The sequence below is a fragment of the Pseudomonas sp. SK2 genome, assembly GCF_016772395.1.
Taxonomy (GTDB): Bacteria; Pseudomonadota; Gammaproteobacteria; order Pseudomonadales; family Pseudomonadaceae; genus Aquipseudomonas; species Aquipseudomonas taiwanensis.
The window spans coordinates 1,605,997-1,721,339 of record NZ_CP061944.1 but is presented as its reverse complement, the minus strand read 5'-3'; the positions used below and the strand labels follow the sequence as shown (position 1 = coordinate 1,721,339).

The following is a 115,343-nucleotide window of genomic DNA, read 5'->3' as shown; positions in this document are numbered from 1 at the left end:
TGGACATTTCGGCGAAGGCAGTTCGGATTTCCGAATCCAGGCGAGCCGGGAACTCGGCCTCCATCACCCACTGGCGGATCTGTGCGCCGGTCTTGGCCAAGGCGTTGACGTCGTCCACGTCCAACGCATCAAGCGCGGCATGGATGCGGTCGTTCAGGCCACTCTGCTCGAGAAAATCGCGGTACGCCTGAGCCGTAGTGGCAAAGCCGCCCGGCACCGAAACGCCGGCACCTGCGAGGTTACTGATCATCTCGCCCAGGGATGCGTTCTTGCCCCCCACATGCTCCACATCATGGACGCCGAGCTTATCGAGGGAAACTACGTACTCTACCAAGGTGATCTCTCCACTAACTGTATTGGAAAAGCTCAAGGGCGCCCGCCTGCCTGTTCTGACTTGGCCGGACGCTTGTGGCCTGTACCTGGAAAATAAGTGAGAATGCCGACAGCCGCATTCGGCAAACCGAACTTATCATATCCAAGAAACGTCATCAGCTTAAGGCCCAGGATGCAAATGAAAAGAACCGCGTTCTTCATCTCCGATGGCACCGGCATCACCGCCGAGACCCTGGGCCAAAGCCTGCTCGCTCAATTCGATAGCATTCCGTTCAACAAATTCACTCGCCCGTACATCGATACGCCTGACAAAGCGCGGACCATGGTCCAGCAAATCAATGCCGCGGCGGAGCGGGACGGCATGCGCCCGATCATCTTCGACACCATCGTCAACCAGGACATCCGCGAGATCCTGGCCACGTCGAATGGCTTCATGATCGACATCTTTTCGACGTTTTTATCCCCGCTCGAGCAGGAATTGACTGCCCATTCGTCGTATTCCGTCGGTAAATCCCACTCAATCGGTGGCAACTCCAACTACATGGAGCGCATCGAAGCGGTCAATTTCGCTTTGGACAACGACGACGGCGCCCGTACCCACTACTACGACAAGGCCGACTTGATCCTGGTGGGCGTATCGCGGTGCGGCAAGACGCCCACCTGCCTGTACATGGCCATGCAATTCGGTATCCGCGCCGCCAACTATCCGCTGACCGAGGACGACATGGAGCGCCTGCAGCTGCCCGCGGTGCTGAAAAAGCACCAGCACAAGCTGTTCGGGCTGACCATCGACCCCGACCGCCTGACTGCCATCCGCCACGAGCGCAAGCCCAACAGCCGCTATTCGAGCTTTGCCCAGTGCGAGTTCGAAGTGAGAGAGGTGGAAAACCTGTTCCGGCGCGAGAACATTCCCAACATCAACTCCACGCATTTTTCGGTGGAGGAGATTTCGGCGAAGATCCTGGTGGAGAAAGGGGTGGAGCGGCGGTTCAAGTAGCCAGAGGGTGGGCTGCAAGGGGTTAGTCTTAGGCGATTTTTTCCCTGTAAGATCGGGCGCCGCCCGCGCGGCGCATCGCGAGCGAGGCTCGCTCCTACGGGATTTGCGTGCGTCTGGGGCAGGCGTTACTGGCCGGAAAAAACGAGGGGCGAGCCCTGCTCGCGATGCGTCGCGTGGGCGGCGCTCGATTTGCGTACCACCACAAAACTCCCGCCAAGCCTCATAAAAAAGCCCCGGCATCACTGCCGGGGCTTTCTCATTTCAGCTTGATGATCAGGACGGCACCACCGTCGCCTGCCCACTCATCGCCAAGTCGACCAGCTCGCGGTTGGCCACCGCGTACATCGCATAGTCAGTACCCGGTGCGTTGCGCAAGTCGTCTAGCATGGCGCGCCAGCGCTCGACCATCACCCGGTGCTGCTCGGCCCACAGCGCCACGCGGGCATCCATGTCCTGCGGCGCATCCGCCATCTGCAGCACGGAAATGGTGATCGCGCGCTGCTGCAGGTCGATGTCGTCGCGGAACGACTCGCGGGCCAGTGCCTGCCAGTTGTTCTCCACCGTCAGGTTGCTGACCTCCTGCAGGTACCAGGTCAGGTCGAAGGCACTGCCCACAGCGAAGAACGCCTTGGCCACCTGGGCCGGATCATGCCCGGTCACGTCAGCCGCCTCGATGATCGGCAACAGCGTGTACAGGTGGCTGGTACCCGCCACCATGCGCGCCAACAGCTCCGGCACACCAGCATCGACGAAGCCCTGGTAACGAACCATCCAACGCTCACGGGTCGGGCCTTCGAGCAACTCGTCGAGCTTCAGGCCCAGTTGGGCGATTTTCGGCCCGAAGTGCGCGGTGTCACGCCCGGCATCCTGCTCGTTGCGACGGCTACGCAGGAACCAGCGGGTGGCCCGGCGGCCCAGGCGCATCAGCTCGTCCATCAGGGTCAGTTGGACCTCTGCCGGCACCTGGTAATCCAGCGCCTCGATCTGGCGGAACCAATGCGGCAGGTGGAAGATGTCGCGCACGATCACATAAGCCCCGGCCACGTTGGCCGGGCTCATGCCGGTCGACTCCTTCAGGCGCTGGACGAAGGTGATCCCCATGTTGTTGACCAGATCGTTGGCGATCTGGGTGCTGACGATCTCACGTTTCAGACGATGACGACGCATGGCGTCGGCGAACTTGCTGACCAGCGACGGCGGGAACGCGGTTTCCATGTCACGGGTCAGGTAGTCGTCGTCCGGCACCAGCGACTTGAGCAGTTGCTCCTTGAGGTCGATCTTGCTGTACGAAATCAGCACCGACAGCTCGGCACGGGTCAGGCCCTGGCCTGCGGCCAGGCGCTCGGCCAACTGCTCCTCGGACGGCAGGAACTCGATGGCCCGATCCAGCTTGCCCCGGCCCTCCAGGTCAGCCATCAGGCGCTTGTACTCGGCGATCCGCTCGCGGGCACGACGGGCCGCCAGCGACAGCGCCTGGGTCTGCTTGTAGTTGTTGCCCAGCACCAGGCTGGCCACCTCGTCGGTCATGCTGCCGAGCAGCTGGTTGCGCTGCTTCTCGGTCATGTCGCCACCCTGCACCACTTCGTTGAGCAGGATCTTGATGTTGACCTCATGGTCGGAGCAGTCCACACCACCGGCGTTGTCGATGAAGTCGGTGTTGGTAGCGCCACCGTGCAGGCCGAACTCGACCCGACCCAGCTGGGTCATGCCCAGGTTGCCGCCCTCACCTACCACCTTGCAGCGAAGCTCGTTGCCATTGACGCGCAGGGCGTCGTTGGCCTTATCACCGACATCGGCGTGGCTTTCGCTGCTGGCTTTGACGTAGGTGCCGATACCGCCGTTCCACAGCAGGTCGACCGGCGCCTTGAGCAGCGCGTTGAGCAGCTCGGTCGGGGTCAGGCGATCAGCCTCGATGGCGAAGCGCTCTTTCATCTGCGGGCTGATGGCAATGCTCTTGGCACTGCGCGGGAAAATCCCGCCGCCTTCGGACATGATGCTGGTGTCGTAGTCGCTCCAGGCCGAACGTGGCAGATCGAACAGGCGCTGACGTTCGGCGAAGCTGGTGGCCGGATCCGGATTCGGGTCGATGAAGATGTGCAGGTGGTTGAACGCCGCCACCAGTTGCAGCTTGTCGGACATCAGCAGGCCGTTACCGAATACGTCACCGGCCATGTCGCCGATGCCGATCACAGTGATCGGGTCTTCCTGCACGTTGATCCCACGCTCGCGGAAGTGGCGCTGAACACCCACCCAGGCACCGCGGGCGGTGATGCCCATCTTCTTGTGGTCGTAGCCAGCCGAACCACCCGAGGCGAAGGCATCGCCCAACCAGAAGCCGTAGTCGATGGCGATGCCGTTGGCGATATCGGAGAAGGTCGCTGTGCCTTTGTCCGCCGCTACCACCAGGTACGGGTCGTCATCGTCGTGACGCACCACGTTGGCTGGCGGCACCACGCCGCCCTCCTTGAGGTTGTCGGTGATGTCGAGCAGTCCACTGATGAAGATGCGGTAGCACGCTACGCCCTCGGCGGCGATCTCGTCACGGGTGCCACCCAATGGCAGACGACGCGGCAGGAAGCCACCCTTGGCCCCGACCGGCACGATCACCGAGTTCTTCACTTGCTGGGCTTTCACCAGGCCCAGCACCTCGGTGCGGAAGTCTTCCTCGCGGTCCGACCAACGCAAGCCGCCACGGGCGACGTTGCCAAAGCGCAGGTGCACACCTTCGACCCGCGGCGAATAGACGAAGATCTCGAACTTCGGCACCGGCTTGGGCAGTTCGGGAATCAGCTTGGGGTTGAACTTGAAGCTGAAGTACGACTTGTTGTGCCCATGGGCGTCCGGTTGGTAGAAGTTGGTGCGCAACGTGGCCTTGATCAGGTCCAGGTAGCGACGCAGGATACGGTCCTCGTTGAGCACCTGAACGTCGTCCAAGGCGCTGAGAATCGCCTGCTCCAGGCGCTGCTGCTTGTCGTCCAGGTCGTCCTGGGTGAGTTTGCGCGCCAGGTAGAAACGGGTCTTGAACAACCGGGTCAGCTCACGGGCGATGTCGGTGTGGTTGTTCAGGGTGCTGGCGATGTAGCCCAGGTCGAAGCCCAGGCGAATCTGCTTGAGGTAACGCGCATACGCGCGCAGCAGTGCCACATCGCGCCACGGCAGGCCGGCGGTCAGGACCAGGCGGTTGAAGGCGTCGTTCTCGGCATCGCCTTTGACGATGTGGACGAAGGCATCCTGCAAGATGTCGTTGAGCTGCTGGATATCCAGGCTCAGGCCTTCGCTGTAGGTGAAGGCGAAATCGTGAATCCAGTATTCGCGGCCGCTGGCATGACGCAAGCGGTACGGGAACTCACCCAGCACGCGCAGGCCAAGGTTCTCCAGGATCGGCAGCACATCGGACAGTGCCAGTGGCGTATCGGCGTGGTACAGCTTGCAGTGCAGCAGGCGCTCGCCAAGACGGGTCAGCGGCTGGTAGAAACTCATGGCCAGCGGCTTGTTTTCAGACAGTGCCAGCACGTGCTGAAGGTCGACCACCGCCGAGTGCGCAGGGAAGCGCTCACGGTAGCCGGCCGGGAAGCCTTTGGGGAAGTCGGCAAGAATGTTGGTGCCCTGGGCCTCGCCGAAGTTCTCGATCACCAGTGCCGAGTAGTCGTCCTGCCACGAGCGGCAGGCCTGGATCACTTCGTTTTCCAGCTGCTGCGGGTCGATGTCGATGCGGTTCTTCGGGTCGACCCGCAAGATCAGCTGCACACGCGCCAGCACCGACTCGGAGAAGAAGGTCCAGAACTCGCAGTCGCTGGCCTTCAGGCGCTCCATCAGCACCTGCTGGATCTTCTGGCGCACCTCGGTGGAGTAGATCTCACGCGGTACGTAGGCCAGGCAGTAGCAGAAGCGGCCGTAGGGGTCCTTGCGCAGGAATACGCGAATCTTGTTGCGCTCCTGGATCTGCACGATCGACATCACGGTGCTGAACAGCTCGTCGACCGGGGTCTGGAACAGGTCGTCGCGTGGCAACACCTCTAGCACCTGGGCCAGTTCCTTGCCCAGGTGAGCCTTGGGATCGAAGCCAGAACGGCGCTCGACTTCATTGACCTTGACGCGGATGTACGGGATGGCATGCACACTCTCGCCATAGACCGACGAGGTGTACAGGCCCATGAAGCGGTGTTCCTTGATGACCTTGCCAGCGGCATCGAGCTGGCGAATCGACACGTAGTCCGGATAAGCCGGGCGATGCACGCGGCTGGGCAGCGCAGCCTTGGCGAAGGACAGCAGCAGCGGCTCGTTGAGGTAGGCCACGGCGTAATCTTCGATGCGCAGTTCTTCGGCGCTCAGCCCCACGCGCAGGCGCCGTGGCAGGCCGAGGAATGACTGTTCGTCGTACACCATCTGGCCGCCGGCGTTGTCGTCCCGGACCGTGAATTCTTCGTAGCCCAAGAAAGTGAAATGGTTGTCCAACAACCATTCGAGGAACGCCTTGACCTCGGCCTTCTCATGCTGCACCGGTGCGAACGGCGTCTGCTCCACCAAAGCGACCACTTCGCGCAGCTTGGCCTTCATCGGCTCGAAATCGGCAACTGCCACCCGCACTTCGGCCAAGACCTGCTCGATTTCACGGGTCAGCACCGTCAGTTCGGCGGCATTGGCGCAGCGGTCGATCTCCAGGTACATCAGCGATTCATGACGCACGCCCTCACCCTGGGTGCCCTTGGGCAGCAGTTCGAGCAGTTCGCCCTTGGCGCCACGACGCACGCTCAGCACCGTGGTCTGCAGGGTGTGGATGCTGTAGCCGCGGCGGTTCAGCTCGGTGCGTACCGAATCGACCAAAAATGGCAAGTCGTGGTGCAGCACCTCGACCACCGTGTGGGTCGATTGCCAGCCATTGCGCTCATAATCCGGGTTGTAGACCCGCACTTGCGGTTGTGCAGGGTCGAAGCGCTCGATGATGCGCCAGGCAGACAGCGTGCAGCCGGCCAGGTCGGACAGCCTGCGCTGGGTGAGTTCGTCCAGAGAGATGATGCCGAAGAACTGCTCGGCGAACAGCGCCACTTGTGGCAGGGACTGTTCGCTGATGTGCTGCGCCAGGGCCGCCTGCAGTTGGTGCTGGAAGTCGGCTTTGCTGGCTGCGGTGAAGAACGCCATCTGTGGTACTCCGCTTGGGCTTTGTAATAGTTGAAGCGTCGCATGCGTGCGCCTTGGTACGGATCAACGATAGCCAAACCGTGGCAAGGCGGACGGTAAAACCAGGCGTTGAACGTGTAGGCCACGTTCATAGGCTCGGCGCAGCTTAACGACTGAGTGGTCACTACGGCTTGCAGCGCTGCGACAATTTCGGTCAAGGGGGGGTAACTTTACGTTTATGGATGCGTGCAAGGCTGTCAGAATTCCCCCTCATTTCCTTTGATCCGAGCCGCCCATGCAAATCAAAACCGCCCTGCTCTTCGCCACGCCCTGCGATGAAGAAGAAGACGACATGGCGACCCTGTGCTGCCACAGCGACAAGGGACAGATGTTCCTGCTGACCCGCTACCCGGACGAGGACACGGTCGACCTGACCCTGGACGACGAACCCTCGACCCTGGATGGCTTGAAAGTGACCTTGAGTGCCCAGCGCTTGTTGATCGAAGTGGCTGCCAGTGACCGGGATGCGCTGAAAGGCGATGAGTCGCTGGAGATTGTGTTGACGTCGCAAGGAACTGACCTGGAAGAGGTGGCGCTGACGTTGCGCAATATCCTCGAGGGTACCGGTACCTTCGTTAGCGAGCTTTGAGGGCGCACAGGACCGGCCTCGATCGTCGGCGAACATCCGGCGCTGGTACGCGCACCTCCCCTGTTTCTGGCTAACGATCTGGAACAAACTCAGTTCAGGTACCACCGAACTGAAGAACGCGCTGTTCGAACGCGGTGACCTGGAACAATGCCGCACGTACTGCTCGTCCCTGGAAGCCGAGGACCTGCTGCCCTGTTCTGCAACGCCCCTTCGCAGGCTGCGACCTCGGCCATCCCCAGGCCAGACGATTGCCGAGAAGCCCCTCAAGACCCGCGGAACCTTGCTGTCCACGCAACTCCATTTGCGTGGACTGTCTGCCCTCATTGCACGGGGTTGGAGTGCATGACTCGACCTGCTTCAGCGGGTCTGTCGATGTAGAGCTGATCCAGTGTGCTGTTGCATAGCCCCTTGAGTGCATTCCAGTTTGCCGAGGTGTGGATGTATTTCTCTCGCAACTGGGCAGTTTCCTCCTGCGTCAACCCCGGGTCTGCGCTGTGCCCGAGAGCGAAGTCATGCAATTTGCGGCTGATGGTATGCAGATCGTCCGGCAGTTGATGGGCTGGGTCATTGCCCAGATTGGCGAAAGGCACCCCGCCGCGCACGGCCAGTTCCCGCATGACGCTCAGGTAGATGCGGGACAACTGTCCCTTCACCTCCCGCTGCCACTGCACGGCGGCATATACCTGTTTTTCCGGATCATCGCGGCGGCTCCGGCTTCCGGCGATGGGTGCTTCCCAGGTCAACAGCTGTGGCTTTGGCGCGGGCAAATCCTTGTACGCCTGCTCCAGCAAGGCGCGGGTGATTGCATACGCGCGAGTCCGTTCGGGAGGCGTGGTCAGTGCGACGCGGCTGGCGTTGGGTTTGCACAGGAGGACGCTTTCCTGCTGTGCCTGGGGATAGCCGCCACCGATGTTTGAATGGACGCCGGGCATGTGGATGTCGTGGTCGGTGCGCACCAACGGGAAGTTGTGTCGGCGCTCGTCGCTGGCGACCAGTTGCACCACATGCCGCGCACAACCCTGGGCCAAGCCCAGGCGTAGCTTGCCGAATCGGGCGGTGCCCTGGGTGAGGCGATTGTGCAGTGGGGCGGTGATGGCGGCGACGGTGTCGAACAGGCCGATGAAGTTGACGCTGGTCTTGATGTGTGGATATTGCGAGCAGATGGGTGTGTCGTCGTGTAGCCGGTTGAGCAAGTGGCGAGCGGCGGCGGCGCCCCGACTGAAGCCAAACAGGTCGAACTCGATGTGGTGGGGGTGGGGGTGGGTGTGCAAGCAGTCGATCAGGTGATGGTCGACCATGGCCAAGGCTTGCTGGACTCTGGCTTCGACACCTGTCTGACCGCGTCCGGTGGCTTGGGCGAAGGGCGAGTCCTGGCTGGCTTCGGTGGTGCCTATGCCTTCGATGTAGAGTTTCATGAAGTGCTTATTTGGCGTGGCCTGCGGTTGGCCGGTGGGGTATAGCGTGTGTAACAGGGCGATGTTGGTTGGGGCGTTGGCGTAACTGCCGGTGGTGTATTTTTGTGTGGGGGAGTCGGGGGTAACGGCGTTGCGGGCGTTGTTGCCGGTGCCGTCGAAGAAGATCCCTATGCGCAGGACATAAGGTTTGGTGCTGGTGAACACGGGGAATTTTTTACTCAACTCATCCATCTGGCTGAACTCCGGTTGGCTTGGTGAGTTCAGCAAGCAACAGCTTAACCTCGGTGCCTACCCGCACATTCAACATCTGAGTACAGAAATTTCCCTTCTCCGCCTGGAACTTGATTTCGCTTCTAGTGGGCGGTGGTTCAGTCGCCCTCTATTGCGAATTCAGGGGGCTTAGCACTGTGGCTGGACGATAGCCGCTAGATTTCGTAGTTACTTTTTTCGGGCGTTTTTAAGGAGTGGGGGCAGAGGTGATGAGGCGAACTTAGGGGTGGCATTCAAATCGCGTGAATATCCATTCGCCATGGAGGCGCTCATTCACCTTTTCGCCTTTACGGCGACCTACTTTTGCTCTTGGGCAAAAGTAGGCAAAAACCGCTGGCTCCTATCATCCGGCCCCTACGCTTCGCTTCGGGGTTCCCTCGCTACGGGCTTGCTCCCGGGAGGACCGCGCTGAACGGCCCCTCCTGGGCCGCAGCGCTTGACGGGCATCCATGCCCGTCACCTCCCTCCGCAAGCCCTACGCTCGGCCTACTGACGTCGCAATTTGCAGCGTCTGGGATATCGCGCATGAAAAGCAAAAGCGGCGCATGAAATACCAAATCCGAACAACAACAACAACAACAACAACAACAACAACAACAGCTAAACCAGCCGCACATTAAATATTCAAACTACAAAATGCGAGACGGACTTTCTTTTGCTTCGCTTTGCTCTTGCTTCTAGCGCGCGGTAGTTCAGGCGCCACCTCATGCGACTTCAGGAGGCCGAGCGCAGGGCTTGCGCAGGGAGGTGACGGGCATGGATGCCCGTCAAGCGCTGCGGCCCAGGAGGGGCCGTTCAGCGCGGTCCTCCCGGAGCAAGCCCGGAGCGAGGGAACCCCGGAGCGCAGCGCAGGGGCCGGATGATAGGAGCCAGACTTTTTTGGTTACTTTTTGGGGCGTCTGCCAAAAAGTGACCCGCTGTAAGAGCGGAAAGGTGATTGAGCGTCGCCTTGGCAAATGGATATGCTCACGCATCCAGAAACCAAAACTTCAAAGCACAGATTTAAGGGCGGCATTCAGATAGCGTGAATATCCATTCGCCATGGAGGCGCTCATTCACCTTTTCGCCTTTACGGCGACCTACTTTTGCTCTTGGGCAAAAGTAGGCAAAAACCGCTGGCTCCTATCATCCGGCCCCTACGCTGCGCTTCGGGGTTCCCTCGCTACGGGCTTGCTCCCGGGAGGACCGCGCTGAACGGCCCCTCCTGGGCCGCAGCGCTTGACGGGCATCCATGCCCGTCACCTCCCTCCGCAAGCCCTACGCTCGGCCTACTGACGTCGCAATTTGCAGCGTCTGGGATATCGCGCATTAAAAGCAAAAGCGGAGCATGAAATACCAAATCCGAACAACAACAACAACAACAACAACAACAACAACAACAACAACAACAACAACAACAACAACAGCTAAACCAGCCGCACATTAAATATTCAAACTACAAAATGCGAGACGGACTTTCTTTTGCTTCGCTTTGCTCTTGCTTCTAGCGCGCGGTAGTTCAGGCGCCACCTCATGCGACTTCAGGAGGCCGAGCGCAGGGCTTGCGCAGGGAGGTGACGGGCATGGATGCCCGTCAAGCGCTGCGGCCCAGGAGGGGCCGTTCAGCGCGGTCCTCCCGGAGCAAGCCCGGAGCGAGGGAACCCCGGAGCGCAGCGCAGGGGCCGGATGATAGGAGCCAGACTTTTTTGGTTACTTTTTGGGGCGTCTGCCAAAAAGTGACCCGCTGTAAGAGCGGAAAGGTGATTGAGCGTCACCTTGGCAAATGGATATGCTCACGCATCCAGAAACCAAAACTTCAAACTTCAAAGCACAGATTTAAGGGCGGCATTCAACTAACGTGATCACTCACCTTTTCGCCCCACTCCTATATATCCGCCCCCTACAGGATCACCTCGCCAACGTCTTGCTCCCGAAAACCCAAGCTCGACCTCATGACCCAATTGGCGATACCTGAACGACCGCGTACCCCCGAAGCAAAAGCAACACACAACGAGCACGACTGACTTTTCGAGAATTTTACCCACCGCCATTGGTCGCCACCCCCCCGGATAGATTAAAGTATCACCCCCTGCCCCAGGCACCCGCTCACAGCGCGCCCGGGCCCAATCCCAGGAACCGTCGCCGATGGAACACCGTGAAGCGCTGATCGCGCTGCGCACATTTCTTTCCTCCCAGATCCTAGGCCAGGAAAAACTGGTCGAACGTCTGTTGATCGTGCTCCTGGCCGATGGCCACATGCTCGTCGAGGGTGCCCCAGGCCTGGCCAAGACCAAGGCCATCAAAGAACTCGCCGAAGGCATCGAAGCCCAGTTCCACCGCATCCAGTTCACCCCAGACCTGCTGCCCGCCGACATCACCGGCACCGAAATCTACCGCCCAGAAACCGGTAGCTTCGTGTTCCAGCAAGGCCCGATCTTCCATAACCTGGTCCTGGCCGACGAAATCAACCGCGCCCCCGCCAAAGTCCAGTCCGCACTGCTCGAAGCCATGGCCGAACGCCAGGTCAGCGTCGGCCGCAGTACCTACGACCTGTCGCCGCTGTTCCTGGTCATGGCCACCCAGAACCCCATCGAGCAGGAAGGCACCTACCCACTGCCCGAAGCCCAACTCGACCGCTTCCTGATGCACGTGAAAATCGGCTTCCCCGACGCCGCCGTCGAACGCCGCATTCTCGCCCAGGCACGGGGCGAAGCCCTCGGCGGCGAGGCCAAGCCCGAGCGACGCGTCAGCCAGCAAGCAATCTTCGCCGCCCGCAAGGAAATCCTCGGGCTGTACATGGCCGACGCCGTGGAGGAATACCTGGTCCAGCTGGTAATGGCCACCCGCACCCCGGCCAAGTTCGACGCCGAACTCGCCGACTGGATCGCCTACGGTGCCAGCCCCCGCGGCTCCATCGCCCTCGATCGCTGCGCCCGGGCCCATGCCTGGCTGGCCGGGCGCGACTTCGTCAGCCCCGAGGACATCCAGGCGGTCCTGTTCGATGTGCTGCGCCACCGCATCATCCTGTCCTTCGAGGCCGAAGCGGCAGGCATCGACCAGGACCGCGTGGTCCAGCGCATCCTCGACGTCGTTGCCGTAGCCTGACCCCATGCCCACCACTCAGCTGGCCGAGCCCGGCATCCGCATTGGCCTAGCCGAGCTGATCGACATGCGCCACCGAGTACGCGAGATCCAGCTGTTCTCGCGCCCCGGCCAGCGCAGCCCACTGGTCGGCCTGCACCACTCCAAACTGCGTGGGCGCGGGGTGGACTTCGACCAGGTGCGCGTGTACCAGGCCGGCGACGACGTGCGCAACATCGACTGGCGCGTCACCGCACGCACGCAGGAGCCACACACCAAACTCTTCCATGAAGAACGCGAACGGCCAATCTTCATCCTCGTCGAACAAAGCCAGCGGCTGTTCTTCGGCTCGGGGCTGATGTTCAAATCGGTCTTGGCCGCCCAGGCCGCGGCGTTGTTCGGCTGGGCCGCGTTGGGCCATAACGACCGCATCGGTGGGCTGGTGTTCGGTGACAACGAACACCACGAAGTCAAACCCCGACGCAGCAAGCAAAGCCTGCTGCAACTGCTCAACCGTCTGGCCAAGGTCAACCAGTCCCTGCACACCGAAGCCGTGCCCCAGGCCGACAACCTCGGCCTTGCCCTGCGCCGGGCCCGCGAGGTGCTGCGTCCCGGTAGCCTAGCCATCGTCATCTGCGACGAACGCTCGCTGACCGACCAGGCCGAACAGCACCTGGCCATGCTTTCGCGCCATTGCGACCTGCTGCTGCTTCCAGTGTCCGATCCGCTCGACCACGCCCTGCCCGCCGCCGGGCTCCTGCGCTTCGCCCAGCGCAGCGCGCAGCTGGAACTCGACACCCTCGACGCCAACCTGCGCCAGGCCTACCGACAGCAAGCCGAAGCCCGAGTCGAGCGTTGGGAGCTCATGACGCAAAAATTGCGCGTCCTGATGATGCCGCTGAGCACTCAGAGCGAAATGATCGAACAGTTGCGCGAGTACCTGAATGCTCAGCGCCCTGGGAGCGGCAAATGAACCCGTTGGACCAACTGCAGCCTTTGATCGCGCCGCAGGCGATCGGCGTGTGGCCGCCCGCGCCAGGCTGGTGGTTGTTGCTCGCGATACTGCCGCTGCTCGCGTGGGCCATTTGGCGCCTGCGCCGCTGGCGCCCCGGCAAGCGTCCCATCGTGCGCGCCGAACAACCACTCGACCCGGTGCGCGTCGAGGCCCTGGCCGAACTGGCTCGCCTGCCGCGCCCCTACGACGGCGCCCCCGCAGGTGCCTGGCTGCAACAGATCAATGCCCTGCTCAAACGTTTGTGCCGCAACCACTACCCCGGCGCCAATAGCCATACCCTCAACGGACGCCAATGGCTGGCTTTCCTCGACAACCGCTGCCCAGCCGCAGGCCTTACCCGCTGGATGGTGCTAGTCGAAGGCGCCTACAAACCCGAGTGCAAGCTCGACGACAAAGCCATCGCCGGGCTCAGCCAGGCGGTCGAAACCTGGATCCGCAAGCATGTTTGAGCTGGCCTGGCCGTGGATCTTCACGCTGCTGCCGTTGCCGTGGTTGGCGCGTCTGCTGCTGCCCGCCGCCGACAGCGGCGAGCCGGTGCTGAAGGTGGGTTTTCTCGATGAACTGGAAGGACTGGCCGGGCGCCGGGCGCGCCTGAACCTGCCAACCTGGCGGCAACAGGCGCCCTATGTCGTGATCTGGCTCCTGCTACTGTTCGCCGCCGCGCGCCCACAATGGCTTGGCGACCCGGTGCCGGTGGCGGCCAGTGGTCGTGACCTGCTGGTGGCCGTGGATGTCTCCGGCTCCATGGACTTCCCCGACATGCAATGGAAGGACGAGGACATCAGCCGCCTGGACCTGGTCAAGGCACTGCTTGGCGACTTCCTTCAGGACCGCGAGGGTGACCGGGTCGGCTTGATCCTGTTCGGCAGCCAGGCCTACCTGCAGGCCCCCCTCACCTTCGATCGGCGCACGGTGCGTACTTTCCTCGACGAAGCGCAAATCGGCATCGCCGGCAAGAACACAGCCATCGGCGACGCCATTGGCCTGGCAGTCAAGCGCCTGCGCGAGCGTCCGGCGCAGAGCCGGGTCCTGGTGCTGATCACCGACGGTGCCAACAACGGCGGGCAGATCCACCCATTGACCGCGGCACGCTTGGCAGCCCAGGAGGGCGTACGCATCTACACCATCGGTATCGGCGCGAACCCCGAGGCCAGCGGAACCCCTGGCCTGCTCGGCCTGAACCCGAGCCTGGACCTGGACGAGGCCTCGCTGAAGGAGATTGCCGAGATCACTCACGGCACCTACTTCCGTGCCCACGACGGCGCCGAACTGGACGCCATCGGCGACACCCTCGATCAACTGGAGCCCGTGGCCCAGCAACCGACCCAGGCACGCACGGCCAAAGACTTGTACGCCTGGCCGCTGGCCCTTGCGTTGTTGCTGAGCGTACTGCTGGTGGTTGCCGTGCAATGGCCGGACAACCGACTGCAGCGCCTGCTGCGCAAGCCTCGGTTCCTGCAGCCTCACCCGGAATGGCGCCAACGCCTGAAGCGCCTGCGCCTGAGGAGACGGCGATGATCGACCTTTGGCCACAATGGCTGCGCCCCCTCTGGCTGCTGGTACTGCCGCTACTCGGCTGGCTGATCTTCAAACTGTGGCACCGACGCAAACGCGCCGGGCGCTGGCAGATGATCTTGCCGCCCGCTTTCCATCCAGTGCTGCTAGGGGGCGGCACTGGCAGCACCAGCAAACTGCCATGGGTGGCCTTGGGGCTGGCCTGGTTCCTGGTGGTGCTGGCCTTGCTCGGGCCCAGCTGGCAGCGCGTGGAAGAAACCCGCCAGCGCCCCGCCGACCCATTGGTGATCCTGCTCGAACTGACTCCGCAGATGCTTGCCGAAGACAGCCCGCCCAACCGCCTGGAACACGCCCGGCGCAAAGTGCTCGACCTGCTCGAACACCGTCGCGACAGCCAGACCGCCCTCGTCGTCTACGCCGGCAGCGCGCACACGCTGGTCCCGCTATCCGACGACCTGGGCACGACACGCAACCTGCTCGAAGCCATCGACCCGTCGATCATGCCGCAGGCAGGCCAGCGTGCCGACCTGGCCGTACAAAAAGGCCTGTCGCTGCTGGCTCAAAGTGGCCTGGGCCAGGGTCGGCTGTTGCTGATTGGCTCGGCGCTTAGCGAACAGGAACGCCAGGGCATCATTCATGCCTTGGGCCGTCAGGGGCCGAGCCTGCTGATGCTGGGCATCGGCAGCAGTCAAGGCGCACCGGTGCGCCAGGCCAATGGCGAGTTCCTCAAGGACGATCAGGGCGGCATCCTGCTGCCGCGCCTGGACAGCGCCAGCCTCAAGGCCTTCATCAGCAGTACCGGCGGGCGCTATCGCCACGCCCGCATCGACGATCTGGACCTGCGTGGCCTGGGCTTGTTCGACAACCCCCGCGCCCTGCGCAACGACGGTCAAAGCGTGCAACTGGACAGTTGGGCCGACCAGGGTTACTGGCTGTTGCTCCCACTGTTGCTGTTGGCAGCCTGTGCCGGCCGGCGCGGCTGGCTGTTCTGCCTGCCACTGCTGCTGGCCGTGCCGCAGCCCAGCCAGGCCTTCGAGTTCAACGACCTGTGGCTGCGCCCCGACCAGCAAGGTCAACGCCTGCTCGAACAAAACCGCCCGGCCGAGGCCGCGCATCACTTCCAGGACCCACAGTGGCGTGGCATGGCGCTCTACCAGGCCGGCGACTTCGCGGGCGCCGCCCAGGCCTTCGCACAGAGCAACACTGCCGCGGCCCACTACAATCGAGGCAATGCCCTGGCCCGTAGCGGCGAGCTGGAAGCTGCCCTGGATGCCTACGAGCAAGCCCTGGAGCGACAGCCCGACCTCAAGGCGGCGCTGGACAACCAGGCGCTGGTCCAGCAACTGCTGCAACGCGAAGCCAAGGGCGAGGAACCACAAGCCGACAACGATGCCCAAGGCACTCCCGGCAGCGACACCGAGGGCAACAGTAGCTCGGCCAGCAACCCGGCCCAGGGCACACCCGGCAACAGCGAACAGGCCGCCGAGGCACCCGGCGAGAGTAGTCAGAACGGTCAGACACCACCCAACACCCAGGGCGGTGACGACGACAGCGTTACCCAGGCGCCGCAACGCCCGGTGTCGACCAGCCTTGACGCAGAGCAACGCCAGGCCCTGGAACAATGGCTGCGAGAGATCCCCGACAACCCGGCGGAACTGCTGCGGCGCAAATTCTGGTATGAACAGCAATTGCATCAGGAAAATCCACGATGAGTCGCTTCGGCGTCTTTCTCCTTTGTCTGCTGTGGGCCCTGGTGGCCCAGGCCCAACCCAGCCTGCAGGCCAGCGTCGACCGCACTCGCCTGGAAGCCGGCGAAACCCTGGAACTGACCCTTGAAAGCCAGGATGTGACCCAGTTCGGCAAGCCTGACCTGCGTGCGCTGGAGGGCGATTTCGAAGTGCGTGGCACGCGCCAGTTGAACAGCCTGCACACCCTCGACGGCGAAACCCGTGCCAGCACCCGCTGGATCATCACACTGCTGCCACGCCGCAGCGGCAGCCTGGTCATCCCCGAACTGCAACTGGGCCAATCACGTAGTCAGACCATCGAGCTTCAGGTGGTGCAGGCCGACGCCAGCCGGACGGACAGCGCGGCCCAGGTATTCGTCGAAGCCAGCCTCGACAGCAGCGATGTCTACGTCCAGGCGCAGGCCGTGCTGACCGTGCGCATCTATCACTCGGTATCGCTGTACGACGACAGCAGCTTGAGCCCCCTGCAACTGGAGAGCGCCAAGGTCGAGCAACTGGGTGAGTCGCGCACCTACGAGAAGGACATCAACGGCATTCGTCATGGCGTGATCGAAACCCGTTACGCTCTGTACCCGCAGCAAAGCGGCACCGTGGACATTCCACCGCTGACCTTCACCGCCACCGCCGCCGACAATGGCCAGCAACCGGCTGGTAGCGCACGGGTCGGCCGCCAGCTGCAGGTCAGCTCGCTGCCGCTGCGCTTGAACGTGCGCCCGATTCCCACCGCCTGGCCTGCCGATACGCCTTGGCTGCCCGCCCGCAGCCTGAGCCTGGAAGAACACTGGAACCCTGACCCTGCGCAACAGAAGGTGCAGATCGGCGACTCGCTGACCCGTAACATCACCCTACGCGCCGAGGGCCTCTCAAGCACTCAGTTGCCGCCACTGCCAGCCACTGAAATCACCGGCCTGCGTCGCTATCCCGACCAACCGTTGCTGCGTAATGAAATCAACGAACGTGGCATGACCGCCAACCGCGAGGAACGCGAGGCACTGGTCCCAATCCACAGCGGCCAGCTGGCACTGCCGGCGCTGGAGGTCACTTGGTGGAACACCCGCGAAGACCATCTAGAGCACTCAAGCCTGCCCGCTCGCAACCTCGATGTGCAGGACAACCCGGCACTGAGCGCCGAAACACCGGTGGGCGACACCCGCAGCGGCAGCACGCTGCTCTGGCCCTGGCAGCTGGCCACCTTGATACTGGCCCTCACCACGGTACTGGGCTTCGCCCTCTGGTGGCGGGCACGCTCCCAACCAGCGGTGTTGCGTGCGGCGCAGAATGGTCCGAGCCCACGCACCTTGATGGACGACATCAAGCGAGCCTGCCAGGCCAACGACCCGCAGGCCACGCGCCAGGCGCTCGATGCCTGGGCACGCCAGCAACCGGAAACCCTGGCCGACATGGCCGCTCGGTTCGTGCCCTTGTCCGATGCACTGGACAGCCTGAACGGGGCTCTCTACAGCGAAAGCGGACAGTATTGGCATGGCGATGAATTGTGGCGCGCCATCGGCACCATTCCGCCGGCCGAACAGGTGTTGCCACCCGCTGGAGAGACAGGAAGCCTGCCGCCACTGTATCCCAAGTGAGGGGCTGGGGTGCCTGCCTTCAGTGCGCGGCGTCCTGGAGATCGAGCGCCGCGCGCGGGGCTCGATCCAACCGACACGGAACACCGCACGACAAACACCACGCCCCCCTGCTTGGGTTACCATACCGCCCTTTCCCTCGCTTGCCCGACTCGACACCAACAGGTCATCCATGCGTCTGTTTCACACCTCCGACTGGCACCTGGGCCAAAGCCTGCACGGCCAGGAACGCGACTTCGAACACGCCTGCTTCCTCGACTGGCTGCTGGGCCAACTACGGCTGCGCCAACCCGATGCGCTGCTGATCGCTGGCGATATCTTCGACACGGTCAACCCACCGGTCAAAGCCCAGGAGCGCCTTTACGACTTCATCGTCCAGGCCCATGAACAGCTGCCGAAGCTGGACATCGTGATGATCGCCGGCAACCACGATTCCGGCTCGCGGATCGAACTGCCCGCCGCGCTGATGCGGCGCCTGCGCACCCATGCCCTGGGCCGCGTGCACTGGCTCGACGAAGGCCAGCTGGATGCCGAGCGCCTGCTCATTCCGCTCACCAACGCCCGCGGCAAGGTCTGCGCCTGGTGCCTGGCCCTGCCCTTCCTGCGTCCGGCGGAAGTCACTGGCCCGCAGCTGGGTGACGATTACCTGCAAGGTATCCACCAGGTACACCAGCAACTGATCGGCGCAGCGCAGCAAAAACGCAAGAAAGACCAGGCGCTGATTGCCATCAGCCATGCACACATGGCCGGCGGCTCAGTCTCGGAAGACTCCGAACGGAGCCTGATCATCGGTAATGCCGAAGCCTTGCCGGCCAAGCTCTTCGACAAAGCCATCAGCTACGTCGCCCTGGGCCACCTGCACAAGCCGCAGAAGGTCAACCGCGAGAACCGCATCCGCTACAGCGGCTCGCCGATCCCGCTGTCGTTCGCCGAGATCAACTACCCCCACCAGGTACTGGAGGTGGAGCTGGAAGGCACCGAGCTGATCAGCGTCGAAGCGCGCCCGGTGCCGCGCGCCGTGGCACTGCAGCGCCTGGGCCCCGCGCCGCTGGGTGAAGTGCTCCAGCAGCTCGCCGACTTGCCGATGATCGACTTGCTCGAAGACCCCAACCGCCAGCCCTGGCTGGAAGTGCGCGTACGCCTGGACGAACCGCAGCCCGACCTGCGCCAGCAAATCGAGCAGGCCCTGCATGGCAAGGCCGTGCGCCTGGTGCGCATCAGCGCCGAATACGCCGGCCGTGGCGAACAGCAGGACGATGACCAGGCCTTCGTGGAACTGGCGCAGATGACGCCGCAAGACCTGTTCAGCCGCGCCTGGGAGCAGGCCTACGGCAGCCCGGTGGACGAGCAGGCCCTGTCCGACTTCGCCCTGTTGCTGCAGGACGTACAGCTCGAAGAGGAACTGCCATGAAAATTCTCGCCATTCGCCTCAAGAACCTGGCGTCCCTGGCCGGTCCGATCGACATCGACTTCACCGCCGAGCCGTTGGCCAGCGCCGGCCTGTTCGCCATCACTGGCCCTACTGGCGCCGGCAAGAGCACCTTGCTGGACGCGCTATGCCTGGCCCTGTTCGGCAGCGTGCCACGGCTTGAAGACATCGGCCGTGAAGCCAAGGTGCCAGACGCCGACGGCGAAATCCCCACCTCAGACCCGCGCAACCTGTTGCGCCGCGGCACGGGTAGCGGCTTTGCCGAAGTCGACTTCCTGGGCATCGATGGCCACCGCTACCGGGCGCGCTGGGAAGCGAACCGCGCCCGCGACAAGGCCAACGGCAAGCTGCAGAACAGCCGCCAGAGCCTGTACGACCTGGACAGCGAACAACTCCTGGGCAGCGGCAAGAACGAGTACAAGCAACTGATCGAAGCACGCCTGGGCTTGAACTTCGAACAGTTCACCCGCGCAGTGATGTTGGCCCAGAGTGAGTTCGGCGCCTTCCTCAAGGCCGACGACAAAGAACGCAGCGAGCTGCTGGAAAAGCTCACCAACACCGCCATCTACACCCGCCTTGGCCAACGCGCGTTCAGCAAGGCACGGGAAACCAGCGAAGCCCACAGTGCCTTGAAAGACCGCGCCAGCCATTTGCTGCCCATGGCCAGCGAAGCCCGTGCCGAGCTTGACCAACGCCTGGAGCAGGCCCAGCAGCAGTTCAAGGCCGACCAGGCCCGCGAACGACAACTGGAGCAACAACGGGCCTGGCTTGTCGAACAACAGCAGCTGCAGGCCCAGCACAACGAGGCTGCGCAGGCGCTCAAGGATGCAGCACTGGCGTGGGAGCAGCTGTCCGGACAACGCATCGACCTGCAGCGCCTGGAACGCCTGGCGCCGCAGCGCCACCAGTTCCATCGCCAGCAGACGCTGCAGGCGGCACTGGCACCGCTGGCCACCACCCTCAGCGAGCAGCAGCGCCAGCACAACGATCTGAACACCCGCTGCACCGAACTTGAGCAGGCGCTGGAAACTTCACGTCAGGCGTTGAGCCAAGCCCAAGGCAATCAGAGCGAAAACGCCCCACGCCTGCGTCAGGCTTTCGCCGAGCAAGACACCCTCGCCCGTCTGGCGCAAGAGCTGGGCAAGCTGCGCGAAACGCGCCAGCAGGCCGACCTGGCCGCCGGCGCGTTGCAGCAACAGGTGCAGCAACTCGATGAGCAGCAGCAACGAAGCCAGGAGCAACTGGCACGGATCGACGCCGCCCTGGCAGAGAGCGCTTCGCTGCACACGCTGAGCAACGCCTGGCAGGCCTACCGCCCGCAACTGCAACAGCTGCTGCAGATCGGCAACCGCCTCAGCCAAGGCCGCGAGGAGCTGCCTGGCTTGCAAGCCCAGGCCAGCCAGGCCAATGCCCAGCTGCAAGCACAGCGCGACGCCTTCGAGGTGCTGTTCCGCGAGGCTGGCGCAGAACCCCAGGCGCTGGCCGAGCAGCTCGACCTGCTGGGCGGCATGCTGCAGGAAAACCGTAAGCAGCAACGCGCCGTGGAAGAATTGTCGCGCCTGCACACCCGCGAGCAAGAGCTGCAGCAAGGCATCGCTTCGCTGCGCGAGCGCCAGCAACAGGCCCTGCAACAACGCCAGCAACTGATCGGCGAAGGCACCGCCGCCAAGACCGAGCTGGAAAACGCCGAACAAGCCTTGACCCTGACCCGCCAGTTGCTCGAACGGCAGCGCCTGGCACGCAACACCAGCGTCGAGGAGCTGCGTGGCCAACTGCGTGATGGCGAACCTTGCCCGGTGTGTGGCAGTGCCGAGCACCCGTTCCATCAGCCCGAAGCATTGCTGCATAGCCTCGGCCGACACGATCAGGCCGAGGAAGCGGCGGCAGTCGCATTGGTCGAACAGCTCAATGCCCGCCTGATCGAGCTGCGCACCCAGGTCGGTGTGGTCAACGGCCAGATCAAGGAATACCAGCATCAGCACGGGCAGTTGAGCGAACAATTGCAGCCGTTGGCCGAACAACTGGCCGCTCATGCCCTGTGGGCGGCGCTCAGCGCCCATGACCCAGCGGCCCGTGGTGCCTGGCTGGATGGCCAGCTGCGTCGCCTGGAGCAGGAGATCAGCCGGGACGAGAGTCGTCAGGCCACCCTGCTCGCGGTACAGAAAGAAGCCGCTCGCCTCAATCAGCAACTGCAAGCCGCCGGCGAAGCACAGCAGCAGGCACAGCAGCGCCTGGACCAGCAACACCAGGCGCTGGATGCGGATCAACAGCGCCTGGAGCAGGCCCTGGCGGACTTCGCCAGCCTACTGCCAGCCGACATTCTCCAAGCCCTGCGCGACGAACCGGCGCATGCCTTCCTCAGCCTCGACCAGCAGATTGCCCAGCGCCTGCAGCAGCTGGAGCACCAAAAGGACGAGCAGCAGGAACAGCAGCAGCGGCTGCAGCAACTGGAACGGTTGCGTGACCAGCAGCAGACTCGTGTGCAACGCCAGCAAGAGCTGCAACAGCAAATCGATGGCCTGGCCGAGCAGATGGACAAGGCTCGCGCCGCACTGACTGAGCTGTTGGGGGTGCACCCAAGCGCCGAAGCCTGGCAACAGTCTCTTGAGCAGCAACTGGAGCAGGCCCGCGCGCTCGAAGCCCAGACCGCGCAGCATCTGCAGGATGCACGCACGCAAGCCTTGCAGTTGGCAGGCGAACTGAAGGCCAACGAGTCCCGCCGCCAGGCACTCGAACAAGAGCATCAGCAATTGCGGGGCGAGATCGCCCAGTGGCGCGCCGAGCACCCTGAACTGGACGATGCAGGTCTCGACCGCCTGCTGGCGCTGGATGATGCGCAGGTGATCGAGCTTCGCCAGCAACTGCAAGGTGCGGAAAAGGCCATCGAACAGGGCCGCGTGGTACTTCAGGAACGCGAGCAACGCCTGCAGCAGCACTCGGCGCACACCACGGTCGATGCATCAGCCGAAGAGCTGGACCAGGCCCTGGCCCAACTTCGCGAGCATCTGACCAGCTTTGAACAACAATGCGCCGAACTGCGCGCCCAGCAAGCCGATGATCAACGTCGCCAGCAGGCACACCAGGCACTGGCCGGCGAAATCGAGCAGGCCTACCAGCAATGGCAGCGCTGGGCGCGGCTCAATGCGTTGATAGGTTCGGCATCGGGTGACGTGTTCCGCAAGATCGCCCAGGGCTACAACCTCGACCTGCTGCTGCACCATGCCAACGCGCAACTGCGCCAATTGGCGCGCCGCTACCGCCTCAAGCGCGGCGGCAGTGCACTGGGCCTGCTGGTGATGGACACCGAGATGGGTGACGAGCTGCGTTCAGTGCACTCGTTGTCCGGTGGCGAAACCTTCCTGGTGTCGCTGGCCCTTGCACTTGGGCTGGCGTCGATGGCGTCGAGCACACTGCGCATCGAGTCGCTGTTCATCGACGAAGGCTTTGGCAGCCTGGACCCCGAGTCGCTGCAACTGGCCATGGATGCCCTCGATGGCTTGCAGGCCCAAGGGCGCAAAGTGGCGGTGATCTCGCACGTACAAGAGATGCATGAGCGCATTCCGGTGCAGATCCAGGTGCGTCGCCAGGGCAACGGCCTGAGCGATGTCGAGGTGTGCGGGTGATTCTCTACTCGTTCCGACGCTGCCCCTGGGCCATGCGCGCGCGTTTGGCCCTGCGCTACGCCGGCTGCGACGTACAGGTCTGTGAAGTGGCGATGAAGGACAAGCCGGCCGAGCTGCTGGCCCTGTCGCCCAAAGGCACGGTCCCGGTGCTCGATACGGGTAGTGCAGTGCTGGAGGAAAGCCTGGACATCATGCGCTGGGCGTTGCAACAGCATGACCCACAGGATTGGCAACTGCGGGGCGACCCCGCGGCAGCCCGGCAGGCCGAAGGGCTGATCGAGCGCAACGACCGAGAATTCAAGGCGCAGGTCAATCTATACAAGTACGCCGAGCGTCACCCGCAGCACTCGCGCCAGCATTACCGCCAGCAAGCCGAACCTTGGCTGGCGGAGCTTGAACAGTTGCTGCAAGCACGCCCCTACCTGCTCGCCGACCATCCCAGCCTGGCCGATGCCGCATTACTACCCTTGATGCGCCAGTTTGCCGGGGTCGAACCTCAGTGGTTCGCCGAGGCGGCTTATCCGCGAGTGCGGAGCTGGCTAGAGGGGTGGCTGGCATCGGACCTGTTCAAGGCGGTGATGGCCCGTTGAGCTTATTGGCCCTATCGCCGGCAAGCCGGCTCCTACAGATACGGCGGGGGCCCCAGTAGAAGCAGGCTTGCCGGCGATAGGGTCAATGCAGATGCTCAATGGGCATGCTTACCACTCAGTGCCGCATGAAAATGCGCACTTTGGCGCAGGTACTGCTCGGTATAGCTGTGGGTGGCCGACGCCTTGGCGCGGCTGTCGGCATGGGCATGCGCCGGCAGTACCACGGAGGCGGAAATGGCGGATGCGGCAATGACCGGGAAGAGATTGAAGTTCATCTGGGCTGACCTCGACTGCGGTGGTTTGACGTTGGCCCGTTTGGGCCTTGGGTCAAACTTACGCCGCTGAAGCCGCCTGCAGAAATTCATTGCGGCAGTAGCGAATATCACGCCGGTTGATAGTTACTCGACAAACTTCAGGTCCGAAGGCGCATCCTGTGGCAGTTTTTGCAAGGTCTCGCCGATCATCCCGCTACGTGGGTCGCGGCGCATCACCACGATCTGATTGCTCTTCTGATTGGCCACCAGCACGAAGTTGTCGCTTGGATCCAGAGCGAATTCACGGGGGTGGTCGCCTTCGACCGAGCGCCGTTGCAAGAACCTCAACTGGCCGTCGTCCTTGGCCACGCTGAACGCCACGATCTCGTTGGCCGCGCCTCGGTTGCTCACGTACAGAAAGCGCCCGTCGGCCGACAGATGCAACCCACCGGCCGCTTTCGCCTCGGGCTCCTGGCGCTCGGTCAGCGGCAAGCGCTGTCGCTCCAGCAGCGCACCATCCTGCACATCGAACATGACCACTTCTGCGCTCATTTCCAGCGTCAGGTAGGCATGACGTCCCTTGGCATCGAACAGCAGATGTCTAGGCCCGCTACCCGGCGGCAACGCCACCGAGGCGGGAATCGCCGGGCTCAGCGGATGCGTCGGGCTGGCACCGTCGTAGCGATAGATGAACACCTTGTCGGCGCCCAGGTCGCAGGCGTACAGGTGCCGCCCATCCGGCGACAGTACCAGTGCATGTACATGCGCACCGGCCTGGCGTTCGGGATTGACGCCACTGGCTTTGTGCCTGGCCTGCTGCACCACTGGCTTGAGCTTGCCGTCCTTGGCGACGGGCACCACCACCAGGCTGCCGCCTGGATCGGCTGCGACCGCGTAGTTGGCGACGAACAGGTAACGCTGGTCATGGCTGAGGCTGGCGTGGGTGGGTTCATCACCCTGCGTCGGCACCTGGTTCAAAGGCTTGATCACACCCTTGCTGCTGAGACTGAAGCTGCTGACGGTGCCTTGCGCGGTTTCGTTGACCGCGAACAACTGCCGGTGATCGGCCGACAGCACCAGCCACGAAGGACTTACGCTATCGACCACCTGCAAGGGAGTGGGGTCGATGTGACCGCGCTTGCTGTCGAAGTGATAACGGTAGATGCCTTGGCTGACGCCATCGGTATAGCTGCCCACCAACAAGGTCTCGGCGTGGGCGTCGATCAGAACGCTCATGCAACTAGTGACCAGCAGGCTCTTCCAGGTCCGATTCATCTTCGTCTTCATCCGAGGCACGAAAGGCACTCATACAGACTAGACGATGCTCGCCCTGGTCATCGTTGAGCTGCCACTGATCGCCTGAGCCCACAGCGGCGGCGACCTGTTCGGTGGTGAAACTCCAGCGGCGCATCTGACGGCCGTCCATGCACTCGACGGTGAGGCCAGTGGCGTCGAAGGTGAAATCGAAGGCGTGCAGACCGTCGATCAGGAGCATGTCGCAAGACTGGAGAGCGTTGGCGAGGGAAGACATGGGGGTACCCATTGGAAATGAGGCGGCATTATAGCCTTATCGCCGGCAAGCCGGTTCCTACCCCCGGGTAGGAACCGGCTTGCCGGCGATCAAGACCCACGGCTGTCAATGGGCGAAGATCGACCCACCCTCCTTGCCCGCCAGCTTCTGCGGCTTGATCAAGAACCGCGCCAGCGCCGGCAGCAGCCACAGCGCACCGAACATGTTCCACAGCAGCATGAAGGTCAGCATCAGCCCCATGTCAGCCTGGAACTTGATCGCCGAGAAGATCCAGGTGCATACCCCGATGGCCAGGCACAACCCGGTGAACAACACCGCCTTGCCAGTAGAACGCAGGGTCTGGTAGTAGGCCTCCTGCAACGGCATGCCTGCGCGCAGGAAGCTCTCCAGGCGGCTGTAGATGTAGATGCCGTAGTCAACGCCAATACCCACCCCCAGGGCCACCACCGGCAAGGTGGCGACCTTCACGCCGATGCCCATGAACGCCATCAGCGCGTTACCCAGCACCGAAGTCAGCACCAGTGGCAGCACGATGCACAGGGTGGCGGCAAAGGAACGGAAGGTGATCATGCACATCACCGCCACGCAGATGTACACCAGGATCAGAATGGTCAGCTCGGCGGACTTGATGACCTCGTTGGTGGCCGCCTCGATACCGGCGTTACCGGCCGCGAGCAGGAACTGCAGCCCCTCTTTGTTGTGGCTGTCGGCAAAGGCCTTGGCCGCAGCAGTCACCCGCTCCAGGGTTTCGGCCTTGTGGTCGTTCAGGAACACCAGCACCGGCGCCAGCGAACAATCGGCGTTGTACAGGCCATCGGCGCGGGCGATGGAGTTGTTGAGGATGTCCGGGTTGCGCGACAGGGTTTCCCATTTCAGGCTGCCCTCGTTCATGCCCTTGATCACTTGCTTGGACACCGTCACCAAAGAGATCGCCGACTGCACGCCAGGGGTGTTCTCCATGGTCCACATCAACTCGTCGATCGGCGCCATGGTCGAGTGGATCGAGCAGCTCTCGGACGGCGTCTTGACCATGATCACCAACACATCAGAGCTGGTGGAGTAGTTGCTGATGATGAAATTGTTGTCCTGGTTGTAGCGCGAGTCCGGGCGCAATTCCGGCGCACCCTGGTCAAGGTCGCCGATCTTCAGGTTCTGGCTGTACCAGAGCCCGCCAGCGAACATCACCAGAGCAAGGGCGATCGACACCGGCGCCACCTTGGCACTGGCGAAGTTGGACAACAGGCGCCAGAACGGATGCTCACGGGTGGCGTCCTTCTTGCTGCGCTCGATGGCCTTCTTGCTGATGCCCACATAGGAAATCGCCACCGGCAGCAGGATCAGGTTGGTGAATACGATCACCGCGACACCGATGGAGGCGCCAATGGCCAGTTCGCGGATAACGCCGATGTCGATGATCAACAAGGTGATGAAGCCCACCGCGTCGGCGAGAATGGCGATCATGCCCGGCAGGAACAGCTGGCGGAAAGTACGCCGCGCGGCAGTCAGGGCATTGTCGGCGTCGCTGGACTGCAGCGCGATGCCGTTGATCTTCTGCACGCCATGGGAAATACCGATGGCGAAGATCAGGAACGGCACCAGCATGGAGTAAGGGTCCAGGCCAAAGCCGACCGCGTGCATCAGCCCTAGCTGCCATACCACCGCCACCAGGGTGGTGATGAGCACGGCGATGGTGCTGCGGATGCACCAGGTGAACCAGTACAACAGGGCCCAGGTGATGAGCAGCGCCACACCGAAGAACATCGCCACCATCACCAGGCCGTCAATCAGGTCGCCGACTTTCTTGGCGAAGCCCACGATGTGAATCTTCACGTTGGGATTCTGGGCCTGGAACTTGTCGCGGATCTTCTCTTCCAGCTGGTGGGAGAATTGCTGGTAGTCAAGCTTGATGAGCTTACCCTGGTCCTGTGGGTCCGGGTAACGCTCGAGCAACGGCACATCGATGATGCTGGACTTGAAGTTGTTGCCCACCAGGCGACCGACCTGGCCCGACTTGAGCACGTTGTCGCGCAGCGCGTCGAGGCTCTCGGCCGAGCCGTTGTAGGTGTTGGGTATCACCTCACCACCGGAGAAACCTTCCTCGGTGACTTCGGTCCAGCGCACGCTGGGGCTCCACAGCGACTTGAGGCCGGCGCGATCGACACCGGGAATGTAGAACACCTCGTCATGGATCTGACGCAGGGTCTCCATGTAATCCTTGTCGAAGATGTCGCCATTGACTGCTTCGACCGAGATGCGCACCGTATTGCCGAGGTTCGCCAGGTCGTTGCGGTGCTCCATCATCTGCTCGATGAACGGATGCTGCAGTGGGATCATTTTCTCGAAGCTGGTGGACGGGCGGATCTGCGTGGCCTGCCAGAACAGGAAAATGCTCACCAGCAGGCACAAAGCGATGACCACCGGGCGGTTGTTGAAGATCAGGCGTTCCAGCAACGTGGCCTTGTCCTGGTGGTGAGGATGCATGGTAATGCTCTCGCGACTGGTCATGGACGCACCTCCCCGGTAGTTTGCTCGCCACCTTCGGCTGTGGCCAGGTGCACACCGCCCTGCCCCACCAGCAACAAGCCTCCGTTGGCCAGGCCACTGACTCCGGCCAGGGCGATGCGGTCGGCGCGGTTATAGACGCTGAAGGTCTGGCCGTCATCGTGGCTGCGCAGCACGCTGCCACCATTGCCGACCAGCACCAGAGTGCCGTCATCGAGAAGCGTAGCGCTTGCCAGGCCGAATTCGAGCGTGCCACGTGTGGCCTTGAGTTCGATCGGCTGCCAGGTGTCGCCGAAATCGGTGGAGCGGAACAGGTTGCCGCGCAGGCCATAGGCGAGCAGCGTGCGAGGCTGGGAGGTGCCGATCACACCGAACAGCGACCCTTCGTAAGGCCCCTCGACCTTCGACCAGGTCTGGCCGTTGTCGCCCGAGCGGAACATGCAGCCCTGCTCGCCGACGATGAACAGGCCCGCATCCTTGACCTGGGCAATACCGTTGAGATGCAGTTGATCGGGGTTGTCGAGGCGCTCGGCCACATCTTGCCAATGCTGGCCGCCATCGGTGGTTTCCAGCAACGCGCCATAGGCACCGACAGCAAATCCATGCTGGGCATCGAGGAAGCTGACATCGAGCAGCGGCGACTCGCGGGACAGGTCTTCGAACTGTTTGCTCCAGGTCGCGCCACCGTCGTTGCTGGCGAGGATCTGGGCATCGTGACCCACCGCCCAGCCGCGTTTGTCATCGAGAAAGAAGACAGCGGTCAGCAACTGCCGGGTGGGCACGCGTGCCTGGGTCCAGGCCTTGCCCTGGTCGTCGGAGAACAGGATATGGCCACGATCCCCCACCACCACCAGCCGTTTTCCGGCATGGGCAGCGTCGATCAACAGGCTCTGGCTGGCCTTGGCCGACTCGGTGGAATACTCCTGGGCGGCGGCCGCTTGCGTGGTGTGCGCCCACATACCCAATGCCAGCGCCAGCATCGCACCGGTCGCCAACGGCCAGGCACCACGCCTGGCCTGCGTCAAAAACCGCTCCCTCATGACCGTCCCCTGTTGTGTTTTTCTTGGTGGGTCTGTGCCTTGCAGGTACTGCGAAAAGCCTGATCTAGAGGCCTGCAATAGCTTGGGGTCATGCTATCGAGGAACGTCGCGGCAATACAACGGGCAGGACGTTATGTTTTGTTAACCGCCCCAAAAGCTTCGCGGGTAAACCCGCTCCTACCGTCATCCCACCGCAGTGGTGTACCTGTAAGAGTGGGTTTACCCGCGAAGAGGCGAGTTCAGCTTATCGAGCACTCAGGCCAGGCTCTTGCTCACCACTTCATACACATCGCTGGACAGCGCGCCCGAAGCGAGAATCCGCTCCAGCTCGCCCTTCATCAATGCCTGCCGCGCATCGTCGTACTTGCGCCAGCGGGTCAGCGGTGCCAACTGACGCGAAGCGATCTGCGGGTTCAGCGCATTCAGTTCGATCACCAGGTCAGCCAGGAAGCGGTACCCGGAACCGTCGGCCGCATGGAAGTTGACCAGGTTCTGCCCGGCGAACGCACCGATCAGCGCACGCACCTTGTTCGGGTTCTTCAACGTAAAGGCCGGGTGCTGCATCAGCGCCTTGACCCGCGCCAGGCCACCGGGCAACGCACTGGCCGCCTGCACGCTGAACCACTGGTCCATGACCAACGGGTTGTCCTTGAAATGTTCGGCAAAGGCCTCCAGCGCCTTGGCCCGCTCGGCTTCGAACGAGGCGTTGACCAACACGGCCAGGGCGGTCAGGCGCTCGGTCATGTTGTCGCAGTGCTCGAACTGCTCAAGTGTCGCTTCCAGCACCTGCGGCTTGCCGGTCAGCATCAGGTAGGACAGCGCGATGTTCTGCAGGCTGCGACGGGCAAAGTGCTCGGCTTGCGCCACATAGGGGGTGTTGCGCGATACCTCGCGGTTGGCCTGGTAGCGGGCCCACAGCGCGTCGAACAGCTGCTCGGCGATTTGCTGGCGAGCGAACTCGCGAGCTGCGTGGATCGCATCGACATCGGCCACCTGGCTGATCTCGGTGAGGTAGGCCTCGCCCGGTAGCGACAGCATTTCGGCGACCATGGCTGCATCGAGCGATGCGTTGCCCAGCACGGTGCCCAGGGCGGTGATCAGCCGCGGGTCGAGCTTCAGCGCTTCGCCGCGCTGATGCTGGCCGATCAGCTCCTGCAACACCTGCACCGACAGCTGCTGGCCCGCTTCCCAGCGGTTGAAGCCGTCGCTGTCATGCTGCATGAGGAACATCAGTTGGTCGCGGTCGTACGGGAAGCTCAGTTTCACCGGGGCGCTGAAACCGCGCAGCAGCGACGGCAGCGGCTTGGCCGCGATGCCCTGGAAGGTGAAGGTCTGTTCGGCTTCGGTCACCGACAGCACACGGGTGGTACCTGCTGCCGAGCCTTCACCGGCCAGCTGCAGTGGCAGGTCGTTGCCTGCAGCATCGAGCAGCCCCAGTTCGACCGGGATCACGAACGGCAGCTTCTCGACCTTGTCCGGGGTCGCCGGGCAGCTCTGGCGGAACGTCAGGCTGTAGGTCTGCGCCGTCGCGTCATAAGACTCGCTGACCTCCAGGCGCGGCGTGCCGGCCTGGCTGTACCAACGCTTGAATTGGGTGAAATCGACACCGTTGGCATCTTCCATGGCCTTGATGAAGTCATCGGTGGTCACCGCCTGGCCATCGTGGCGTTCGAAGTACAGGTCGCTGCCCTTGCGGAAGCCCTCGGCGCCCAGCAGGGTACGGACCATGCGCACCACCTCGGCGCCCTTCTCGTAGACGGTCAGGGTGTAGAAGTTGGAGATCTCGATGAAGCTGTCCGGGCGCACCGGGTGGGCCATGGGGCCGGCATCTTCGGCGAACTGGTGGGTGCGCAGGTAGGCGACGTCCTCGATGCGCTTGACCGTGCGCGAGTTCATGTCGGCACTGAATTCGGCATCGCGGAACACCGTGAAGCCTTCCTTGAGCGACAGCTGGAACCAGTCGCGGCAGGTCACGCGGTTGCCCGACCAGTTGTGGAAATACTCGTGGGCAACCACGCCTTCGACGCGCTGGTGGGCGGCGTCGGTGGCGGTTTCGGCACGGGCCAGCACACAACTGGAGTTGAAGATGTTCAGGCCCTTGTTTTCCATGGCGCCCATGTTGAAGTCGTTGACCGCGACGATCATGAAGATATCCAGGTCGTATTCACGGCCGTAGACCTGTTCGTCCCAACGCATGGAGTTCTTGAGGCTGACCATCGCGTGGTCGCACTTGTCGATGTTCTCGGGCTCGACGTAAATGCGCAGGGTCACGTCGCGACCGGACTGGCGGGTGAAGCTGTCCTCGACACACCACAGGTCTCCGGCCACCAGGGCGAACAGGTAGGCCGGCTTCTTGAACGGGTCTTCCCAGGTCGCCCAGTGCCGGCCATCCTCGGCCGGGCCGCTGCCGACCGGGTTGCCGTTGGACAGCAGCACCGGGTAGCGATGCTGCTCGGCGATCACCGTGGTGGTGAAGGTGCTCATCACGTCCGGGCGGTCGAGGTAATAGGTGATCTTGCGGAAACCTTCTGCCTCGCACTGGGTGCAGAACATCTTGCCGGACTTGTAAAGGCCTTCGAGGGCTGTGTTGGATTCCGGGTGGATCTTCACGCTGGTATCGAGGGTGAAGCGCTCGCCTTCAGGCTGCACGGTCAGGCTGTCGCCATCGAGCTGGTAGTCGCCCGCCTGTAACTCCTGATCGTCCAGCGACGCACGCAACAGTTCCAGTTGCTGGCCATCGAGCACCAGCGGCGGCAGACCGGCGCCACGCTCGGGGTTGCGGCGCATGACCAGTTGCGCATGGACCAGCGTGTGGTCCTCGAACAGCTCGAAGGTCAGGTGCGTCTCGTCGATCAGGTACTCAGGGGCCTGATAATCCTTGAGGTAGATCACTTGCGGTTGTTCGGTGCGCATGGTGACGATCCTTTACTGAAGCACGGCCAGTTGGTAGGCCGTGTACTTGCGAATGTTGATCACGCCGGTGTCAAAAATCAGGTACTGGCCCTTGATGCCCAGCAGCGTGCCTTCCACCACCGGGTCCTTGTCGAGGTTGAAGCTGACGATCTTTTTCGGGTAAGCCTCCACCGGGTAACGCATCTCGACCACCTCGGCATCCGCCAACGGCTGGATGGCCTGCAAGCCGAAACGCTCCTGCAAACCGCGGATACCGTCGGCGCAGGCGTCGAAGATCTGCTCGCGGATGGCCATGAGGTCGAGCACCTCGGCGTCGCCCTTGAGCAGCGTGCGCCAATTGGTGCGGTCCGGTACCTGGCTGCGCAGCACATCTTCGACCAGACCCGATTGCTGACGGGTGGCCACGCGCATGATCGGCAGCGCCTGGCTAGCCCCCTGGTCGAGCCAGCGGGTGGGCAGTTGAGTGGCGCGGGTAATGCCGACCTTGATACCCGACGAATTGGCCAGGTACACCACGTGGTCAGTCATGCAGAACTGCTCGCCCCAGGCGGGTTCGCGGCAAGTACCTGCGTCGTAGTGGCATTTCTCCGGGGCCATGATGCACACGTCGCACTGGGCCAGCTTGGTCATGCACGGGTAGCAGTAGCCCTGGCTGAAGCTGGTCTTGGTGCGTTTGCCACAGTGGGTGCAATGAATGGCGCCAAGGTATTCCAGGCGGATCGACTGCCCGATCAGCGGGTTCACCGGCACCTGCGTGTCATCCAGGCGGAAGCTGTACTGGACGACCGGCGCTTCCAGGCGTACCGCCATCTTGCTCAGAGAGCCACGAGCGAGTTCGATCAATGTACCGAGTCCGACTTGAACAGAATGTTAGGGATTGGCGCAGATTTCGACGAGCACTCTTGCGGGCCCATGTAGCCGGTGCGCTGCTCCTCGGGGAGGTTCTTCATCTCCCAGGCGATCACGGCCTGTAGCGACAGCTCTTTCTGCTCGGGGGTGAGCTTGCGGCCATCGGACCATTTGCCGATTTCCACGGCCGTTTTCAGGCTTGCATAGATTTCAGGGGTAATGTTTTCGATCATTTGCGCGAAAGTGGACATAGCGTCTCCTGGGGTTTGGACGAAAATCGCCGAACGGCGATCAGGCGAGGCAAAAACAGGCGAGGAAGCGGAGTTTACTGTTTGTAAATACGCATTCCGAGCCTGTTTTCAACGCAGCATGATGGTCGGGCAGGCACTTCTCGTACAAAGCCGTAATCAAACCGACAGTTTACGCCGGGCAAGGGCCCCACCCAAGAGGCCCGTCAAGCATCCGATGAGCAACCCGCCGACATGGGCGGCGTTGGCGATCTGACCAAACCCGAGCTGGCCGACCACGCCGGTCAGGCAGATGACCAGCCAGATCAGCATCATCACCAGTACCCCCTTGGGCAGGCTGAACAGCGGGTTCGGCGCGAGCCATTGGTACAACCAGATGTGCCCCAGCAACCCGTACAACACGCCGGACAAGCCGCCGAACAGGCTCGGCCCGCTGGCGAAATGCTGGGCCAGGTTGGACACCAGGCTGAATAACAGGGTCAGGCCGAGCAGCATCCATGGGCCCTGGCGCAGTTCGATGCGTTTGCCCAGCTCCCAGTACCATAGGCCATTCATCGCCAGGTGCAGCACGCCAAAGTGCAACAGCATGGGCGAGACCAGCCGCCACCATTGCCCATCGCCCAGGCTTTGCGCCAAGGGGGTGAAGTACAGGTATTCGCCCTGGACGCGGAAGTCCAGAAAGGTGAACCAACCTATGGTGGTGAAGTTCTCGCCCAAGCCAGTGAGGCCAGCGACCACCAGGCACAGGAACAGGATGAAGGCGGTGACCTTGCAGGCACGGGCTTGTTCGGCCAGGGACGGTGGTGCTGGAGCATTCACCGGCATACTGGCTTCCACAGGGGGTTGCGCAAGCGGTACGTCGGCGTTGCCGTCCGGGAAGCGCTGATAAAGCTGTAGGACGTCGGCGGCCATTGTCTCTGGCGCCCACAGCACCTGGGCTTCGCCCTCCACGATCACACGGTGCGGCACCTGCAGGCGCTGCAGCAGCTGGACGAAGCCGCTGAGGTCGACCGTCAGCGGCAGGCGTATCACTTCAACGACGTTCATTGGTTGGCCTGCGGTCGGTCGACATCGACCCAGACGAACTTGTGCGGGTCGATACGGGTTTCGTCATCCAGCCGGTAGGCCACCAGTTTGCCGTACAGCACCGCGCTGTAGTCCAGGCAGGCCAAGTTGTCGCGAATCGGCGCCGGTCGGCCACTACGCCAGTAATGGCCAACGAACAGCATGGGCTCGTCCTCGGCATAGCGCAGCAAAGCATTTTTCTCGGTGTGGCTGAGCGGTGTCCTGGCCACTTCCTCCGGCAAGGCATCGGGCTGGAACACGATGTCGCCGTAGGTCTGCGGGTCTTCCTCCCAGAACTTGGTGCGGAAAAAGGCTCGGGTCAGGCCATCGCCACCGGTCAGGGTCAGGCCGTCCGGCAGGCGCATGTCGGTGCCGCGCAACAGGCGATTGCACACGGTGGCGGCAAAGCTGCCGGACACCGCCGATGCCTGGATGAAATGCTCGTCGATGCGCCCTTGCGGATATTGCTGGCGCAACGGTTCGATCAGACGGGCGTCCCAGCAGGCGTGCACCAGGCGGAAACGCCCGGCATCGACGAACAGCGGCAGCTCATGGAACCACTGCAGGAAGTCGTGCCAGTCGCCTGGATGATGGGCGAACTGAGTCAGGGTCTCGTCGATCAGGCGGGCATGCCGGGGTGTATGTTCGCGCACGTAGGCCTTGCCACTGCCCGGCAGTGCCGGGGTCACCCAGCCCAGGGCGTTGTATTCATGGTTACCCATGATGCAGAACGCCTGGCCGGCTTCGACCATGTCGTGGACGATGTGCAGCGCCTCGCGAATGCGCGGCCCGCGATCGACGATGTCACCCAGGAACAACGCCTGGCGCCGAGGGTGGCGCCAGACACCGCCGACCCGTTTGTAGCCGAGGGCGTCGAGCAGCCGTTCGAGGGTCAGTGCACAGCCGTGCACGTCGCCGATGATGTCGAAACTTCGCGCCGGATCGAGCATCAGTCGTCCCTACCTCCCAGGCGGCTGCCCCAGCCGAGCTTGGTGCGGCAGACCTCGTAGTAGTTGTGGTCCAGCGGATGGATCAGGCGCAGCTTCTGTGGCTTCTTGCTCACCGTGATGGTGTCGCCAGGGGCGCAGGTGAAGTGGTTCTGGCCATCACAGGAAACCTGCGGGTAGATCTGCAGGTCCTTGGACACGACGATTTTCAGCTCGCTGTTGCCGTCCACCACGATCGGCCGCCCAGACAGGGTATGCGGGTACATCGGTACGATCACGATGGCGTCGAGTTTGGGGTGCATGATCGGGCCGCCAGCGGACAGCGCATAGGCGGTGGAGCCGGTGGGCGTGGCGACGATCAGGCCGTCGGCTTTCTGGCTGCAGACGAACTGGCCGTCGATGTAGATCTCGAACTCGATCATCCGCGTCGACTTGCCAGGGTGCAGCACCACGTCGTTGAGCGCATCGCCCTGTCCGATGGCCTCGTTATGGCGGCGCACCTCGGCCTGCAGCAGGAAGCGGTTTTCCACCAGGTAATGGCCGTCGAGCACCTCGGCGACTTTCACTTCCAGCTCGTCCGGGCGGATATCGGTCAGAAAGCCCAGGTTACCCCGGTTGATGCCCAGCACCGGAATATTGTGACGGGCCAAGGCGCGGGCGGCGCCCAGCAGACTGCCGTCGCCCCCTACCACGATGACCAGGTCACAGACCTCGCCTAGCAATTTGCGGGTGGAGGTTTGCAGGCCATGGCCGGGCAGGACTTCGGCGATGGTGTCCTCGAGGATCACGTGCAGGTGGCGCTCGAGGAGGAATTTTTTCAGTCGGCGAATGGTGTCGAGCACCTGCGAGCTGCCAAGGCGTCCGATGATACCGATATTGCGAAATTGCTCCATGGGGCTCCTGCGAGGCTCTGCGGCGGGTGACTATGCCGGGATTATGGGCGAAACGACCGGGCAGCGGCAAACCGGCTATGCTCGCAGGATGATGCCTTTTGCCGATCTGCACGACCTGCCCCGCCAACTTCGCCGCCCAGCGGTTCGCGACCTGGCGTGGGTACTGCTGTCGCCGCCGCTGCTCAGTGCCCCGCCCTGCCCCCAGCGCCATCCGCTGACGGGCAGTGCCTGGGCGGACGATCCACAAGGCCTGGCGCTGTGGCTACGGTCGCTGGATGCCGACGACCAGCCGCTGCGCGCCTGGCTGGTACAGCTGACCAGCCAGCGTTTGGGCTTGTACTACGAAAGTCTCTGGCAGTTTGCCCTGCGCCACGCCCCTGGCGTCGAGTTGCTGGCCGGCAACCTGGCGATTCGCCAAGGCGGTAGAACGCTGGGCGAATTGGATATCGTCCTGCGCGATCGCGAGGGCGTGCATCATCTGGAACTGGCGATAAAGCTGTACCTCGGCCCCCAGCAGACTGACGGCCACGACCCGGCCGATTGGCTGGGCCCCGGCTGCCACGACCGACTAGGCAGCAAACTGGCCCATGTCGTGGGTCACCAGTTGCCCATGTCGCGCAGTGCACAGGCACGTGACAGGCTGGCCGATCTGGGTGTCGATGAGATCAATGCGCACTTGTGGATGAGCGGCTACCTGTTCTACCCCTGTCCCGGCCAGACCGACTCACCGTCGCCGAGCAATCCGCAACATTTGCGTGGGCACTGGTCGCACCGCAAGGATTGGTCACCGCCACCACAGCAGTGCTGGCAGCCTTTGCCGCGCCACGCGTGGCTGGCACCGGCTCGCTTCCAGGCCGAGGACCTGCTGGTGCATGCTGGGATCGGCGAATGGTTGCAGGCACTGGACGAGCATGCCCCTGCACAGTTGCTGGTCCGCCTGGAGGAGCAGGCGGACGGGGCGTGGGAAGAGGCAGAGCGGCTGTTCCTGGTCGCTGACGACTGGCCGCACCTGCCCCTTTGAGAACGCCGTGCCTCAGGAGGCGTCGGCTACCGGTTCAGCCTTGGGGCAGTGGGCTTGGGCATCGGTCGGCCAGAGCACCTTGCCCTTGCCATCGACTACCTGCTCGGCACCGCACGGTAAGCGGTTGGTGTCGAACACCACCGTGCCATCGAGGCGATACATGGCCCGCAAGGTGCTGACCGCATCGTCGTTGTACCCTTCGACGCGATAACCAAAGATCACTCCGCGGTCCATGTCGACTTTGATGGCCTGCCATTTGGCCGGCACCAACAACTTGCCGTCCAGGTCGTAGAGGGCGCGATTGGCGTCGGTGGACTCACCCTCGGCGGCAAGCACGTGCTGCTTGTCGGCGGTCAGCGAGAGCCTGACGAACTGCTCCGGCTTGATCAACACCGTGCCTTTGGCATCCATCATCCCCACAGTGCGCACCTGATCGGGCATCCCCCAGACCTTGACGGTCTTGCGCGGCGATTGCAGCTCGGAATAGGCGAAACGCTCAGGCGCCAGCACACCGACCTCAGCGTAAGTGGGCTCGATCAACACGGTGCCTTTATCCAGGTCGACGGTGCCAAAGGTGGCCAGGAAACTGTTCTGCATCACGCCAATATGGCTGAAGCCCGGACGATGACCGATCATGCCGGTGCCGGTACCCGCATCACCAATGGAGTCGTACTTCGGCTCGATCAGCCACTTGCCGTCATGGCCGATCATCCCCGCCTTGCCCCTTCCCGCCTCGGTACGCGGCTGTTGCACCATCGCACCGGTCTTGCCGAACGCTTCGCAGGTTTCATACCGAGGCTCGATGACCGTCTTGCCTTGGTAATCCATATAGCCGCACATCCCGTCGTAGGTGGCCTTGAAGGCCACCAATCCAGCCCCTGGGTTACCCAGCCAGAACTTGCCGAAAGGCACCACCAGGTTACCCGCGGCATCGGCCAGACCCGAGCCTTCGGCACCTTCGCGCTTGACCACCAGGTGGCCGTCGCCGACGACGACGATGTCATCGAAGTCGAGCTTGCGCAGCGTGCGAGTATCCAGGTTATAGCCCCAGCTTTCGCCTTCGCGCTTGGCGAGCACCCAGTTACCTTTCATGGCGCCACGCACGTACATCGAATCGAACACCGGGTCACTGACCTTCTCGCCCTTGACCGTGAGAATGCCGCGCAGTTCGTTCACTTCATAAACGATGAAGTCATTCTCGCCGCCGACATATACGGTGTCGAAGAGCGCCGGCTGGACTTCCTTGCCCTGCTCGTCCATCACACCGACCTTGCCATCACGGACAAAGCCGAACAAGCCAGGGGTCAGGGTATACAGCTCATCGGTGATATCGGCTTTGATCACCTGCTTGCCATCACGGCTGGCCAGGCTCCAGTGATCACCATCGCCAAAAATGAAGGAATTGCTGAAAGGTACGGTGTAGAGGCCCGAATAAGTGTTATCGGGGCCCACCAGCAAACTGCCAGTCTGGTCAATGACCGCGCATTGGTCGTTGACGCACAGGGGGATGGTCAGGTTGGCAAGCGGTTTGGTTTCGGGGGTTTGCTGGCAACCGCCCAGCATGAGAGTGGATAAAGCACAAAGCAGCGCCGCCTTCGAAGCGGCTGTGAAAGGTTTCATTTACACAGAGTCCTTGTGTAGAAAATCGTATAACTTGCTTCCTTGAGCTAACAGCAAATAGCTATTCGCCATCGCTCAGCGGATTGTATCGACGAAGTTTCACAGATCTAAAGCAAAAAAAAGATTCACGTACCAGTTACAGTTAGGAACGAGCGCCGCCAAGAGCGTTCTTTTCGACCTGATGACGAGGACCGACCATGGCTTCATCCACCCCCGCGACTCATTACGCACGCCTGTCCATCGCCCTGCATTGGCTGATGCTGGTGTTGCTCGCCGCTGTATACGCCTGCATCGAGTTGCGCGGCCTGTTCCCCAAGGACAGCGCCGAACGCAACTTGATGAAAGACCTGCACTTCATGCTTGGCCTGACGGTATTCGTGCTGGTCTGGTTGCGCCTTGCCGTACGGGTGACTCGACCGACCCCCCCCATCGTGCCCAAGCCACCTGCCTGGCAAACCGGCCTCGCGCACCTGATGCACCTGGCGCTGTATCTGTTGATGATCGGTTTGCCGCTGGCCGGGTGGTTGATTCTGAGCGCCGCCGACAAGCCGGTGCCGTTCTATGGCCTGGAACTGCCACACCTGATCGGTGCCGACCCGGATCAAGCCAAGTTCATCAAGGGCTGGCATGAGCGCGTGGGCAGCTGGGGCTACTGGCTGATCGGACTGCACGCACTGGCCGGCCTGTACCACCACTATGTGCAGCGCGACAACACGCTGCTGCGCATGCTGCCCTACAAGTAACCGCGCCGCCCCTGCAGGCCACCGGTGTGCAGAAAGATCAGGCGGGTGCCGGGCTCGAACAGCCCGGCCTCAGCCTGGTCGCGCAAGGCCAGCAAGGCCTTGCCGGTGTAGACGGCTTCGAGCGGCACACCACTGTGTCGCTCGCACGCGTCGACGAACGCCAGCAGGTCCTCATCGAACTTGGCAAAACCGCCACGACAGGCTTCGTGCAGCTGGTAACCGTCAGCGCCGACCAGTTCCCTGACCGTCTGCGGCACACCATGATCCCACGGCACTGCCAACGCGCCATGAACGGCGTGCCTACCCGCCTCGGCCAGTACCAGGCCCGCCAGCGTGGTCCCGGTTCCTGCCGCCAACCACCAGGCATCGTACGCTGACCACCCCAGCGCTCCCAGTTGCGCCTGTGCCTGCTCGACGATCGCTGCACAACCCTCGGCGCCCGCCAACCCGCCACCGCCTTCGGGAATGCAGTGCCATCCCGGGTAGCGAGCCTGCCAGGGCGCCCAGAAACCGGGCTCGTGGCGCGCACGGTAACCGTCGTATCCAAGCCAGTGCAGCTCCATGCCAAAGCCCTGCAAGTCCCGAACGGTTGGCGTGTCCTGGGCATGACCGCGCAGCAGCCCCACCGTGGCGAAACCAAAGCGTTTACCGGCAGCGGCCAGGGCGTGGAGGTGATTGGAATGGTTGCCGCCAAGGCTTATCAGGCCGGGCGAGCCCTTTTCATGTGCGCGCTGCAGGTGGTGGCGCAGCTTGAACCATTTGTTGCCGCTGATCAGCGGGTCGATCAGGTCCAGGCGCAGGATGGCGGCTTCGATCGCAGCGTTTTGCAGCCATGGCAGATGAAAAGTTTGCAAGAACGCGGAGGGTAGCTCTGAGAGGCACGGGGACATGGCGAGAGACCTTGGTTGGTGCTGCAGTTTACCAGGCGAAGCAGCAGGGCCTGGGGCATGAGCCACCTTTCCACGAATAGATAACGAATCTTCCTACGCGCCCCAGCCCCCCCCTGCATACAGATAGAGATTCATTTTTTAACGTCGCTCGCCTGTCTCTTGAGGAAGGCGAGCCTCTCATATCCTCTGCGTTCGTTATCGCGCCTCCCGAAACCCTGGAAGCCGAGGATCTGGCTCAGCGCATCGATGTATTCACCCGATGGCTGGCCAATGTCAGTGAGGGTCACCTCTGCCTGCAACGGTTGCACACTTGCAGCGCCAAGTTATGGGTGGCCGGAAATGCAATGGCGCTGTCAGGGGCATTGGGCGATATCGTTACCCTGCTCACCACCACTCCTCGTGCGCCGCAACACGGGTAGAGCCTTGCCATAAACCTGCACACAACGATCTGCGGCTCGCTGCCCGACCTCACCGAGCAGGCGCTTTCCTACCTACCCACATTGCTCCCGCAACAACCGCTTATGCCTAGGTGCGATATGCACAACGTGACCGAAATTGCGACTTTCCCATAAAGCGCTCGTTAGCACCGAGCCAGAAACCATGTCCGAACCGATGGTGCCAGCCTTCAAGCCTAAAGGTCAGCACCACCGCAACTACTTGGACAGCGAGTGGCTCAAAGCTCCGCCGCCAACCGCGACCCTTGGTTGATCGCCCGCTTGGCGTCCAGTTCGGCAGCAACGTCGGCCCCACCGATCAGGTGAACCGACTGCCCCGCCGCCGCCAACCCTTCATGCAACTCACGAAGTGGATCCTGCCCGGCGCAAATCACCACATTGTCCACCGCCAACACCTGCGGCTCCCCCTCGCCGACGCGGATGTGCAGGCCGTCGTCGTCGATCTTCAGGTACTCGACGCTGTTGAGCATCTGCACATGCTTGTTCTTCAAGCCCGTACGGTGGATCCAGCCGGTGGTCTTGCCGAGGCCGTCGCCGACCTTGGATTTCTTGCGCTGTAGCAAGTACACCTGCCGTGCAGGCGCATGCGGCTGGGCTTTGATACCCGCCACGCCGCCGCGTGCTTCGAGGTGCGTATCGATGCCCCACTCCTTCCAGAACGCGTCACGGTCCTGGCTGCTGGCCACCCCCTGATGCACCAGGTATTCGGAAACGTCGAAACCGATACCGCCCGCCCCGATCACCGCCACGCTCTTGCCCACCGGCTTGCGCTCCAGCAGCACGTCCAGGTAGCTGAGGACCTTGTTGTGCTCGACCCCTGGAATGGCCGGGGTACGGGGAACAATGCCGGTCGCCAGGATGATTTCGTCGAACTTCCCCTGCACCAATGCCTCGACGTCGACACGGGTGTTCAAGCGCAGCTCTACGCCGGTGCTGCGCACTTTGTTGCGGAAGTAGCGAAGCGTCTCGAAGAACTCTTCCTTGCCCGGCACCCGCTTGGCGACGTTGAACTGGCCGCCCACTTCGTCTGCTGCATCGAACAGGGTCACCTCATGGCCTCGCTCGGCAGCCACGGTCGCGGCCGCCAGACCGGCAGGGCCGGCGCCGACCACGGCGATCCGCTTGACCTTCGTGACCGGCAGGTAATTCAACTCGGTCTCGTGACAGGCCCGTGGGTTGACCAGGCAACTGGTCAGCTTGCCACCGAACGTGTGGTCCAGGCAGGCCTGGTTGCAGCCGATGCAGGTGTTGATTTCATCGGCACGGCCTTCGGCGGCCTTATTGACGAAATCTGGGTCCGCCAGGAACGGCCGGGCCATCGAGACCATGTCGGCATCGCCCTCGGCCAGCACTGCCTCGGCCACTTCCGGCGTGTTGATGCGGTTGGTGGTGATCAGCGGGATCTTGACCGCGCCGCGCAGCTTGGCGGTGACCTTGGTGAATGCCGCGCGCGGCACTTTGGTGGCAATGGTCGGAATTCGCGCCTCATGCCATCCGATGCCGGTGTTGATCAGCGTCGCGCCTGCGCGCTCGATGGCCTGGGCCAGCAGCACGATCTCATTCCAACTGCTGCCACCTTCGACCAGGTCGAGCATCGACAGGCGGAAAATGATGATGAATGCCGGCCCTACCGCCTCGCGCACGCGGCGGACGATCTCGACCGCCAGGCGCATGCGGTTTTCGTAGCTGCCACCCCAGCGGTCCGTGCGGTGGTTGGTGTGGGCGGCCAGGAACTGGTTGATGAAATACCCTTCCGACCCCATGACCTCGACACCGTCGTATCCAGCGCGCTGGGCCAGCACGGCACAATTGACGAAGTCGGCGATCTGCTTTTCGATCCCCGCCTCGTCCAGCTCCTTGGGCTTGAAGGGGTTGATCGGAGCCTGGATGGCGCTGGGCGCGACTTGGCGTGGGCTGTACGCATAGCGCCCGGCGTGGAGTATCTGCAGGCAGATCTTGCCGCCAGCGGCGTGCACGGCGTCGGTGACGATCCGGTGCTTGTCGGCTTCTTCCTCGGTGCTCAGCTTGGCCGCGCCAGAATAAACGCCCCCTTCATCGTTGGGCGCAATACCCCCCGTGACCATGAGCCCGACGCCACCGCGCGCGCGCTCGGCAAAGTAGGCCGCCATGCGTTCGAAACCGCCGGGACGCTCTTCAAGGCCGGTGTGCATCGAGCCCATCAAGGTGCGGTTACGCAAGGTGGTAAAGCCCAGGTCGAGCGGGGCCAGCAAGTGCGGATAGCGGTCGGCAGCCATGAAACGGTTCCCCATGTGGCGTGATCACGGAAATGCAGGCACCTCGCACGCTGGCGGGGCCTATCGTTTATCTGCTGCGACATTAAACAGCCGTTTGAATGGGCTCAATGATCGGAAATTACAACTTACTGATCAAAATGCGCAGCCGCTTCGCCACACGAAGCGTCAGGTCATTCAATGCAGTCCGACGTACCTTCAGGTTTTCCTTCGACGCGGTTCGAACGAACGCCGACGGTATTCAAGGCCTACGGTGACGTCAGGATGACCACGTAGTGACCTTGTGTCGGGGGCTCGCCGCGCTCATCGACCAGCCTGTAAGCCTGATCGACGGTAGGCCCTCGGTCGACCCGTAACGCCCGAACCGGCACCGCCAGATCGTCCACGCCCTGGATACCGATGACGCTGTCACGAGCCAGCGCCGGACAGGCCTCCATTCGCCAGCCGCCAGTGCCGGCGGTGGTCGTGCACGACGGCTCGACGATGCTGCCGGTGAACTGCAGCATGCCCGAGACAACGACGGCGTCTGCCTGGGCCTGACCAACCAGGCCCAGGCACACTGCAACACTCAATGCGAATCGCTTGCTGCCCATGATTTTCACTCTCCCGATAACCCAATGTTGAGCCTATCGGATGAACGTCAGGCAGCCTGGCCGCGGGCGTGAGGTAGTTCACAAAACAAAGAAGCCAATTTAAGAAACGTCTCAAAGCCTGCGACCGCTGCGATGCCTAGGATGGCTGAGACTCTCCCGACCCGCATCACCGGAGCCATTCCCTGACCATGTCGCCGCGCTCGCTTCGTACCCTCTTGCTCCCAGCCATGGCGGCGATCGTCATGACGGGCCTGGCGTCCAATGCTTGGGCCCAACTCAAGATCGAAGGCACGCGTCTTGTCTACCTGGGAACGAACAAGGAAGCGAGCCTCAACGTCATCAATCGCAGCGACCTGGACACGGTCATGCAAAGTTGGGTCAGCGCACCCGACGAGCACGACGATGCCCCCTTCGCCATCGTCCAGCCATTGACGCTGATCCCCCCCAACGGTCAACAGACGCTGCGGATACTGTACGCAGGCAAGGGCCTACCCCAGGACCGGGAATCACTGTTCTGGCTGAACATCCTCGAGATCCCGCGCAAGCCCGCGCAAACCGATACCCTGCAGTTCGCCATCCGCCAGCGCCTGAAGCTGTTCTATCGTCCCGCCGGCCTGCCAGGCTCGTCCAGCGAAGCGGCCACCGGCCTGCAATGGCGCAAGCGCGAGCCTCGTTCGATCGAAGTCAGCAATCCAAGTGCCTTCCATGTTTCGCTGATCGATCTCCAACTCGATAGCCTCGGGCAGTCATACCCGCTTACGGACTACCTCCTCCTGCGCCCAGGGGAATCGCTCACCCTCGAAGCGCCTTCGACACTGCCTGCACAGAGTCGTGTGGCATTCAGCGAGCTCACCGATATCGGCCTGCAGAAACGCCACCGCGTCGCGCTGCCGTGAACACACCGCTACAGGATAGCCCCCCCATGATCCCAATTCGAAAAGCCCTGCTGGGCCTGCTCTTCGTTGCAGCCAGCTGCCCGGCCACCAGCTATGCGCTGTCATGCAAGCTGGACCCCTCCAAAGCGTCGGTGTTCAAGGAGGCCCTGGGTACCGCGCTGGCGGTGCCGGCCGACGCGGCGGACGGCACGATCATCTGGGAATCTGCGCCACATTCAGTGCCGGTCATCTGCGCCGATGACTACGAAACAGGCGTACGGGAAGACGTCTATTTCTGGGTCAACCCTGCGAAAATCAGCATCGGCAAGGGCATACGGGTCGGGATTCGCTACGGATCCAAGACCATCACCCAGAGTTCGGGCGCGGTCAGCACCGGTTTCAACTCGTTCCACGGTTGCGACTGGGCGAACTGCACGGGCTGGGACAAGGCCCGCTTCACCCTGACCTTCACCGTGTTCATCGAAAAATACGGTGAAACGCCGACCGATGGACAAGCCAGCATCCTGAGTGAATATCGGGTGTTCCAGCTGGACGGCAAGGGCGGACTCAACCCCAAGCCTGACAGCAACCTCAACTATGTCGTCACCGGTATGAACAACGTGCGCTTCGTACCCTGTTCGCCCGAGCTGACCATCTTACCTTCGGTGGTCAATTTCCGCCGCGCCCTCGCCAGCTCGGCACAAATCGGCCAGGTCGCCAGCTCGGCCAATTTCAGCCTCGACCTGGTCAGGACCTGCGACACGCCGTACGCCGTCAGTGCTCGCTTCAGCCCGGTTGCCGGCAGCGCCAGTGTCATCGACAAACTGCTGGTGCCCGGCAATAACAGCTCTGTCGGCATCGCCCTGACCCAGCAGGACAACAACCAACCGGTGCCCTTCGATACCTGGTTCAAGCTGGCGGACCTCACTACACCGGGCTTGATCCGCAACGAGTTCCGTGCCGACCTGATTTGGCGCTCGGCCCCTGTCCCCGGTACGTTCGAGGCCATGGCGCTGGTGGACCTTTTCTACAAGTAACACCGCGACCAGGCCCGTTTAAGGATCGTCTGATGTCTAGTTGCCAGCGGCGGGCCTAAATTCGCCGGATGCGACTCAAAGCCTATCTGCAACAGATCAACCCTCTACTCTCCGACCCCGAAGCAGCACGCCGGCTGCTTCGGCTGCTGGCGTTCGTACTCTCGGCCGGCATTCTCGGCGCGGCCTACAATTTCCTGTCCTTCACGTTCAACACCGACATTGCCCGGCGCCACGGCGCCATGAGCAGTGCGATCGCCGAGGCGCATACCTTTTTCACCAACCGTGAGGCACTGCTCGAAAGCCTGAGCCTCGCAACCGTGCGCCAGGCCGTTCCTGGCGTCCAAGCGGTGCCCCTGGCACCGGGCGAAGAGGTCCACCTGCAACTGGGCAACCAGCCGGGCAAGCGCTGGAGCCTGTGGCTGACACGACGCATGTGCGCCTATCTCAAGGCGCGCCATGTCAACCTGCTGTATGTCGGCGCAGATGCCCAAGCCCCCATGCGCTGGCTGTACAACGTCGACTCGCAGGCGCCGGAGCCTTCACGCGCCCTGCTCGACCGACTCCGCGATGCAGGGCAACGGGTGAAGGCACCACGGGAACTGTGGCTGGCCGACCAGGGCGCGCAAAGCTCGCGCCTTTTCATCTTCCTGCGCCTGGACGAACGCGACGCGGACTCCGGCTGGCTGGGCCTGGAAATCGACAGCCAGGCGGTGGCGCCATCGCTCAAGGATGCCAGCGCGGGGGAATTCATGATGTTCAACGCCGACGGGATGCTGGTGTTCACCAACAGTCAGGGCCCGGCATTGAACCGCTCGCTACCTAAGCCCGTGGGTCAGGACTTCTTCGGCTTTGTCGGCCAGGGGCTACTGCCGGAGTACCTGGTCATCAGCAAGCCGCTGATGTCCTCGGACTGGCAACTGGTATACGCGATCGGCCTGTCCGCGATCCTCGCCGGCGTGTGGCAGCAACTGCTCGGTGCCCTGCTGTTCTGCGTGCTCAGCATCACCTTGATAAGAGTCCTGATCCAGCGTTTCGACCAGCGCTTCTTCACCCCAACGGTCGAACGTATCCGCGAACTGGTCGAAAGCGAGATGTTCAGCCGTGATGTCATCGAAACAGCACCTGTGGCCCTGTGCGTGCTGCGACGCAGCGATGGACAGGTCGTGCTGGAAAATCACCTGGCCCAGCAGTGGTTGGGCCAAGGCCAGGCACGGGACGCGCGCAGCGCGCAATGGATAGAGAAAGTCTTCGAACCAGACGAAGGCCAGTACAGCGACTATTTCGAGAGCGCCGAAGGGCGTCACCTGTACCTGAGTTGTTCGCCAACCCGCTACAAGGGCGAGCAGGTTCTGTTGTGCGCATTCAGCGACATCAGCGCGCGCAAGCAGATCGAGGCCGCGCTGGAGGATGCCCGGCGCGCTGCCGACACGGCCAACGAAGCGAAAACCCAGTTCCTGGCGACCATGAGCCATGAAATCCGCACGCCGCTCTTCGGTGTGCTGGGCACCCTGGAGCTGCTGTCGCGTACTGCGCTGGACGCCCAGCAGCGCGACTACCTGCAAGCCATCGAAGGCTCCTCCTCGACCTTGCTGCAGTTGATCTGCGACGTCCTCGACGTGTCCAAGATCGAGGCAGGTCAACTGGCCCTCGAACTCAGCGAGTTCAGTGCGTTGGAGCTGGTCCGCGAGGTAATCCAGGGCTACAGCGCGGCGGCCAGGAGCAAGGGGCTGCTGCTCTACAGTTGTCTGGACCCGCGCCTGCCGGAACACCTGATCGGTGACGTCAACCGGATCCGCCAGATCCTCAACAACCTGCTGAGCAATGCGGTCAAGTTCACCGATTGCGGCCGCGTGGTGTTGCGGGTCCGGCTGCTCAACCGCGATGGCGAGCGCTCCTGCCTGTTGTGGCAAGTCTCGGACACGGGCAAGGGCATCGCCGAACAGGACCAGCCGTTCATCTTCGACCCTTTCTACCAGACCGAGGGCCATACCCAGGTCATACCCGGCACAGGCCTTGGGCTGCCGATCTGCCAGCGGCTGACCCAATTGATGAATGGCCAACTGCGCCTGGTAAGCGAGTTGGGCCTTGGCAGCAGCTTCAGCCTGACCCTGCCTTTGGAAGTGGCGTCCGGCCGCAGCAATGCCCCGTTCAATCTTCTGGCAGAGCGCATTCACGTGGTATCGCCGGCGCGCGAACTGGCAGAAGCCATCGCTGGCTGGTTATGTCGCTGGGGGGCTCGTGCCCAGGTCGGTGCGCCGGGCTGCGCCCTGGCCGGCGAACTGCTGGTCGAACTGCATCCAGGCAGCGTCGAGCGCTGCCTGGTCGGAGAATGGCCTGGCCCGCGGATCCTGGCCAGCGCCCAGGGATGCTGGGAAGCCCGCCACGAAGCCGGTCACTGGCAGGTCAACCTCAACGACCTGGGCGCCCTGCACCATGCCGTCGCTCAGGCCCAGGGCCTGCGCAGTGCCAGGCACGAAGCCGTACCCGACGTTCGCGCGCCGGAGCCGCTTGGGCTGCACGTGCTGGTTGCCGAGGACAATCTCATCAACCAGTTGATCCTTCGCGATCAGCTCGAGGAGCTCGGCTGCAGCGTGAGCTTGGCCAGCGATGGCGAGCAGGCCCTGCAAAGTTGGAAACGCGAGCACTTCGACCTGGTGCTGACCGACGTCAACATGCCCGGTATCAACGGCTACGAACTGGCCCGGGCCCTGCGCGGTCTGGGCTGCGCCCAGCCCATCATCGGCGCCACCGCCAATGCACTGCGTGGCGAGGAAGAACTGTGCCTGGCCGCTGGCATGGACCGCTGCCTGATCAAGCCTTTCAACCTGCAAGTGTTGTTCAACTGCCTGGCCCCGTATCGAGGTAGCCGCCATGAAGTCCTTTAACATCCTGATCGTCGAAGACCACCCTTTCCAGCACATGTACCTGCAACACCTGTTCAGCGAGCTTGGCACCTTCAACCTGGAGGCAGCCCGGGATGGCCAGGAAGCGCTGGAGCGCCTGCGACTGCGCGACTTCGACCTGGTCCTGACTGACCTGCTGATGCCTGGCATGGATGGCGTGCAGTTTATCCAGCACCTGGCTGGCCTTCGCCACAAACCCGGTCTGGCGATCATGAGCGCGGCCTCGCGGCGCATGCTCATGGCTGCAAGCCTGGTGGCCAAGAACCTTGGCGTGGACGTGCTTGGGCTGATTTCCAAGCCAGTCGAGCCGGCTGCGCTGCGCAGCCTGATCGACCAGTTGCAACTGCACCACCAGGCTCCAGCCCAGGCGGCCCCGACAGCCCTCGAGTTCGATCGCCAGACACTGATAGATGCCTTGAACAACCGAGCCTTCCAGGCCTGGTTCCAGCCCAAGAAGTCTTTGCACAATGGCCGCATCGTCGCAGCCGAAGCGCTGGTGCGCTGGATGCATCCGGACCAAGGAGTCTTGTTGCCAAGCACCTTCCTACCGACGATCAAGGCCTTCGGCCTCGAGGAAAGGCTGCTGTGGGTGATGCTCAAGCAAGCCATGGATGCCCAGGCACGGTGGCGTGACCGAGGCTATGACATCCCCGTCTCGATCAACCTGCCGACCCACCTGCTCAACAGCCATGATCTGGCCGACCGCTTGCTGGAGTTCGTCCTGCACCACCAAGGCGTGCCCGGCAAGCTGTGCTTCGAGCTGATGGAATGTTCAGTTCCCGAAGAGCTGAGCAATTTCTATGCAGGCGCCTGCCGCTTGCGCATGAAGGGGTTCGGCCTGTCCCAGGACGACTTCGGCAAAGGCTACAGCTCGTACCTGAGCCTGGTCTCGACGCCGTTCACCGAGCTCAAGATCGACCGCGCCCTGGTGCAGCGCTGCGATGAAAGCGAGAGCCTGGCTTCGGCCCTGGCCAGCATCGTCGCCCTGGGGCGCAAGCTTGGGCTGACCGTGGTGGCAGAGGGTGTCGAAACGCCCCAGGAGCTCGAGATGCTACGCAAGGTAGACTGCAACCAGGTTCAGGGTTTCCTGATCTCCCATGCCGTCTCGGCTGAACAGTTCCAGCGCCTGCTGCACAGCGACGGTCCGCCGTCAGCCTACTGAACTGTTGTAACTCACGGCGCCGGCCGGGCATCAGAGGTAATATCCCTAGGGTACCGATGCCCCCAAGGTCTTCCGGATTCTTTCATGAAACAATACAACGCCCTGCTGGAAAACCTGGCTCGCAGCTCCCTGCGACTGAACAAAGGCATGACCGTTCTGCTTGGCCTGGCGCTGCTGCTGGCCGGCTTCAGCCTCTGGTCCATCGAGCGCCTGGTCGACGAGCATAACGACACGGTCAGCATCCATTTCGCCCGGCTGATGGAAAACATCCAGGAACAGGAAAGCTTCCTCGAGGCCCTCGTGCTACGCAGCGCCAGGGGCGAGTTGCTCGACCACCCACGTGCGCTCGAACCGGTGCTGACACCACTGCCCGACCAAGGACCGGACATCTACAAAGGCCAGGCATTTCCATTTTCCCTGCCATTCAGCCTCAAGCTCGACTCGCACAGCCTCGCTGGCAACCAGGTGGCAAGCATCTTCAGCCAGGGTGCGAACCTGGCCAGCTTCTACAGCATGTTCTGGTCGGCCTCCCCCTACCGATCGCCCCAGGTGTTCCTGTTCTCGCCGGATGCCCATTACGACATCACGGTTCCCGCCGCCGGCCGCAGTCGGGGCAAGCCCCAGGACGTGGGCGAGCCTTTCATCGACGTGGTCAGGCAGGTCGCGGCGCGGCGCCCCCAAGGCCTGGACCAGGGCGCCGGAATCGTCTGGCGCAGCTATGTCGAACAGCCGGACCAGGACTCCCCACCGCGGGTACTGGCCTATGCCAGCATCGCCCTGCGCCCGACCGAGGCAAGCGGCCAACATTTGCAAGCGGCGTCGCTGGTCGACCTGGCACAGATCGACGACTTCGAACGCATCATGGCCTGGACCGTGTATGACCATTTCAACCTGATTGCTCCGTCCGGAGAGGTGCTGGTCGGCACGCCCATGCCTCTTGAGGGGGTGCATGAAGGCCTCAACATCAAGCCCGAAGGCCTGGTTTTCCGCCTTCACGAGCAAGCCAACGGTGGCTGGAGCGCGGTCTACACCGTGACCTACCGGCACTTCTTCCGTTACGCGTTCTGGTCGCTGGCCAGCCTCGCCGCCACCTTCCTCGTCCTGGTCGGATTGGGCCGGGTGGCCATCCGCTGGTACCAGCGCCAGGTCATCCTGCCTGCGCGCGCAGCACACGAGACCATCGCCGAGAGCGAGGCCTTCAGCCGGGTGGTCATCGACACCGCGCCGACCGGCCTGTGCGTGGTTCGCAGCGCCGACAACGAGGTACTGCTGGAGAACCAGCGCGCGCAACAATGGCAAGGCACCCGCGAATTGGTCAGCACTCTCGCCCCGGCACTGGGCAGTACCCGCAGCGGCGAACACTACCTGCAGGTCGAGGGCCGCCATTTGCAGGTCGGCTTCGTGTCGACCCGTTACCATGGCGAAGACGTACGCCTTTACGCATTCAACGACGTCACCCGCCACGTCGAGGACGCCCAGGCGCTGGAAGAGGCGCGCCGCGCCGCCGACGCCGCCAACACCGCCAAGACCCTCTTCCTGGCAACCATGAGCCACGAGATTCGCACGCCGCTGTACGGCGTGCTGGGCACCCTCGAGTTGCTCGGCCTGACCCACCTGGATGCCCGCCAGCAAGGCTACCTGCACACCATCCAACGTTCCTCGGCGACCCTGTTCCAACTGATCAGCGACGTGCTCGACGTGACGAAGATCGAATCCGGACAGATGGCCCTTGAGCCAGTCACGTTCTGCCCGCTGGACATGCTCGAAGATACCGTGCGCACCTACCGCGCCTTCGCCGAGCGCAAGGGACTGTTGCTCTACGCTTGCCACGATGCCCGACTGCCAGCCCAGGTGGTCGGCGACCCGATACGCATCCGCCAGATCCTCAACAACTTGCTGAGCAACGCCATCAAGTTCACCGACACTGGCCGGGTGGTGCTGCGCACGCGCGTGCTGGCGCTCGACGACACCCAGGTCAGCCTCCAATGGCAGGTCGCCGATACCGGCATCGGCATTTCACAAGCGCAGCAGGCCAGGCTCTTCGAGCTTTTCTACCAAGTCGTCGACGCTTCCAGCGAGGGCGGTGCCGGTTTGGGTCTGCCGATCTGCGGCTGGTTGGCCGACATGATGGGCGGCCAGATCAAGGTCGTCAGCGAGCCGGGCCTGGGCAGCAGTTTTTCCCTGAAAGTAAGCCTGCCACTGGCCCCGGGTGAGTTGAGCGACTGCCCGCTGGTCGCGCCCGACCCGACCCCGGTGTACGTGCGCGCACCGATCCCGGAGCTTGCCCAGCACGGCGTCGACTGGCTGCAACGCCTGGGTATCAGCGCCACGTTGACGATTCCGCCCATGGAAAAAGACAATCACCAGGCCCTGCTGGTGGACCTGCTCGACTGTCCGGACGCCATCAACTGGCATGGCCAGCGTATCTGCGCCAGCAGCGACGGCCCGGTGCCCGCCAGTTTCAGCGACGGTAGCTGGCGGGTGGACCTGCACGACATACGTGCCATCGCCCAGGCCGTTGCCCGGATCCGCGAGGGCGGCGCACCCGAGGGCCAGGACACGGCGCGGCAGCAAAGCGCCGCCCTGCGCCTGCATATCCTGGTGGCCGAGGACAATCCGATCAACCAGGCGATTCTCCAGGAGCAACTCGAAGCGCTGGGCTGCACAACGGTAGTGGCGGCCAACGGCGAACAAGCCATGCAACGTTGGCAGCCGGGCCTTTTCGACGTGGTCCTCACCGACGTGAACATGCCGTTGATGAATGGCTACGAACTGGCCAGGACCCTGCGCCAGCATGACGCAAGGCTACCGATCATCGGCGTCACTGCCAATGCGCTGCGAGAGGAGGGCCAGCGCTGCATCGAGGTGGGAATGAATGCCTGGATGGTCAAGCCGCTGAGCCTGCAAACCTTGCGCAGCCATCTGGTCCGCCTGTGCCGGCCAACCCTGGCTGACAGCTCCAGCCGCGCACAAGCGCAAAGCTCCAGCGAGCGACCCGCACCGTCCACCATCGAGACCGTGCAACTGTCCGCCACGATGCGCGCACTGTTCGTCAGCACCATGCGCCAGGACATGCAACAGTTGCGCCTGGCGCTTGAGCAGCGTGACCACCAGCGCCTTGGCGAACGCCTGCACAGCATCGCCGGCGCCCTGGGCGCGGTACAGGCCAAGGCCCTGGCCGAACAGTGTTGCGCACTGGAGAACGCGCTGGTCGACTCGCCGATCGATGCGGCCCTGACCGAGAACCTGCGGGGGGTACTGGACAGGCTTTCTGCAATGCTAGATACCCTCGCATAGAATCAATTTCAGCGCTGACAACGCCTGCAAACAACCCTCCCATCCGCACCGGCTAACGGATCGTCTTTTATGGAAAAACTCAAGGTCATTATCGCCGACGATCATCCCATCGTGCTGCTCGGCGTCCGGGAACTGGTCGAGCGAGACCCACGCTTTGAAGTGGTCGGCGAGGCCGTCTGCTCGCAAGGGCTGATCGAACTGCTCGAACGCCACCCGGTGGACATGGTCATCTCCGACTACAACATGCCGGCAGACTCCCCCTATGGTGACGGCCTCAAATTGATCGACTACCTCAAACGTCACTATCCCGCAGTCCGCATTCTCGTGCTGACCATGATTTCCAACCCCTTGATCCTGACACGGCTGCAGGAACTGGGCGTCTACGGCGTCATCCAGAAGAACCAATTGCACGGTGAGATTGAAAAGGCGCTCAATGCCCTCGCCCGCAACAGCACCTACCGGGCGCCGGAACCGGCAAGGCACTCGGTGCTCGCCTGCACCACCGCCATCGACCAACGGGTGGAAAACCTGTCCCCCAAGGAATTCGAAATACTGCGTCTTTTCGTTGCCGGCCAAAGTGTCAGCGAGATTGCCCGCAGTCAACACCGCAGCACCAAGACCATTAGTGCGCAGAAAGTTTCAGCGATGCGCAAACTTGAAGTAAACAGCGACCAGGAGTTATTGGAATACTGCTTGGCGAGTCATATCTTCAACTAATTAACGACTGTCATTGTCGGGCCATTAAGATTCGTCTGATGTGCCAGGGAAACCACCTGACTTATCGTGAGCGTGCATTAACTTGCAGCACTTACTCACTATCACGTGGACATTAATATGAAAAAATTTTCCCTGGCCGCACTGACCCTGTCGCTTATCACCGCTTCGGCCGGCGCCCTGGCCGCCGAGCCCACCGGACCGGTCAAGGGTGGCAGCGGCAAGATTTCCTTCACCGGCGTGATCAACAATGACGCCTGCTCGGTCGATGGCGCCAACGCCGACCGTATGATTGCCGTAGACATGGGCACCGTTTCGATCAAGGACATGGGCACCGCCGAAAACCCAACTTCGGGCCGCGTGACCGGCAAGGACTTCAACCTCAACGTCAACTGCAACGTCGGCACCAAGGTGGCGATGGTCTTCGATGCCAACAGCGGCGGCTCGGGCCTGGTCACTGGCAAGAAGGTCCTGGCCCTGACCAAGGGCACCGGCACCGCCGCCAACGTCGGCATCGCCCTGCTCGACCCCAACGGTAACCTGATCGACCTGAGCTCGGCCGCCACCGCCAAGATCCAGAGCGAAGTGCACGGCACGGGCGCCGAGGGCGGCGACGCTACCCTGAGCTTCTCCGCGGCCTACGTGACCACCGGCGCAGCGGGCACCGCCACTGCCGGTCGTGGTGACGCCACCCTGCCGTTCATCCTGCAGTACGAGTAATCACTTCGCAGCTGCTCCCTGGGCGAGGCTGATCAGCCTCGCCACTCCTTCGTCCCGCAAGGTATCCACCATGTTGCGTCGTTCTATGTATCCCGTTCTCGGGTTGCTGGGCATGCTCGTTGCCGCCCAGGCAACCGCCAGCATCTCCCTGAGCGCCACCCGCGTCGTGTTCGACGGTGCTCACAAGGAAGCCAATGTCATCGTGCGCAATGGCAACCAGGAAGTCCTGGTGCAATCCTGGGTAGACAGCGGCGACAGCGCCAAAGCGCCCGCGCCGTTCGCTGTGACACCACCGTTGGCCAGGGTAATGCCCAAGCAGGAACAACTGCTGCGTATTCTCTATGAAGGCCAAGGCTTGCCGACCGATCGCGAATCGGTGGTCTGGCTCAATGTCCAGGAAATCCCGCAAGCCAGTACCAAGGCCAATACCTTGCAACTGGCGGTGCGTCAACGTATCAAAATTTTCTTTCGCCCGGCCGACCTGCCCGGTAATGCACTGCTGGCACCGGAGCAATTGGTCTGGCAACTGACCCAACGCGGCGGACACGCACAACTGACTGTAAACAACCCCAGCCTGTTCCATGTGTCCATGGCCGATATCGAACTTAAACGCGGAAAGCAAACTGTGCTCAGCGTCGACTCGACCATGATCGCCCCGCGTGCAAACAGGACATTCAGCTCGGCACTTTCCCAGGTGGAGGGCCCGTTGACGCTCACGTTCAAGAGCATCAACGACTATGGCGCCCAACATGAATATTCCGTGCAGTTGAACACTGCCCAGCCTGGTAGCGCAAAGCCTGCCGAACCCGCCATCGCCCTGTGAAACCGTAGCGCCCACACCTCACGCGTCTGGTCCCGTGCGGCCTCCCCGTGCCCAGCCCGTGCCGGGACATGAAATAGGTTCCTCGTATGTCTCTGTCCATCGCCTCCCGCTCCGTAGTCGGCGCCGCTGCAGGCGTGCGCGCGCTCAATGGCGGCACGTTTCGTCCGGCCTGGAAGCTCAACGCCCTGTCACTGGTCATCTGCACCACGCTACCCGGCTTGGCAGCGGCGCAGGATGACCCGCACCTGCAAGGCTTCAACACCACCTTCCTGCAGGGCGCGCAATCGGCGGTCGACTTGCAACTGCTGCTGTCGGCCAACAGCGTGCTGCCGGGCAATTATCGGGTAGACCTCTACAGCAACGACGTGCTGGTGGGCCGGCGTGACATCGACTTCAACCGCAACCCCCAGACCGGGGTCGTGGAACCCTGCCTGACCCTGGAGCTGCTCGGACAGTTGGGCATCGACATGGACAAGCTCAAGGCCCAAGGTCGTCTGGTTGACGCCCAGGCGTGCTACGACCTGCCCACTCTGATCGACCAGGCCAGCTTGAGCTACGACTCCAATCACCTGCGCCTGTCCGCCAGCATTCCGCAGGTTGCGATGAAACGTGGCTTGCGCGGCTATGTCGACCCGCAGCTGTGGGATGCCGGGGTGTCCGCAGCGTTCGTGAACTATCAATTCAATACCAGCCGCAGCGCCGGCGATGCCCAGACCCGCATCAACAACAACCTGAGCCTGCGCAACGGTATCAACCTCGGCAGCTGGCGCTTGCGCAACGAGTCGAACTTCAGCAGCGGTACCGGTCGGCCGGACACTTTCAAGAGCAACCGCAGCTATGTGCAACATGACGTGACGGCGCTCAAGGGCCAGTTCAGCGCAGGCGACATCTTCAGCGACACCGACCTGTTCGACAGCGTGCGCTACCGGGGCCTGAAACTGGCTTCGGACGAAGGCATGCGCGCCGATAGCGAGCGCGGCTACGCGCCGGTGGTCAGGGGTGTAGCCCAGACCAGTGCCAGGGTCGAGATTCGCCAGAACGACTACGTGCTCTATACCACCAACGTTCCGCCCGGCCCATTCGAAATCAGCGACATCTACCCCAGCGGCTCCAATGGCGACCTGGAGGTCACCATCATCGAGGCCGACGGTCGCCGGCGGGTCAGCACGCAAGCATTCTCCAGCTTGCCGCTCATGGTCCGCGATGGCCAGGTCAAGTACAGCCTCTCCGCCGGACGCTACAACAGCAATACCGAGGGCCTGGCCAGGCCGCAGATGCTCAGCACGACGCTGGCCTACGGCCTGTCCAACACCTTGACTGGCGTCGTCGGCCTGCAAGCCACCGACAACTACAAGGCACTGGCCGTGGGCAGCGGTTTGAACACGCTGCTGGGCGCATTCTCGCTCGATGTCACCCACTCCTCGAGCAAGGCCCAGGGCCAGACCACCCAGGGCAACAGCTTGCGGGCGCTGTACGCCAAGACATTCACCGGCACCGACACCAACTTCACACTGGCCGCCTACCGCTACTCCACCGAGGGCTACCGCACCCTCGCCCAGCATGTCGAGGACATGAGCACAGATTTGGTCAAACGCAGCGGCAACTCCAAGACCCGAACCGACCTGACCATCAACCAGAGTCTGGGCCGCAACCGCGCCTTCGGCAGCCTGTACCTGACGGCCACCGACCAGCGCTACTGGAACCGAGGCGGCTCGCAGAGTCTGTCCGCAGGCTACAGCAACAACTGGGGCGAAGTTTCCTACAACATCGACGTCAGCCGCACCAAGGAACTGGGAACTTCAGGCCCTTCTGGGGAAGATACCCAGTTCAACGTATCGGTGTCGTTCCCGCTCGGCAGCCGCGCCCGTGCACCTCGGGCGTTCGTCACCACGAGCACGCAGAAAGGCAATGACACCACCCAGGCTGGCGTCAACGGTTATCTCTCGGAGACCAGCGACACCTTCTACTCGATCCAGGGCGGGCACAGCCGCACCAGCGGCAGCTCGGCATCGGCCAACCTCAATACCCGCACCTCGGTCGCCGACATCAGCCTGGGCTATAGCCAGGGACGCGGCTACGACTCGCAGAACCTGAACATCGCCGGGGCCGTCGTCGCCCACCAAGGTGGCATCAACCTCGGCCAGACGCTGAGCGAAACCTTCGCACTGGCCGAAGTGCCCGGGGTGAAGGGTGCAAAGATCAGCAGCTACAGCGGTGTGGAAACCGGACGTAATGGCTACGCGGTGATCCCCAATGCCCAGCCCTACCGGGTCAACTGGATCAGCCTCGATACCCGCGATCTGGGGGGCGACATCGAGATCGACAACGCCACGCAGCAACTGGTGCCTCGACGCGGCGCCGTCGTGCTTGCCCGCTACACGGGCAAGAGCGGGCGTCGGGTACAGTTCGAGCTGTTCGACGAGCGTAACCAGTCGATTCCATTCGGCGCCTCGGTCGAAGATACCGAAGGCAAGCAACTGGCGATTTCCGACCCAAGCGGCAAGGCATTGGTGCTGTTGGAGCAGGATCAGGGCAGCCTGACCATCAAGTGGAGCGACCGACAGTGTGTGGCGGCGTATCACCTGCCCGAACGGGACAAAGCGGTGAATTATGAACGCCAGCGCCTGGTGTGCCAGCCGTAGCAGGCGACCCGGGCGCGCAAGCCATCGTTCGTGGCCCCCGGGGATGATCGGAAACGCGATGTAAAAAAATAGTGCGGCCAGGGCTGCCAAAGCCTATGAACAAGGCCGCACCACGCCTTGGCGTGAACTCATGGCGAGTTCTTTTTTCCTTGAAGGCGGCGCACTCCTGTACAATGCGCCCTGGGTGCTAGCTGCATGAGGCAGTGACGCAGGTTAAATGGACACGCAGGTCGGGCCGCCTTGCGGGAGTTCTTGCGCCTATGCAAAAAACCAAGCTAACCCGTGCCCAGCAACTGGCTGCCCATGCCTTCGCCAACCTCGAACGCTTCCTGCATATCGAAGCTGTCAGTGGTGTGGTCCTGCTGGTCGCTGCCATCGCCGCCCTGATCTGGGCAAACTCCCCCGCTGCCGCCAGTTACGACGCACTCTGGCACACGCCTATTTCCTTCGGGATCGGCTCGCTGGTGGTCTCGCAGTCGCTGCATTTCTGGATCAACGACGGCCTGATGACCATTTTCTTCCTGGTCGTCGGCATGGAGATTCGCCGTGAAATCCATGAAGGCGCCCTGTCCAGCCTGCGCCAGGCCACGCTGCCCATGGCCGCTGCCATCGGTGGTGTAGCGATCCCGGCACTGATCTACCTGAGCTTCGGCCATGCGCCAGCCGAGCAACAAGGGTGGGCGGTACCCACCGCGACGGATATCGCCTTCGCCGTTGGCGTCCTGGCGCTGCTGGGCAAGTCGATTCCCGCGAATGTCCGCGTTTTCCTGCTGGCCCTGGCGATCATCGACGACATCATCGCCGTGCTGATCATCGCCTTCTTCTATTCCGGCGGCCTCGATTACAGCGGCCTCGCCTTGGCTGCGGTTGGCCTGCTGATGGTGGTGGGGCTGCAGAAGATAGGCGTCGGGTCGGCATACGCCTATGTCATACCAGGCTTGATCACCTGGCTGGGCATCCTGATGACCGGTGCCCACCCGACCCTGGCCGGCGTCGTGCTCGGCTTGATGACCCCCGTTGCTGCAATGCCCATGCGTCAGCGCCCGCTGGAGGCGATCTCGCAATTCACCGGTGAACTGCTGGGCCGCGCGCAGACCCCGGAGCAGGATCCACATCAACTGATGGACCCCCTCAAGCGTCTGCGCCTGGCACAACGCGAACTGGTCGCACCGGTGGTGCGCATGCAAGGTCACCTGCACCCCTGGGTGGCCTACGCCATCATGCCGCTGTTCGCCCTTGCCAATGCTGGCGTCAGTCTCTCGGGTGTCGACCTGTCCGCTCCAGGGCCTTACTGGGTGATGACTGCCGTAGCGGTCGCACTGGTACTCGGCAAGCCGCTGGGCATCGTCAGTGTCAGCTGGCTCATGGTCCGGTTGGGGTGGTGCGCATTGCCTGCCGGTGTGACCTGGGCAGGTATCACCTTGATCGGCTTGCTGGCGGGTATCGGCTTCACCATGTCGATCTTCATCGCCAACCTCGCCTACGCCGATCCAGCCGCCTTGGGTGCCGCCAAACTCGGGGTGTTGTCCGGTTCGGTCATCGCCGCCGTCATTGGCCTCACCTGGGGCTTCTGGAGCCTGCGCCGGGGTGCGGCCAGCACCAAGGTCGAAGCCGTCTGACGCTGGATTTTCTACCCCTCCAACCTGCCGCCTCTGCCAGGCGGCAGGTCGAGCATCGACCCGGTTTCGATCGCCAGCCCTACCCTCAAGACCGCCGATCATTTAACCTTCCTGTCAACTGCACGCTGCTGCAGCGAATGCTCTGCGTCACTGCACGACCATTTCGCCCCTCAACCAACAGTAAGGCTTCATGCGAAAACTCCTGGCAAGCGCCCTGGCGCTGGTAATGATTGCCGCGCTAAGCGGCTACGGCTTCTGGACCTTGCAACGACCGGAAGGCCATTACCTCTCGGACCTGCGCATCGAGCTGGCGCTGAACCATGGCGTACCGGGCGACAACGGCAACCTGCTGGGCGTGGAGCCCCTGCTCTACCCCAGCGACTACCAGAACCTGCAACGCCTGCACCGCAAGCTTTCGGCCTACCTGGAACAGGCGCGCGCCCAAGGCCTGGTAGGCCCCCGCACGGTGGTGGTGCTACCCGAACACATCGGCACCTGGCTGTGGGCACGGGGTGAGAAGAACGAGTTGTACCAAGTCACTCGCAGCCAGGAAGCCTTGCAATGGCTGGAACTGAGCAACCCGCTGCGCTATGCGATGGCGATGCTTAGCGCAAGCGGCGATGACCGCCGTACCGATGCACACCTGCGCATGAAAGCGCAGCAGATGGCCAGCGACTATCAGCTGCTGTTCGGCGGCCTGGCCCAGGAGTTCGGGGTGACGTTGGTCGCCGGCTCGATCGTGCTGCCGGCCCCGTATATCAAGGATGGAGTGTTGCACACCGGAAGTGGCCCACTGTTCAACAGCAGCGTCGTGTTCGCCGCCAATGGCTCGCCGCTGGGCCAGCCCCAGCGCCAGCAATTTCCCGACAGCGAGACGCGCCGTTACATTCACGATGGCCGCCAGCAACCCTTGCACGTGGTGCAGACACCCGCCGGACGCCTTGGCGTCCTGGTAGGCAGCGACAGCTGGTATCCCTCGAACCACCAGCAACTGGCACGACAATCGGTGCAGATCATCGCCAACCCGGTATTCCTGAGCGGTAAAGGCAGCTGGGAGACGCCGTGGCGCGGCAATCGGCATCAGCAGGCCGCCGCGGCGCTGGCGTTGCAACGCGGTGAAGTCAGCGAACAAACCGCCTGGCAGCGCTTGACCCAAGCCGCAGACGCGAGCGTGAGCAGCATGAGCGTCTTCATGCGTGGTCAGTTCTGGGAACAAGGCAGCGATGGCCAGGGCTTTGCCCATCAGGCAGGAGCGCTGCTGGCCGGCCCGCCCAGCCAGGGCGCCCGCTTGCTGAACCTGTGGTTGTGAAGCCATGCCACGCCCCCGTGTGCGCCTGGGAGACCTGTCGGTAGGCTTCGTCCAACCATTGGCGCAGGCACTGCGCGAATTGGGCCATGATCCCGCGCCCTTGCTGCTGCGCTACGGACTGGACACCACGCGCCTGGGCGAAGCCAATGCGCGATTGTCGATCCCGCGTTACATGCATCTGGGCCATGCGGCCATCGAGCTGACCGGCGAGCCGGCACTAGGCCTGCACATGGGCCGTCTGAGCCACCTCTCGCACGCCGGGCTCGCGGGTGTCACGGCCGCGCAGGCACCCACCCTGGGTGAAGCTGCGCGCACCTTGCTGCGTTTCGAACCGCTGTATGCTGCCAATTACCGGGGCCATTCCCGTTTCCTGGAGGACCCGTACGGCGCCTGGCTGCGCTTCTATTCCATCAGCCCTTACAACGGTTACAACCGTTTCGTGGTCGATTCACTGCTGGCCGGCTGGCTGGCTCAACTTGCGGGGCTGGCTGGCGTCCCGCTGCAGGCCGAACGCCTGGAGATCGAGTTCGAGGCGCCTGACTACGCAGACCATTACCAGCCACTGTGCAGCACTGCCGTGCAGTTTGGCGCCAGCAGCAATCAACTGCGCCTGAACAAGGCCACGCTGGACCTTGTCAACCCGCACCATTGCCCGAGCACCTGGCACCACCTGCTGCAACTGTGCGAAGCGCAGATGCAGCAGCGCACGCGAGTGCGCAGCCTGGGCGAACGCATCACTCACTTGCTGGGGCCCTTGCTCAACGGTGGCCGTGAACCCGACCTGGAAGAAGTAGCACTGCACCTACAACTGCCCTGCTGGACCTTGCGCCGCAAGCTGGCGGAGGAAGGCACAGGGTTTCGCAGCCTGCTCAACGATACGAGGCGCGACCTGGCCGAGACCTATATCCGCGACACGGAACTGGCCTTCGGCGAGATTGCCTATTTGTTGGGATTTGCGTCAGCCGAAGCCTTCCAACGCGCGTTCAAGCGATGGACCGGCATGACGCCGGGAACGTTCCGGCGTAGCCAACGTCACGCGGGTTAAAGCTCGGTGGCGTCGTCCGCCGGCTCTGGGGTGTCCAGTTCGTAAGCCTGGTACTCGAGTAGCTCTTCCTGATAATCATCCATTGCCCTGCGTCCTCTTCATGCTTTCATTTTCGTTGGTCATGCCTTCAACCTAAGCAGGAAAGGTGAAGGAATGATGACAACTCCCATGAAGGGTAAACGTAGCAGGTGTTCAGGAAGTTAGCGCTGCTCTTCTGTAACAGTGGGTGTGGCCGCAGACGTGGCTGTTTCGGTGGCGCTGGCAGCGTCCTGAGTCTGCGCCTGGATCGGCGCAGGTTCCGCGGGCGGCGCGACCGGCTGCGAGCCCTGACTGTCATCGACTACCGGGGTCGCCTGGACTTCACTGGCAGGTGCAACGTTGGCAGAGGCTGGCGCCTGTGCAGCCAACGGCGCCGCAGCGGGAGCCTGAAGGGCGGCGGCGGGCGGCGGGGCAACCACTGGGGCGGCGGATGCCTGCTCCGGCAAGCCAAGGTCAGCTGCGGGCTTTTCTTCCTTGGGCGCCTCGACCTTCGCCTTCTGGGCTTTTTGGACCTTCTTCGGCTTTGGCAGGTAGCTCTCGACCAAGGCGAAGTAGCGATCATAGAACTGCGCTGCAGTCACCGTCTCACTGGCGACCTTGACCATCGAGTCGTCGCTCGAACCGATCGGCATGGAAACCGAGCCCAGCACACCGACACCCAAGCTGGCGGAGGTATTGGACTTCTTCAGGCTGTAGCGGTCCTGCAGGGCGTTGGCGAACATGGTCGAACGCTGATCGTCACTCACATCGGGCGCACAGGTGATGTTGAAGCTGATCTGCAGGTGGTTTTCGCTGTTCTGCTGAAAACTCTTGTTGCCCGTGACCTGATTGGCGCCACTGCTGGTGATAATGTAGCCCTGGCTGAGCAAGGCACGCCGTGCAGCCTCGCAGGAGCCGGCATCGCTCACCGGGAAACTGCGCGAGAAGGTTCCCGAGTCGTCGAAGTTCTCGTGTTCGTAGATAGCGGCTTTTTTCGAAGAGCAACCGGACACGCCCGCCAGCACTAGGGCCAGCCCGAGCGCACCAAAGACGGATGATCTGGTCATTGCGAATTCCGGGTAAGTCGAGAAGGTGTCTATTGTGCAACACACTGGGCAGTGACTGAAACCGTTCATCGGTGAAGAGTGTGTCAGCTTCTTGTAAATTCGGCCGCAGGTGCAACGGAGCACTGCCAAAGCCAAAAACAAAAAAAGCGACCCTGAGGTCGCTTTTCTTGTTGCTTCGAGGCGTTCAAGGACCTCGAGGCGAAGATGGCGCAGCGGACGGGACTCGAACCCGCGACCCCCGGCGTGACAGGCCGGTATTCTAACCGACTGAACTACCGCTGCGTATCGCTTGGGCTTGCGCCCGGTAAAACCTGATCTACTCTGCTTGGTGCTTGGCACCCAGCGGCAGACACAAAAAAAGCGACACGATGATCGCTTCCCTTGTTGCTTCGAGGCGTTCAAGGACCTCGAAACGAAGATGGCGCAGCGGACGGGACTCGAACCCGCGACCCCCGGCGTGACAGGCCGGTATTCTAACCGACTGAACTACCGCTGCGTATCGTTCAGGCTTTCGCCTGATTGAAACTGGGATCAGCCTCAGGCATTTTCGCCTTTTGGCTTCAGACCGGTGCAAGGCACCCATCTGTTGAAAAAGTGGCGCAGCGGACGGGACTCGAACCCGCGACCCCCGGCGTGACAGGCCGGTATTCTAACCGACTGAACTACCGCTGCGCATAGTGGACTTGCGTCCTGTTCCTCTCTGGCGTTTCGCTTCTTTCAAAGCGGCCTGCACCAGGAACGATCTCAGGAAGTGGTGGGTGATGACGGGATCGAACCGCCGACCCTCTGCTTGTAAGGCAGATGCTCTCCCGGCTGAGCTAATCACCCCCGCGATGTTGCTTGTTGCGTTTGCTTCGCTGAGGCCGCGAAATTTACGCAGGTGCCGAAGCTAAGTCAATACCCCCATTGAATTTTTTTTCAAAAAGGGCAAAAAACAGTTTGCCGGTCCCTGGGGTTTTGCCTGCCTGTTGCGAGCCCATCTTCGGCAAGCCGGCTCCTGCAGTGATCCGCTAGAGAAACAAAAAAGGGGACCTTTCGGTCCCCTTCCCTGTCGCAGTGCGGTTCAGGTGTAGATCATCTTGCGCGTCATGCCACCATCGACCACGAACTCCTGGCCGGTGACGAAACCCGCCTGGCGCGACAGCAGCCAGGCCACCATCGCCGCGACATCTTCCACGGTCCCTACCCTGCCCGCCGGATGCTGGGCATGGTCAGCCTCGGTCAACGGCTCGGCACGGCGCTGCGAAGGGTCTCGCGCATCGATCCAGCCAGGGCTTACCGCGTTGACACGAATCTCCGGTCCCAGGCTCATGGCCAAAGCATGGGTCAAGGCCAGCAAACCGCCTTTACTGGCGGCATAGGCTTCGGTGTCTGGCTCCGATTGCCGCGCACGGGTCGAGGTCAGGTTGACGATGGCCCCTGCGTGCGCACGCAAATAGGGTGCGCAGTGCTTGGCCAGCAGCATCGGGCCATTGAGGTTGACCGCCAGTACCCGGTTCCACTGGGCCAGGCTCAGGCTTTCCAGCGTCTGATTGTGCGGATTGGCAATCGCCGCATTGCACACCAGGGCGTCCAAGCGGCCAAACTGACCCAGCACTTCGGACACCCCGGCACTCACCTGGGCCTCGTCGGCGACATCCATGGTGATGAACCAGGCGTTTTCCCCAAGTGCCTTGGCCACCTTGGCCCCTCGCTTGCGGTCAAGGTCGGTCAGCACAACCTGCCAGCCTTCGCAAATCAACCAGGCGGCAATGCCCAGGCCGATACCGCGAGCGGCCCCGGTCACCAGGGCTACCCGGCCGTTATGGCCCGGCCCACCGCCTTTCCAGTCGATCACAGCGCCGCCAGACCACGCGCCAGATCGGCTTGCAGATCAGCCACGTCTTCAAGGCCAACGGCAACCCGGATCAGGCTGTCGCGGATGCCCGCCGCTTCACGCTCCTGCGGCGTCAGACGACCGTGGGAGGTGGTGGCTGGGTGGGCGATGGTGGTTTTGCTGTCGCCCAGGTTGGTGGTGATCGAAATCATCCGGGTAGCGTCGATGACGCGCCAAGCGCCCTCTTTGCCGCCTTTGACCTCGAAACTGACCACTGCACCGAAGCCACTCATCTGGCGCTTGGCCAGCGCGTGCTGCGGGTGGCTCGGCAGCCCGGCGTAATGCACCTTTTCCACGCCATCCTGTTGCTCCAGCCATTCGGCCAGCTTCTGGGCACTCTCGCAGTGGGCGCGCATGCGCAACTTGAGCGTTTCCAGGCCTTTGGTGAATATCCAGGCGTTGAACGGGCTGAGCGTCGGCCCGGCGGTGCGCAGGAAGCCCACCACCTCCTTCATCTGCTCGGCACGGCCAGCAACCACGCCGCCCATGCAACGGCCCTGGCCGTCGATGAACTTGGTGGCGGAGTGGAAGACGATGTCGGCACCCAGTTTCAGTGGCTGCTGCAACGCCGGCGTACTGAAGCAGTTGTCCACCACCAGCAAGGCACCGTGGGCATGGGCAATTTCGGCCAGGGCGCTGATGTCCACCAACTCGGCGAGAGGGTTGGACGGCGACTCGACAACCAGCAGCTTGGTGTTGGCCTTGAGGGCCTTCTCCCAACCGCCTAGGTCCGCCAGCGGCACGTAGTCCACCTGTACGCCAAATCGCTTGAAGTACTTTTCGAACAGGCTGATGGTCGAGCCGAATACGCTCTGCGAGACCAGCACGTGGTCGCCTGCACTGCACAGCGACATGACCACCGCCAGCAGCGCCGACATGCCCGTTGAAGTCGCCACGGCCTGCTCAGCGCCTTCCATGGCCGCCAGGCGCTCTTCGAACGCCCGCACCGTGGGGTTGGTATAGCGGGAATAGACGTTGCCCGGGGTTTCACCGGCAAAGCGCGCGGCTGCATCGGCAGCCGTGCGGAAGACATAGCTGGAGGTCAGGAACAGCGCTTCGCTGTGCTCGGCCTCCGGTGTACGACTCTGACCGGCGCGCACCGCCAGGGTGTCGAAACCGACACCCTCGAGGTCACTGTCCAGTCGTCCGGCATCCCATTGATCCGTCATGCCGTCGCTCCCAAATCAGTTGTTGTAGAGGTCGATGATCGCGCTGACTGCCTGATTCTTGACCTTGGCCGCATCGTTGCGGGCCTGTTCGATACGGTCCAGATAGGCTTCGTCGATGTCGCCGGTGACGTATTCACCGTCGAACACCGCGCAATCGAAGTGCTCGATCTTGATCTTGCCGCCACCGACCGATTCGATCAGGTCTGGCAGGTCCTGGTAGACCAGCCAGTCGGCGCCGATCAACTCGGCCACCTGCTCGGTGGTACGGTTGTGGGCGATCAGCTCGTGAGCGCTCGGCATGTCGATGCCGTAGACGTTGGGGTAACGCACCGCAGGGGCTGCGGAGCAGAAGTAGACGTTCTTGGCGCCAGCTTCGCGCGCCATCTGGATGATCTGTTTGCAAGTGGTGCCACGCACGATCGAATCGTCGACCAGCATGACGTTCTTGCCACGGAACTCCAGCTCGATGGCATTGAGCTTCTGACGGACCGATTTCTTGCGCGCAGCCTGGCCAGGCATGATGAAGGTACGGCCAATGTAACGGTTCTTGACGAAACCTTCGCGGAACTTGACGCCCAGGTGGTTGGCCAGCTCCAACGCCGCGGTGCGGCTGGTGTCCGGAATCGGGATGACCACGTCGATGTCATGATCCGGGCGCTCGCGCTGGATCTTCTCGGCAAGTTTCTCGCCCATGCGCAGGCGCGCCTTGTACACCGAGACACCGTCCATGATCGAGTCGGGGCGGGCCAGGTAAACGTGCTCGAAGATGCACGGCTTGAGTTGCGGATTGGTGGCGCACTGCTTGGTGTACAGCTGGCCTTCCTCGGTGATGTACACCGCCTCACCCGGCGCCAGGTCGCGGATCAGGGTGAAACCGAGCACGTCGAGGGCAACGCTTTCCGAAGCGATCATGTATTCCACGCCCTCGTCAGTATGACGCTGGCCAAAGACCACCGGGCGAATACCGTTCGGGTCACGGAAGCCGACGATACCGTAACCGGTGATCATCGCCACCACCGCATAGCCACCCACGCAACGGCTGTGCACGTGGGAAACCGCAGCGAACACGTCCTCTTCGGTCGGCTGCAGCTTGCCGCGCACCGCCAGCTCATGGGCGAAGACGTTCAGCAGCACTTCCGAGTCGGAGTTGGTGTTGACGTGACGCAGGTCGGACTCGTAGATCTCCTTGGCCAGCTGCTCGACGTTGGTCAGGTTGCCGTTGTGTGCCAGGGTGATGCCGTACGGCGAGTTGACGTAGAACGGCTGGGCCTCAGCCGAGGTCGAGCTGCCCGCGGTCGGGTAGCGCACGTGACCGATACCCATGTGGCCGATCAGGCGCTGCATGTGGCGCTGCTGGAAGACATCGCGCACCAGGCCATTATCCTTGCGCAGGAACAACCGGCCGTCATGGCTGGTCACGATACCGGCAGCGTCCTGGCCGCGGTGCTGGAGGACCGTTAGCGCGTCATACAGCGCCTGATTGACGTTCGACTTACCGACGATACCGACGATGCCACACATGCGACGCAACCCCTACTTTGATGAAACTTGAGTGAATAGCACTCAGGGCTTGGTGGGCCCGAGCAACTGTTCCTTGAACGGAAGATCAGCCGGTGCGCTGATCACACCACTGGACATCCACTGACCGGTGAAACCCATGATCAGGTTTTTCGACCAGTCAGCGACCAATAGAAACTGTGGTATCAGGCGTGATTCCTGCCACCAGCTATCTTGTTGAACCGGCCCCAGGCTGAGCAGCCCGATGGCCACCACCACCAGCAAGGCCCCGCGCGCGGCGCCGAACGCCATGCCGAGGAAACGATCGGTGCCGGACAACCCGGTCACTCGGATCAGCTCGCCAATGAGGAAGTTGATCATGGCCCCCACCAGCAAGGTGGCGACGAACAGAATGGCGCAGCCTGCAATCGTGCGCATCGAGGGGGTCTGGATATAACTCTCAAGATACACCGAGAGCGACCCACCGAACATCCAGGCGACCGCCCCGGCAATGATCCAGATGAGCAGGGACAAGGCTTCCTTGACGAAGCCGCGCTTGAGACTGATCAGTGAGGAAATGGCGATGATCGCAATGATCGCCCAATCAACCCAGGTAAATGCCACGGTGCTGCCTGCAGACGTTTGAGGCGGCGCATTTTACCAGAGCGGCGGGCTTGGGGTAAGCGGAATGTCAGGGTGATTCGCGATGCACTCATTGCCGGCGATGGGCTGCAAGGCAGCCCCGGCAAAATCAGCTGCGCTCCGGCTGGAAGCGCACCACAAAGCCTTTGAGGTTCTGCTGCCGATTGATCGTGTCACGCAGGCGCTCGGCCTCCGCACGCTCGATCATTGGCCCGACATACACCCGGTTCATGCCACCGGCCGAACGAATGTAGGCGTTGTAGCCCTGACTGCGCAGGGTTTTCTGCAAACTCTCGGCACCGGCGCGGTTGGACAGGCTGGCCAATTGGATCGACCAGCTCACCGGCAGGCCATTAACGTCGATCTTCGAGGGTGCCGAAGCGGCTGGTGCCGGGGCGGGAGAAGCCGCCGGTCGGGTTTCAGCCTTGGCAACCGGTGCAGCCGCAGGCGCCGGCACTGGCGTCTGTGCCTTGGTCTGGGCCTGGGTCTGCGGCGAAGGCGTGATCGGCTGGCTTGGGGTGGTGACCGGCGCAGTGGACTCATTGACCACCACCGGCGCTGGCTGAGGCTCTTCCGGCACAGGTTGCGGCTCCGGCACGGCAACCGGCTCGACCTGCACTTGCGGCAAGGTCGGCATGGCCGGCGCCTGCGGAGCCTCAACCTGGACCTGGCGCATTTCATCCTCGCGGGTGAACAGCATCGGCAGGAAGATCACTGCCAATGCCACCAACACCAGCGCACCGACCATACGCTGTTTCATCCCTTTATCCAGCACAGCCATCTAATCAAGCCTCCGGGGCCTGCCGCTCCAGCCATTCCAGGGCCTCGGCGACACAGAAAAACGAACCGAACAGCAGAATCTGGTCATTCGACGTCACGTGCGCGCACTGCCCTTCCAGGGCATCGGCAACACTGGCGTAAGACTTCACCGTCGCGCCGAGGTTCGTCAAGGCTGCGAGCAACTCGGCGGCCGGACGACTGCGCGGGGTCGCCAGCGGCGTCACCGCCCAGTCATCGACCAAGCCCTGCAACGGCGCGACAACACCCGGCAGGTCCTTGTCGGCAAGCAGGCCAAACACCGCCAGACGACGTCCTTGCGGCGGGCGAGCCGCCAGACGTTGCGCCAGGTACTCGGCAGCGTGAGGGTTGTGCCCGACGTCCAGCAGCAACTCGACGCGCTTACCCTTCCAGATCAGCGAACGACGATCGAGACGCCCGGTGATGCGGGTGTCGAGCAACGCCTGGCGAAGCTGCCCGGCATCCCATGGCAACCCCATCAGCAGGTAAGCCTGCAAGGCCAAGGCGGCGTTTTCCATCGGCAAATCGAGCAATGGCAGATTGCGCAGCTCTACCTGCACCCCATCGGCGGCGGTACCCCGCCAATGCCAGGCGTCATCGGCGCTGGCCAGGTCGAAGTCGCGGCCACGCAGGAACATCGGCGCCGCCAGCTCGACGGCCTTGTCCAACAGCGGTTGCGGCGGATCCAGATCACCACACAGCGCCGGTTTGCCAGCGCGGAAGATACCGGCCTTCTCGAACGCCACCTTTTCGCGGGTATCGCCCAGGTAGTCGACATGATCCACGCCGATGCTGGTCACCAACGCCAGATCGGCATCGACCACGTTCACGGTGTCCAGACGGCCACCGAGCCCCACTTCAAGCACGACGGCATCCAGTGCCGAGCGCTGGAACAACCAGAACGCGGCCAGGGTACCCATCTCGAAATAGGTCAGGGAAATCTCGCCCCGCGCCGCCTCGACAGCGGCGAAGGCGTCGCACAGCTGCTCATCGCTGGCCTCATGGCCGTCGATCAGCACCCGTTCGTTGTAGCGCAGTAGGTGTGGCGAACTGTACACGCCCACCTTCAGCCCCTGGGCACGCAGCATCGACGCCACGAAGGCGCAGGTCGAGCCCTTGCCATTGGTGCCAGTCACGGTCACCACGCGTGGCGCCAGCTTGCCCAGCGCCAGCCGGGCAAGCACCTTCTGCGAACGCTCCAGCCCCATGTCGATGGCCGTAGGGTGCAACTGTTCGAGGTAGGCGAGCCACTCGCCCAGGTTGCGCTCTGTCATCACGCGACCGCAGCCGCCTCACGCGCCTGTGCTGGCGTTTCCTGGCCGGTCATCTGCGCCAGCAGACGAGCCAGGCGCGGACGCAGCTCGCCACGAGGGATGATCAGGTCGATAGCGCCGTGCTCCAGGAGGAACTCGCTGCGCTGGAAGCCTTCCGGCAGTTTTTCGCGCACGGTCTGCTCGATGACGCGCGGACCGGCGAAGCCGATCAGTGCCTTCGGCTCACCAACGATGACATCGCCGAGCATTGCCAGGCTGGCGGAAACACCCCCGTAGACCGGGTCGGTCAACACGGAAATGAACGGAATGCCTTCTTCACGCAAGCGCGCCAGCACAGCCGAGGTCTTGGCCATCTGCATCAGCGAGATCAGTGCTTCTTGCATGCGTGCACCGCCGGAGGCCGAGAAGCAGACCATCGGGCAACGGTTTTCCAGGGCGTAGTTGGCCGCACGGACGAAACGCTCGCCGACGATAGCGCCCATCGAGCCACCCATGAAGGAGAATTCGAAGGCGCTGACCACGATCGGCATGCCCATCAGGGTGCCGCTCATGGAAATCAGCGCATCCTTCTCGCCAGTCTGCTTCTGCGCGCCCGCCAGGCGGTCCTTGTACTTCTTGCCATCACGGAACTTCAGGCGGTCGACCGGCTCCAGCTCGGCACCCAGTTCTGCGCGACCTTCCGGATCGAGGAAGATGTCGATGCGGGCGCGAGCGCCGATGCGCATGTGGTGGTTGCACTTGGGGCAGACATCCAAGGTCTTTTCCAGCTCCGGACGATACAGCACGGCCTCGCAAGCCGGGCACTTGTGCCACAGGCCTTCAGGCACCGAGCTCTTCTTCACCTCGGAACGCATGATCGAAGGGATCAGTTTGTCGACTAACCAGTTGCTCATGCTTTCTTTCTCCAGTATCGGCGGGCAATGACCGGCCAAGCCGGCCTTGCCTTGCCCTTGAGCTCACATTCTTCTATGAAACGATGACGGACCGGTCGCAGGCCTGGCTGCGCACCGCTCCACCTTCAATTTGTCATTCGACCGCGGATGTTCCGGCGGTCGCCCCGCAGGGCTGCGATAGCTATGGACGATGGCGCTCGGCCTGCCGTCACATCCACCTTCATGCCTGCTTGACCGCGCGCATGAAGGCTTCGATTTTCGCGGCATCCTTGATGCCTTTGGCCTGCTCTACCCCACCACTGACATCCACCCCATAAGGCCGTACCTGGGCGATGGCCTGGCCGACGTTTTCCGCCGACAGACCGCCTGCCAGGATGATCGGTTTGCTGAGCCGGGCCGGCACCAGCGACCAGTCGAAGGCCTCGCCGGTACCACCAGGGACGCCGGCCACGTAGGTGTCCAGCAAGATGCCGCGCGCCCCTGCGTAAAGCTGGCAGGCCGCCTCGAGATCATCCCCCGGGCGCACGCGCAGGGCCTTGATCCAGGGGCGATGGTAACCCTCGCAGTCGGCAGGTGTTTCATCGCCGTGGAACTGTAGCAGGTCCAGCGGCACCACCTCGAGAATCTCGTTCAGCTCGCAGCGCGAAGCATTGACGAACAACCCGACCGTGGTCACGAAGGGTGGCAGTTCGGCAATGATGGCGCGCGCCTGGCGCACATCCACGGCACGCGGGCTCTTGGCATAGAAGACGAAGCCAATGGCATCGGCGCCAGCCTCGGCGGCCGCAAGTGCGTCTTCAATGCGGGTAATGCCGCATATCTTGCTGCGAACGTTGCTCATGGACTGCGAACCCTGAGTGATCGGTTAAAGGCCAGATGGTAGCAAATGACTTTTCACCCGTCAGTCTGCCAAGGCCTCGTAGCCGGTCAAAAAGTGTGGACCGATGTAACGTCGCGGCAACGGGAACGCCTCCGGGTACTCGACCTGTACCAGATACAGCCCATAAGGGTGCGCCGTGACACCACCTTCGCGTCGATTGCGCCCCTCCAGCACCTCCCGCGCCCAGCTCACTGGCCGCTCGCCAGCGCCGATGGTCATCAGCACGCCAGCGATGTTACGCACCATGTGATGCAGGAATGCCGTGGCGCGCACATCCAGCACGATCATCTGCCCATGGCGGGTCACCCGCAGGTGATGGATGTGCTTGATGGGCGACTTGGCCTGGCACTGGCTGGCACGGAAGGCGCTGAAGTCGTGGGTGCCCAGCAGGCACTGGGCGGCCTCGGCCATGCGCTGCACATCCAGCGGGCGGTGGTTCCAGGTCACTTCCTCCGCCAGGTGCGCGGGGCGAATCGGGTCGTTGTAGATGACGTAGCGATAACGCCGGGCAGTGGCCTTGAAACGGGCATGGAAGTCCGCCGGCATTGGCCGTGCCCAGACCACGCTGATGTCATGGGGCAGGTTGAAGTTGGTGCCCAAGGTCCAGGCCCGCTCATCGCGCACGGCGCGGGTGTCGAAGTGAACGACCTGGCCGCAACCATGAACACCGGCGTCGGTACGCCCGGCGCAGACCACTGTGATCGGCTCGTCGGCGACCTTCGACAGTGCCTGTTCCAGCGCCTGCTGAACACTGGGCACGCCGCTGGCCTGACGCTGCCAGCCACGGTAACGCGAGCCCTTGTATTCCACCCCCAGGGCAATGCGGGTGAAGCCTTCGGCGGCCGATTCGGAGGCGGCGGTATCGATGATGTCCAAGAACCTGAAACCTGTGGGTAGTACGATTGGCGGGGATTATAACGACAACGGCAGCCGTGTTGGGCTGCCGTTGTGGGTTCACAGGAAGTTGTTGCCTGGACCGTCCCTATCGCCTGCGAGCCGGGGCCTGAAGGGGCCTGCGCATGCGGAGTCACACCAGCCGGGACAGCATTTCCTCGGCTTCCTGACGCTGGGTATCGTCGCCATCCTTGACCACTTCGTCGAGGATGTCGCGGGCTCCCTGGTGATCACCCATGTCGATGTAAGCGCGCGCCAGGTCGAGCTTGGTGGCCACCTCATCGGCGCCTGAGAAGAAATCGAAGTCCAGGTCATCCAGTGGCGCAGGCTCCGCCGCTGCATCTTCGGCCGTGAAGTGAGGCTCGAGCGAGGGCGACTCCAGGTTCTGCGACAACTTGTCCAACTCTGCGTTGACGTCATCGAGCTCCGAGGCAAAACGCTTTGCCGCCGGCGAGTCGTCGTTCAGCGACAGCGACAGGTCGAAGTCTTCAGGCAGCTCCAGCTCGGAGATCGGGTCGAACTCCGGCATGGCGTCGAACGCGGCGAGTTCTGCCGCGACATCCACGGGCGTTTCCTCGGCAGCCGGGACAGCCGGCTCGCCGACATCCAGGTCGAAGTCGGCCAGATCGTCGACACTTTGCGGCTCGGCCGATGCCTGGGCCTGGGCCAGCAGCGCTTCGAAATCATCATCGGCATCGGTCTCGGCAGGCTGCGAAGCCACTTCCTGGACAACGTCGGCAGTGATCTCAGGCTCAGCTTCGACCACCGGATCGAGCAAGGAGGCTTCGTCGAGCATGGGTGGCTCGAGCGGATCCTCCAGCGGCAGGTCATCGCTCAGACTCAAATCGAAGTCACCGTCCGGATCCGGGATAGCCTGGGCCGGCTCTTGCGCGACGGCTTCGACTTCAGGCTCTACCTGCGCTTGAGGCTCAGGTTCAGGCTCGACTGGAGACGCTTCGGCATCGGCAACAGGCTGCGACGCTTCTTCGACGACGCTGGAGGTCTCTGGCGAGTCTTGCAGCAGGTCCTGCACGTACTGCTCGTCAAGTTCGGCGGCCAGGGCGGCGGCCCCCAGCCCGGCAGCCATGCCCAGCATCGCCGGGTAGCGCTCCTTGAGAGCACCGACCTGAGCGGAGTTGGCCTCGTTAGCCTGCAGCTTGTGCTCCTGCTCGACGAATGCGCTGTGGTCGCCCTGACGTGCGTACACTTCCATCAGCTTCAGACGCAGATCGTCGTGTGCAGGCTCGGCAGCGATCGCGGCTTCCAGCAGGTCGGCGGCGCGGTTCAAGCGCCCCAGGCCAATGCACTGCTCGACTTCTGCCAGCAGGCTGGCATGCGGGTTCTGCTGGGCCTCGACTACGACGGCAGCGGCTGGTTTTTCCGCAGCGGCGGCGGCAGCGGCGGATGCGGCCACCACGGCAGGCGCCAGCGTCACGCTGGGCGCCGAGACTTCCAGCTCATCGAAACTACTCGAAGGCAGGTCGAAGTCCTTGCCGCGCTCGCCCTCTTCGGCTAGCGCACGCGCCATGCGCAGGTGTTTCTCAGCTTCCTGCTGCGCCTTGCGCTTGCGCGCCAGAAGCAGCAGGAGCAGGAGCACTACCAGGAATGCCGAGCCTGCGATCAACCCCAGCAGCAGTGGGTTACCCATCACATCATCCAGCACGCCCCGCTGAGCCCCCTGCGTGAGCGCCACTTCAGGCGCTGGCTCAGGCGCGGTGTCGACCGCCGCAGGCGCTGGCGCCACCACGGGCTGGCCCGGAGTCGCTTGCGGCGTTGCCGCAGGCTGTGCCGGCGCAGGCTCGCCCGGCAGAGACGCAGCAGGGGCCGCAGCATCGGCGGCATTCTGCGCTTCGAGGCGGGCCAACTGGTCATTCTTCAGCTGAATCAGTCGCTCAAGCTTGCCCAACTGACTCTGCAGGTCAGCCATGCGGCTCTTGAGCTCTTCGTTGTCCCGACGGCTGGTGTCCAGGCTCTCCTGGGCCACGGCCAACTTGTCGCTGATGGCCTTGGCACTGCCAGCACCGGCCTGGCTACCCGGGCTGACCAGACGCAGGTTGTCACCCTGGGCGATACGCGCCGGAGTGGCTTCGGCAGCACCGCGCCGCGTGGCATCCAACTGCCGGGCACGTGGCCCCAGGCGCCGGCCCTCACGCCAGGCCGCATACTGCTCGGCCACGTCGCGAATTGCCTCTCCCTGGGGAATGCTTTGGATCTGCTGCTGGTCGGGCAGGCGCAGGACCTGGCCGACCTTCAACTGGTTGATGTTGTTGCCAATGAACGCGTCCGGGTTCAGCGCCTGGATCGCCAGCATGGTTTGCTGCACCGAACCGCCCTGGGTGTGCCGCGCGGCGATTTGCCACAAGGTGTCACGACGCTTGGTGGTATAGCGGCTGGCGCTGCTGACCGCCGGAGCGACATTGGCCGCTGCCGGTTGTTCGCCCTGGGCCTTGGCCTGGTCGAGCAGAACGCTGTAATCGCGCAGCAGACGGCCTTGCGGCCACATCACCTGCACCAGGAACTTCACCACCGAGCCTGGCAACGGTTGGCTGGAGGTTACCCGCAGCACACTCTTGCCATTGGGGTTGATCACCGGGGTGAAAGTCAGGTCCTCCAGGTAGCCTGGGTATTCGACCCCGGCCTTGCTGAACTCTTCTGGCGGCGCCAGGCTCGGCGCCACTTCGGCAGCGGTGAGGTCGCGCACATCGAGCAGCTCGATCTCGGCGTCCAACGGCTGGTTCTGGGCCGACTTGAGGGTCAGCTCTCCCAAACCCAACGCGTTCGCCATGCCAGACGACAGCGCCGACGCTGCCGCCATGGCCAGAACCAGTTTGCGAATTCGAAGCATGACCTCTTCCCTTGTATGAATCGTCCCAAAACCTGCGCAGGTTTAGGACAAAAGTGCTCGCCAGTATCTTTTACGCCATGTGTTTTATCAACAATTGCGCCACCTGCACGGCGTTGAGTGCAGCGCCCTTGCGCAGGTTGTCGGTGGTCAGCCACAGGTTGAGCTGCTCTGGCTCGTCAATACCATGGCGTACACGACCAACATAGACCACGTCTTGACCCACTGCGTCACCCACCGGGGTGGGATAATCGTCATCCTCGACCAGTTCGATACTGCCAGCGGCCTCGAGCGCCTGCTTGACTGCCTCCAGATCGACCGGACGACGGCTCTGCACGGCCACACTGAAGCTATCGCCAAAAAATACCGGGACTTGAACACAGCTCACGGAAATCTTCAGCTGGGGCTGCCCCAGCAGCACCCGCAACTCGCTGACCAGGCGACGCTCCAAGGCCGTGTGACCCTGCTCATCGGCCGCGCCGACCTGCGCCAGCAGGTTGAAGGCTACCTGACGGTCGAAGAAGTGCGGCTCCAATGGCCGGGCATTGAGCAGCTCGGCGGTTTGCCGGGCCAGCTCGTTGACCGCCTCACGCCCCTGGGCAGACACCGCCAACGACGCCATGACCTGCACCCGCTCGATATCCACCAAGCCCTTCAGGGGCGCCAATGCCACCGCCAGCGCGACAGCCGATGTGCTGGGGCTGCAAATGCGAGCCGGCAGCTTCAGTTTGGCGATTTGCTCGGCATTGGCTTCGGGCACCAGCGCCAGCGCATCATCCAGCCCACCGGACAGGTCGATGACAGTACAGCCCGCGTGCTGCGCCTTGTCGGCGAAACTGCGGCTAACGGCGGGGCTGGCAGCGAAGAAGGCCAGCTTGACCTGGGCAAAATCGAAACTGTCGACTTCACGGACTTTGATTTTCTTGCCGGCGAACATGACGCTACTGCCCGCCGATTCCATGCTGGCCAGCAGATGCAGGGTCGCTACCGGAAAACTCAGCTCTTCGAGGATCTGTACGAGGGTTTCACCGACGCTACCGGTGGCGCCGACCACGGCGATATCCAAGGGGTGGGTCATGAAGAGAATCCTTTTGCTGAAACGGCGGGGGCGGCACTTTACTTGGATTGCAGGCGTTTGTCTGTGCTGGCCTTTGCGTGGGGCCCGTGCCACGAAGCTGCCTGCCCGCCCATAAAAAAACCCGCACTGGCTCCAGTACGGGTTTTTCGGTCGAGCCAGCGCGATCAACGTTCCAGCAGGATCCGCAGCATGCGACGCAGCGGCTCGGCGGCGCCCCACAGCAATTGGTCGCCCACGGTGAACGCGCCCAGGTACTGCGAGCCCATGTTCAGCTTGCGCAGACGGCCTACAGGAATGTTCAGGGTGCCGGTCACCTTGGTCGGGCTCAGCTCCTGCATGCTGATTTCACGCTGGTTGGGCACCAGTTTCACCCAAGGGTTGTGCTGGCTGATCAGGCCTTCGATGTCGGCCAGCGGCACGTCCTTGTTCAGCTTGATGGTCAGCGCCTGGCTGTGGCAGCGCATGGCTCCGATGCGCACGCAGATGCCATCGACCGGGATCGGGCTCTTGAAGCGACCGAGGATCTTGTTGGTCTCGGCCTGGGCCTTCCATTCTTCACGGCTCTGTCCGTTCGGCAGTTCCTTGTCGATCCACGGGATCAGGCTGCCAGCCAGCGGCACGCCGAAGTTCTCGGTCGGGAAAGCTTCGCCACGCATGGTTTCGGCAACCTTGCGGTCGATGTCGAGAATGGCGCTGGCCGGGTTGGCCAGGTCATCGGCAACGGCTGCGTGAATACCGCCCATCTGCTTGATCAGCTCGCGCATGTTCTGCGCACCGGCACCCGAGGCCGCCTGATAGGTCATGGCACTCATCCACTCGACCAGACCGGCTTCGAACAGGCCACCCAGGCCCATCAGCATCAGGCTGACGGTGCAGTTGCCACCGATGTAGTTCTTGGTACCGGCATCGAGCTGCTGGTCGATGACCTTGCGGTTGACCGGGTCGAGGATGATCACCGCGTCATCCTGCATACGCAGGGACGAAGCGGCGTCGATCCAGTAGCCCTGCCAGCCGGCCTCACGCAGCTTGGGGAAGACCTCATTGGTGTAGTCGCCGCCCTGGCAGGTCAGGATGACGTCGAGGGTCTTGAGTTCTTCAATCGAATAAGCGTCCTTGAGCGGAGCAGTTTCCTTGCCCACGTTCGGACCTTGGCCACCGACATTGGAGGTGGTGAAGAACACCGGCTCAATCAGGTCGAAATCCTGCTCCTCCAGCATCCGCTGCATGAGCACGGAACCGACCATACCGCGCCAACCGATCAGACCTACACGTTTCATCGCAACTACACCTTTGCTAAAAGTGGGCCGCCACCGACCAAAAACGGTGGCGGGCCAGAGAGATTACAGATTCCGCAGCGCTGCGACTACTGCGTCGCCCATTTCCTGCGTACCGACTTTGCTGCAACCGGCCGACCAGATGTCGCCAGTACGCAGCCCCTGGTCCAGCACCAGGCTCACCGCCTTCTCGATCGCGTCGGCGGCTGCCTGCTCGTTGAAGCTGTAACGCAGCATCATCGACACCGACAGGATGGTCGCCAGTGGGTTGGCGATACCCTGCCCGGCGATGTCCGGAGCCGAACCGTGGCACGGCTCGTACATGCCTTTGTTGTTGGCATCCAGCGACGCCGAAGGCAGCATGCCGATGGAACCGGTCAGCATGGAAGCTTCATCCGACAGGATGTCGCCGAACATGTTGTCGGTGACCATCACGTCGAACTGCTTGGGCGCACGCACCAGTTGCATGGCGGCGTTGTCGACGTACATGTGGCTCAGTTCGACGTCCGGGTAGTCCTTGGCCACGTCCTCGACCACTTCGCGCCACAGCTGGCTGGACGCCAGCACGTTGGCCTTGTCCACCGAGCACAGCTTCTTGCCGCGCACGCGGGCCATGTCGAAGCCGACACGGGCGATGCGGCGCACTTCGCTTTCGCTGTACGGCAGGGTGTCGTAGGCCTGGCGCTCACCACCTTCCAGCTCGCGCTGACCGCGCGGGGCACCGAAGTAGATACCGCCGGTCAACTCACGCACGATGAGGATATCCAGGCCGGCGACGATTTCGGGCTTGAGCGAAGAGGCATCGGCCAGTTGCGGATAGAGGATGGCCGGACGCAGGTTGGCGAACAGGCCCAGTTGCGAACGGATCTTCAGCAGACCGCGCTCAGGGCGGATGTCACGCTCGATCTTGTCCCATTTCGGGCCACCAACGGCACCCAGCAGCACGGCATCGGCACTGCGCGCACGCTCCAGGGTCTCGTCGGCCAGCGGCACGCCGTGCTTGTCGATGGCCGCGCCACCGATCACATCGTGTTGCAGGCTCATGCCCAGCTGGAACTTGTCGTTGGCCAGCTCCAGCACCTTGACCGCTTCGGCCATGATTTCCGGGCCGATACCATCACCTGGGAGAATCAGAATCTGCTTGCTCATGCTTTCCTCTATCCATTCAAGCGGCGCGGCCCGATCAGCCTCGCCGTAAAAAACTCAGCGCTCGGCCCACATCACCAGGACATCGGTGCTGAACGAGCCGTCTGCTTCGATCTGGTAATACTGCCGTACTTCCTCGCCCATGGCCTGCTGCAATTGGCGGATGGCCACACGCAGCGGCTCAGGGGTGCGCATGCGCTCGACCCACGAGCCGAACTCAAGGCGCAGGCGTTGGCGGGTGTGGCTGCGCACGTGCAGGCCAGCCTCGCTGACCTGCTGCTGCCATTCGGCGGCCGAATAGTCTCGCACATGACTGGTATCACGCAGCACCTCGACGCTTTGCAGGTAGGTGTCGAGCAATGGACTGCCCGGCGACATGACATCGATGAAGGCCGCCACGCCGCCTGGCTTGAGCACCCGGCGCACTTCGCGCAAGGCCAGCCCCAGGTCGCTCCAGTGGTGCGCCGAGTACCGGCTGAAGACGAAGTCGAACGATGCATCGGCGAACGGCAAGTGTTCGGCGGCGCCGCGCTCGGTGGTGATATTGCCCAGGCCGCGCTCGGCGGCGGCACTGGCCACAACATCAAGCATCGACTGCGACAGGTCGTAGGCGACTACCTCGGCTACCTGCGGGGCGACCTGGAAACTGACATGACCGGCACCGCAACCCAGGTCCAGCACTCGGGCAGCGCCCCGCCCCGCCAGCTCCGCCTGCAGCAGGGCGAATTCGCTGCCCTGCGCGTGCACGGCGCTGCTGAGGTAGGCACTGGCCTGTTCGCCGAACTGGCGTTGGACCACATCGGTATGCTGGGTGCGGGTCATGTCTCAATCCTTTTGGTCTTTTATTGCCTGTCCCGACCTCTTCGCGGGGTGTCTCCGCGAAAGGGCCGGCACGGTCACCTGCAAACTTCAGGCATCACGGAACAACCAGGGCTGTTGTGCACGATGCTTGCTCTCGAAGGCCTTGATCGCATCGCTGTCCTGCAGGGTCAGGCCGATATCGTCCAAGCCGTTGAGCAGGCAGTGCTTGCGGAACGCATCGATCTCGAAGTGCAGCACCTTGCCATCCGGGCGGGTAACGGCCTGGGCCTGCAAGTCGATGGTCAACTGATAGCCTGGGTTGGCCTCGACCTGCTTGAACAGCTCGTCGACTTCTTCGTCGCTGAGGATGATCGGCAACAGGCCATTCTTGAAGCTGTTGTTGAAGAAGATGTCGGCGAAGCTCGGCGCGATGATGCTGCGGAAGCCGTACTCATCGAGTGCCCAAGGGGCATGCTCGCGGCTCGAACCGCAACCGAAGTTCTCGCGCGCCAGCAAGACGCTGGCGCCCTGGTAACGGGCATGGTTGAGCACGAACTCTTCGTTCAGCGGACGTTTGCTGTTGTCCTGATAAGGCTGCCCTACATCCAGGTAGCGCCACTCGTCGAACAGGTTAGGGCCAAAGCCGGTACGCTTGATCGACTTCAGGAACTGCTTGGGGATGATCTGGTCGGTGTCGACGTTGGCGCGATCCAACGGCGCAACAAGACCGGTGTGCTGGGTAAAGGCTTTCATGCTGCGCTCCCTTGGATCAACTCGCGGACATCGATGAAGTGGCCGGTGACCGCCGCGGCGGCAGCCATGGCCGGGCTTACCAGGTGGGTGCGACCACCGGCACCCTGGCGCCCTTCGAAGTTGCGGTTGGACGTGGACGCGCAGTGCTCGCCGCTTTCCAGGCGGTCCGGGTTCATCGCCAGGCACATCGAGCAACCAGGCTCACGCCATTCGAAGCCAGCTTCGATGAAAATCTTGTCCAGGCCCTCACGCTCGGCCTGGGCCTTGACCAGGCCAGAGCCCGGTACGACCAGCGCCTGCTTGACGTTGGCAGCGACCTTGCGCCCCTTGGCGATTTCGGCGGCGGCGCGCAGATCTTCGATGCGCGAGTTGGTGCAGGAGCCGATGAATACGCGGTCCAACTTGATGTCGGTGATCGCCTGGTTGGCGGCAAGGCCCATGTACTTGAGGGCACGCTCGATGGAACCACGCTTGATCAGGTCCGGCTCTGCGGCCGGATCAGGCACGCGCTGGTCAACGGCAAGCACCATCTCGGGCGAAGTGCCCCAGCTGACTTGCGGCTTGATCTGGGTGGCGTCGAGCTCGACCACGGTATCGAACACGGCATCGGCATCCGACACCAGGCCTTTCCAGGCCTGGACGGCCTGCTTCCATTGCTCGCCCTTGGGCGCGTACGGACGGCCTTCGACATAGGCGACCGTCGTCTCGTCGACCGCCACCAGACCGACACGGGCACCGGCTTCGATGGACATGTTGCAGATGGTCATGCGGCCTTCCATGGACAGGTCGCGGATGGCGCTACCAGCGAACTCCATGGCATGGCCGTTACCGCCAGCGGTGCCGATCTTGCCGATGACCGCGAGCACGATGTCCTTGGCGGTGACACCGGCGGGCAATTGGCCCTCGACGCGCACCAGCATGTTCTTCATCTTCTTGGCGACCAGGCACTGGGTGGCGAGCACGTGCTCGACCTCGGAAGTACCGATGCCATGGGCCAGGGCGCCGAACGCGCCGTGGGTCGAGGTGTGCGAGTCGCCGCAGACCACGGTCATGCCTGGCAAGGTAGCGCCCTGCTCTGGGCTGATGACATGGACGATGCCTTGGCGCTCGTCGTTCATCTTGAATTCCACGATGCCGTATTCGTCACAGTTCTCGTCGAGGGTCTGCACCTGAAGGCGCGAAACCTGGTCGACGATGGCCTCGATGCCGCCCTTGCGCTCTGGCGTGGTCGGCACGTTGTGGTCCGGCGTGGCGATGTTGGCGTCGATCCGCCACGGCTTGCGGTTCGCCAGGCGCAGGCCTTCGAAGGCCTGGGGCGAAGTCACTTCGTGAATGATGTGGCGGTCGATGTAGATCAAGGACGAGCCGTCATCACGGCGCTTGACCTCATGGGCTTCCCAGAGTTTGTCGTAGAGCGTTTTGCCAGCCATCAGACTGTTCCTCATCAGCGTCTTTCTATGCCAAAGACCCCTTGGCTTGTACGGACGATGCTATGGCGATAGATTGAATAACTCAAATTCATAATTTTCATGCTTCGCATAACCATCAGGAATTCGAATGGACCTGGCCAACCTCAGCGCTTTCATCGCCATCGCCGAGACCGGCAGCTTTTCGGGGGCTGGCGAACGCCTGCACCTGACTCAACCGGCCGTCAGCAAACGCATCGCCGGACTCGAGCAGCAACTGGACGTGCGCCTGTTCGACCGCCTGGGCCGAGAAGTGACCCTGACCGAGGCCGGGCGGGCCCTGCTGCCACGCGCCTACCAGATCCTCAACGTACTGGATGATACCCGACGTGCGCTGACCAATTTGACCGGCGAGGTGAGCGGTCGCCTGACCCTTGCCACCAGTCACCACATAGGCCTGCATCGTCTGCCTCCGCTTTTACGGGTGTTTACCCGCCAGTACCCGGCGGTGGCGTTGGATATTCAGTTCCTGGATTCGGAAGCGGCCTACGATGAAATCCTCCATGGGCGCGCTGAGATTGCCGTGATCACCCTGGCACCCGAGCCGCATCACCTGATCAAGGCGGTACCGGTCTGGGACGATGCCCTGGACTTCGTGGCGGCGCCGGAGCATCCCCTGGCCCGCGACACGGCGGTCAGCCTGGCCGACGTCGCCCGCCACCCGGCGGTTTTCCCCGGCGGCAACACCTTCACCCACCACATCGTCCAGCGGCTGTTCGAAAGCCAGGGCCTGACCCCGAACATCGCCATGAGCACCAACTACCTGGAGACCATCAAGATGATGGTTTCGATTGGTCTGGCGTGGAGCGTGCTGCCCCGTACTATGCTGGATGAACAGGTCGCACCCATCGCCTTGCCCGGCATACAGCTGTCGCGCCAGCTAGGCTACATTTTGCACACGGAGCGAACGCTATCGAACGCGGCCAGGGCCTTCATGGCTCTTCTCGACAGCCACGCAGGGTCCGCCTGACCGGTCGTCAGCCCGGCACTTCCAACTTCAAGGACGCGTCACACGCCAAAGGTCTGGTACCGATGCCCAAATCAGCAAACCGCTTTCCGCGCCTGCCGCGCATTTCGGCGGCCGACCCTCAGGAGTCGGAACAGGCCTGGCAAAATGCTCCGCAACTGCTTGCCGCGCTCAACGGCGCCCACCTGGGGGCCTGGCTGTGGGATATCGAAAGCGGCAGGGTCAGCTGGTCGCGCGGAACCCAGGCGCTGTTCGGTTTCGACCCACAACGCCCGCTGCCCATCGACATCGACTACCTCGACCTACTGCCAGAAGAGGATCGCGCCCGCACCCGCCAGGCCTTCCAGGCGGTGGTCAACGGCGAGCCGGTGGAGCAGGCCATGCGCCACCGCATCCGCTGGCCAGACGGCAGCCTGCACTGGCTGGAAATCAATGGCAGCCTGACCCGCGACCGCCATGGCCGCCCGCAGATGATCGGGGTGATCCGCGAGATCACGCGCCAGCGCGACCGTGAAACAGCGCTGATCAACTCGGAAAAGCGCTTTGCCACCCTGTTCCACCTCAGCCCCAACGCAATTTTGCTGACCCGACGCCATGACGGCATGATCTTCGAGGTCAACCAGCACTTCGAAGACATGTTCGGCTGGCCCGGTAGCCAGGTGATCGGCAAGACCAGTTTCGAGCTGGGCCTTTGGGTAAACCCAGAGCAACGCCACCAGGTACTGGAGGCCACCCGTGCCAATGGCGGCCCGTTGACCTTGGAAGTGCAGTTTCGCGCCAGCAGCGGCAAGATCCACGACGGCATCCTGTGCACCCAGGGCATCGAGCTGGAAGGCGTCACCTACCTGATCAGCACCTTCGTCGACACCACTGAACGCAAACGTGCCGAGCAGGCCCTCAAGGACAGCCAGGAGCGCCTTGACCTGGCCCTGGACTCGGCTCAACTGGGCACCTGGGACTGGCACATTCCCAGCGGCATGCTCTACGGCTCGGCCCGCGCCGCGCAATTACACGGCCTGGACCCTGTCCCCTTCCACGAATCGTTCGACTCCTTCTTCGAAGGCGTACCGGAGCAGGAACGCAACAGCATGCGCCAGGCTTACCGCAGTCTGCGCGAAGGTCCGGCGGGCAACTACCAGATCACCTATCGGGTACAGCTGGAAAACGGCGCCTCACGCTACATCGAGAGCCGCGCCCGGCTGTATCGCGACGAACAGGGCAACCCGTTTCGCATGGCCGGTACCTTGTTGGACATCACCGACCAGGTCGAACGCGAACAGCGCCTGAGCGCTTCGGAAGAAAAATTCGCCAGCCTGTTCCAGGTAAGCCCGGACCCGATCTGCGTCACCCGCCAGGACACCGGCCAGTTCATCGAGGTCAACCGGGCCTTTTCCCAGACCTTTGGCTGGGACGCCGACCAGGTGATCGGCCGCACGGCCGAGCAGATCGGCCTGTGGGCCGAGACCTCCGAGCGCGCCCAGCGCATCGAAAGGGTCATCCGTGAACGGGCGCTGAACAATGTGGCCGTGGTGGTCAACCACCGTAACGGCTCAGCGCTGACATGCGTGATTTCCAGTTGCCTGATCACCGTCGATGGGCAGCCCTGCAGCGTCACGACGCTGCGCGACATCACCCAGCAGCAACGGGCCGAGGCCGCGCTCAAGTCCAGTGAAGAGAAGTTCGCCAAGGCGTTCCACTCCAGCCCGGATGCCATCACCATCACCGAACGCCATAGCGGTCGTTACCTGGAGGTGAACGACGGCTTCTGCCGATTGACCGGCTACAGCGCCGCCGAAGTGATTGGCCGCAGCGTTCACGAACTGGGGATCTGGGCCGACGACAAGCAGCGCAGCGCCTTGCTCGGCGAACTCCGCGAGCGTGGCCGGGTCCACCACCGGGAGATGCTTGGGCGCAACAAACGCGGTGATATCCTGACGGTGGAAGTGTCGGTCGAGCCGATCAGCCTGAACGAAGTCGAATGCCTGCTGCTGACCGCGCGCGACGTGAGCCAGTTGAAGAATGCCCAGGCGCAGATTCGGCACCTGGCTTACCACGACCCGTTGACCAACCTGCCCAACCGCGCCCTGCTGATGGACCGTCTGAGTCAGCAGATCGCCCTGCTCAAGCGCCACAACCTGCGCGGGGCACTGCTGTTCCTGGACCTGGACCACTTCAAGCACATCAATGACTCCCTCGGCCACCCGGTGGGCGACACCGTGCTGAAGATCATCACGGCGCGCCTGGAGGCCAGCGTGCGCCTGGAAGACACCGTGGCGCGCCTGGGAGGCGATGAGTTCGTGGTGCTGCTCAGCGGACTGGAGGGCAGCCGTGAGGTGGTCGAGCACAAGGTCCGTGAATTGGCCGACACCCTGCGCGAGCTGCTGGCCGAGCCCATGTCGCTGGACGGCCAACGGCTGCAGGTCACGCCGAGCATTGGCGTAGCGCTGATTCCCGACCATGGCGCGACCCCAGCCGACCTGCTCAAGCGCGCCGACATTGCCCTGTACCGCGCCAAGGACTCCGGGCGCAACACGACGCAGCTGTTCCACACGACCATGCAGAAAGCCGCCAGCGAGCGGTTGCGGATGGAAAACGACCTGCGCCTGGCCCTGGCGCGTGGCGAACTCGCCCTGCACTTCCAACCCCAGGTCGATGCCCGCGACAACCGGATCGTCGGGGCCGAGGTGCTTCTGCGCTGGCACCACCCGCAACTGGGCCAGCAGGCACCAACGCAATTTATCCAGGTGCTTGAAGAAAGCGGCCTGATTCTTGAAGTTGGCAGCTGGATTCTCGACGAAGCCTGCGATGCCTGTGCACGCATGCTCGAAGATGGCCTGGTCGCCCCCGACGACTTCAGCCTCTGCGTGAACATCAGCCCCCGGCAGTTTCGCCAGAACGACTTCGTCGAACGCGTGCTACGCAGCCTGGACGATTACCGCCTGCCGCGACATATGCTCAAGCTGGAGATCACCGAAGGCATCGTCATCCAAAACCTTGAAGATACCATCAGCAAGATGCGCGAGCTGAAGCGTTATGGCGTGAGCTTTGCCATGGATGATTTCGGAACGGGCTATTCGTCGCTGACCTACCTCAAGCGCCTGCCGGTGGATGCACTGAAGATCGACCAGACCTTCGTGCGCGATGCGCCGGACGACCCCAACGATGCCGAAATCGTCCGCGCGATCGTGGCCATGGCCCGCAGCCTCGACCTGGCGGTAATCGCCGAAGGCGTGGAACTGACCGAGCAACTGGAGTTTCTCGAATTGCTGGGGTGCCACCTGTATCAAGGCTACCTGCACAGCCGGCCGCTGCCCTTGCCTGAGTTTCGTCAGCTGCTGCTCGAGGCGCCTGCCAATTACTGAGACAAAAAAAGGGCACCGCTACGGGTGCCCTTTCTTGAGTGTATGCAGCACTCAGTTCAGCGCTGGCGTGTCGCCATTGATCGGAATGCGCTTGGCCTTGGCTTCTTCCGGCACGATGCGCAACAGGTCGATGCTGAGCAGGCCGTTGGCCAGACCCGCGGACTTGACTTCGATATGGTCAGCCAGGCGGAACGACAGCTTGAAGGCGCGCTGGGCAATGCCCTGGTGCAAGTAGGTCACTTCCGCTGCGGTGTTTTCGCGTTTGCCACCGGTGACGGTCAGGACGCCTTTTTCGACTTGCAGGTCGAGGTCCTGCTCCTGGAAACCGGCCGCTGCAACCACGATACGATAGTGGTCATCGCCATGTTTTTCTACGTTGTAGGGAGGGTAGCTGCTACCCGCCTCGTTACGCGCCGCAGATTCGAACAGGTCGTTGAAACGGTCGAAACCAACGGAATGGCGGAACAGTGGTGCAAGAGAGAAAGCGCTAGTCATGGTCATAAACTCCTGAGATTTCAGCAAGTAAGTCATTGCGCGACCCGACTTCGGCATCGCGTACTCAAGAAATATGTCCGGGGAAAAGGCTTTCAAGGGGTAGGCAAAAAAAATTTTAGGGGGGCTGAAAACAGTATCGCCGGCAAGCCGGCGACAGGGACGCATCAAGCCACGCATTCCTCGAACGCGGGCACCTCGACCCCGAGCAACCGGCTGATCCGCTGGCAATCATCCTCGCGCCGCAACTCGGCGAACAACACCACCGCCTCCGGGTAACTACGGGTCAGCATCGCCAACCATTGCTTCATGCGCCCTGGCGCGTAGCGCGGCGACAACTTGGCCTGGGCTTGACGCCAGAATTCGCGCAGCAACGGCAACAGCGCCTCCCAGGACATCGGCTGGAGCTCGCGGCCATCGCGCGCTGCGGCGATCTGCAACGCCAGGTCCGGACGCGAGACCAGGCCACGACCCAGCATGATGTCTTCGGCGCCGCTGACCTCGCGGCATCGTCGCCAATCGTCCACGGTCCAGATCTCGCCATTGGCGAACACCGGCACCTCGACCACATCCTGCACCCTGGCCACCCATTCCCAATGGGCCGGCGGCTTGTAGCCCTCGACCTTGGTTCGGGCATGGACCACCAGATGCGCCGAACCACCTTCGGCCAAGGCCGTGGCACACTCCAGCGCGCCATCAGGGCTATCGAAACCCAGACGCATCTTGGAGGTTACCGGAATGTGCGCAGGCACCGCGCGCCTTACCTCACGGACGATGGCATGGAGCAGTTCCGGCTCCTTGAGCAGCACGGCACCGCCCCGCGACTTGTTGACCGTCTTGGCCGGGCAACCGAAGTTCAGGTCGATCACTGGCGCCCCCAACTGGCAGGCCAGCGCAGCGTTTTCGGCCAGGCATACCGGGTCGGACCCCAGCAATTGCACACGCATCGGCACCCCGGCCGCGGTGCGAGCGCCGCTGCGCAGCTCCGGGGCCAGCTTGTCGAAGGACGAGGCCGGCAACAAGCGGTCGCAGACGCGAATGAACTCGGTGACGCACCAATCGATGCCGCCCACTCGGGTCAGGACGTCGCGCAGGATGTTGTCGACCAGCCCCTCCATGGGGGCCAGGGCAATTTGCATTTCTGGGTCTCGGCGGGAAAAGGCCGCAGTCTAGCAAAAAACGCCGCCGGGTCAGGCACCGATCAGCGCCGGGCCGTAGCCGTCGAGAAACTCCGCCGGCATGCGCTTGGGCTTGCCGCTGGACAGCTCGATGCAGGCGAAGGTGGTCTGGGCGCGGAGCAGGGTGACGCCATCCCGCGGGCGCTTGAGCTGAAAGCGACGGGTCATGCGCAGACGTTGATCCCAGTCGATGATCCAGGTCGCCAGTTGCAGCTCATCGTCTTCATAGGCGGCAGCGAGGTAGTCGATTTCATGCCGAACGACCGCCATGGCCCGGTCAAGACGCCGGTATTCGGCCAAATCCAACCCCAGGCGCTGGGAGTGGCGCCAGGCGCAGCGCTCCAGCCAGGTGACGTAAACCGCGTTATTGGCATGGCCGAGACCGTCGATGTCCTCGGTGCCGACGCGCAGGTCGATGATGAATGGTGTTGCCAGGTCCCAGCTCATGCCCTTTTCCTTGATAAAGAATGGGTTGCCTGTACCGGCCATATCGCCGGCAAGCCGGCCCCGACAGCAGGGCCGGTCGATGAGCGGGCAGTGTAACGGAAGCTCAGGCGCTTTGCCGCGCGGGAGTGCCGGCGCCGGCCAGCAATTCGAGCACTGCTTCACTCAGCCGCGGATCGGCCAGCACCCGCTGGTGCCCTCCTTCCTCTAGCAGCATCAGGCGGCTGTCGAACCAGGCTTTGTGAATGATCTGCGCCTCATCGGCGGACACCAGCGCATCATCGGCGGCGTGCACCACCAACCCTGGCAGTTCCAGCTGGTAGGCGCTGACGTCCAAGCGGGCAATCTGCATCCCCACATCCCGCTCGACTTGGCGAATGAAAGCGGCCCTGGCCCGTGCCGGCAGGCCAAGACGCCGGGCGAAGCCACGCAACACACCCAGCAACTGCGCAGGTGCGGCGATGCTGACCGCCGCCTCGGCCCGCAACCCCATCTGCAATGCCAGCAGCACACTGGCTCCGCCCATGGAATGGCCGATCACCGCGCGCAAAGGGGGTAGTTCGGCAGCGGCTTCAAGCAATGCGCGCGCGAACAACACCACATGGGCCTGCTGGCCGGGCGAACGCCCATGAGCCGGCCCTTCCAGCGATACCACGGTATGCCCGGCCTGCACCAAGGTTTCGATGAGTGCGGCAAACTGGGTCGGCCGCCCCTCCCAACCGTGCATCAGCAACACGGTCGGCCCCTTGCCCCAGCGCAACGCCGACAAACCGAAACGCAGGGTGATGCGCTCGGCCTTGGCCAGCAAGGGCAACTCCCACGGTTTGGGCGGCAGGTTGCGCGGGGTCATGAAGGCGCGGCGCATCTTGCCGGCGATGTGTTCGGGGGCCAGATGACCCAGGGTGCCATTGACGCCACGAATCCAGCTCAGGGTAGTCATCGCCTTGCTCCAGGTGTAGGGGGTTCAGATCACCGCCGACTTGGCGGCGCGCAGGATGCGGTCGGATAGCACATCGGTGCCCAATGCCCGAGCCAGGGCCAGGCCGCCCACCATCAAGGCAAGGTCGGCCAGGGCCTTGTCGATGTCTTCGGGGCTGTCGACCATTTGCGCGGTCATCAACTCGATGTGCTCGGCCAACACGTCGCGAAAGGCCTCGGGCAGCCGTTGCATCTCCCCCAGCGAGTTGGGCAACGGGCATGCCTGAACCTCGGCGTCGCGGTGCTTGCGCGACAGGTAGAACGCCGCCGCAAGCGCCCGCCGCCCCGCTCCATCCAGGCTCGGATCGACCTGGGCAAGCAGCGCGCGACGCTCGTTCAACAACTGGCGGAACGCCTCCAGCATGAGCTCGTCCTTGCTGTCGAAGTGGGCATAGAAGCCCCCCACCGTCAGCCCGGCAGCACCCATTACCTGGCTGACACTGGGCTCGGCCGGCCCATGCTGGATCAATGCCGTGCGGGCGGCTTCCAGGATACGTTCGCGGGTCTTGCTCTTTTTATCGCTCATGGGCACCTCGAATATGATAGGCATCATATTATGCTCATAATATTTTTTGGCAAGCGAAAAAACACGACTCCCGGCACGGGGCGAGCACATTGGCGGAGGGAAGAAAAAACAAAAGGCCCATTCAATAATCGAATGAGCCTTTGAAGTCCCGCAAAACGCGGGTAAAAATGGCGTCCCCTAGGGGACTCGAACCCCTGTTACCGCCGTGAAAGGGCGGTGTCCTAGGCCACTAGACGAAGGGGACGTAACCTTCGCGAAGATTCGCTTTAGCGAACCCTGGCAGAATTGGTGGAGCTAAGCGGGATCGAACCGCTGACCTCCTGCATGCCATGCAGGCGCTCTCCCAGCTGAGCTATAGCCCCGAAAACAAAAGGCTCATCCAACATTAAGAATGAGCCTCTTTAAGCCCCGCAAAACGCGGGAAAAAGTGGCGTCCCCTAGGGGACTCGAACCCCTGTTACCGCCGTGAAAGGGCGGTGTCCTAGGCCACTAGACGAAGGGGACGTAACCTTCGTGCCGATCCGTTTTCACGAACCGCGGCAAATTGGTGGAGCTAAGCGGGATCGAACCGCTGACCTCCTGCATGCCATGCAGGCGCTCTCCCAGCTGAGCTATAGCCCCGGATTTCTAGCCTCTCGGCCCAGCGACATCCTGAAACATCGCTTGTGTGAAACTGGCGTCCCCTAGGGGACTCGAACCCCTGTTACCGCCGTGAAAGGGCGGTGTCCTAGGCCACTAGACGAAGGGGACGAACCTTCTTACCTTCAAGACCCGGTTGCTGGACCCAGTCTTGCTTATCGGCATTCACCGTTAAGCGGAATTTGGTGGAGCTAAGCGGGATCGAACCGCTGACCTCCTGCATGCCATGCAGGCGCTCTCCCAGCTGAGCTATAGCCCCACAATGTCGCGCTGAACTGAATCACCGGCTGGGTGCCTGGCGCTTCGTTTTAGTTCATCGCTGTGGACGGGGCGCATATTAAGATCGGATTGCAGAGCTGTCAAACAAATTTTTGAAAAAATTCAAAAGTTTTTTTCGAGATAACAATCACTTACCGCCCTGCCCCAGTGCTACGGGTTGCCTCGCCTCTTCCGCGGCAGGCTGTGGGGGGCTTTATGTCGCGAAAGGGCCGCGTGCGACCCCTGCGATTTTGCGTTGCAACTAAAACCCTGGGACCGCAGGGCGGCCCGTTCGCGGCACAAGGCCGCTCCCACAGCGTGCGCTGCAGCTGTCGATCAGGGTCAGGCGATGTTGGCCAGCAACTTTTCCCACTCTTTGTTTTCTTTCTTCGACACCCCGCCCAGCAGGTCGAGCGCTTGGCGCAGGCGATAGCGGGTCAGGTCTGGACCGAGGATTTCCATGGCGTCGAGCACCGATACCGAACTGGCCTGACCGGTGATGGCGGCGAACATCAGTGGCATGGCATCACGCAACTTGAGCTCCAGCGCCTCGACCACGGCCTGGATGCAGGCGGTGATGCGGTCTTTTTCCCACTGACGCAGGCTTTCGAGCTTCCACAGGATCAATTGCATCACCTGGCGAACCTGGTCGGTGGACAGCTTTTTGCTTTCGAACAGCTTGGCATCGAGTTTGAGCGCGCCTTCGAAGAAGAAGCCACCCAGCGGCGCGATCTGGCTGAAGGTTTCAACCCGGCCTTGTACGTGCGGGGCGATCTTCATCATGTAGTCGCTGTTGAATGCCCATTTCTGCACACGAGCGGCAAACTCTTCCACCGGCAGCTCACGCAGCCACTGGCCGTTGAGCCAGGACAGCTTCTCGATGTCGAAGATCGGGCCACCCAGCGAGATACGCGACAAGTCGAAATGCTCGACCATCTCGGCCAGCGAGAACTTCTCACGCTCGTCCGGCATCGACCAGCCCATGCGCCCCAGGTAATTGAGCATCGCTTCAGGCAAGAAGCCCATGCGCTCGTAGAACGTCACCGAGGTTGGGTTCTTGCGCTTGGACAGCTTGCTCTTGTCGGGGTTGCGCAGCAGCGGCATGTAGCACAGCTTGGGCTGTTCCCAACCGAAATACTCGTAAAGCTTGATCAGCTTCGGCGCAGAAGGCAGCCACTCCTCGCCACGCAGCACGTGGGTGATGCCCATCAGGTGGTCATCGACCACGTTGGCCAGGAAGTAGGTCGGCAGGCCGTCGTTCTTCATCAGCACCTGCATGTCCATGCGGTCCCATGGAATCTCGACGTCGCCACGCAGCATGTCCGGAACCACGCAGATGCCTTCGCTCGGCACCTTCATACGGATAACATGCGGCTCGCCCGCCGCCAGGCGGCGCTGGACTTCCTCGGCGCTCATCTTCAGAGCACGGCCGTCGTAGCGCGGGGTCTCGCCGCGGGCCATCTGCTCGGCACGCATCTGCTCGAGCTCTTCGGCAGTGCAGAAGCAGTAGAAGGCGTGGCCAGCGTCGACCAGCTGCTTGGCGTACTTGGCGTAGATATCGCCCCGCTCGCTCTGCCGGTATGGGCCGTGTGGCCCCCCCACGTCCGGACCTTCGTTCCATTCGATGCCGAGCCAGCGCAAGGCGTCGAAGATCTGCTGCTCCGACTCGCGGGTAGAGCGCAGTTGGTCGGTGTCTTCGATACGCAGGATGAACTCACCGCCGTGCTGCTTGGCGAAGCAGTAGTTGAACAGGGCGATGTAGGCGGTGCCGACATGGGGGTCGCCAGTGGGCGATGGCGCGATACGCGTGCGAACGGTGGTCATGGAGAGTCTCGAACGAAAGATGAAACAAAGGCGGGATGTTAGCAGGGAGCGGGCACTCGGCTCCAGCTATGGCGCGATCGTCACTTGTGATTGCGCCGTTTGTCGCTGTTAAATTTGTTTACATTTCTGGAACGATAGTGCTCATGCCCGCCCAACTCAAACGCCGCCTGCTGGTCTTTCTCACCCTTGTCGCGCTCATCGCCCTCGCCTTCCTGGCTCACTGGTACTTCAAGGGTCGCTTCTTCGAAAGTACCGACAATGCCTATGTTCAAGGCGAGATCACCCGTATCTCCAGCCAGTTGGGCGCACGCATCGACGACGTGCGGGTTGCGGACAACCAGCACGTGAGCCAAGGAGAACTGCTGGTACGCCTGGAGGCCGCCGACTTCCAGCTGGCCGTGGAGCGTGCTCACGCGGCCCTGGCCACGCGCGAGGCCGAGCGCGCGCAGGCGGAAAGTCGCCTGACCCAGCAAGCCAGCCTGATTGCGGCCGGCCAGGCACAGGTTGCCGCGAACCAGGCTACCCTCGACCGTTCGCGCCTGGACTTGAACCGCGCCGAGGCGCTGCGCAAACCTGGGTTCGTCTCCGAGGAGCGCGTCACGACGCTGTCGGCGGAAAAGCACGTGGCCAGTTCTCAAGTCGACAAGGCCCGTGCCGACCTGCAAAGCCAGCGCCAGCAGGTAAACGCCTTGACCGCTGAGCTCAAGCGTCTCGATGCACAGATCGCCAACGCCCGTGCCGAACTGGCACAGGCTGAACTCAACCTGACCCGCTGTGAGATCCGCGCGCCGATCAGCGGCACCATCGGTCAGCGCAATGCGCGCAACGGCCAAGTAGTGCAAGCGGGTGCTTACCTGCTGTCCATCGTGCCGGACGAAGATATCTGGGTACAGGCCAACTTCAAGGAAACCCAGATTGGCCGCATGCAGCCGGGCCAACGTGTGGAGTTGCTGTTCGACAGTTACCCGGACACCCCGATCGAGGGTCGGGTCAATAGCCTGTTCGCGGCCTCTGGCGCGCAGTTCAGCCTGTTGCCGCCGGACAATGCCACCGGCAACTTCACCAAGGTGGTGCAGCGTATTCCGGTGAAGCTGACCTTTGCCCCCGACAATCCGCTTCACGGCCGCATTCGCCCCGGTATGTCGGTGACGGCAACCGTGGACCTTCGCCCCGAGCATGGCTCCCGCGATGGCCGGTGACACGCTGCTGAGACCGACGGCGGAGCCGACCCGACGCGACTGGATTGCCGTGATGAGCGTAATGCTAGGCGCGTTCATGGCGGTGCTGGATATCCAGATCACCAACTCCTCGCTCAAGGATATCCAAGGCGCGCTGTCGGCGACGCTGGAAGAAGGTTCATGGATTTCCACCTCCTACCTCGTGGCCGAGATCATCATGATTCCGCTCACGGCCTGGTTGGTGCAGTTGCTCTCAGCACGACGCCTGGCGGTCTGGGTATCGACGGGGTTCCTGTTGTCGTCGCTGCTCTGCTCGATGGCCTGGAACCTGGAGAGCATGATCGTGTTTCGCGCATTGCAGGGGTTCACCGGGGGGGCGTTGATTCCCCTGGCCTTCACCCTGACGCTGATCAAGCTGCCTGAACACCACCGTGCCAAGGGCATGGCGATGTTCGCCATGACCGCCACCTTCGCCCCGTCCATCGGCCCCACCTTGGGCGGCTGGCTGACGGAAAACTGGGGCTGGGAATACATCTTCTACATCAACATTCCGCCGGGCCTGTTGATGATTGCCGGCTTGCTGTATGGCCTGGAGAAGAAGGAGGCGCACTGGGAGCTGCTCAAAAGCACCGACTATGCCGGTATCGTCACCTTGGGGCTGGGCCTGGGCTGCCTGCAGGTATTCCTGGAGGAAGGCCACCGCAAGGACTGGCTGGAGTCGAGCCTGATCGTCGGACTGGGCACCACTGCCTTGATCAGCCTGATCGCATTCGTGATCTTGCAGTTCTCCAAGCCCCACCCGCTGATCAACCTGCGAATTCTGGGTAATCGCAATTTTGGCTTGTCGAGCATTGCCAGTCTGGGGATGGGGGTTGGGCTGTATGGTTCGATCTATCTGTTGCCGCTGTACCTGGCGCAGATCCAGGGCTACAACGCCTTGCAGATCGGCGAGGTGATCATGTGGATGGGTATTCCGCAGTTGTTTCTGATTCCGTTGGTGCCGCAATTGATGAAGGTGGTTTCGCCCAAAGTACTGTGTGCCTTGGGGTTCTGTCTGTTCGGCATCGCCAGCTTTGGTTCTGGGGTGCTCAATCCGGATTTTGCCGGGCCGCAGTTCAATCAGATCCAGGTTATTCGGGCGCTTGGACAGCCGATGATCATGGTCACCATTTCGCTGATCGCGACGGCTTACATCCTACCGCAGGATGCGGGGTCGGCTTCGAGCCTGTTCAATATTCTGCGTAACCTTGGGGGGGCGATTGGTATCGCCTTGCTGGCGACCTTGCTGGATGCGCGGAGCAAGGTGTATTTCGATTATCTGCGTGAGGCGCTGGTGCCGAGCAACCCGCAGGTGGCGGAGCGTCTTTCGCTTTTGGCCGAGAGGCTGGGGAGCGATAGCGCTGCGCTTGGCAAGTTAAGTGAGATTACCCATCAGCAGGCGTTGATCATGGCTTATAACGATGCGTTTCATTTTGTCGGGATTGGGTTGGCGGTGAGCATGGTGGCGGTATTGTTGACTAAGAAGTTGCCGGCGGGGTTGAAGGCAGGTGAGGCGCACTAAGATTGGTTTTCACAAATTCAAGTGCCGCAAACCCTTTTTTGCTTTTGCTTTTGCTCTTGCCCCTAGTGCGCGATAGTCCAGACACCACGAATCGCGACGTCAGGAGGCCGGAGTGAGGGAACCCCGGAGCGCAGCGTAGGGGCCGGATGATAGGAGCCAGACTTTTTTGGTTACTTTTTGGGGCGTCTGCCAAAAAGTGACCCGCTGTAAGAGCGGAAAGGTGATTGAGCGTCGCCTTGGCAAATGGATATGCTCATAAATCTAAATACCAAAACCTCAAACTTCAAACTTCAAAGCGAATACTTGGCGCTGGCATTCAAATCGCGTGAATATCCATTCGCCATGGAGGCGCTCATTCACCTTTTCGCCTTTACGGCGACCTACTTTTGCTCTTGGGCAAAAGTAGGCAAAAACCGCTGGCTCCTATCATCCGGCCCCTACGCTGCGCTTCGGGGTTCCCTCGCTACGGGCTTGCTCCCGGGAGGACCGCGCTGAACGGCCCATCCTGGGCCGCAGCGCTTGACGGGCATCCATGCCCGTCACCTCCCTCCGCAAGCCCTACGCTCGGCCTACTGACGTCGCAATTTGCAGCGTCTGGGATATCGCGCATTAAAAGCAAAAGCGGAGCATGAAATACCAAATCCGAACAACAACAGCTAAACCAGCCGCACATTCAACATTAAAACTATAAATTCGAGGCGGACTTTCTTTTGCTTCGCTTTGCTCTTGCTTCTAGCGCGCGGTAGTTCAGGCGCCACCTAATGCGACTTCAGGAGGCCGAGCGCAGGGCTTGCGCAGGGAGGTGACGGGCATGGATGCCCGTCAAGCGCTGCGGCCCAGGAGGGGCCGTTCAGCGCGGTCCTCCCGGAGCAAGCCCGGAGCGAGGGAACCCCGGAGCGCAGCGCAGGGGCCGGATGATAGGAGCCAGACTTTTTTGGTTACTTTTTGGGGCGTCTGCCAAAAAGTGACCCGCTGTAAGAGCGGAAAGGTGATTGAGCGTCACCTTGGCAAATGGATATGCTCACGTATCCAGAAACCAAAATTTCAAACTTCAAACTTCAAACTTCAAAGCACAGATTTAAGGGCGGCATTCAGATAGCGTGAATATCCATTCGCCATGGAGGCGCTCATTCACCTTTTCGCCTTTACGGCGACCTACTTTTGCTCTTGGGCAAAAGTAGGCAAAAACCGCTGGCTCCTATCATCCGGCCCCTACGCTTCGCTTCGGGGTTCCCTCGCTACGGGCTTGCTCCCGGGAGGACCGCGCTGAACGGCCCCTCCTGGGCCGCAGCGCTTGACGGGCATCCATGCCCGTCACCTCCCTCCGCAAGCCCTACGCTCGGCCTACTGACGTCGCAATTTGCAGCGTCTGGGATATCGCGCATGAAAAGCAAAAGCGGCGCATGAAATACCAAATCCGAACAACAACAACAACAACAACAACAACAACAACAACAGCTAAACCAGCCGCACATTAAATATTCAAACTACAAAATGCGAGACGGACTTTCTTTTGCTTCGCTTTGCTCTTGCTTCTAGCGCGCGGTAGTTCAGGCGCCACCTCATGCGACTTCAGGAGGCCGAGCGCAGGGCTTGCGCAGGGAGGTGACGGGCATGGATGCCCGTCAAGCGCTGCGGCCCAGGAGGGGCCGTTCAGCGCGGTCCTCCCGGAGCAAGCCCGGAGCGAGGGAACCCCGAAGCGAAGCGCAGGGGCCGGATGATAGGAGCCAGACTTTTTTGGTTACTTTTTGGGGCGTCTGCCAAAAAGTGACCCGCTGTAAGAGCGGAAAGGTGACTGAGCGTCACCTTGGCAAATGGATATGCTCACGCATCCAGAAACCAAAACCTCAAACTTCAAAGCACAGATTTAAGGGCGGCATTCAGATAGCGTGAATATCCATTCACCATGGAGGCGCTCATTCACCTTTTCGCCTTTACGGCGACCTACTTTTGCTCTTGGGCAAAAGTAGGCAAAAACCGCTGGCTCCTATCATCCGGCCCCTACGCTTCGCTTCGGGGTCCCCTCGCTACGGTCTTGCTCCCGGGTGGACCGCGCTGAACGGCCCCTCCTGGGCCGCAGCGCTTGACGGGCATCCATGCCCGTCACCTCCCTCCGCAAAACCTACGCTCGGCCTACTGACGTCGCAATTGGCAGCGCCTGAACTGCCGCGCACTAGAAGCAAAAACAGAGCAAAAGCAGAGCAAAAGCAGAGCAAAAGCAGAGCAAAAGCAGAGCAAAAACAACGCTGACTTGCGGGACTGGGCTTATCAGCTGGCTATCAAACGCTCACGAAGCTGAGTAATTTCATCCCTCAACTGCGCGGCAGCCTCAAACTCCAGATCCCTCGCAAACTGCATCATCTTCTCTTCCAACTGCTTGATGCGTTTGGTGATCTCCGCCGGCGTCCGCAATTCCGCCTCGTACCGAGCACTCTCCTCCGCCGCCTTGGCCATCCCCTTGCGCTTCTTGCTACGCGCACCCGGCACCGTAGCGCCTTCCATAATATCGGTGATGTCTTTGACCACCCCCTTGGGCACGATCCCATGCGCCTGGTTGAAGGCTATCTGCTTCTCCCGACGCCGCTCAGTCTCGTCGATGGCACGCTGCATCGACCCCGTCACCTGATCGGCATACAGAATCGCCCGGCCATTGAGGTTACGAGCCGCACGCCCGATGGTCTGAATCAATGAACGCTCGGAACGCAGGAATCCCTCCTTGTCAGCATCGAGAATCGCCACCAACGATACCTCCGGCATATCCAACCCCTCACGCAGCAGGTTGATGCCCACCAGCACGTCGAACGTACCCAGACGCAAGTCACGAATGATCTCCACCCGCTCGACGGTGTCGATGTCCGAGTGCAGGTAACGCACCCGCACATCATGGTCCGCCAGGTAATCGGTCAGGTCTTCAGCCATACGCTTGGTCAAGGTCGTCGCCAACACCCGCTCGCCAACGTCCACGCGCTTGCGGATCTCCGACAGCAAGTCGTCAACCTGAGTAAGCGCCGGACGTACCTCCACCTGCGGGTCGACCAGACCAGTCGGCCGTACCACCTGCTCGACCACACGCCCAGCATGCTCGGCTTCATAAGGGCCGGGCGTGGCCGAAACGAAAATGGTCTGCGGACTCACCGCCTCCCACTCATCGAACCGCATCGGCCGGTTGTCCAGCGCCGAGGGCAGACGGAAACCGTATTCGACCAGGGTTTCCTTACGGGAGCGGTCACCTTTGTACATGGCGCCCACCTGCGGCACGCTGACATGGGACTCGTCGATCACCAGCAAGGAATCTGGCGGCAGGTAGTCGTAAAGCGTGGGTGGCGGCGCGCCGGCCGGACGGCCGGAGAGATAACGCGAGTAGTTCTCGATGCCATTGCAGTAGCCAAGTTCGAGAATCATCTCCAAGTCGAAGCGGGTGCGCTGCTCGAGACGCTGTGCCTCCACCAGCTTGTTGGCCTTCTGCAGGTACTCAAGCCGGTCCTTTAGCTCCTCCTTGATGCCCTCCACCGCGTCCAACAGGGTTTCACGCGGGGTGACGTAGTGGCTCTTGGGGTAGAAGGTAAAACGCGGCAACTTACGGAAGACTTCGCCAGTCAACGGGTCAAAGGCGGCGATGTTCTCCACCTCGTCATCGAACAGCTCGATACGGATGGCTTCCAGGTCCGATTCGGCCGGGAAGATGTCGATCACATCCCCACGCACCCGGAACGTGGCACGGGCGAAATCCATTTCATTGCGGGTGTATTGCAGGTCGGCAAGACGCCGCAGCAGTGCACGCTGGTCGAGCTTGTCGCCACGGTCCACGTGAAGGACCATTTTCAGGTAAGTCTCGGGGCTGCCCAGACCGTAGATGCACGAGACGGTGGTCACGATGATCGCATCGCGCCGCTCCAACAGCGCCTTGGTCGCCGACAGGCGCATCTGCTCGATATGGTCGTTGATCGAGGCATCCTTCTCGATGAAGGTGTCCGACGACGGTACATAGGCCTCCGGCTGGTAGTAGTCGTAGTAGGAAACGAAATACTCCACCGCATTGTTCGGGAAGAACGCCTTGAACTCTCCGTACAACTGCGCAGCCAGGGTTTTGTTCGGCGCCAGCACCAGCGTCGGGCGCTGCACCTGCTGGATGACGTTAGCGATACTGAAGGTCTTGCCCGAACCGGTCACCCCAAGCAGCGTCTGGTGCGATAGCCCGGCCTCGATGCCCTCGACCATCTGACGAATGGCCTCGGGCTGGTCGCCGGCCGGCTGAAAACGGGTAACGAGCTGGAACTCGGACATGATAGGCCTCGCGCAACGCAGCAACTGTAAATTTAGCCAGTAGTCTATACCCAAATGTGGCCGCGTGGCGTCGGTTTCGCGACCCTGGAGTGGGCAACCCATAATGTGGACCGGGCATTTCGACCAATGGTCGAAAAATAATTGCCCAAATCGCCTGAAAAGCTGTGCCAGACTGTCGCAGTGACCGGCGGGTATCACTATACTGACTCCCCGTTTGTGCACCGCTTCAGTGCATTCGGCTGGAGCGTGTACGCCCTATCACACTCCATTCAGAGCCAAGGTAACAATGAGCCTGTTTTCCGCTGTCGAGCTGGCACCCCGCGACCCTATTCTGGGCCTCAACGAAGCATTCAACGCCGACCCACGTACCGACAAGGTCAATCTGGGCGTAGGCGTTTACTGCAATGAGGAAGGCCGCATCCCGCTGCTGCGCGCTGTGATCGAAGCCGAGACCCAGCGTGCCGCCCAGCACGCCTCCCGCGGCTACCTGCCGATCGACGGCATCGCGACTTACGACCAGGCCGTGCAAAAGCTCATCTTCGGCGCCGAATCGCCACTGCTGGCCGCCGGTCGCGTGGTCACCGTGCAGGCCGTTGGCGGTACCGGCGCTCTGAAGATTGGCGCCGACTTCCTCAAGCGCCTGTCGCCTGACGCCGTCGTCGCCATCAGCGACCCAAGCTGGGAAAACCACCGCGCCCTGTTCGAAAGCGCAGGTTTCCCGGTACAGAACTACCGCTATTACGATGCCCCGAGCAACGACGTCAACCGCGCCGGCATGCTCGAGGACCTGAAAAACCTGCCATCGGGCTCGATCGTTGTCCTGCACGCCTGCTGCCACAACCCGACGGGCGTCGACCTGAAACTCGAAGACTGGAAAAACGTCCTGGACGTGGTCAAGGCCAAGGGCCATGTACCGTTCCTCGACATGGCCTACCAGGGCTTTGGTGCCGGCATCGCCGAAGACGCCTTCGCCGTGCGCCTGTTCGCCGAGTCGGGCCTTGAGTTCTTCGTCTCCAGCTCGTTCTCCAAGTCGTTCTCGCTCTACGGCGAGCGTGTCGGCGCGCTGTCGATCGTCACCGGCTCCAAGGACGAGAGCACCCGCGTGCTGTCCCAGGTCAAACGCGTGATCCGCACCACCTACTCCAACCCGCCGACCCACGGCGCCACCATCGTCGCCACCGTGCTCAACAGCGCCGAGCTGCGTCAGATGTGGGAAGAAGAGCTGGCCGAGATGCGCGAGCGCATCCATGGCATGCGCAAGCAAATGGTCGAGCTGCTGGCCCAATACGGCGCCAAGCGTGACTTCAGCTTCGTGGGCCGCCAGGCGGGCATGTTCTCGTACTCGGGCCTGACCGTCGACCAGGTCAAGCGCCTGAAGGAAGAGTTCGGCATCTATGCGTTGGACACCGGCCGTATCGCCGTCGCCGCGCTGAACCAAAGCAACATTCACGTGGTTACAAAGGCCATCGTGGAAGTGCTGTAACTGCTTGATTTACCAAGGGGTAGCTTGACTTCCCCTTGGTAGCCGGTATCATACCCGCAGATTCCGCGATAGCTCAGTCGGTAGAGCAAATGACTGTTAATCATTGGGTCCCTGGTTCGAGTCCAGGTCGCGGAGCCAAACACTGAGAAAGCCTCCAGTTGCGCAAGCACTGGAGGCTTTTTCGTTTCTGCGCTCGTTACTTGCCCACTGGTTCGGTCACGGGCTTGCCCTCGTCCACCAGGCTCCACACCAGCAACTTGGCCGCTTGACCGCTGCTGGCATTGCGCGACACGCTGTGCACGGTGCCTGGAGCCTCGTACCAGTACTCGCCAGCCTTGTAGGTTTTCTCCGGCTCATCGTTGAGCTTCGAGACCACCGCCCCTTCCAGTACATAAGCCATCACCGCGCCCGGATGCTGATGTGCGGGCGACGCCTGCCCAGGCGCGTAGCTGACGGTGAGCATGACGGCTTTCTTGCCGGGAGCATTGGAGGGCCGTTTTTCCTGCAGCACCTTGACCTGGTCGACGGCTTCGCCATGCGCCCACGCGGACGTTTGGCCGGCGAGCAGGCCCGCGGCGATGAACAAGGCAATTGAAAGATGAGCGGGTTTCATGGGCGTCTCCTGATGGGTATTTGCCAGCAGGTTAGGCCCAGGCGTGCACGCGGCAAACGGCCAATTCAGAGGAAAACCAGGAGGCCGATCAGTCGCGGCCTAGACCGCCTCCTGCGGGAGCCGGCTTGCCGCCGATGAGCCCCAGGAAACGTCAGCCATTGAGCCCGATGGGATAGAACTCGCCGCGACTCCAGACCCCAAGCCACTCTTCGCCGTCGATGACACGTGGCACCGCCAGATCCACCAACTGATAAAACACATTGCGGTGAATCAGCGCCTCGAGGTTGCTGCGCATCAGCACGTACGGGGCAGGTTCTTGCGTAACCGGGTCTATCTCGACCCGCAGGGGATGCTCCGGGCCAGCTTCAGCCAGGTCATCGACATTACTGGTAAAGCGCAGCACCTGCTGCTCACCCGAACCTTCCACGTCCAGCGCCACGGCGACGAATGGCGCATCGTCGACGCGAATGCCGACCTTTTCCACCGGCGTTACTAGGAAGTAGTCATCGCCGTCGCGACGCATGATGGTGGAGAACAGCCGCACCATTGGCTTGCGCCCGATGGGCGTACCCAAGTAGTACCAAGTACCGTCACGGGCAATGCGCATGTCGATATCGCCACAGAAATCCGGGTTCCACAGATGCACGGGCGGCAATCCCTTGTGCTTGGGAATCTGCGCCAGAAGATCGTTGGCCTTGCCGGAATCCGTCATCACCCTGCCCTCACTCGCTCATACCCAGAAGGCTACGAGCGTACTCGCGCATTGGCGCAGCTAGCAAATCCTCCGGGGTGTTGTCGTGGAACGTCAACAAACCGCCACGGCTCTTGATGCGCACGGTATCGATCAAATACCGGCTGTTGGTTTCGATGAGCATCATCTGCACGACGCCAGTGTCCCACCCCAGACGGTCGACGGCTTGCTCGTCGTACCACTCGTCGCCATTGCCGATACGATCGTCGGTACGGGCGAAGCGGGTATACAGCACATAGTCGGCGCCCACCGAGCGCGCCTGCGCGATCGCTTCTTCCAGGCCCAGCGGCCCCTGGGCACGGCGTACCAGTGGGAAGTATTCGACGAAACTCTTGAACGCCTGTTCGGCCACCACGTTCTGCCGCGGCAATGGCCCCTTGCCGGGTGGCATGAATGCCCCCTGACCGATGAAGATGAACGAATCGGGTTGCAGCCGTATCGACAGCGAGCGGCGCGTGTCACTGTGGTCCAACAACCCGGCATCGCTCATGTGGTAACGGACGCCCTCGCCCATATCGCTGACATTCATGCAGCCGCCCAGCGCCATCAGCGCCAGCAGCAAGACCAGGCTACGCATCTTTCCTCCAATGGCCGGCGACGAAAAACCGGCGAATAGCCAGCGGATGCAGCTTTTGCGCCAGAGTCAGCCGCCAATCACCTTCATCACTGTCACGCCCCCGGAAAAAGCCAGTGCCTGCTTATCGGCCAGGGCCTTGACCAGCAATCGTTGCAGGGCAGGCAGCGCTTGGTGACGGGGCTGTTCCAGCAAGTCGCCGATAAAGTGACGGTTGCTGGAAGATAGGCAACCGTGCAGCCAACCGGTGGATGACAGGCGCAGCCGCGAACAACTCCGACAGAACGGCACGCTTTCGTTGGCGATCACACCAAAAACACCTTTACCCGGGATCTGGTAGCGCAGCGCGGTGGCATCCGTTGGCGCATCGACCGGGTGGTGGGCGTGCTCGCGACCGATCAGGTCGAGTAACTGCTCCAGGCCGACGAAATGCTGCAGGAAAGCATTGGGGTCTCGGGCCAGATGGCCCATGCGCATCAATTCGATGAAGCGCAATTCGAAGCCTCGCGCCAGGCAATAGTCAAGCAGCGGCAGGACTTGGTCCAGGTTCTGCCCGCGCATCGGCACCATGTTGACCTTGATCTGCATGCCCATCGCACTGGCCTGCTCCATGCCAGCCAACACGGTCGCCAAGTCGCCGCCGCGGGCAATGCGCCGGAACGCCTGTGGATCGAGAGTATCGAGGGATACGTTAAGGCGGCGAACGCCAGCTGCCTGCAACTGTGGCAACTTGCGCGCGAGCAACTGACCATTCGTGGTCAGCGTGATGTCTTCCAGACCGAGCCGGGCGACCGCCGCCAGGAATGCGTCCAGGCGAGGACTGATCAGTGGCTCACCGCCCGTTATGCGTAGACGCTCGATACCTGCGGCCTCGACCAAGTAGGCCACACCCCGCGCCAGTGCCTCTGCCGACAGTTCGTCCTGTGCCGCGACCAGACGCTTGCCGTCCGGTACGCAATACGTGCAGGCGTAGTTGCAGGCAGCCGTGAGGCTGACACGCAGGTTACGAAAACGCCTGCCTTGACGATCGACGATCATGAAAAACTCCGGCATGGATGAATCGGGGCTGGCAAAACCTGACTCATAAATCAGGTTTTTGCAAGCCCCTTGTTCCATGCCGGGCACAATTGAACGGAGCCGCTGCGCGCTCCTTCGCGGTTACCCCGCCTCACCGGGACAACGCCAATATCACGATCTGGCGCTGGACCTATGGACGGAAGGCTTCAGTTCGCGGTTTCCGGGTCGCGCTTGCGCTTGTTGCCCATGCGCACGCCTATATCCATCAGGAACTGGAAGAAGCCTTCCTGATCTTCCAGGACATTGCTCCAGAACGGCGAGTGATACAGGGCCACGGCGCCATGCACCAGCGCCCAGGCTGCACAGTAATGGAAATAGGGCGGCACGTCTTCGAGCTTGCCTTCGCTGATACGGCCCTTGATCAGCTGGGTCAGGCGGTCGAAGTTGGAGGCACGAATGCTGTGCAGCTGCTCGACCATTTCCGGCACCTGGTTACCCTTGACCACCTTTTCTTCCAGGCGGTCGAACAACCGGTAGCGCTGCGGGTCACGCATACGGAATTCGAAGTAGGCCCGTGACAGTGCTTCCTTGTCACGGTCCACATCGGCCGAATGCAACAACCCGTTCAAATCGCGCTCGTAATCGAGCATAAGGCGCAGGTAGATCTCCGCCTTGGATTTGAAGTGCTTGTAGATCGTGCCTTTGCCGATGCCCACGGCGTCGGCGATCATCTCGACGGTGACGCTGTCTTCACCTTGTTCGAGAAACAGCTTGAGCGCCGTGTCGAGGATTTCCTGTTCGCGACGGCGAAACTCACGGACCTTACGAGGTTCTTTCTGCATAGGAAGGACTGGATGACAATCGAAGCGGTTTATTATGCCTAACTGGCGGCAAATTGCACGGATCTTCCAACCATGTCTATGTTTCATGATGAGTTCGACCAGTCCCCGGGCTTGCGCTACCTGAACCATGCCGCGGTCGCCCCCTGGCCAAGACGCGCCAGCCACGCCGTAGCTCGCTTCGCCCAGGAGAACGTTGCGCAGGGCGCCAGCGACTATCCGGCCTGGCTCGCCACCGAGCGGCGCCTGCGCGAACGCCTGGCCCGCCTGCTCAACGCGCCCTCCCGAGGCGACATTGCCTTGGTGAAGAACACGTCGGAAGCGCTCTCGCTGGTTGCTTTCGGCCTCGACTGGCAACCCGGCGACCAGGTGGTGATCAGCGACGAGGAATTTCCCTCCAATCGCGTGGTGTGGGAAGCCTTGGCCGATCAAGGGGTCGAAGTGGTTCAGGTAAGCCTTGCAGGCGCCGACCCCGAAGCGGCACTGCTCAATGCTTGTGGCCGCCATACGCGTTTGCTGGCGATAAGCGCCGTGCAGTTCGGCAGCGGCCTGCGCCTGGACCTCGAGCGCCTTGGCGAAGGCTGCCAGGCGCGCCAGGTGCTGTTCTGCATCGATGCCATCCAACAGATCGGCGCCTTGCCCTTCGACGTGCAGGCGTACCAGTGCGATTTCGCCATGGCCGACGGCCACAAGTGGATGCTCGGCCCCGAAGGGCTTGGCGTGTTCTACTGCCGCGCCGCCTTGCGCCCGCAGCTGCGCCTCAATGCCTACGGATGGCACATGCTGGAACACCTGGGCGACTTCGAGCGCCGCCAGTGGCAACCGGCCCGCAGCGCCCGCCGCTTCGAATGCGGCAGCCCCAACATGCTGGGTGCTTGCGCGCTGGAGGCAAGCCTTTCGCTATTGGAAGACGTGGGAATGGAAAAAGTAGCGCGACTGCTCGGGCAACGGGTCGATCAGTTGTACCAGGGCCTCGCCGCCATACCCGGCGTCTGCCTGCATACGCCTGCGGCCTCGCAGAGACGGGCCGGCATCGTCACCATCAGCCTCAAGGGACGCCCCAGTACCGAGCTGTATCAGGCGCTGAGTGCCGAAAGGACGATCTGTGCCCTGCGCGGTGGCGGAGTGCGTTTTTCACCCCATTTCTACACCGATGAGCGCCTTATCGACGAGACTATCCAACAAGTACGGCGACTGGCCATGCGTTGAGGAAGGAATGGATCCCCGGCGTATTCCAAATCTGTTTAAAAAACGACCAACAGACACTGGCACTGCGCCAAACCTGACCAATACTTGAAGTGTTGGCGCGGCGCATCCCCCCCAAGTGGCGCGCCGATAAAGGTGCTCAGGGACCGCGTACCTTTGTTTTACTCCTAATGGTCTTAACCCGGATTCCCCCCCCAGAACCCGGGTTTTTTTTGCCCGTGCGCCGACCTCGGCCTCAGCGACCAACCGGTCTTGCGCGCTCAGGCTACGCGAGCCAAGGGGAACAAGCGCTTGAAGTTGGCGGTGGTCTGCTCGGCCAACTGGTCGAAGCTGACCCCGCGCAGCGATGCCACGTACTCAGCCACTTCTCGCACGTATTGCGGCAGGTTGGGTTTGCCCCGGTGCGGAATGGGCGCAAGGTACGGCGAGTCGGTCTCCACCAGCAAGCGGTCGACCGGCACCTGCCGGGCCACTTCGCGCAGGGCGTCGGCATTGCGGAACGTGACGATCCCGGACAGGGAGATGTAATAGCCCAGATCCAGCGCCGCCTTGGCCATGTCCCAGTCCTCGGTGAAGCAGTGCAGCACACCGGCCTGCGGTAGGTTTGCCTCGCGCAGCAACGCCAAGGTATCGGCCCGCGCTGCGCGGGTGTGCACGATCACCGGTTTGCCGGTCTGACGCGAGGCCTCCAGGTGCAGACGGAACGAGGCCTGCTGCAACTGCGCAGCTTCCGGCTCGTAGTGATAATCCAGCCCCGTCTCGCCAATGGCCACCACATGGGGGTGGGCCAGTTCGCGCAGCAACCACTCAAGCGCTGGGGTTTCGTCCGGCGCCAGGTCCAGCGGGTGCACGCCCACCGAACAATCGACATCGGCATACTGCTCGCTCAAGGCCTTGACCGCCCCGGCGTTCTCGGCACTGACACCAATGCACAGAAAATGCCCGACCCCACGTTCGCGGGCCGCCTGCAGGGCGGCATCGAGGGAGCCCTGATGGGCGCTCAGGTCAAGACGGTCGAGGTGGCAATGGGAATCTACAAGCATGGGAAGTAGGCACACATGGAAGAACGATTGAAAGTCAGCGGGAAACCGGCAGTTGCTGCCAATGGGCCAGCAACGCTTCCAGCAACAGGGCGCGGTTGAGGTTGGCCTTGCCTAGCACCTTCTGACGCTGCTCGAGAATCCACGCCTGAACTTCGAGGACCTTGGCCTGCCGGCTCTTCTGGGCCAGATACTGCACCACCTTACGCATATCGGCCAAGCCTAAACCCTCTTCGTCCTGGGTCAACTGGTAGCGCAGGATCAGGTGCGACCAATCGCAGAACCAATCGAACAGCAGCAGCAGCGGCACACTGTTCCAGGCCTCGGCCAACTGGCTCGGTGACAGCTGTTGCTTGAGTAACTTCTTGACGCCATCGGTTACCAGCGCGCGCTGTTCGCGCACCCCCTGGGCCTGCAGGCTGACCGCCAGCAACGGCGAACCAGCGGCAAGGGTCAACAGTTCGTCACGCTCCGACTCGTCACTCTCAGCCAGTGCCGTGGCCAGCCAGGCCTGGCTCTGGGCGAAGCTCGGTTGCGGGCAGGCTACCTGCTGACAACGGCTCTTGATGGTCGGTAGCAAGCGGCTGGGCTGATGGCTGACCAGCAGCAGCACCGTGTCGCCGGAAGGCTCTTCAAGGCTTTTGAGCAAGGCGTTGGAAGCATTGACGTTCATCGCCTCCACCGGCTCGATCAGCACCACCTTGCGCCCGCCCAGTTGCGCGGTCTGCACGACGAAGGTGACGAGTTCGCGCACCTGGTCGATCTTGATGGGCTTGTCGGCCTCTTCCGGCTCCAGCACGAAATTGTCTGGGTGGCTGCCGGCCTTGAGCAACAGGCAGGACTTGCACTGACCGCAGGCATCCAGCCCTTGAGGGTGCTGGCACAGCAGGCGAGCCATCAGACGCTCGGCCAGGGCTCGCTTGCCGATGCCTTGCGGCCCGTGCAGCAGGTAAGCGTGGGCGTGCTGGCTACGGCCTGCCAGCTGTTGCCAGATTGCCTGCTGCCAGGGGTAGGCCTCAGCCACGGCAGCGCTCCAGGATGCCTGGCAGCAACCCATCGATGGCGCGCTGTACCGCGTCCAGCGGTTGTGCGGCATCAAGCAAGGTATAGCGTTGCGGCGCCCGCTGGGCACGCTGCAGGTAGGCTTGGCGAACAGCTTCGAAGAAGGCCTGGCCCTCCTGTTCGAAGCGATCCAGACGGCCCCTTGCGGCAGCTCTGGCCAACCCGACTTCGACCGGCAGATCGAAGACCAGGGTCAGGTCCGGGCGCAGGTCGCCCTGGACGAACTGTTCCAGTTGGGCGATACGCTCGACGGACAAGCCACGCCCCCCCCCCTGATAGGCGTAGGTGGCATCGGTGAAACGGTCGCACAGGACCACCGCACCCCGGGCCAGCGCAGGTCGAATCACTTCGGCCAAGTGCTGGGCACGCGCAGCGAACACCAGCAGCAGCTCGGTGTCGGCGGCCATCACTTCATCGCTGGGCGCCAGCAGCAACTCACGCACTCGCTCGGCCAACGGTGTACCACCGGGCTCACGGGTCAGCACCACATCCAGCCCCTGCTCACGCAGACGCGCCGCCAGGTAGTCGCGATTGGTGCTCTTGCCCGCGCCTTCGGGGCCTTCAAGGGTAATAAACAAGCCGCTCACAGGCAGTCCTTAGTGTTGTTCGTCGGGCGTTGGCTCATTGGCCGGCGCCGCTTCGCTTTCAGAAGATGGCGCCTGCTCTTGCGACTCGCCTGGTTCGGGTTCGGACTGCGCATCCGGTGCCAGCGTCGTCTCGCTGGCGCCAGGCTGGCCTTGCGGTGCCGGGCTGGAGCGGTAATCGGCGCGGCGCTTGAGCTGGAACTCTCGCACGGCCGAATTGTGGTCGTCCAGATCATCGGAAAACACGTGGCTGCCGTCGCCGCGGGCGACGAAGTACAGGCTGGAACCATCGGACGGGTTGAGCGCGGCATGGATCGCTTCGCGTCCGACCATGGCGATCGGCGTCGGCGGCAGGCCGGTCATGGTGTAGGTATTGTAAGGGGTCGGCTCGCGCAGGTCGGCACGGGTGATCTTGCCGTTGTAACGCTCGCCCATGCCGTAGATCACCGTGGGGTCGGTCTGCAGCATCATGCCCAGGCGCAAGCGGCGCACGAACACACCCGCGATCTGGCCACGCTCCTGAGGAATGCCGGTTTCCTTTTCCACCAGCGAGGCCATGATCAGCGCCTGGTAAGGGTCACGGTAGGGCAAGTCGGTCGTGCGCTCGGCCCACTCCTTGGCGAGCACTTCTTCCAGACGCATGTACGCCTGCTGCAACAGCTCGACATCGGTCATGCCGCGTACGAAGCGATAGGTGTCAGGGAAGAAGCGCCCCTCGGGGAATACGCCGGTATGGCCGAGCCTGTCCATTACTTCCGAATCCGAAAGTCCGTCCAGGGTGTGCTTGATCTTCTCGTGCTTGGCCACGGCCGAACGCACCTGGCGGAAGGTCCAGCCTTCCACCAGGGTCAGGTTGTACTGCACCACGTCAGCGCGGCGCCAGGCGTCGAACAATTCACCCACGGTCATGCCGGGGGTCAGGCGATATTCGCCGGTGTGCAAAGGGGTGCCAGCCATGTTGAAGCGCCAATACAGGCGCAACCACAGGGCATCGTCGAGCAGCCCCTCGTTCTGCATGCGGTAGAACATGCGGTTCGGGGTGGTGCCATTGGGCACATCGAGCAAGCGCTCTTGGGCCACTTGCAGAGGCTGCTCCAGCACCGAGTTGACTTTCCAGGCCGACCAGCCAAATGCCAGGCCAGCCAGGATCAACCCCATTTCCAGCAGCAGCAGGAATTTGCGTCTCACGAATTCAGGTTTCCAGTAACGTACGGGCAACGGCCTGCAGTTTACGAGTGAGCGGCCCCGGCGACCAGTTCAGCGCAGCCAATGCCCGCACCGGCCAGATGCCATAGACGCTGTTGCAGACAAACACCTCGTCCGCCTGCTGCAGCTCGCCGAAGGCCAGGTCACGGACCTGCACCGGGATTGCCAGCGCCTGTGCCTGTTCGAGCAAGGCCCCACGCATCACGCCAGCCACGCCGCAACGACGCAGATCGGCGGTGAGCAACACGCCGTCACGCACCATGAACAGGTTGCTGTAGACCCCTTCGATCACCCTGCCCTGCCCATCTCGCATCAGGCCTTCGGCATGTTCGCTGTCCTGCCATTCGGCGCGGGCCAGCACCTGCTCCAGGCGGTTGAGGTGTTTGAGGCCGGCAAGCAGCGGTTGTTCCCCGAGGCGGGTCTGACACTCGAACAAGCGCACGCCAAGTTCGGCATGCTGCTCAGGATAGCTGGGCAGCGGGCTGGCTTGCAGGATGCGCCGGGGGGCAGCGCCGGGAGCCGGAGCGTAGCCGCGCTGACTATCGCCTCGGGTGAGGATCAGCTTGGCGACACCGTCGCCGAGCTGACTGGCATAACGCAGGACTTCATCGCGGACCAGGGCCAGGTCGGCGTCGATGCCCAGACGCTGGCAACCCAGCGCCAGGCGGGCGAAATGGCCCTCCAGCAAGCTGGGCCGCCCACTGCGCACGGCGAGGGTCTCGAACAGGCCATCGCCGTAGGCCAGGCCGCGATTCTGCAGATTGACCGCAGTCGCCGGCTGGCCGTCGATCCAGCTGTGCATCAACCGGCGAACCGGCGGAACACCAGCGAACCGTTGGTGCCGCCAAAGCCGAAGGAGTTGGACAGTACAACGTCGATATTCATGCTACGTGCTTCGTGGGGCACGAAGTCGAGGTCGCAGCCTTCATCCGGCTCGTCCAGGTTGATGGTAGGCGGCGCCATCTGGCTGTTGATGGCCAGGACGCTGAAAATCGCCTCCACCGCACCGGCGGCACCCAGCAGGTGACCGGTCATCGACTTGGTGGAGCTCACGGCCAGCTTGTAGGCATGTTCGCCGAACACGCGCTTGATCGCGGCCACTTCGGCGACATCACCGGCGGGGGTAGACGTACCGTGGGCGTTGATGTAGCTCACTTCCTCAGGCTGGATACCGGCATCGCGCAGGGCATTGGCCATGCAGCGGGCAGCGCCTTCACCGGAGTCGGGCGGCGAGGTCATGTGGTACGCGTCGCCGCTCATGCCGAAACCAACCAGCTCGGCATAGATGGTGGCGCCACGGGCCTTGGCGTGTTCCAGCTCTTCGAGTACCAGGGCACCGGCACCATCGGACAGCACGAAGCCATCACGGCCTTTGTCCCAGGGACGGCTGGCGCGGGTCGGCTCGTCATTGCGCGTAGACAGCGCGCGGGAGGCGCCGAAGCCGCCCATGCCCAGGCCGCAAGCGGCCATTTCGGCGCCGCCGGCAATCATCACGTCGGCTTCGCCGTAGGCGATGTTGCGCGCAGCCATGCCGATGCAATGGGTACCCGTGGTACACGCGGTGGCAATGGCGTAGTTCGGCCCCTGCAGACCCAGGTGGATCGACAGGAAACCCGAGATCATGTTGATGATCGAACCCGGCACGAAGAACGGCGAAATACGGCGCGGCCCCTGCTCGTGCAGGGTGCGGCTAGTGTCCTCGATGTTGGTCAGACCGCCGATCCCCGAGCCCATGGCCACGCCAATGCGTTCACGGTTGGCATCGGTCACTTCCAGACCGGCGTTACGCACTGCCTGGAAGCCGGCCGCCAGGCCGTACTGGATGAACAGGTCAAGTTTGCGAGCCTCTTTGGCCGACAGGTATTGCTCGACCTCGAAGCCCTTCACCGAGCCGCCAAAACGGGTGGAGTAGGCAGACAGGTCCGTGTGTTCGATCGGACCGATGCCACTGCGGCCAGCCAGAATGCCCTGCCAGGTGCTCGGTACATCGGTACCCAGTGGCGACAGCATACCCATACCGGTGACCACGACGCGTCTACGCGACACAGTACTCTCCTTTTCTAATAACAGAGTTTCTTGCCATTGCATTCAAGGCAACGGAATGAAATGGCAACAAGCTCTCGATGCTCGTTGCGCGACGCAGGCGCCTCGCAAAGAAAAAACCGCACGCCGGCAAAGGCAGTGCGGTTTTTCCCGACAAGAAGCGTCGACTAAAACGTCTTAAGCCTGGTGGTTTTTGACGTAGTCGATAGCAGCTTGAACGGTAGTGATCTTCTCGGCTTCTTCGTCAGGGATTTCGGTCTCGAATTCCTCTTCCAGAGCCATCACCAGCTCAACGGTGTCAAGCGAATCGGCACCCAGGTCATCGACGAAGGACTTCTCAGCAGTCACTTCTTCTTCCTTGACGCCCAGTTGCTCGGCGACGATTTTCTTGACGCGTTCTTCGATGGTGCTCATACCTAGTTTTCACTCCTAATGGACATATGTCAGGCAGCTGGCCGGTGTCCAAGTTTATAGAAAGACGTTCGCTTTTCAAGCGGAACACACCTTCGTATGACTCGACCAAGCCTCTGCCTGGAATCTGGTTGCAGCTTTATAACGGATTTTAGGCTCGGAGTATGACTCTTTTTTTAAGCAATCCGTCACATTGAGTTGCAGTTTACATGTACATCCCGCCGTTCACCGGCACAGTAGCGCCGGTGACATAGGCTGCGCCGTCGGATGCCAGGAAGGAAACCACCTTGGCGATTTCCTCGGCCTGGCCCAGGCGGCCCAGCGGAATTTCCTTCTGCAGAGCCTCGCGCTGCGCTTCTGGCAGTTCACGGGTCATGTCAGTGTCGATGAAGCCTGGGGTCACCGAGTTGACGGTGATGCCACGCGAGCCGACTTCGCGGGCCAGGGCACGGCTGAAGCCTTCCAGACCGGCCTTGGCGGCGGCATAGTTGGCCTGACCTGCGTTACCCATGGCACCGACCACCGAGCCGATGCTGATGATACGACCCCAACGCGCCTTGGTCATGCCGCGCAGCACGCCCTTGGACAGACGGTAGAGGCTGTTCAGGTTGGTGTCGATGACGTCGAACCACTCGTCGTCCTTCATGCGCAGCATGAGGTTGTCGCGGGTGATGCCAGCGTTGTTGACCAAGATAGCCGGAGCGCCGAACTGCTCGGCAATGGCGGACAGCACGGCGTCGACGGATTCGGCGCTGGTGACGTTCAGTTCCATGCCGGTGCCGGCAATACCGTGCTCTTTCAGGGTGGCAGCGATGCGCTCGGCGCCGGAAGCCGAAGTGGCGGTACCGATCACGGTCGCGCCCTGGCGGCCCAGCTCGAGGGCGATGGCCTGGCCGATACCACGGCTGGCGCCGGTGACCAGTGCAACTTTACCTTGCAGGCTCATGCAAGCTTCTCCAAATCAGGCCAGCGCCGCACGGGTGGCAGCGACGGCATCAGGGGTATTGAGGTTGTAAGTGGTCACGCCATCCGCGCAACGCTTGTTCAGGCCTGCCAGAACCTTGCCAGGGCCGCATTCGACCAGGTTGACGGCGCCATTGGCCGCCAGGGTCTGCACGCACTCGACCCAGCGTACCGGCTGGTACAACTGCGCCAGCAGGTCCTGCTTGAGTGTATCGAGGTCGGCGGCGATAGCGGCGGTGACGTTCTGCACGACCGGAATCTGCGGGGCCTTCCATTCGATGGCGTTGACCGATTCGGCGAAACGCTCGGCGGCAGGCTTCATCAGGGCGCAGTGCGACGGCACGCTGACCGCGAGCGGCAGGGCGCGCTTGGCACCCTTGGCCTTGCACAGCTCGATGGCACGGTCGACCGCAGCCTTGTTACCGGCGATGACCACCTGGCCCGGCGAGTTGAAGTTGACCGCACTGACCACTTCGTCTTCAGCCGCTTCTGCACAAATTTCCACGACCACGGCGTCATCCAGGCCAAGGATTGCTGCCATGGCGCCGTGACCAGCAGGCACGGCCTCTTGCATCAGCTGACCGCGCCGTTCGACCAGGCGAACGGCGTCCTTCAGCGACAGACTGCCAGCGGCGACCAGCGCGCTGTACTCACCCAGGCTATGGCCAGAAACGAAGGCTGGCTGCGCGCCGCCCTCTTCCAGCCACAGGCGCCACAACGCGATGGAGGCGGTAAGGATGGCCGGCTGGGTTTTGTCGGTTTGGTTGAGTTGTTCTTCCGGGCCTTCCTGGACCAGTTTCCACAGGTCGTAACCCAGAGCGTCAGAGGCCTCTTTGAAGGTCTCGATGATCACCGGCTTCTCGGCGCCGAGCTCGGCAAGCATGCCCAGCGACTGGGAACCTTGACCGGGAAAGACGAATGCGAGGGATGCAGACATTGAACAAGCCCTTATGATCTTGTCGTCGGATAGGGTGCGTCGGGCCTTGGGCCGGACGCGGAATCTGAAAGCTTGGATGAAGACGCAGACCAAGCGGTCACATTTAAGCACTTCATCGGCGATATGCCTAAGGCCTTTGTCGTGTCAGCCGCGACCTCATCACCAACAGGAAGGCGCACACCGCAAGCGTGCGCGCCATGCAGAAGCCGGCTTGCCTGCGAAGCGGCCGATGCCGGCAAACTAAGGCAACAGGTCTTCAAGCCGACCATGCAGGCGCTGCGGCAGGTTCTCCTGAATCTCGATCAACGCTCGCTGGATCGCACTCTGGAAACCCTGCACGCCCGCCGAGCCATGGCTCTTGATGACGATACCCTGCAACCCCAGGAAGCTGGCACCATTGTGCCGTGCAGGCGCAAGGTCGTCCTGCAGACGCTTGAGCAAAGGCATGGCCAAGGCACCGGCGGCACGCGATAGCACACCACCCTTGAACAGCTTCTCGATGCGCGCACCGATCATGGTCGCCAGGCCCTCACTGGACTTGAGCAGGATATTGCCGACGAAACCGTCGCACACCACCACATCCGCTTCGCCGCGGTACAGGCCGTCACCTTCGACGAAACCGACGTAGTTGAGGCCCCGGGCATTCTGCAGCAAGGTGGCCGCCAGCTTGACCTGCTGGTTGCCCTTGATGTCCTCGGTGCCGATATTCAACAGCGCCACGCGCGGGCGATGAATACCCAACGCCTGTGCGGCCACCGAACCCATCACGGCGAACTGGTAGAGGTTTTCGGCGCTGCAGTCGACATTGGCGCCCAGGTCGAGCAACTGGCAGTAGCCCGTCTGGGTAGGGATCGCCGCCACCATGGCCGGCCGATCGATGCCGGGCAAGGTCTTGAGCACGAAGCGCGACAGCGCCATCAACGCCCCGGTGTTGCCAGCGCTCACGCAGGCCTGGGCCTTGCCATCACGCACCAGTTCAAGGGCAATGCGCATCGACGAATCCGGCTTGCCCCTCAACGCCTGGGAGGGCCGCTCGTCCATGCCGACCACCTCACTGGCCGCAACAATCTGCAGGCGCGCGCGATCCGCAGCCGGTAGGCCGCTGACAAGCTCTTCGAGGAGGGAGGGTTGACCGACGAGGGTCAGGTGTAGCGAGGGAGTAGCCGAAAGGCAGGCAATGCTTGCCTGGACAATGCTGCGGGGACCGAAGTCCCCGCCCATTGCGTCGATCGCGATGATCTGAGCGGA

General features: G+C 62.5%; 88 protein-coding genes and 11 tRNA genes (2 of these 99 only partly in view). 32 read left to right on the top strand and 67 right to left on the bottom strand.

The genetic code is table 11. The features are described from left to right. Positions 1–334 carry the beginning of a phosphoenolpyruvate synthase gene (ppsA, locus tag IF103_RS07640; protein WP_023379517.1) on the bottom strand. 2,042 nt of this gene lie to the left of the window's left edge, so the window shows 334 of its 2,376 coding nt (coding positions 1–334); it begins with the start codon at positions 332–334; the stop codon falls past the left edge of the window. Between the two features lie 171 nt (positions 335–505). Between ppsA and ppsR the strand changes: the two genes are divergently transcribed. After that, a complete protein-coding gene (ppsR, locus tag IF103_RS07635; protein ID WP_177325243.1) occupies positions 506–1,330 on the top strand; it encodes a posphoenolpyruvate synthetase regulatory kinase/phosphorylase PpsR in 825 nt (274 codons plus the stop codon). A 273-nt stretch (positions 1,331–1,603) separates the two neighbouring features. Here ppsR and IF103_RS07630 read toward each other — a convergent pair whose 3' ends face one another. Beyond that, the gene (locus tag IF103_RS07630) at positions 1,604–6,469 is read right to left on the bottom strand and encodes an NAD-glutamate dehydrogenase (protein ID WP_104882009.1); all 4,866 of its coding nucleotides are present in this window, start codon (positions 6,467–6,469) and stop codon (positions 1,604–1,606) included. A 274-nt stretch (positions 6,470–6,743) separates the two neighbouring features. Between IF103_RS07630 and IF103_RS07625 the strand changes: the two genes are divergently transcribed. Beyond that, the gene (locus IF103_RS07625) at positions 6,744–7,097 is read left to right on the top strand and encodes a hypothetical protein (protein WP_023379514.1); all 354 of its coding nucleotides are present in this window, start codon (positions 6,744–6,746) and stop codon (positions 7,095–7,097) included. 320 nt (positions 7,098–7,417) lie between these two features. Here IF103_RS07625 and IF103_RS07620 read toward each other — a convergent pair whose 3' ends face one another. Further along, positions 7,418–8,743: a T6SS phospholipase effector Tle1-like catalytic domain-containing protein gene (locus IF103_RS07620; protein WP_049818816.1), complete on the bottom strand. Its 1,326-nt coding sequence runs from the start codon at positions 8,741–8,743 to the stop codon at positions 7,418–7,420. 2,163 nt (positions 8,744–10,906) lie between these two features. Between IF103_RS07620 and IF103_RS07615 the strand changes: the two genes are divergently transcribed. The 9 genes from IF103_RS07615 to IF103_RS07575 all read left to right on the top strand — a co-directional run bounded on the left by IF103_RS07615 (position 10,907) and on the right by IF103_RS07575 (position 23,345). Next, positions 10,907–11,866: an AAA family ATPase gene (locus IF103_RS07615; RefSeq protein WP_023379511.1), complete on the top strand. Its 960-nt coding sequence runs from the start codon at positions 10,907–10,909 to the stop codon at positions 11,864–11,866. 4 nt (positions 11,867–11,870) lie between these two features. After that, entirely contained in the window at positions 11,871–12,815 is a 945-nt protein-coding gene (locus IF103_RS07610; RefSeq protein WP_023379510.1) for a DUF58 domain-containing protein, read from the top strand. Continuing rightward, positions 12,812–13,306 (top strand): DUF4381 domain-containing protein, encoded by a 495-nt coding sequence (locus tag IF103_RS07605; protein ID WP_023379509.1) that lies wholly within the window; start codon positions 12,812–12,814, stop codon positions 13,304–13,306. Before IF103_RS07610 ends, IF103_RS07605 begins: the two co-directional genes overlap by 4 nt. Continuing rightward, positions 13,299–14,375, top strand: a complete 1,077-nt coding sequence (locus tag IF103_RS07600) for a vWA domain-containing protein (RefSeq protein WP_023379508.1) — start codon at positions 13,299–13,301, stop codon at positions 14,373–14,375. The genes IF103_RS07605 and IF103_RS07600 overlap by 8 nt, the downstream gene beginning before the upstream one ends. Further along, complete coding sequence (locus IF103_RS07595; RefSeq protein ID WP_202675997.1) at positions 14,372–16,084, top strand: tetratricopeptide repeat protein; 1,713 nt, start codon at positions 14,372–14,374, stop codon at positions 16,082–16,084. The genes IF103_RS07600 and IF103_RS07595 overlap by 4 nt, the downstream gene beginning before the upstream one ends. Continuing rightward, positions 16,081–17,706, top strand: coding sequence for a BatD family protein (locus IF103_RS07590; RefSeq protein WP_023379506.1), 1,626 nt, complete (start codon positions 16,081–16,083; stop codon positions 17,704–17,706). Before IF103_RS07595 ends, IF103_RS07590 begins: the two co-directional genes overlap by 4 nt. Positions 17,707–17,875: 169 nt before the next feature. Continuing rightward, entirely contained in the window at positions 17,876–19,114 is a 1,239-nt protein-coding gene (locus tag IF103_RS07585) for an exonuclease SbcCD subunit D C-terminal domain-containing protein (protein WP_023379504.1), read from the top strand. Then, entirely contained in the window at positions 19,111–22,755 is a 3,645-nt protein-coding gene (locus tag IF103_RS07580) for an AAA family ATPase (protein ID WP_202675996.1), read from the top strand. Before IF103_RS07585 ends, IF103_RS07580 begins: the two co-directional genes overlap by 4 nt. Continuing rightward, the gene (locus tag IF103_RS07575) at positions 22,752–23,345 is read left to right on the top strand and encodes a glutathione S-transferase (protein ID WP_027907513.1); all 594 of its coding nucleotides are present in this window, start codon (positions 22,752–22,754) and stop codon (positions 23,343–23,345) included. Before IF103_RS07580 ends, IF103_RS07575 begins: the two co-directional genes overlap by 4 nt. A gap of 95 nt (positions 23,346–23,440) precedes the next feature. Here the strand turns inward: IF103_RS07575 and IF103_RS07570 are convergent, their stop codons facing one another. The 11 genes from IF103_RS07570 to IF103_RS07520 form a co-directional block, all read right to left on the bottom strand. Next, positions 23,441–23,620, bottom strand: a complete 180-nt coding sequence (locus IF103_RS07570) for a hypothetical protein (RefSeq protein WP_023379501.1) — start codon at positions 23,618–23,620, stop codon at positions 23,441–23,443. Between the two features lie 123 nt (positions 23,621–23,743). Further along, positions 23,744–24,874, bottom strand: coding sequence for a lactonase family protein (locus tag IF103_RS07565; protein WP_202675995.1), 1,131 nt, complete (start codon positions 24,872–24,874; stop codon positions 23,744–23,746). Next, entirely contained in the window at positions 24,840–25,130 is a 291-nt protein-coding gene (locus IF103_RS07560; protein WP_202675994.1) for a DUF5629 family protein, read from the bottom strand. Before IF103_RS07560 ends, IF103_RS07565 begins: the two co-directional genes overlap by 35 nt. A gap of 105 nt (positions 25,131–25,235) precedes the next feature. Next, the gene (locus tag IF103_RS07555) at positions 25,236–27,611 is read right to left on the bottom strand and encodes an efflux RND transporter permease subunit (RefSeq protein WP_041925608.1); all 2,376 of its coding nucleotides are present in this window, start codon (positions 27,609–27,611) and stop codon (positions 25,236–25,238) included. A gap of 20 nt (positions 27,612–27,631) precedes the next feature. Beyond that, on the bottom strand, positions 27,632–28,672 hold the full coding sequence (locus IF103_RS07550; protein WP_027907517.1) for a YCF48-related protein: 1,041 nt from the start codon (positions 28,670–28,672) through the stop codon (positions 27,632–27,634). A 255-nt stretch (positions 28,673–28,927) separates the two neighbouring features. After that, positions 28,928–31,585 carry an aminopeptidase N gene (gene pepN, locus IF103_RS07545; protein ID WP_027907518.1) on the bottom strand — a complete coding sequence of 886 codons (2,658 nt, stop codon included), beginning with the start codon at positions 31,583–31,585 and terminating at the stop codon, positions 28,928–28,930. A gap of 12 nt (positions 31,586–31,597) precedes the next feature. Next, complete coding sequence (locus IF103_RS07540; RefSeq protein WP_023379493.1) at positions 31,598–32,428, bottom strand: DUF2797 domain-containing protein; 831 nt, start codon at positions 32,426–32,428, stop codon at positions 31,598–31,600. Beyond that, positions 32,425–32,685 carry a YeaC family protein gene (locus IF103_RS07535; protein ID WP_023379492.1) on the bottom strand — a complete coding sequence of 87 codons (261 nt, stop codon included), beginning with the start codon at positions 32,683–32,685 and terminating at the stop codon, positions 32,425–32,427. Before IF103_RS07535 ends, IF103_RS07540 begins: the two co-directional genes overlap by 4 nt. Positions 32,686–32,841: 156 nt before the next feature. After that, positions 32,842–33,729, bottom strand: a complete 888-nt coding sequence (locus tag IF103_RS07530; RefSeq protein WP_023379491.1) for a rhomboid family intramembrane serine protease — start codon at positions 33,727–33,729, stop codon at positions 32,842–32,844. Continuing rightward, the gene (locus IF103_RS07525; protein ID WP_023379490.1) at positions 33,726–34,697 is read right to left on the bottom strand and encodes a metallophosphoesterase; all 972 of its coding nucleotides are present in this window, start codon (positions 34,695–34,697) and stop codon (positions 33,726–33,728) included. The genes IF103_RS07530 and IF103_RS07525 overlap by 4 nt, the downstream gene beginning before the upstream one ends. Further along, positions 34,697–35,587 (bottom strand): NAD(+) kinase, encoded by an 891-nt coding sequence (locus IF103_RS07520; RefSeq protein ID WP_023379489.1) that lies wholly within the window; start codon positions 35,585–35,587, stop codon positions 34,697–34,699. The genes IF103_RS07525 and IF103_RS07520 overlap by 1 nt, the downstream gene beginning before the upstream one ends. Positions 35,588–35,630: 43 nt before the next feature. Here IF103_RS07520 and IF103_RS07515 point away from each other — a divergent pair, with 43 nt between their 5' ends. Further along, a complete protein-coding gene (locus tag IF103_RS07515) occupies positions 35,631–36,608 on the top strand; it encodes a DUF1853 family protein (protein ID WP_202675993.1) in 978 nt (325 codons plus the stop codon). A 12-nt stretch (positions 36,609–36,620) separates the two neighbouring features. Here IF103_RS07515 and IF103_RS07510 read toward each other — a convergent pair whose 3' ends face one another. Continuing rightward, the gene (locus IF103_RS07510) at positions 36,621–38,228 is read right to left on the bottom strand and encodes a WG repeat-containing protein (protein ID WP_041925450.1); all 1,608 of its coding nucleotides are present in this window, start codon (positions 38,226–38,228) and stop codon (positions 36,621–36,623) included. A 197-nt stretch (positions 38,229–38,425) separates the two neighbouring features. On the opposite strand from IF103_RS07510, the gene IF103_RS07505 reads away from it, so the two are divergent. Further along, a complete protein-coding gene (locus IF103_RS07505; RefSeq protein WP_023379486.1) occupies positions 38,426–38,971 on the top strand; it encodes a cytochrome b in 546 nt (181 codons plus the stop codon). On the opposite strand, the gene IF103_RS07500 is transcribed toward IF103_RS07505, so the two are convergent. From IF103_RS07500 to IF103_RS07490, 3 genes are all read right to left on the bottom strand, one after another. After that, the gene (locus IF103_RS07500; protein WP_202675992.1) at positions 38,962–39,861 is read right to left on the bottom strand and encodes a 1-aminocyclopropane-1-carboxylate deaminase/D-cysteine desulfhydrase; all 900 of its coding nucleotides are present in this window, start codon (positions 39,859–39,861) and stop codon (positions 38,962–38,964) included. The two genes, IF103_RS07505 and IF103_RS07500, sit on opposite strands and share 10 nt — an antisense overlap. 673 nt (positions 39,862–40,534) lie before the next feature. After that, positions 40,535–42,571 carry an NADPH-dependent 2,4-dienoyl-CoA reductase gene (locus IF103_RS07495; RefSeq protein WP_023379484.1) on the bottom strand — a complete coding sequence of 679 codons (2,037 nt, stop codon included), beginning with the start codon at positions 42,569–42,571 and terminating at the stop codon, positions 40,535–40,537. A 245-nt stretch (positions 42,572–42,816) separates the two neighbouring features. After that, positions 42,817–43,161 carry a fimbrial protein gene (locus IF103_RS07490; protein ID WP_023379483.1) on the bottom strand — a complete coding sequence of 115 codons (345 nt, stop codon included), beginning with the start codon at positions 43,159–43,161 and terminating at the stop codon, positions 42,817–42,819. Positions 43,162–43,349: 188 nt separating this feature from the next. On the opposite strand from IF103_RS07490, the gene IF103_RS07485 reads away from it, so the two are divergent. The 12 genes from IF103_RS07485 (at position 43,350) to IF103_RS07430 (ending at position 61,307) form a co-directional block, all read left to right on the top strand. Then, the gene (locus IF103_RS07485) at positions 43,350–44,057 is read left to right on the top strand and encodes a fimbrial biogenesis chaperone (protein ID WP_049818788.1); all 708 of its coding nucleotides are present in this window, start codon (positions 43,350–43,352) and stop codon (positions 44,055–44,057) included. A 26-nt stretch (positions 44,058–44,083) separates the two neighbouring features. Then, positions 44,084–45,073, top strand: coding sequence for a fimbrial protein (locus tag IF103_RS07480; protein ID WP_202675991.1), 990 nt, complete (start codon positions 44,084–44,086; stop codon positions 45,071–45,073). Between the two features lie 68 nt (positions 45,074–45,141). Continuing rightward, complete coding sequence (locus tag IF103_RS07475) at positions 45,142–47,958, top strand: ATP-binding protein (protein ID WP_104882018.1); 2,817 nt, start codon at positions 45,142–45,144, stop codon at positions 47,956–47,958. Beyond that, positions 47,945–49,138: a response regulator cyclic di-GMP phosphodiesterase PvrR gene (gene pvrR, locus IF103_RS07470; protein ID WP_023379479.1), complete on the top strand. Its 1,194-nt coding sequence runs from the start codon at positions 47,945–47,947 to the stop codon at positions 49,136–49,138. The genes IF103_RS07475 and pvrR overlap by 14 nt, the downstream gene beginning before the upstream one ends. Before the next feature lie 84 nt (positions 49,139–49,222). Further along, entirely contained in the window at positions 49,223–52,435 is a 3,213-nt protein-coding gene (locus IF103_RS07465) for a hybrid sensor histidine kinase/response regulator (RefSeq protein WP_202675990.1), read from the top strand. A gap of 69 nt (positions 52,436–52,504) precedes the next feature. Next, positions 52,505–53,152, top strand: coding sequence for a response regulator (locus IF103_RS07460; protein WP_023379477.1), 648 nt, complete (start codon positions 52,505–52,507; stop codon positions 53,150–53,152). A 117-nt stretch (positions 53,153–53,269) separates the two neighbouring features. Beyond that, a complete protein-coding gene (locus IF103_RS07455) occupies positions 53,270–53,869 on the top strand; it encodes a fimbrial protein (RefSeq protein WP_202675989.1) in 600 nt (199 codons plus the stop codon). A 70-nt stretch (positions 53,870–53,939) separates the two neighbouring features. After that, positions 53,940–54,692, top strand: a complete 753-nt coding sequence (locus IF103_RS07450) for a fimbrial biogenesis chaperone (protein ID WP_023379474.1) — start codon at positions 53,940–53,942, stop codon at positions 54,690–54,692. A gap of 86 nt (positions 54,693–54,778) precedes the next feature. Next, the gene (locus IF103_RS07445) at positions 54,779–57,334 is read left to right on the top strand and encodes a fimbria/pilus outer membrane usher protein (protein WP_104882805.1); all 2,556 of its coding nucleotides are present in this window, start codon (positions 54,779–54,781) and stop codon (positions 57,332–57,334) included. A 260-nt stretch (positions 57,335–57,594) separates the two neighbouring features. Then, complete coding sequence (gene nhaA, locus IF103_RS07440) at positions 57,595–58,953, top strand: Na+/H+ antiporter NhaA (protein WP_023379472.1); 1,359 nt, start codon at positions 57,595–57,597, stop codon at positions 58,951–58,953. A gap of 190 nt (positions 58,954–59,143) precedes the next feature. Further along, on the top strand, positions 59,144–60,262 hold the full coding sequence (locus IF103_RS07435; RefSeq protein WP_023379471.1) for a nitrilase-related carbon-nitrogen hydrolase: 1,119 nt from the start codon (positions 59,144–59,146) through the stop codon (positions 60,260–60,262). A gap of 4 nt (positions 60,263–60,266) precedes the next feature. Beyond that, the gene (locus IF103_RS07430; protein ID WP_023379470.1) at positions 60,267–61,307 is read left to right on the top strand and encodes an AraC family transcriptional regulator; all 1,041 of its coding nucleotides are present in this window, start codon (positions 60,267–60,269) and stop codon (positions 61,305–61,307) included. A gap of 200 nt (positions 61,308–61,507) precedes the next feature. Here the strand turns inward: IF103_RS07430 and IF103_RS07425 are convergent, their stop codons facing one another. From IF103_RS07425 to leuC, 21 genes are all read right to left on the bottom strand, one after another. Continuing rightward, positions 61,508–62,392, bottom strand: coding sequence for a DUF2242 domain-containing protein (locus IF103_RS07425; RefSeq protein ID WP_023379469.1), 885 nt, complete (start codon positions 62,390–62,392; stop codon positions 61,508–61,510). Positions 62,393–62,597: 205 nt separating this feature from the next. Further along, a tRNA-Asp gene (locus IF103_RS07420) sits at positions 62,598–62,674 on the bottom strand. Between the two features lie 137 nt (positions 62,675–62,811). Then, positions 62,812–62,888: transfer RNA gene (locus IF103_RS07415), tRNA-Asp, on the bottom strand. A gap of 99 nt (positions 62,889–62,987) precedes the next feature. Further along, a tRNA-Asp gene (locus IF103_RS07410) sits at positions 62,988–63,064 on the bottom strand. Between the two features lie 80 nt (positions 63,065–63,144). After that, a tRNA-Val gene (locus tag IF103_RS07405) sits at positions 63,145–63,220 on the bottom strand. Between the two features lie 235 nt (positions 63,221–63,455). Then, positions 63,456–64,229, bottom strand: a complete 774-nt coding sequence (locus IF103_RS07400) for an SDR family oxidoreductase (RefSeq protein WP_023379457.1) — start codon at positions 64,227–64,229, stop codon at positions 63,456–63,458. Continuing rightward, positions 64,226–65,437, bottom strand: coding sequence for an O-succinylhomoserine sulfhydrylase (locus IF103_RS07395; RefSeq protein ID WP_023379456.1), 1,212 nt, complete (start codon positions 65,435–65,437; stop codon positions 64,226–64,228). The genes IF103_RS07400 and IF103_RS07395 overlap by 4 nt, the downstream gene beginning before the upstream one ends. Before the next feature lie 15 nt (positions 65,438–65,452). Further along, positions 65,453–66,958: an amidophosphoribosyltransferase gene (purF, locus tag IF103_RS07390; protein WP_023379454.1), complete on the bottom strand. Its 1,506-nt coding sequence runs from the start codon at positions 66,956–66,958 to the stop codon at positions 65,453–65,455. A gap of 42 nt (positions 66,959–67,000) precedes the next feature. Continuing rightward, on the bottom strand, positions 67,001–67,558 hold the full coding sequence (locus IF103_RS07385; RefSeq protein ID WP_023379452.1) for a CvpA family protein: 558 nt from the start codon (positions 67,556–67,558) through the stop codon (positions 67,001–67,003). Positions 67,559–67,685: 127 nt separating this feature from the next. Further along, entirely contained in the window at positions 67,686–68,357 is a 672-nt protein-coding gene (locus IF103_RS07380) for an SPOR domain-containing protein (RefSeq protein ID WP_023379450.1), read from the bottom strand. 4 nt (positions 68,358–68,361) lie between these two features. Further along, positions 68,362–69,648, bottom strand: coding sequence for a bifunctional tetrahydrofolate synthase/dihydrofolate synthase (gene folC, locus IF103_RS07375; RefSeq protein WP_023379449.1), 1,287 nt, complete (start codon positions 69,646–69,648; stop codon positions 68,362–68,364). Then, positions 69,648–70,541: an acetyl-CoA carboxylase, carboxyltransferase subunit beta gene (gene accD, locus IF103_RS07370; RefSeq protein ID WP_023379447.1), complete on the bottom strand. Its 894-nt coding sequence runs from the start codon at positions 70,539–70,541 to the stop codon at positions 69,648–69,650. The genes folC and accD overlap by 1 nt, the downstream gene beginning before the upstream one ends. A 220-nt stretch (positions 70,542–70,761) precedes the next feature. Beyond that, the gene (locus tag IF103_RS07365) at positions 70,762–71,382 is read right to left on the bottom strand and encodes a phosphoribosylanthranilate isomerase (RefSeq protein WP_023379445.1); all 621 of its coding nucleotides are present in this window, start codon (positions 71,380–71,382) and stop codon (positions 70,762–70,764) included. A gap of 60 nt (positions 71,383–71,442) precedes the next feature. After that, positions 71,443–72,297, bottom strand: a complete 855-nt coding sequence (gene truA / locus IF103_RS07360; RefSeq protein WP_202675988.1) for a tRNA pseudouridine(38-40) synthase TruA — start codon at positions 72,295–72,297, stop codon at positions 71,443–71,445. 151 nt (positions 72,298–72,448) lie between these two features. Next, positions 72,449–75,160, bottom strand: coding sequence for a FimV/HubP family polar landmark protein (locus IF103_RS07355; RefSeq protein WP_023379443.1), 2,712 nt, complete (start codon positions 75,158–75,160; stop codon positions 72,449–72,451). A 70-nt stretch (positions 75,161–75,230) separates the two neighbouring features. Next, the gene (locus tag IF103_RS07350) at positions 75,231–76,235 is read right to left on the bottom strand and encodes an aspartate-semialdehyde dehydrogenase (RefSeq protein WP_104882025.1); all 1,005 of its coding nucleotides are present in this window, start codon (positions 76,233–76,235) and stop codon (positions 75,231–75,233) included. A 164-nt stretch (positions 76,236–76,399) separates the two neighbouring features. After that, complete coding sequence (gene asd, locus IF103_RS07345; protein WP_023379441.1) at positions 76,400–77,512, bottom strand: aspartate-semialdehyde dehydrogenase; 1,113 nt, start codon at positions 77,510–77,512, stop codon at positions 76,400–76,402. 63 nt (positions 77,513–77,575) lie between these two features. Continuing rightward, positions 77,576–78,658, bottom strand: a complete 1,083-nt coding sequence (gene leuB / locus IF103_RS07340) for a 3-isopropylmalate dehydrogenase (protein ID WP_023379440.1) — start codon at positions 78,656–78,658, stop codon at positions 77,576–77,578. A 54-nt stretch (positions 78,659–78,712) separates the two neighbouring features. Beyond that, positions 78,713–79,477: a class I SAM-dependent methyltransferase gene (locus IF103_RS07335; protein WP_027907532.1), complete on the bottom strand. Its 765-nt coding sequence runs from the start codon at positions 79,475–79,477 to the stop codon at positions 78,713–78,715. A gap of 87 nt (positions 79,478–79,564) precedes the next feature. Next, positions 79,565–80,209 (bottom strand): 3-isopropylmalate dehydratase small subunit, encoded by a 645-nt coding sequence (gene leuD / locus IF103_RS07330; RefSeq protein ID WP_023379438.1) that lies wholly within the window; start codon positions 80,207–80,209, stop codon positions 79,565–79,567. Further along, positions 80,206–81,639 (bottom strand): 3-isopropylmalate dehydratase large subunit, encoded by a 1,434-nt coding sequence (gene leuC / locus IF103_RS07325; RefSeq protein WP_023379437.1) that lies wholly within the window; start codon positions 81,637–81,639, stop codon positions 80,206–80,208. The genes leuD and leuC overlap by 4 nt, the downstream gene beginning before the upstream one ends. A gap of 127 nt (positions 81,640–81,766) precedes the next feature. Between leuC and IF103_RS07320 the strand changes: the two genes are divergently transcribed. Both IF103_RS07320 and IF103_RS07315 read left to right on the top strand, forming a co-directional pair. Further along, positions 81,767–82,645, top strand: coding sequence for a LysR family transcriptional regulator (locus IF103_RS07320; protein ID WP_023379436.1), 879 nt, complete (start codon positions 81,767–81,769; stop codon positions 82,643–82,645). Positions 82,646–82,707: 62 nt separating this feature from the next. After that, complete coding sequence (locus IF103_RS07315) at positions 82,708–86,004, top strand: PAS domain S-box protein (protein ID WP_104882027.1); 3,297 nt, start codon at positions 82,708–82,710, stop codon at positions 86,002–86,004. Positions 86,005–86,055: 51 nt separating this feature from the next. Here the strand turns inward: IF103_RS07315 and IF103_RS07310 are convergent, their stop codons facing one another. The 12 genes from IF103_RS07310 to gltX form a co-directional block, all read right to left on the bottom strand. Continuing rightward, positions 86,056–86,499 carry an Hsp20 family protein gene (locus IF103_RS07310; protein ID WP_023379434.1) on the bottom strand — a complete coding sequence of 148 codons (444 nt, stop codon included), beginning with the start codon at positions 86,497–86,499 and terminating at the stop codon, positions 86,056–86,058. Between the two features lie 164 nt (positions 86,500–86,663). Further along, the gene (locus IF103_RS07305; protein WP_023379433.1) at positions 86,664–87,635 is read right to left on the bottom strand and encodes a tRNA dihydrouridine synthase; all 972 of its coding nucleotides are present in this window, start codon (positions 87,633–87,635) and stop codon (positions 86,664–86,666) included. 51 nt (positions 87,636–87,686) lie between these two features. Beyond that, the gene (locus tag IF103_RS07300; protein ID WP_023379432.1) at positions 87,687–88,121 is read right to left on the bottom strand and encodes an acyl-CoA thioesterase; all 435 of its coding nucleotides are present in this window, start codon (positions 88,119–88,121) and stop codon (positions 87,687–87,689) included. 103 nt (positions 88,122–88,224) lie between these two features. Continuing rightward, a complete protein-coding gene (locus IF103_RS07295; protein ID WP_023379431.1) occupies positions 88,225–89,058 on the bottom strand; it encodes an alpha/beta hydrolase in 834 nt (277 codons plus the stop codon). Positions 89,059–89,082: 24 nt separating this feature from the next. Further along, entirely contained in the window at positions 89,083–89,622 is a 540-nt protein-coding gene (locus IF103_RS07290) for a TetR/AcrR family transcriptional regulator (protein WP_202675987.1), read from the bottom strand. A 168-nt stretch (positions 89,623–89,790) separates the two neighbouring features. After that, a tRNA-Glu gene (locus IF103_RS07285) sits at positions 89,791–89,866 on the bottom strand. A 42-nt stretch (positions 89,867–89,908) separates the two neighbouring features. Continuing rightward, a tRNA-Ala gene (locus IF103_RS07280) sits at positions 89,909–89,984 on the bottom strand. Between the two features lie 66 nt (positions 89,985–90,050). After that, positions 90,051–90,126 (bottom strand) — tRNA-Glu (locus IF103_RS07275). Positions 90,127–90,167: 41 nt separating this feature from the next. Beyond that, a tRNA-Ala gene (locus IF103_RS07270) sits at positions 90,168–90,243 on the bottom strand. Positions 90,244–90,296: 53 nt separating this feature from the next. Continuing rightward, positions 90,297–90,372 (bottom strand) — tRNA-Glu (locus tag IF103_RS07265). Positions 90,373–90,444: 72 nt separating this feature from the next. Continuing rightward, positions 90,445–90,520 (bottom strand) — tRNA-Ala (locus IF103_RS07260). 341 nt (positions 90,521–90,861) lie between these two features. Continuing rightward, positions 90,862–92,343: a glutamate--tRNA ligase gene (gltX, locus tag IF103_RS07255; RefSeq protein ID WP_023379429.1), complete on the bottom strand. Its 1,482-nt coding sequence runs from the start codon at positions 92,341–92,343 to the stop codon at positions 90,862–90,864. Positions 92,344–92,486: 143 nt separating this feature from the next. Between gltX and IF103_RS07250 the strand changes: the two genes are divergently transcribed. Both IF103_RS07250 and IF103_RS07245 read left to right on the top strand, forming a co-directional pair. Further along, positions 92,487–93,542: an HlyD family secretion protein gene (locus IF103_RS07250; RefSeq protein ID WP_023379428.1), complete on the top strand. Its 1,056-nt coding sequence runs from the start codon at positions 92,487–92,489 to the stop codon at positions 93,540–93,542. Next, on the top strand, positions 93,532–95,082 hold the full coding sequence (locus IF103_RS07245) for an MDR family MFS transporter (protein ID WP_023379427.1): 1,551 nt from the start codon (positions 93,532–93,534) through the stop codon (positions 95,080–95,082). Before IF103_RS07250 ends, IF103_RS07245 begins: the two co-directional genes overlap by 11 nt. Positions 95,083–97,350: 2,268 nt before the next feature. On the opposite strand, the gene uvrB is transcribed toward IF103_RS07245, so the two are convergent. Then, entirely contained in the window at positions 97,351–99,366 is a 2,016-nt protein-coding gene (uvrB, locus tag IF103_RS07240) for an excinuclease ABC subunit UvrB (RefSeq protein ID WP_023379425.1), read from the bottom strand. 286 nt (positions 99,367–99,652) lie between these two features. Here uvrB and IF103_RS07235 point away from each other — a divergent pair, with 286 nt between their 5' ends. Together IF103_RS07235 and IF103_RS07230 are read left to right on the top strand one after the other, a co-directional pair. Continuing rightward, entirely contained in the window at positions 99,653–100,849 is a 1,197-nt protein-coding gene (locus IF103_RS07235; protein ID WP_202675986.1) for an amino acid aminotransferase, read from the top strand. A gap of 62 nt (positions 100,850–100,911) precedes the next feature. Next, positions 100,912–100,987, top strand: a tRNA-Asn gene (locus IF103_RS07230). A gap of 58 nt (positions 100,988–101,045) precedes the next feature. Here the strand turns inward: IF103_RS07230 and IF103_RS07225 are convergent. From IF103_RS07225 to IF103_RS07205, 5 genes are all read right to left on the bottom strand, one after another. Continuing rightward, complete coding sequence (locus IF103_RS07225) at positions 101,046–101,462, bottom strand: cupin domain-containing protein (protein ID WP_023379423.1); 417 nt, start codon at positions 101,460–101,462, stop codon at positions 101,046–101,048. A 151-nt stretch (positions 101,463–101,613) separates the two neighbouring features. Next, positions 101,614–102,174 carry a DUF1285 domain-containing protein gene (locus IF103_RS07220; protein ID WP_023379422.1) on the bottom strand — a complete coding sequence of 187 codons (561 nt, stop codon included), beginning with the start codon at positions 102,172–102,174 and terminating at the stop codon, positions 101,614–101,616. 10 nt (positions 102,175–102,184) lie between these two features. Then, entirely contained in the window at positions 102,185–102,790 is a 606-nt protein-coding gene (locus IF103_RS07215) for a DUF4823 domain-containing protein (RefSeq protein ID WP_023379421.1), read from the bottom strand. Between the two features lie 66 nt (positions 102,791–102,856). Then, positions 102,857–103,825, bottom strand: coding sequence for a GTP 3',8-cyclase MoaA (locus IF103_RS07210; RefSeq protein WP_104882380.1), 969 nt, complete (start codon positions 103,823–103,825; stop codon positions 102,857–102,859). 185 nt (positions 103,826–104,010) lie between these two features. Continuing rightward, entirely contained in the window at positions 104,011–104,646 is a 636-nt protein-coding gene (locus IF103_RS07205; protein ID WP_023379417.1) for a TetR/AcrR family transcriptional regulator, read from the bottom strand. A gap of 72 nt (positions 104,647–104,718) precedes the next feature. Between IF103_RS07205 and IF103_RS07200 the strand changes: the two genes are divergently transcribed. Next, entirely contained in the window at positions 104,719–105,852 is a 1,134-nt protein-coding gene (locus tag IF103_RS07200) for an aminotransferase class V-fold PLP-dependent enzyme (protein ID WP_027907752.1), read from the top strand. Positions 105,853–106,109: 257 nt separating this feature from the next. Here the strand turns inward: IF103_RS07200 and IF103_RS07195 are convergent, their stop codons facing one another. From IF103_RS07195 to plsX, 10 genes are all read right to left on the bottom strand, one after another. Beyond that, entirely contained in the window at positions 106,110–106,892 is a 783-nt protein-coding gene (locus tag IF103_RS07195; RefSeq protein ID WP_027907751.1) for a TatD family hydrolase, read from the bottom strand. A gap of 34 nt (positions 106,893–106,926) precedes the next feature. Then, complete coding sequence (locus tag IF103_RS07190) at positions 106,927–107,913, bottom strand: DNA polymerase III subunit delta' (RefSeq protein WP_023379412.1); 987 nt, start codon at positions 107,911–107,913, stop codon at positions 106,927–106,929. Beyond that, entirely contained in the window at positions 107,906–108,538 is a 633-nt protein-coding gene (tmk, locus tag IF103_RS07185) for a dTMP kinase (protein WP_027907750.1), read from the bottom strand. The genes IF103_RS07190 and tmk overlap by 8 nt, the downstream gene beginning before the upstream one ends. Before the next feature lie 9 nt (positions 108,539–108,547). Then, positions 108,548–109,723, bottom strand: coding sequence for an endolytic transglycosylase MltG (gene mltG / locus IF103_RS07180; protein ID WP_023379411.1), 1,176 nt, complete (start codon positions 109,721–109,723; stop codon positions 108,548–108,550). Between the two features lie 4 nt (positions 109,724–109,727). Further along, positions 109,728–110,543, bottom strand: a complete 816-nt coding sequence (gene pabC / locus IF103_RS07175) for an aminodeoxychorismate lyase (RefSeq protein WP_023379410.1) — start codon at positions 110,541–110,543, stop codon at positions 109,728–109,730. Next, positions 110,543–111,787, bottom strand: coding sequence for a beta-ketoacyl-ACP synthase II (gene fabF / locus IF103_RS07170; protein ID WP_023379409.1), 1,245 nt, complete (start codon positions 111,785–111,787; stop codon positions 110,543–110,545). Before fabF ends, pabC begins: the two co-directional genes overlap by 1 nt. Before the next feature lie 174 nt (positions 111,788–111,961). Then, positions 111,962–112,198 (bottom strand): acyl carrier protein, encoded by a 237-nt coding sequence (acpP, locus tag IF103_RS07165; protein ID WP_009685065.1) that lies wholly within the window; start codon positions 112,196–112,198, stop codon positions 111,962–111,964. Between the two features lie 202 nt (positions 112,199–112,400). Next, complete coding sequence (gene fabG / locus IF103_RS07160) at positions 112,401–113,141, bottom strand: 3-oxoacyl-ACP reductase FabG (RefSeq protein WP_023379408.1); 741 nt, start codon at positions 113,139–113,141, stop codon at positions 112,401–112,403. Positions 113,142–113,156: 15 nt separating this feature from the next. After that, complete coding sequence (gene fabD / locus IF103_RS07155; protein ID WP_023379407.1) at positions 113,157–114,095, bottom strand: ACP S-malonyltransferase; 939 nt, start codon at positions 114,093–114,095, stop codon at positions 113,157–113,159. A 240-nt stretch (positions 114,096–114,335) separates the two neighbouring features. Then, positions 114,336–115,343 carry the 3' portion of a phosphate acyltransferase PlsX gene (gene plsX / locus IF103_RS07150; protein WP_081669717.1) on the bottom strand. 3 nt of this gene lie beyond the right edge of the window, so the window shows 1,008 of its 1,011 coding nt (coding positions 4–1,011); its start codon lies beyond the right edge, outside the window; the stop codon is at positions 114,336–114,338.

What these genes read in the sequence shown, in the direction of transcription:
- pvrR (WP_023379479.1), top strand. Translation starts at nt 47,945, where the DNA reads ATGAAGTCCTTTAACATCCTGATCGTCGAAGACCACCCTTTCCAGCAC.
- IF103_RS07235 (WP_202675986.1), top strand. Translation starts at nt 99,653, where the DNA reads ATGAGCCTGTTTTCCGCTGTCGAGCTGGCACCCCGCGACCCTATTCTG.
- IF103_RS07580 (WP_202675996.1), top strand. Translation starts at nt 19,111, where the DNA reads ATGAAAATTCTCGCCATTCGCCTCAAGAACCTGGCGTCCCTGGCCGGT.
- asd (WP_023379441.1), bottom strand. Translation starts at nt 77,512, where the DNA reads ATGAAACGTGTAGGTCTGATCGGTTGGCGCGGTATGGTCGGTTCCGTG.
- IF103_RS07215 (WP_023379421.1), bottom strand. Translation starts at nt 102,790, where the DNA reads ATGCGTAGCCTGGTCTTGCTGCTGGCGCTGATGGCGCTGGGCGGCTGC.
- IF103_RS07495 (WP_023379484.1), bottom strand. Translation starts at nt 42,571, where the DNA reads ATGGCTGCCGACCGCTATCCGCACTTGCTGGCCCCGCTCGACCTGGGC.
- leuC (WP_023379437.1), bottom strand. Translation starts at nt 81,639, where the DNA reads ATGGCTGGCAAAACGCTCTACGACAAACTCTGGGAAGCCCATGAGGTC.
- IF103_RS07350 (WP_104882025.1), bottom strand. Translation starts at nt 76,235, where the DNA reads ATGACCCACCCCTTGGATATCGCCGTGGTCGGCGCCACCGGTAGCGTC.
- IF103_RS07555 (WP_041925608.1), bottom strand. Translation starts at nt 27,611, where the DNA reads ATGCATCCTCACCACCAGGACAAGGCCACGTTGCTGGAACGCCTGATC.
- accD (WP_023379447.1), bottom strand. Translation starts at nt 70,541, where the DNA reads ATGAGCAACTGGTTAGTCGACAAACTGATCCCTTCGATCATGCGTTCC.
- IF103_RS07595 (WP_202675997.1), top strand. Translation starts at nt 14,372, where the DNA reads ATGATCGACCTTTGGCCACAATGGCTGCGCCCCCTCTGGCTGCTGGTA.
- IF103_RS07490 (WP_023379483.1), bottom strand. Translation starts at nt 43,161, where the DNA reads ATGGGCAGCAAGCGATTCGCATTGAGTGTTGCAGTGTGCCTGGGCCTG.
- folC (WP_023379449.1), bottom strand. Translation starts at nt 69,648, where the DNA reads ATGACAGAGCGCAACCTGGGCGAGTGGCTCGCCTACCTCGAACAGTTG.
- IF103_RS07550 (WP_027907517.1), bottom strand. Translation starts at nt 28,672, where the DNA reads ATGAGGGAGCGGTTTTTGACGCAGGCCAGGCGTGGTGCCTGGCCGTTG.
- IF103_RS07600 (WP_023379508.1), top strand. Translation starts at nt 13,299, where the DNA reads ATGTTTGAGCTGGCCTGGCCGTGGATCTTCACGCTGCTGCCGTTGCCG.
- IF103_RS07500 (WP_202675992.1), bottom strand. Translation starts at nt 39,861, where the DNA reads ATGTCCCCGTGCCTCTCAGAGCTACCCTCCGCGTTCTTGCAAACTTTT.
- IF103_RS07335 (WP_027907532.1), bottom strand. Translation starts at nt 79,477, where the DNA reads ATGACCCGCACCCAGCATACCGATGTGGTCCAACGCCAGTTCGGCGAA.
- leuD (WP_023379438.1), bottom strand. Translation starts at nt 80,209, where the DNA reads ATGAAAGCCTTTACCCAGCACACCGGTCTTGTTGCGCCGTTGGATCGC.
- IF103_RS07315 (WP_104882027.1), top strand. Translation starts at nt 82,708, where the DNA reads ATGCCCAAATCAGCAAACCGCTTTCCGCGCCTGCCGCGCATTTCGGCG.
- IF103_RS07310 (WP_023379434.1), bottom strand. Translation starts at nt 86,499, where the DNA reads ATGACTAGCGCTTTCTCTCTTGCACCACTGTTCCGCCATTCCGTTGGT.
- IF103_RS07620 (WP_049818816.1), bottom strand. Translation starts at nt 8,743, where the DNA reads ATGGATGAGTTGAGTAAAAAATTCCCCGTGTTCACCAGCACCAAACCT.
- IF103_RS07250 (WP_023379428.1), top strand. Translation starts at nt 92,487, where the DNA reads ATGCCCGCCCAACTCAAACGCCGCCTGCTGGTCTTTCTCACCCTTGTC.
- purF (WP_023379454.1), bottom strand. Translation starts at nt 66,958, where the DNA reads ATGTGTGGCATCGTCGGTATCGTCGGTAAGTCGAACGTCAATCAGGCG.
- leuB (WP_023379440.1), bottom strand. Translation starts at nt 78,658, where the DNA reads ATGAGCAAGCAGATTCTGATTCTCCCAGGTGATGGTATCGGCCCGGAA.
- IF103_RS07460 (WP_023379477.1), top strand. Translation starts at nt 52,505, where the DNA reads ATGGAAAAACTCAAGGTCATTATCGCCGACGATCATCCCATCGTGCTG.
- IF103_RS07200 (WP_027907752.1), top strand. Translation starts at nt 104,719, where the DNA reads ATGTCTATGTTTCATGATGAGTTCGACCAGTCCCCGGGCTTGCGCTAC.
- IF103_RS07430 (WP_023379470.1), top strand. Translation starts at nt 60,267, where the DNA reads ATGCCACGCCCCCGTGTGCGCCTGGGAGACCTGTCGGTAGGCTTCGTC.
- IF103_RS07520 (WP_023379489.1), bottom strand. Translation starts at nt 35,587, where the DNA reads ATGGAGCAATTTCGCAATATCGGTATCATCGGACGCCTTGGCAGCTCG.
- IF103_RS07480 (WP_202675991.1), top strand. Translation starts at nt 44,084, where the DNA reads ATGATCCCAATTCGAAAAGCCCTGCTGGGCCTGCTCTTCGTTGCAGCC.
- IF103_RS07395 (WP_023379456.1), bottom strand. Translation starts at nt 65,437, where the DNA reads ATGACGGATCAATGGGATGCCGGACGACTGGACAGTGACCTCGAGGGT.
- IF103_RS07445 (WP_104882805.1), top strand. Translation starts at nt 54,779, where the DNA reads ATGTCTCTGTCCATCGCCTCCCGCTCCGTAGTCGGCGCCGCTGCAGGC.
- fabG (WP_023379408.1), bottom strand. Translation starts at nt 113,141, where the DNA reads ATGAGCCTGCAAGGTAAAGTTGCACTGGTCACCGGCGCCAGCCGTGGT.
- IF103_RS07515 (WP_202675993.1), top strand. Translation starts at nt 35,631, where the DNA reads ATGGGCGAAACGACCGGGCAGCGGCAAACCGGCTATGCTCGCAGGATG.
- IF103_RS07355 (WP_023379443.1), bottom strand. Translation starts at nt 75,160, where the DNA reads ATGCTTCGAATTCGCAAACTGGTTCTGGCCATGGCGGCAGCGTCGGCG.
- acpP (WP_009685065.1), bottom strand. Translation starts at nt 112,198, where the DNA reads ATGAGCACCATCGAAGAACGCGTCAAGAAAATCGTCGCCGAGCAACTG.
- IF103_RS07210 (WP_104882380.1), bottom strand. Translation starts at nt 103,825, where the DNA reads ATGATCGTCGATCGTCAAGGCAGGCGTTTTCGTAACCTGCGTGTCAGC.
- IF103_RS07560 (WP_202675994.1), bottom strand. Translation starts at nt 25,130, where the DNA reads ATGTCTTCCCTCGCCAACGCTCTCCAGTCTTGCGACATGCTCCTGATC.
- IF103_RS07610 (WP_023379510.1), top strand. Translation starts at nt 11,871, where the DNA reads ATGCCCACCACTCAGCTGGCCGAGCCCGGCATCCGCATTGGCCTAGCC.
- IF103_RS07435 (WP_023379471.1), top strand. Translation starts at nt 59,144, where the DNA reads ATGCGAAAACTCCTGGCAAGCGCCCTGGCGCTGGTAATGATTGCCGCG.
- uvrB (WP_023379425.1), bottom strand. Translation starts at nt 99,366, where the DNA reads ATGTCCGAGTTCCAGCTCGTTACCCGTTTTCAGCCGGCCGGCGACCAG.
- pabC (WP_023379410.1), bottom strand. Translation starts at nt 110,543, where the DNA reads ATGCACAGCTGGATCGACGGCCAGCCGGCGACTGCGGTCAATCTGCAG.
- IF103_RS07320 (WP_023379436.1), top strand. Translation starts at nt 81,767, where the DNA reads ATGGACCTGGCCAACCTCAGCGCTTTCATCGCCATCGCCGAGACCGGC.
- IF103_RS07535 (WP_023379492.1), bottom strand. Translation starts at nt 32,685, where the DNA reads ATGTCCACTTTCGCGCAAATGATCGAAAACATTACCCCTGAAATCTAT.
- IF103_RS07525 (WP_023379490.1), bottom strand. Translation starts at nt 34,697, where the DNA reads ATGCTCGATCCGGCGCGAAGTTTCGACATCATCGGCGACGTGCACGGC.
- IF103_RS07305 (WP_023379433.1), bottom strand. Translation starts at nt 87,635, where the DNA reads ATGCAAATTGCCCTGGCCCCCATGGAGGGGCTGGTCGACAACATCCTG.
- gltX (WP_023379429.1), bottom strand. Translation starts at nt 92,343, where the DNA reads ATGACCACCGTTCGCACGCGTATCGCGCCATCGCCCACTGGCGACCCC.
- IF103_RS07450 (WP_023379474.1), top strand. Translation starts at nt 53,940, where the DNA reads ATGTTGCGTCGTTCTATGTATCCCGTTCTCGGGTTGCTGGGCATGCTC.
- IF103_RS07220 (WP_023379422.1), bottom strand. Translation starts at nt 102,174, where the DNA reads ATGACGGATTCCGGCAAGGCCAACGATCTTCTGGCGCAGATTCCCAAG.
- IF103_RS07465 (WP_202675990.1), top strand. Translation starts at nt 49,223, where the DNA reads ATGAAACAATACAACGCCCTGCTGGAAAACCTGGCTCGCAGCTCCCTG.
- IF103_RS07585 (WP_023379504.1), top strand. Translation starts at nt 17,876, where the DNA reads ATGCGTCTGTTTCACACCTCCGACTGGCACCTGGGCCAAAGCCTGCAC.
- IF103_RS07245 (WP_023379427.1), top strand. Translation starts at nt 93,532, where the DNA reads ATGGCCGGTGACACGCTGCTGAGACCGACGGCGGAGCCGACCCGACGC.
- IF103_RS07380 (WP_023379450.1), bottom strand. Translation starts at nt 68,357, where the DNA reads ATGGCTGTGCTGGATAAAGGGATGAAACAGCGTATGGTCGGTGCGCTG.
- IF103_RS07290 (WP_202675987.1), bottom strand. Translation starts at nt 89,622, where the DNA reads ATGAGCGATAAAAAGAGCAAGACCCGCGAACGTATCCTGGAAGCCGCC.
- IF103_RS07505 (WP_023379486.1), top strand. Translation starts at nt 38,426, where the DNA reads ATGGCTTCATCCACCCCCGCGACTCATTACGCACGCCTGTCCATCGCC.
- IF103_RS07630 (WP_104882009.1), bottom strand. Translation starts at nt 6,469, where the DNA reads ATGGCGTTCTTCACCGCAGCCAGCAAAGCCGACTTCCAGCACCAACTG.
- IF103_RS07365 (WP_023379445.1), bottom strand. Translation starts at nt 71,382, where the DNA reads ATGAGCAACGTTCGCAGCAAGATATGCGGCATTACCCGCATTGAAGAC.
- IF103_RS07605 (WP_023379509.1), top strand. Translation starts at nt 12,812, where the DNA reads ATGAACCCGTTGGACCAACTGCAGCCTTTGATCGCGCCGCAGGCGATC.
- IF103_RS07475 (WP_104882018.1), top strand. Translation starts at nt 45,142, where the DNA reads ATGCGACTCAAAGCCTATCTGCAACAGATCAACCCTCTACTCTCCGAC.
- IF103_RS07565 (WP_202675995.1), bottom strand. Translation starts at nt 24,874, where the DNA reads ATGAATCGGACCTGGAAGAGCCTGCTGGTCACTAGTTGCATGAGCGTT.
- IF103_RS07615 (WP_023379511.1), top strand. Translation starts at nt 10,907, where the DNA reads ATGGAACACCGTGAAGCGCTGATCGCGCTGCGCACATTTCTTTCCTCC.
- fabD (WP_023379407.1), bottom strand. Translation starts at nt 114,095, where the DNA reads ATGTCTGCATCCCTCGCATTCGTCTTTCCCGGTCAAGGTTCCCAGTCG.
- IF103_RS07225 (WP_023379423.1), bottom strand. Translation starts at nt 101,462, where the DNA reads ATGAAACCCGCTCATCTTTCAATTGCCTTGTTCATCGCCGCGGGCCTG.
- IF103_RS07195 (WP_027907751.1), bottom strand. Translation starts at nt 106,892, where the DNA reads ATGCTTGTAGATTCCCATTGCCACCTCGACCGTCTTGACCTGAGCGCC.
- nhaA (WP_023379472.1), top strand. Translation starts at nt 57,595, where the DNA reads ATGCAAAAAACCAAGCTAACCCGTGCCCAGCAACTGGCTGCCCATGCC.
- IF103_RS07510 (WP_041925450.1), bottom strand. Translation starts at nt 38,228, where the DNA reads ATGAAACCTTTCACAGCCGCTTCGAAGGCGGCGCTGCTTTGTGCTTTA.
- IF103_RS07590 (WP_023379506.1), top strand. Translation starts at nt 16,081, where the DNA reads ATGAGTCGCTTCGGCGTCTTTCTCCTTTGTCTGCTGTGGGCCCTGGTG.
- IF103_RS07300 (WP_023379432.1), bottom strand. Translation starts at nt 88,121, where the DNA reads ATGAGCTGGGACCTGGCAACACCATTCATCATCGACCTGCGCGTCGGC.
- IF103_RS07570 (WP_023379501.1), bottom strand. Translation starts at nt 23,620, where the DNA reads ATGAACTTCAATCTCTTCCCGGTCATTGCCGCATCCGCCATTTCCGCC.
- IF103_RS07485 (WP_049818788.1), top strand. Translation starts at nt 43,350, where the DNA reads ATGTCGCCGCGCTCGCTTCGTACCCTCTTGCTCCCAGCCATGGCGGCG.
- IF103_RS07625 (WP_023379514.1), top strand. Translation starts at nt 6,744, where the DNA reads ATGCAAATCAAAACCGCCCTGCTCTTCGCCACGCCCTGCGATGAAGAA.
- IF103_RS07295 (WP_023379431.1), bottom strand. Translation starts at nt 89,058, where the DNA reads ATGACTACCCTGAGCTGGATTCGTGGCGTCAATGGCACCCTGGGTCAT.
- IF103_RS07205 (WP_023379417.1), bottom strand. Translation starts at nt 104,646, where the DNA reads ATGCAGAAAGAACCTCGTAAGGTCCGTGAGTTTCGCCGTCGCGAACAG.
- IF103_RS07455 (WP_202675989.1), top strand. Translation starts at nt 53,270, where the DNA reads ATGAAAAAATTTTCCCTGGCCGCACTGACCCTGTCGCTTATCACCGCT.
- IF103_RS07425 (WP_023379469.1), bottom strand. Translation starts at nt 62,392, where the DNA reads ATGACCAGATCATCCGTCTTTGGTGCGCTCGGGCTGGCCCTAGTGCTG.
- ppsR (WP_177325243.1), top strand. Translation starts at nt 506, where the DNA reads ATGCAAATGAAAAGAACCGCGTTCTTCATCTCCGATGGCACCGGCATC.
- pepN (WP_027907518.1), bottom strand. Translation starts at nt 31,585, where the DNA reads ATGCGCACCGAACAACCGCAAGTGATCTACCTCAAGGATTATCAGGCC.
- IF103_RS07530 (WP_023379491.1), bottom strand. Translation starts at nt 33,729, where the DNA reads ATGAACGTCGTTGAAGTGATACGCCTGCCGCTGACGGTCGACCTCAGC.